Here is a 115343-nt window from a genome sequence, read left to right on the forward strand (position 1 = left end):
CGAGATGGATAGGCCGTCGAGTGAGATCACGTTCCAGGTGACGCCACCATCGGTCGACTTCGCGACGCCGCTGCTCGTCGCCGCCATCAGGACCTTCGGGTCGCCCACGGGCAGCGAGAGTTTGCGGAAGCCGAAGGTCCCTTCCCAGACCATCGACCACGTCGCGCCCGAGTCGGTGCTCTTGAACAATCGCGGTCCCGCTGCGGCCCACGCGACGCCGGGCGCGCGGGGATCGTAGGCGACGTCAGCGATCTGGCCGCCAACGAGCCCGTCGTTGTACGGCGTGAACCCGCAAGGCGGAGGCGGAGGCGTGCCCGCGTCGGGTCCTGGCGGCGGAGGCGGCGGGACGCTGGCGTCACACTCGCTCGGGGGCGGGGGCGGGGGCGAGCCCGCGTCCTTGCACTTCTTCTTCGGACCGTTGCCGGGCTTCTCCCAGTCGTGCGGCCACTGATCGTCCTTGTCGTCGCACTCATCGTCGTCGTGAGCGACAGGCGCCTTCTTCGAGAAGGCTTGCGCGCTGTCGGTGGACGACTCGTTCGAGCCGCAGCCCGCGGCGGCGCCGAGGCCGACGAGAGCAAGAACCGGCAAAACTCCGTTCAAGACCTGGATGCGCATCGACCCCTCCGCGTTCTGGGAACGCACGTCCGCGCGCCCTGCGAGCGAGCGCGTGAACAGCCACCGGTTCTATCCCGCCAGGGACAAAACGCCAGTCACCATCACGTTACCGAGGCGGGCACATTCCCGCACGCGGCAATCCGTTGATCTTCAGTGCCAATTTCGTGTGTCTGACTTTGACGCACGTGGTTGCTCGCTGGGTCCGGGAGCGGCCTGCGAGGTCTCAGCCTGCCGTCCGGCCGCTCGCGCGACCGAAGACGACATGGAGTGCTTGCATCGAACCCGATCGGCTCACCGACGCGCACGATTGTCGATGGCGGTGGACTACTTCGCGACCTTCATAACCGAACCGCCATGGGTGTTGGTCCAGTACACAGCGTCCTCGTCGAGCGCGAGGGTGGACGGGAACGCCAACTCCGAGACGAGGACCTCCGCCGTTGTCGAGGTGCCATCCTTCCGGACTCGCGCGACGATGCCCTTTCCGGCGGCGCCGCCGAAACAGGTAAAGTACACATGGGTCGCGTCGAGCGCGATGCCCCAGGGAGACGGTTGGTTCGACACCAGCGGCGCGGGTGTCGCAGCGCCGGCAGCCAGCTTGATGACTTCTCCGCCGACGCCCGTCACCCAGTAGATGCCCGAGGCGTCCGCGGCGACCCCGAGCGGCTCTCTTTGGTCGGCCACGATCGTGCGGCGACTGCCGGAGCCGTCCTTGGGCGCGCCGTAAAGAACGCCATCGGCAGCCGTGAAGCCGGGCGGGCCCGCGTCACCCGTGACCAAGGTCCCCCGGGCGCTCCACACAACCTCCCCGCCGGCCGTGGAGATACCCCACGGGTAGTTGCCAGCACTGGCGAGCGCGGGTGCGAGCCCTGCATCGGAAAGGCCCAGGACGGGCACCTTGCGGATCGTCGCCGAGTAGAGGTCGACAAAGAGAACGTCGGTGCCGTCGCGGAGGAGGCTTCCGGGGCTCGCGTTCGTCCTTGTCAGAACCAGCGCGTTGGCGCCGTCTTTGTCGACCCTGCCGACAATGCCGGGCACGCCAACGGTCGTATAGAAGACGTACGAGTCGTCGACGGCTAGGCGCTGCGGCGAGGCAAGACCAGCCACGAGCTGACGCTTGTCGCCACCATCCTTGCGAACCGAATAGACAGCGCCGCTAGTCGTGGCCTCTGCAAAGTAGACGCGCTGCGAATCGACGGCGACGCCGGCAGGCGAAGTTGCCGTGGCGACCAAGACCGCGCTGCACGCTCCGTTGGTGCAAGCTCCTCCGAGGCAGCTCCGAAAACACGCGCCGCAATGAGCCGGGTCGCTGGCTAGATCCTTGTTCGCGCACGCATCCACCGGCGCATCAGACGCTCCATCCGCAACGGATGCGTCGACGGCAGCCTCGTGCGAGACGCTGGCCTCCGGCGACGCCGCTTCGGCGGTCTCCGCCTGGCTCGCGGCGTCGCGACTGTCGTCACGCAGGGAGAGGATGTCCACCTCCGGACCCGCGCAGGCGTACGCAAGCAACCACGAGGCGGCGAGAGCCGACGAGACGACCGGTTTGGCGTTCAAAATGCGGCTCCTGCGCCCAGCGTAGGCGCCACGTAGACGCCCGCGAAGGCGACCGTGTCGACACGCCCAGGCGCGACGACGCGTCCGACCGGTCCCGAGAGGATGATCCCACCCTCGACGCCGCCTTCCACGAAGAGCGCCGACTCCGTCTGAAACAGGAGGCCGAGCGCGCCGTGGGGCGCCGAGAAGACCGACGCCACCGAGTCGGCCGCCGCGCCTCCCACGGTCGACGGAATCCCCTCGAGGCGCGCACTCCCGACGCGCAGGCCAACTCCCCCGCGCACCTTCCACCTGTCGCCAACGAGCGCGAATCCGTGAAGACCACCCGCCACGTCCACCACGCTGGCAGCGACGCCGCCGAGTTCGACTCTCGTGCGCCCTTGAACCGCGCTTAGGTCGAGCGACACACCGAGCCCTAGCCGACGCTCGGTTAGGTCACCGGCATAGCGCAACGTTCCTCCGAACTGGTTGATCTCGCCCACCACGCTCTTGCCCGCAGCGGCAACGCTGAGCGCGTGACGCTTGCGTGGGGTGCCGAGCGTGTTGGCAGGCGCCACCACGGTCGCGACCACGGGGACACGAGCGGCGACAGTCTCGCGCTCGACCTTCGGCGGCGGGGGCCCCGCCGGCTCGACCTTGGGCTCCGGATTGATAGCCGCCTCGGCCCAACTGGCGGCCACGAGCTCGGCGGCCGCGAGCGCCAACGCCCGCGCGCGAGCCGTGGCCGGAAATGCGGACAGGTCCACTTTCCGGAGCAGCGTCTTGCGCGTAAGAGGGTCGTCGACCTGGAGCAACGTTAGCGGCGGCGTGCATGCTACACGGACAAGCGTGACGTCATCCTGGGCGGCCACCACAACGGCACGCAGCTCCAATGCGAGCAGCTTCGCGGTCTCCGCCGCTGCGGCGAAGGGAGCACCGTCGGTGCCGACGCAGGCCTCCGTCGCGAGCGCGACGCGCGGCGACGCAGCGTCTTGCGCAGGTGCTTCGTTCGCGACGAGAACATGACTCGCCGCAAGCACCCCGGCCGCAGACCAACGGGCCCCCCGCCCGTTCACCGAAGGCCCCCGAAGCGCCTCACGCTGTCGAGACGGAGTCCCGCGGGGTAGGTCGCGACGTATTCCTCAGCCCGCGCACGCGCGCGCATGGCATCGCCGGCCAACGACGCGGCCTCCACTTCGCGAGCAAGGGCGTCTTCCGACATGGATCCGTTCTTGTCGAGGGCACGCGCTTCCGCGAAAGCTTCGGCGGCCTCCGCGGGCCGCTTCAAGTCTTGAAGCAGGACGCGACCGAGGGTGAACGCGGCGAGCTGAGCTCGTGAGTCGGAGCGGTGCTCGCGCACGATGCGGCGAAGCGGAGCGAGCGCCTCCTCGGGATGGTTGCTCAGCCTCGCAACGTCGGACGCGAGGAGGAGATCTTGCGCCTCGTCCTTCACGTCCCGGTGATCGACACGGAGGGCCTCATACGCGCGGACAAAGTCCCGTGCGTGCGCGAACGTGCGCCAATCGGTCGTCGAAGCCGCCGACTTCTTCTCAGGGACCTTCTGCGCGACGCGCTCCGCGCTCGGTGCGAGCGTCTCGCCGCCCTTTCCTTGCTCCGCAAGGCCTGCATCCGACGTCGCCTGTCCGAACGGCTCGACGGTTACGGGCGCGCGCGCGACGCGTTCATTGGATCGCAGCGCGGGCAAGGCGGGTGCAGACGAGACCGTCTCGACTGCGGTCGGAGCGGCGACGACGTTCGCGACCCAGCGACGCACGGCCGCCGCTGCGTTCGCGAGACCACCCGTGCCCGCGAGCGTCCCAACGAGCAACACGACGGCAAGTGACGCAACGATGGCGACGCGTCGAGCCTGGTCGCGCCGGCGCTTCCGCCGCCGAAGCCCAAGCGCCACGCGCTGGTCGCGCGCATCGTCCCAAGGCGGGGAGACCCGTACCCCGCGCACCTGATCTTCGAGCTCATTCATTGGGAAAACATCTCCCGGAGTTTAGCCTCGGCAGCGGCGATGCGACGCTTGGCCGTTGCGAGTGAGCAGCCGCACAGACGCGCGACATCCTCGAGCTTCTCCTCCTCGATATGACGAACAATCCACGCGACGCGTTCCTCCGCGGGAATTCGGTCAAGCGCCGCGTACACGCGCGTGAGCAACGCTCGCTGCTCGGGACTCGCGTCGGGCGACGCGACCTCCGCGTAGCTGGGGGCGTCATCGAAGCCCAATACGCCCTTGAGGCGTCGAACTGACAGACGGCGTTTGCATTTTCGGATGGCTACCACGCGGAGCCACCCGCGAATGGCCTGCGCGTCGCGAAGCTGCTGCAGGCCGCGCATCGCGTCGAGAAAGACGTCTTGCACGACGTCGTCCACATCGGAGTCTCGCCCAAGAACGCGATACGCCACCCCGGCGACGAAACGCCCGTGCTCACGGAACGCCTCGTCGAGGGTCAGGGGCGCCTGCGCCCCGGACGCGGCGGCGCTCTCAAGGGCCATGACTGCCACGCTATCCGGGTGACTCCGAATGACAACAACGGCTCACGGCAACGGGCGATTTTCGCAAAGGCCCGGAAATCGTTGCGATCCGCAACGGGCTGGCCTGAGGGCGCCCAACTCCAAACATGGATGCGTCACGACACAATGATCGCGACTCACCATCTTCGCGACGAGCGCCCGCGTGCCCCTTCGCGGCGCACTATCCGGCACGTTCGCGCGGCGGCCCGCCCGCGCCTTCGCGCCTTCGCGCCCGAGTCGCCCGCCCTCCGCTTCTAAAACGCGGCCACGGCGCCCACGTTGGGCCCGAAGGCCACGACCGTGAAGCTGCTCGCGTCGCGATCGACGATGCTCCCGAAGCCCATGCCGACGTCGGCCGTCGCTTCGAGCGCGAAGGACGGACCGAAGACGTGCCGGTAGCCGAAGCGACCGCGCGGCATGAAGAGCGAGAACACGAGGCCCGCCGAGTCGACCTTGTAGCGCTCGTAGGCGAGCCCGACCCCGGCGACGAGCGCGTCCGTCACATACGGGTCGAGGGCGATGCGCCACTCGAGACCGCCGAGGAGTGACAAGCCGCCGAAGGTCGACGCGGTCCCCTGCCCTTGAATCGACGTGTAGCCCACGTCACCGTGAACGGTCATCGACGGGCCCGTCGAGTAGCGAATCGTTCCCGCCACCATGTAGCCGGGGTCGACGCCGCGATTGCTGTTCTCGAAGGCCCAGAAGCGAGGTCCGACGGCGACGCCCAAGACCGGCCCGGTCCCCTTGCGGAGCGCGGAGCCGTTCGACTCGAGCTGGCGCGCCTCGAGCTTCTCGCGCCGATCGAGGACGCGCGCGGCATCGTGCCCGTTCATCTCCTTCGACGGCGCCACGTCGACGCCCGGCCCGCCGCCGCTCGTGTCGCCACCGGCGCTCACGCCGTCGCTGTTGGCCTTGACGCTGAAGCTCGCCCTCGCGCCGCCCTTCTTGAGCGTCGGATCTTCGACGATCTCGGGCTTCTCGTCGGCGGCGGGATCGCCCCGCAACCGCTCCAGGCGATCGCGGATGTCGGGCGCGTCTTGCGCATCGGGCAAGGCCGTGAGGTAGACGCGGTAGTCCTCGATGGCCGGTATGGGATGCCCAAGCTTCTCGTGGCACAGGCCTCGATCGCGCCTCACCGTGGGATCGTTCGACCCCTTGAGCGAAGCGTCGAAGGCATCGAGGGCACCCTTGCAATCGCCTTGCTTCAGCCGGGCGCGCCCGACCTGAATCTGCCTCGAGGCCTCGAGATCGTGGAGCATGACGAGGCGGCCCAAGGCGTTGCCTCGGTTGTCCGTCAGCTCCGGTTTCCCGGACTTCTTCGTTTGCGCGCTCGCATCGCCTGACCAGGCGACGGAGGCCGCCGCAAAGGCCAGGAGCGCCAAGGACGAACGCGTGAGGCGCGACGGGGGACGCAGACCGAGAGACGACCAACCGAGAGACGAAAGGATTCGCATGCAGGGTCGATCGTACGTCGCCGCCCTCCAAGACGACGAATTTTGGGCCGCGACGGGCGGTGGCGGGCGGGTAGCACGGCGGGGGCATGCGGCCGGACGGGGGCGGCCGGGCGGCGGCCGGGCCGGGGCGGGCGGGCCCGCGGGTCGACAAATTAGCATGCTAATTGTCGGCCAATTTCCCTGGAGCCGCGGGCCCTTGGCCGCGGTCCGGACCGGCGGCGCGCGGGCGCGGCCCTGGCCCGCATCCCCGGCCCCGCGGGGCGCGGTCCGTCCCACGCGGCCGGCCAAGGGGTGCTATGCATCATGAACCTTTTCGCCGTGGTCGGTCCCGGCCAAACCGGTCGGAGCCACCATGCGTGCCCTCTCCTCTCATCACCCGCCAAGCGCCTCCGCGGCGCGTGGCTCTCCCCTTCCCCGCCCGGCTCTGCGCCCCGCCCCGTCCTGCGCCTTCGGGCCCACGCGCCCGGAGTCCGCTTGACCGCGGCCGAAGCGCGCCGCGCACTCTTGCGAGACGGCGCGCTCCTCACGGGCGCCACCTGGGCCCGCGGCGTCTGCGACGCGGTGCGCCGCGAAGGTCGTCCAATCGCGGGCGGCTGGCCCGGCACGATGCCCGAGGCCCGCGCTCGCATCCGCGCGTATTTCGAAGCGGAGCTTTCGCGGAAGGGATTCGAGGGGATCTCGGTCGAGGAGGTACAATTCGCGTCGAGCCTCGCGTACCAGCGGGCCAAGCACGACTGGCGTCAGTACGAACCCGATGGAGACGAAGATGAAGAAACAGGGGATTCTGACGAAGATTGAGTCCGCCAAGGACGCCATCGCTGCCGCCGAAACGGATCTCGAGAAGGCCCTTGGTGATCTGCGCCGCTCGCCGCGCGCGGAGAAGACCACTGTGAGCGAGGTCATCGAGAGCGCGTTCCAAAAGCTCCGCGCCTCGCGGCTCGATCTGGCGGATCTCGAGGAGATCCTCACGAAAGAGAAAGACGACTGACGGCCCACCGCCCTGCCCTGAGGCGCTAGCGCTCGAACTCAGGCGCGACGCCCTACCGAGCCGCGCGACGAAGGCGAACCAGCGCGTCGTCGCATTTCCCGAGCGCGTCTTGCCCCTCGCGCAAGAGCCTCAAGCTCTCGTCGAGCTTTCCGAACAGCGCTCCCGCCGCGGCGCTCTCTTTGTCGACGCGGCCGGCCTTCACGTCGGCGAGGCCGCGCTCCGCCTCGGCCTTGCGCTCCATCGCGGCAGCCGTCTTCTCCGCAAACTCGAGGCACTGGGCCTTCGCGTCGCACGTCGCCTTCGCGCCACACGGCACCGAGACCAAGAGCGGCAAGAGCTCGCCCTTCTTCTCGTTCGGCGCCGCGCGCAATTGCTCCACGGCGCGCGACAAGAGGTCTGCCTCTTCCCGATCGCGCGATGGGCAACCGCCGAGCGCGACAGGGAGCCCGAGCAGCAACGTTAGCGCGAGGGGGCGCGCGCCGAGCAGCCGCGCGGCCTGGCGCGGCTCCGCGAGCTTGTTCCACGTCCGCTTCATCGAAGCTCGATCTTGCTCCACATCTCGCGCCGCATCTTCTCCTTGCGACGGTCGGTGCGGGTGATGATTCGCGCCACGCTCCACGCCGACAAGAGCTCGCCCTCTTGCCCGAGCGCAGGGAGCACGCTCGCGCCCACGACGAACGCGTTGCCAACGGGCACGCGCACGTCGTCGCCCGCGAGATCGAGGAGCCGTGATGGACTCACGTCGTAGAGCGGCGCCATGGGCTCGGCCGACGACACGCCGCCGCTGTTGCGAAGGAGCACGCGCTCCACGTCCTTGCGGGTGCCGCCGCGAAAGTCCCACAGCGGTCGGCCGTCGTGCACCGAATCGACGACGAGCAAGTGCCGCGTCAAAAACGGCAAGTGGTCCTCGAGGACCGCGAGGAGCCGCTCACGCATGACGTCGGCAGGCCACGGCTTGCTCACGAGCGTCTCGACGACGAGCAGTGAGGTGTCGTCGTCGTCGAAGCGCTGCAGGTGAAGCGGCGCGTCGGGCGGCGCCGGCAGCACGAAGGCCTCGCGTCCGAGCGGCGCCGGCAGCGCCTCCTTTCGGACCAGGAGCGACAAGACGAAGCGATGCTCCGTCGCCGTGACGCGCGGCATCGCATCGAGGGCGCGACGCGACGGCTCGCAGTCGGGCGCGAGGCTGAGGAGGTCGGCCGAGGTCGATTCGCCGACGACGAACTGCACACCGAAGGTGCCGCCGCCGATGAGCTCGACGCCCGCGACGCGGCTGCCCTTCGTGACGACCTTGGACACCTGCTCCTGCAAGAGCAGCTCGCCACCGTGAGCGCGGACGCGATCGCGAAACAGCTCCAGCGCCTCGTCTTCGCCGTTCGGAAGCTCCACGAGCTCGCGCGTCCACGCGCCGAAGAGCCGCGCGAACGCGAACGGCGAGAGCGCGCCGCTCGTGGCTCGATGGCTCGCGAAGCGAGGCGGCGCCTCGAGGATGCGCCGGAGCGCGTGATCTTTGGGCAGCTCGGCGACGAGCGCCTCGGCGCCGCCCTCTTGGGACAGGCTCGCCACGAAGCGCGCGGTCTCGCGGCGCTCCCAAAAGCCGCCCGGCGGCCAGACGGCGTCTTCGCGAAACGCCGCGTCGCCGGCCGCTTGCGTTCGCGTGATCTCAGCGGCCACCTCGAGCGCGATGCGCCGCGCCGCGGGAAACTCACGCTCAATCTCGCGCGAGAGCTCCGCCGGATCGGTGGGGAGATCCATCCGCAGCTCGGGCGTCAAGACTTGCACGCTGGGCAAAGCGCGCGCGCGCCGTTGAAACGTCTGACTCTGGGCGATCTCCGACAGGATCCGCGAGAGCACCGGCGAGCCGCCGGCGAGCAAGGAAAACGGTCGCCGCCCCAGCGAGAGCCCGTCGTAGCCGTAGCGCCAGGGCCGGTGACCGTTCCCCACCACGACGACGCGCCACGAGCGGCGCGCCAAGAGCGCCGCCGCCGCAAGGGCCGCGACCCCTCCTCCCAACACGGCGACGTCGTAGTGCTTCGACATAGGTCAGGTCGGCGGTCAGCTCGGCGCTCAGGTCGCCGATGAGGTCGCCGCTGAGGTCGGCGAGGGCGAGCCGGGGCGACGCGGCGCGACCGACCCCTCGGGCGACGCGTGCGCTTGCGGCGGAATCGCCGCGCGGCTGCCGTCGCGCAGGCTCGTGTAGTGCGGCGAGCAGATCTCCACGCCCTCGGCGAAGAACGAGTCTTGGATCGCCTGGCAGAGGCGCGCCTCCACGAGGTGAAGCTCGCGGCTGTTCTTCGAGAACGCGCAGATCTCGTAGGTCACGTAAAAGTCGCCGAGGGCGCGCTGCAGCACGTAGGGCGCCGGCGTGGTCTCGATGCCGTCTGTCGACCGAGCAGCGCGAAGCAAGAGCTCGTGGACCTTTCGCCAAGGCGTCTCGTAGCCGATGGTGATCCGCGTCGAGATCTGCACGCCGGCCTCGCGGGCGTAGCGCGAGAAGTTCGTGACCGCGCTCTGCTGGACGATGGAGTTGGGGATCACGATCTCCTCGTCCTTGATGGTCCGTAGGCGCGTCGTAAAGGCTCCGAGGGCGACCACGTCGCCGACGGTCTCGCCGATTTTGATGCGATCGCCTGGACGAAAGACCCGCGCGTACATGAGCACCAGCCCAGCGAGCAGGTTGCCCGCGGCGCTGCCGGACCCGAGCGACACGAGAACGCCCACGGCGAGGCCGATGCCCTGGAAGGCCCGCGAGTGGCTGCCGGGCAGGTACGGCGCGCCCATCACGAGAGCCAAGAGCCAGATCGCGATGGTCACGAGCCGACGCGTCGGCTCCACGGCGTCGGCGTCGAGCCAGGAGAGCTCGATGTCGCCCTCCGTCACGGCGTCGGCGAAGACGTGGGTCATGCGCGTCGCGAAGCGCGCGACGGCGACGATGACGACGAGCATCATCAGATGCGGAATGAAGTCGACGGCCGCCGTGCCGACGGTCTCAAAGGCCGACACGAGCGGTGCGACGACCAGTCCGAAGAGACGACGCGAGGGGTCGAGGATGATCGTGACGCTGGCGAGCCACAGGTAAACGACGCCCAGCGAGACGGCGACGCGGACGACGCCGAGGAGGGTGCGCACGGCGCGGTACAGAATATCGGCGGAGCGCTCCACGAGGCCGCCGCCGCGGCGGTGGAGGGCGCGCTGAAAGAAGCTCGCGAGCCGATCGCGGGCGCGGCCGAGGCGGCGGAGCGCGTAGCCGAGCAGCGCCGTCAGCACCACGACGCCGACGATGCGCGCGGCCCAGATCGCGAGGACCGTCGGGTTCTGCGCGAGGCTCTCCCAGAGCGCGCGCGGGTTCATCGCTCGGAGGTCCCGCTGCTGTTGGCGCGGGCGCTCGCGCCCGGGTTCGATGGCGGGCGAACGAACACGACGGGGCGCGGGCTTCGCGCTTCAACGTAGACGCGATCGTCGGCGAGCCACTGGAGGACCTCCGGCAAGAGGGCGTGCTCCTCGCGCAAGATGCGCTCCTTGAGCGTCGCCTCGGTGTCGTCGGGCGCCACGAAGACCGCGCGCTGGGCGATGATGGGCCCCGTGTCCATGCCGTCGTCGACGAAGTGCACCGTGCAACCGGCCACGCGAACGCCGTATTCGAGCGCCTGGCGCTGCGCGTGAACGCCAGGAAAGGCCGGCAAGAGCGACGGATGGATGTTCACGACGCGGCGCGGAAACGCGTCGAGCAAGACCCGCGTCACGACCCGCATGAAGCCCGCGAGGACGACGCAATCGACGCCGTGCTCCTTCAAGGTTCGCACGAGCTCGGCGTCGAACTCCTCGCGGTTCGCGAAGGCTCGATGATCGACGACGGCCGTCGGGACGTTCGCTCGCTCGGCGCGCTCGAGGCCGTAGGCCGTCGCCACGTTCGACACGACCACGGCGACCTTCGCCGAGAGGCGACCCGTCGCCGTCGCGTCGAGGATCGCCGCGAGGTTCGTGCCGCTCCCGGAGACGAGGACGCCGAGCTTCAAAAGATCACCCTCGCCTCGAACTCGGTGTCGGCCTCGACCGAGCAGATCTCGCCGAGCACGAAGGGAGCCTCGCCCTGTTCGCGAAGGAGCTGCGTGGCGCGGGCGGCGTCGCCCATGGGCACCACGACCACGTACCCGACGCCCAGGTTGAAGGTGCGGCGGAGCTCCTCTTCGGCGACGGGGCCGCGGCGCGCGATGAGGTCGATGATGGGAGGGCGCTTCCACGACGAGGTGAGCTTGAGCCCCAGGCCGTGCGGCAGGACGCGCGGCACGTTGCCGGGCAGGCCGCCGCCGGTGATGTGCGCCATGGCGCGAACGTCGACGTCGCTCGCCTCGGCCACGAGGGGAAGAATGCACTTCGCATAGAGCTTCGTGGGCGTGAGGAGCGCCTCGGCCACGGTCTTGCCCAAGAGCTCGTCGGGCTTGTCGGTGAGGGCGAGACCCGCGGCGTCGACGGCGCGCCGTGCGAGCGAGTAGCCGTTGGAGTGAAGGCCGCTCGACGGGAGCGCGAGGGCCACGTCGCCCGGCGAGACACGCTTGCCATCGACGATGCGTGCCTTCTCGACGACGCCGACCACGAAGCCGGCGAGATCGTATTCACCGTCGGCGTACATGCCCGGCAGCTCCGCCGTCTCTCCGCCCAAGAGCGCGCAGCCCGACGCGAGGCACGCGTCAGCAATGCCTCGAATCACGCTCTCGGCGACCCCAACGTCGAGCTTTCCGGTGCCGAAGTAGTCCAAGAAGAAGAGCGGCCGCGCGCCGCACGTGAGCACATCGTTGACGCACATGCCGACGAGGTCGAAGCCGATGGTGTCGTGCACGCCTGTCTGGAAGGCGATCTTCAGCTTCGTGCCGACGCCGTCGGTGCCGCTCACGAGGATGGGCTCTTTGAGGCCGGCCGGCAGGCCGCAGAGGCCGGCAAATCCCCCGACGTCGCCCAGCACCTCGGGGATACGGGTCTTCTTGGCGAGAGGCCCGATGCGATCAACGAGCCGATCGCCAGCGTCGATGTCTACGCCCGCGTCTTTGTAGGTGAGGGCCATGGGCGAGCGACGCTAGCGCAAGTTGACGAGGGCTACTACGGCTCCACGACCTTCTGGAGCTTCACGCCGACCGGGACGGCGCGGACCTCGCGTGTGCCGTCGCCGGCCTGGCCCTGGTCGTTCTTTCCCCAACAGCGAATGCGCTTGTCGGAGGCGCGCACGCAGGTGAACCCCTCGCCGAGCTTCACGTCGGCGAGCGCAAAGGGCTGCTCCGGCACCGCCGTGATGCCTTGGCCGGCGAAGCCGGCGACGCGGTGAGGCGTCGTGCGATCGTCGCTGGTGCCGTCGGCCATCTGGCTGTGGTTGTTCTGGCCCCAGCAGCGCACCGAGGCGTCGACGCCGAAGGAGCAGCTATGGCTGTCGCCCGCGGCGACGCCCTTTTGCTCCGATAGGTTGGCGACGGGCGTCGCGATCGGGTGGCGGACCTTCGTGCCATCGCCGAGCTGGCCGTGGTCGTTTTTTCCCCAACAGCGAACGGCACCGTCGCTGACGAGGGCGCAACTGTGCGCGCCCCCCGCGGCCACGCGCTTGGCGCCCTGCACCTGCGCGACGCTGACGGGACTCGCGCTGTCTTTCGTGGTGCCGTCGCCGAGCTGGCCCTCGTGGTTTCGACCCCAGCAGCGCACCGACGTGTCTGTCAGCACGGCGCACGTGTGCTCCTTGCCGGCCGAGAGCCAGACCACGCCCCAAAGGCCGCTGACCTCGACGACGCCCGGCAATCGATTGGTGTGACCGGCGCCGAGCTGACCGCGATCGTTGTTGCCGAAGCAACGCACGGTGCCTTGCTCGAGGCGCACGCAGCCGTGGCTCTCGCCGAGCGCGATCTGCTCCACGTCTTTGAGGCTGCTGACATCGATGGGCACCGGCTCGTCACCGCGCGAGGTGGCGCGCCGCACGCTCCCCCAACACTCGACGCCGCGCTCCTGCGTGCGGGCGCACGTCATCGTGCCGCCGGCCTCGAGATCCGTGTAACGCTCCGTCGTGCCGCGCAACCGAACCGGCGTCGGGTGCGGCTCACGCGTCGTCTCGCCGAGTTGCCCCATGTCGTTGGCGCCCCAGCAGCGAACGCCCTTGTTGATCATGAGCGCGCAGGCGTGGCGAGCGCCGACGGCCAGAGAGAGCGTCTCGTCGTCGATGATCTTCTTCTTGCGGCAGCCCGTCGCCGCGAGCGCGCACAGAGCGATCGAGCCGCCGACGAACCAGCGCGGAACAAGGCGACCCGTGAAGCGCGAGCGTGAGGCCATAACGTGCGGCAGCATACCGCGAGGCGGCGAGATCGATGCACGAGACCGAGTCAGCGTATGCTGCCGCCCATGAGCCCTGGTGCCCCGAGGCGGAAGAAGGCAGGCGCGCCGCCACGGATCGCCGCCACCGCCACCGTCGAAGAGGGCGCTACGCTCGAGCCCGACACCGTCGTCGGTGTCTTCTGCCACGTCGCCAAAGGGGCCCACGTGGGCGCGGGCTCGCGCATCCAGAGCCACACCGCCGTCTGGGCCGGTGTGACGCTCGAGGCCGACGTGTTCGTCGGGCCGAGCGTCACCTTCACCAACGTGCGTCATCCGCGAGCCGACTTCATGCGCGCCGGCACCGCGCGGAGCGCCTCCGGCTGGGACGAGACGGTCGTCGAGGCGGGCGCCTCGCTCGGGGCAGGCTCGATCCTCGTAGCCCCCGTGCGCGTCGGCGCGCGCGCCATGGTCGGCGCCGGCGCTGTCGTCACGCGCGACGTGCCGTCGCACGCCATCGTCGTGGGCAATCCGGCGCGCGTCGTCGGCTGGGCCTGCACCTGCGGCGAGACCGTCTCGCGCGGCGACACGGCCCAAAGCGTCACCTGCTGGAGCTGCGGCCGAGACTTCCCTTCTTAGCTCGCCTTCGCTCAGTGCCCAGCGCCATGCGCTGCGATGACCGACCGAAGAATGATCTTCGCCACGTGGACGAAGACCAAGATGCCGCAGACGTCGACGAGGCTCGCGATGAACGGTGTGGAGCTGGTGGCCGGGTCGAGCCCGATGCGCTTCAGGCCGATGGGCAGCATCGACCCGACGGTGCAGCCGGTCATGCAGATGCCCACGAGCGTGAGCCCGACGGTCGCGGCGAAGGCCGTCGACATGGTGCCGAAAGCCATCACCTTCATGAAGCCGATGGCGCCAAGGATGAGCCCCAGCACGAGCCCCATGCCCGCCTCGCGAGCGAGAATGCGCCACCAGTGCCCGAGTTGAATCTCGCCCACGGCGAGACCTCGAATGACGAGCGTCGACGATTGCGAGCCCGAGTTGCCGCCCGCGGAGATGAGGAGCGGCACGTAGTAGCTGGCGCCGACGACGGCCTGAAACACCGGGTCGAAGTGACGAAGCGCCGTCTCGGTGAAGAAGCCGCCAAGGAACAGCACGATGAGCCAGACGACGCGCTTTTGAACCAGCGAGACGAACGAGGTCTTGAAATACGAGACCTCGAGGGGCGCGATACCGCCGATCTTCTGGACGTCTTCCGTCTGCTCCGCCGCGAGGACGTCGATGACGTCGTCGATGGTGATGATGCCGAGGAGGACGTTCTTCTCGTCCATCACGGGCATGGCGTTGAGGTCGTACTTCGCCATGCGGCGAGCGACCTCTTCCTGGTCCATGTCGGGCGGCACGCTGATGATGTTCGTGCGCATGACATCGGCGAACTTCTCGTGCGCCTCGGAGCTGATGAGCTGCCGGAGCGACGCGATGCCGAGGAGCCGGTGGTCGCTGCTCGTGGCGTACACGTTGTAGACGGGGGCGTCGCTCTCGAGCATCGCCTCCTTGCGAACGGCGGCGATGGCGTCCTCGACGGTCGCGGTGACGGCTACGGTCACGTACTCCGTCGTCATCAAGTGGGCAGCGCTCGTCTCGGGCCACTTCTCGATGTCGCGGACTTCTTGCGCCGCCTCGTGGTCGACCTCGTCGAGGTGCTCGAGCACTTCGTCGCCGAGGGCCTCGGGCAAGACGCTGAAGAAGTCGGCGCGCTCGTCGGCGGCCATCTCGCTGGCGATTTGCGCGACCGAGGCCGGCGGCATGAGCACGGCGAGCTCGCCCTGCTCGTCGTCATCGAGGCGCTCGAAGATGTCGGCGGCCTCGCGCGACGGCATCCGCTCGAGGAGCTGCGCCGCCTCGTCGGCGTCGAGCTCGGCGACGAGATCGGCGATGTCCTCGGGGTGAATCTCTTCGAGGAGCTCCCGCACCTGCTCCGGATCGTCGCGAAGGATCTCGCGCACGTCGTGGATGAGGAGGGTGCCGAGCCGCATGGGCTACCCTTTTACCGCTTCTCGGACTTGGGCGCGGCCTTGTTCGCGTAGCCCCACTCGCGAAGCAGGCGCGTCATCTCGGCGGCCGCGGCGCCGCTCGCCCCGCGTTCGGGGGCCGACGCGCCGCCCCCCGAAGCGCTGGCCCCACCAGACGCCGGGCCGACGGCCAGCACGAAGACGCCGAGGTCGCGCGCCGGGTCGATCTCCGGCTCGCTCCCGCCCTTCTGAGCGGCAGCACGGGCGCGGTCGACCTGGAGGCCGCGCTCCAGCGAAGCCTCGCGAAGGCCGTAGCTTCCGCCGTAGAAGCGCTCCTTCGGCATCGGGGCGTCATCGAGGAAGACCTGCCACTCGAGCGTCGCGACGGCGCTCTTGGGCACCACGCGCAAGCGCACGCCGGGCACCTCGTCGCTGCCCGCCGTCATGGCAAACTCCACCTTGTTGCCCTCCGTGCGCAGCGCCGTTGGCGGCGCCGCGATGGGCTCGGCGCGAACGCTGCCGCTCGGCACGGTGGCCGTCCCGGAGAAACGACGGCCCCGCCCCCCGCTCGCAAAACGAAGCTCGACGACCCCTTCGCCGTCGTCGGCCGCTGACGGTCCGGCTCCCGGCGGCGACGCGGCCGAGACCTTGGTCGCCTCGTCGGCCGTGACCTCGCGCTTCAAGAACGCCGTGAGACGCGCCGACAGCTCGTTCACGCGCGCCATCTCGCGGGAGGAGAGATCACGCCGCTCGCCGGGGTCCACCCCCAAGTCGTAGAGCTCCTGGCCCGTATCGAAGATCTTGTCGCCCACGGTCGTGATGCGCGCGCCCCCCTCGCGAAGGAGCAAGCGGTGCGCACCGAAGAGAATGGCCCGCGTGCCGCGACCTTCGCTCACAATGGGGCGAGGAGCGACGTTCTTTTCGTCCGCCGTCCGCACGAGCGGCATGAGCGAGCGCCCCGTCATCTTGTTTGAGGCCGGTCGCCCCAAGAGCTCGAGGATCGTCGGCGGGAGGTCCATGTTCGAGACCGGCGCGCGCACCACGCGGCCTTCCGGCAGGACCCCCGGGAGGCTCAGCACAATGGGAATCCGCGTCGTCTCTTCGTAGTTGCTGACGGCGTGGTGAAAGCGCACCGCCATGTCGTCGAGCTTCGAGCGACCGGCGTGCGCCGCCGACAACGTCTCGCCGTGGTCGGCCGTAAGCACAACCAGCGTCCGCTCGCGCAGCTTGAGCGCATCAAGGGTCTGCAAGAGGACGCCGATGGCCTCGTCGTCTTTCGCCGCCTCGGCCATGTACTTGCGAGGGATGTCCTCGTTGGGACCGCACGGCGTCGGCGATGCGCTCGGCGCTCCGCCTGCGTCAGCCTTCGCGACGCGGCACGGTGGAGGGAGCCGTTCCAAGAAGCGATCCGGCGGCTCCCAAGGCTCGTGCGGCGAGTTGTAGTTCACGAACGTGAAGAACCGCGAGTCCTTGTGCTCGCGGAGGTAGCGCACCGCGCTCTCGGTCACTTCCTTGGTGTCGCGCGTGCGATACCGATGGTCGTCGACCCGATCGAAGCCCATGTCGACGCCGACAGCGGCGTAGCCGACCATGAAGTAGTTGTTCACGAAGGCGCGCGTCGCGACGCCCGCGCCTCGCAAGAGGAGCGGCAAGAGCGGCGGCTCGGACCGGTAATACGCCGTCACCTGCGGCTCGGGCACGACCCACGGCGTGGGATCGATGCCGAGCTGCGACGAGAGCGCGCCGCCGAGCATCGACAACGTGCCGGGCCGCGTCCACGCGCCGCCAGACCACGCGCGCGTGAAGATGACGCTCTTCTTGGCCAGCTCGTCGATGACCGGCGTGAGTCCGGGCACCTTCGGGAGGCGGGCATCGAGCGCCGCAAGCTCCGGTGGCGGGCCGCCGTCGTCTTGGTGGAAGCTCGCGAGGACGTCAGGCCGGAGCGCGTCGACGACGATGAAGAGGACGTTGTACGGGACGGCCGTCGGCCGACGCACGCTGATGACGGGATTCCCGAAGAGCGCCAGCGCCGGCCCCGCGGCGACCGGCGGTGGCTTGCCGGGCTTGGTCTCGAGCGCCGCCGCGGGCGCCGTCCAGGTCTTCAGCCGGAGCTCGAGGCTGCGCCCCGCAAAAGCGGCGAGGTCGCACGACACGTCTTGCCAGGCTTGGTCGACGGCCTTCTGCTCGGTGGCCTTCTGATCACCTCTTCTGTGCTCGACGCTCTTCTGGTCGACCTCGAGCGTGACCTTGCACAGCTCCTTCTCGACGCCCCGTTCCGGGCCTTCCGTGGCGACGGCGAAGGCCGCGAAGAGCACCGGCTCCTTCGCCCTGGCCGCCACGCCGGCGGCGAAGGTGAGTCGCGCCGCCGGCGGAACGACGACGGGAAACGAGTAGGTTGCAGGCGTTGGCGCAAAGAGCGCCTCGCGCTGATCGAAGCTCCCCTCGTTCATGTTCCAGATGCGCGCGTCGGGCGCCCAGGTGCCGCCGTCCTTTTTGGGCATGGCCCACTGCTTCTCATCGGCGCTCGTGCGAAGGGCGATGCTCGTGGTCACCCTTCGGCCAAGGGCGCCGAGCGAGACCCAGGGAAGCTGCATCCTTCGCCAATGAGCCGCGAGGAGCCCTTCGCCGCGAGCCAGGCCCGGCACATCGACCCGCGCGCCGTCCACGACGTGGGTCAGGCGGACCTCCACCTCCTCGCCAACCTCGCCCTTGGAGGCGCTCGCTGCGCTTTTGCCGGGCGGCACCAAGCCCGTGCTCGTGCTCGCAGCCGACGGCACGCTTGGCGGAGCACGCCGCCCTTCGCGCCCACCGCCGAACGTGAAGGACATCGCCGCCGCGAGCGCGAGCGCCCCCGCGAACGCCGCGCCACCTGCCAGACCGGGCCAGCGCGCCGAAGGCTCTTCGGCCTTCATGAGCGCCCCGTGCGAGCACGAGTGCGGGCCGGCGCTGCCGCCGCCGCAAGATGAACGCGCCGCGCTACGAGCACCGTCTTGCCGTCGCGAATCCCCTGAAGGGCGCTACCCAACGTGCGAGGACCGGGGTCGCGATCGAACGCGCTCGCCGAGAGGTCTGCGACGAGGCGGCCGAGGGCATGGAGCTCGCGGCGCGGCATCTTGTCGCCGTCCTCGTGCGTCGCGCGCTCGCAGAAGAAGGTGCGGCACCCGAAGGGACGGGACGCGTACACGCGGCAGCGTCCTTCCGCCGACAGGAGCGGGCATCGACGCTCGGCGTCGACCACGGGCAGCGCACGGGCGCCGCCGCGACGACCGCCCACGCTCTCGTTCGTGGGCGCGCGAAGCACCGCAGCCGCTCCTCCAATGGCACGAATGGCGTGCTCCAACTCGGCGACCTCCACGGCCGTCGGGTAGGGCTCACGCTCCGTCCGACCAAAGTGACAACAGTCGGTCGAGGAGGGGCACGTGAAGCCCGCGAGCGCACGATCGGTCTCGGCGTACAGCTCTTGGAGCTGCCGTCGCGCAGGGTCGTCGCGCCAGGAGCTCGGTTGGGGCATCGCGGGATGCATTATCGCAGGCGACGGCCCCGCGCTACCCTAGCCACGTGCCCTCGCCTGCCCGTCCCCGGCTGCGGCCCCTTGAGTCGATCGTCGTACCGGACCCGGAGCACGGGCGCGTGCTGGTCTTGCGCGACACGCAGGGCATCGCCGAAGGCCAGGCCGTTCTGCCGCCGCCTCTGATCCCCGTGGTCGCGCTGTTCGATGGGAACCACACGGTGCGGGAGATCGCGGCGCTCGCCTCGCGCGAGCTGGGCCGCGACGTGCCAAAGGACTTCGTCGAGGGCCTGGCGCGCGAGCTCGACGAGGCGTTCTTCCTCGAGACACCTCGCTTCGAACGAGAGCGCGAGCGCGTGGAGCAACGCTTCCGCGACGCGACCGTTCGGCCCGCCGCGCACGCCGGCGGCGCCTACCACGGCGACGCGACCAAGCTTCGTGAGTACCTCGAGAGTGAATGCCTCGCGCGCGCGCCGCGACAACGTGACGCGAGTCGTCGAGGAAGGGTCCGCGGGCTCGTCGCCCCGCACATCGATCCGTGGCGCGGCGCGGCCGGCTATGGGCGCTCGTACGCGGCGCTCGCCGCGGGCCTCACGGACGACGTGGAGACCTTCGTCATCTTCGGCACTTCGCACGCGCCGATGCGCGCGCCGTTCTCCGTTTGTCCAAAGGCCTTCGACACGCCCTTCGGCTCGGTCCCCGTCGACGACGCGGCGTGCGCGCGCTTGGCCAACGCAGCGCGGTTCGACGTCCACGCCGACCTCATGAACCACAAGCGAGAGCACTCCATCGAGTTCCAAGTCGTCTTCCTGAAGCACCTCTTGGGCGCGAGGCCCTTTCGCATCGTGCCGATCCTCGCAGGGCTCGGCCGTCAGCAGGCTCGTCGCACCGATCCGTCCAAAGACGCGGACGTCGAGGCCTTCCTCGACAGCGTGCGCGAGCTCGTGGACCGTACGAAGGCTGTCGTGATCGCGGGCGCCGACATGGCGCACGTCGGGCCTCGCTTCGGCGATCGCTCACCCTACGACGCGGAGGCTCGCGACGTGCTGGAGCGACGCGACCGCGCGTCACTCGCGAGCGCCCGCAGCGACGGTGCGCGCGAGTTCTGGGAGCACGTGGTGGAAGATCTCGACACGCGCCGCGTCTGCGGGCTCGCGCCGATCTATTCGCTGCTGCGCGTCTTGGAGGCGGTGACGGCCACGTCGGAGCTCGTGCACTACGAGCAGACCGTCGACGCCGAAGATGGCTCCATCGTCAGCCACGCTGGCGTCGCGCTGGGTTGAAGGTCAGTCGTCCGCGTCGCCCGGGACCCTCGCTGGCGGCGGGTCGCCGTGCTCGGGAGCGGGCCGCGCGATAGGGCGGCGCTCGGTGTCATCGGTGTCCCACAATCGGTGGGAGCGAGAGGCGCTGCTGGCGGGGCCCGGTTGCTCGTCGGCGTTGTTCATTGGCTCTTCCTGAGCGGAGCGTGCAGGGGCACGGCACGTTCACGTTGACGTTGACGTTGACGTTGACGTTGACGTTGACGGAGGGAAGCAAGATCAGTGCTGCGCGATTTCGCAGTGGATTGCGAGGGTCGTCCGTTTTTCACCCGGCAAGTGGCGGCCGGTCGTGACGTGACGCTCCTCAGAGCGGCATGCACACGAGCGCGTGCGCACCAGGTGCAACGCCACCGGCGCGGGCCGGATTTTCGCCCAAGTCGTGACGGCATGAGTCCTGCTGCTGGAAGCCGTTGTGCATGCCGTCAACGCCTCCCGTCTGTCGCTCCTGCTGCTTGGGTTGGCGCTCGGCTGCTCGAGCGAGGCCTCCAACTTGGCCGTCTCTTCGAACGCACTGACCGACGGGCCGGCGCCCGTTCCGGTGACGGATCTGAGCGGCACGACGCCGAGCGATGCCGGCCTCGGCGGGACCGAGGGCGGCAAGACCCTCAGCAGCGACGCGTCGGCACCCCTCGGCGAGCCGAACTATCAGGCGCCGAACATCCGAGCCATCACCTCGCCGGAGAACGTCACGTCGCTCGCGCACGGCGGCGCGCCGAGCGGCCTCATTCGCACCGACTTCACCGCGACGTCGCCGCCTGTTGTGCTCGATCGTTTCTCGCTGAGCGTGCGGCACCACGGAGGGCCGTGCTTGCCGACGCCGAAGCCCACTTGCACCGAGTCCGAAAACGCCGTCGCCAACCCCATTCAATGGGACGTGGGCACGTACACGGGCTTTCGACCGACCGCTCCCGTCGGCGCGTGGCAACGAGGCCGCCTCGACCTCGGCGCCGAGATCGGCGCCAGCGCGATGCAACTCCAGGGCACGACGGCGGGCGTCCTCACCAACACCTGGTCCTTCGACCACACGTCGCCGGTCGTCGGCGGTGGCCCGAACGTGGTCTACGCGATCACGTATTCGTCTCCGGCGTCGCCGTTCTTGCACCCGACCTCGGCGCTCACGCTTCAGGCCTTCGTGCGGCTGCCCTGGGCCACCTCGTGGAAGGGCGGAATCGGACAGCTCTCGTTCTTCTTCTACCTGCGCGACGTCACCACGGGCCGCGACTTCGCGTACGTCCTCGCCATCTGGGACAGCCGCTCGCCCGGCGACGGCAACGGCACCGAGTTCGTCGGGCACGACACGCAGGTGAGCTTCGTGTCATCGCCCCTCCGGAGCGGCACGAAGTTCGCTACGCTCTCGCCGTTCTCGGCCGCCATGCGAAACACCATCACATGGACCGGGGCTGACTTCTTCCGCGTCCACGTTCCCGCGACGAAGTTGCTCGACGCCGTCGCCGCCATCGAAGAGAAGGCCCCCGGCGCTACATTCTCACGGCGCCCGAGCGACTACGTACTAACGCACGCGGGGATCTTGCAGGAGGTCTTCGTGGGCACCGATCCGGAGACCAACATGTCGATGGGCGCGAGCTTCACGGACGTGAGCGTCTACGAGTTCTATTGAGGCACGGGGCTAGCGAGGCCTCTTCGTCTTCGCAGGCTTCACCGGCTCGAACTTCACGTCGTGCCGCTCACCGACATACGACGGAAAGCGCGGCACGCCGCCATCGCTCAGCTCTTGGTAGCGGAACGTGATGATGGCGCCGAGCGCCGGCGGGCTCTCGCGCTCCGCGTCGCTGAAGCCGGTCCCGACGTTGAACTTGGTGCCGTCGGGGAGCTCAACCAACAAGGCGCCGAGACGTCCCTTGTGGCGACCTGCCCCGGGCACGTGTGCGAGCACCCGCGCTTCGGCGTCGAAAAAGCTCTTCACCTTGAGCAACGTGTTGCTGCGTCCGGCCTCGTAACGCGAGCGAGGCTGCCGGAGCATGAGACCCTCGCCCCCAAGACTCTCGACGAAGGCGAGCTGCTCCTTCAGGTGCTCGTGTCCCTTGCAGGCTTCGTGAGCGTGCACGGCGGCGTGCGCGGCGCCGGCGAGCAGGTCGGCACAAGCCGCGAGCCGTGCCTCGAACTCGCCGTCGTGGCTCGGAGCGTCGAACACCACGTAGCGGAGCTCGCGCCAGGCGTCGGACTTGTCTTGCCGCTTCACGATGCCCACGGTCTTCTGGAATCGCTTGCGGCCGCCCCAGAGCTCTCCATCGAGCGGCGTCTTCGGCAACCCCTCCTTGAACCAGTCGGGCGCGTGGAAGCGGTTGCCCAGCCTTGAGACGAACTCCGTGCCGTCCCAATAGGCGCGCACGCCGTCGAGCTTCTCGCTCATCCACCAACCGGTGAGCTCGACGTCGAGCTCCCACTTGTGCGCGAGCAAGAGCGGCGGCTCACGCCCCTCCGAGGCTTCGTCATCGCCTTCGCTCGCGGCATTGGCCGAGGAGTCCGCGCGAGCCTTCGTCGGGCGCTTGGCGCGCGGCACCGCACCGGTTTCGCCGACGCGAGCAGCCTCGGCCTCTTCGCCGCGGTACTTGCGGAGGTGTTTGCAGCTCCGCCTTTCGATGGCGATCGATTGGTGCATCCACGCGGGGCACGTGCACGAGTAGACGCCGCCGGCGTTTTTGAGCGTGTAGACGGCCGAGCCGGAGCCTTGGACCTTGGCCGTTTCGCCATCGTGCAGTTCGGGCATCGTCGTCTCCTCACTCCGTCGCACGTTCCCGTCGACGCCCCACGAGGCTACGGCACCGGCGCGCCGGCGAAACGGGCGTTTTCGTGGCCCAAGTCCTGATTTGCCCGCGTAGACTGCGCCGCCCATGCCGCACGACGCTGCCTCCGAGCCGGAGCCGAAGCGAGTCCCCGGACTCTCGCTGCTCGCGGACGTGCGCGTGGGCGAGACGCTCCCCGTTCTCGCGCTCACGGCCAACGTCTTCATCCTCCTCTGCGCGTATTACCTCCTGAAGGTCGCGCGTGAGCCTCTCATCTTGGCCAGCGGCAGCGCCAACGTGAAGAGCTACGCGGCGGCGGGTCAGGCGCTCGTCCTCGTGGTCGTTTCGCAGCTCTACGGCGCGCTCGCGGGCCGCCTCGACCGCATTCGCCTCGTCACGTCGGTCACGCTCTTCTTCGTGAGCAACCTCGTGCTCTTCGCCGTGCTGGCGCAAGCTGGCGCGAGCATCGGCGTGCCGTTCTTCTTGTGGGTTGGCATCTTCAACCTGATGGTCATCGCGCAGTTCTGGTCGTTCGCGGCAGACCTCTATTCGAGCGAAGACGGGAAGCGACTCTTCCCCATCGTCGGCCTCGGCAGCTCTGTCGGCGCCATCGCAGGCTCGACCTGGGCCAAGCGCCTCGTGGGCCTCGGGCCGGCTACCTTGATGGCTACGGGCGCCGTGCTCCTCGTCGTGAGCTTGCTGCTCACGCGGTTCGTGCACAAGAGTTCGCTCTTGCGGCGAGCCAAGAGCGCGGCCGACGCGGCCGAGAACGGCCAAACGCCGCCGCCGGAGGCTCAGGAGCTTGGCGGCCCGAGCGGCGCGAAGCTCATCGTGACCGATCGCTTCCTCGTGGGCGTGGCCGTCCTCATGTTGCTCATCAACGTCGTCAACACGACGGGCGAGAAACCTCTTCGACCGCGCACTGCTGGCAGCCGCGCCGCAAGACACGGCGGCGCGCGTCGTGTTCATCGGCGCGAAGAAGGCGGAGTTTTTTACCTACGTAAACGGGGCCGCCGTCCTCCTTCAGATGTTCGTGGTCTCGCGCGTCTTGAAGCATCTGGGGCTCACCATCGCGCTTACGCTGGTGCCGCTCGTTTCGCTCTTCGGGTACGGCTCCTTGGCCATCACGCCGATTTTGAGCGTCATCTTCGTGGCGAAGGTGGCCGAAAACAGCCTCGACTACTCGCTGCAAAACACGGCTCGTCAGACGCTGTGGCTCGTGACCTCGCGCGCCGCGAAGTACAAGGCGAAGGCGATCATCGACACCTTCATCGTGCGCGGTGGAGACGTGGTCGCGGCGGGCGTCGTGGCGTTCGGCGCGCAGCAAGCACTCACGACGCCGGGCCTCGCGCGCGTGAACGTGGTGATGGTGTGCCTGTGGCTCGCCGTGGCGATCTTCGTCGCGCGCGAATACGCCAAGCGCGCAGCGGCCAACGCGGAGAAGGCGTGATGCGGCGACGCGCGGCGGCGGCCTTCGCGCTCGTCTTGATGATGGCGACGCCGGCGATGGCGCAGCAGCCGCCCGCACCCGCGGCCGCACCGACCCCTCCCCCTCGCTCCGCCGACGAGCCGCGCGCGCTTCCCGACTACGACGGGCGCGGGAAGTCTCCCGCGACCTTCGGAGACGTGGCCCTTTGGGTGCCGCGCGTTCTCTTCTCGCCACTCTATTTCGTGAGCGAGTACGTGATCCGTCGCCCCCTCGGGTGGCTCATCGCGACGGCGGAGCAGAAGCAGTGGCCCTCGGCGATCTTTGATTTTTTCACCTTCGACAAGGAGCGCACGACGGGCCTGCTCCCAACGGCGTTCGTCGACTTTGGCTTTCGGCCCAGCGTGGGGCTCTACTTCTTCGCCAACGACACGTTCGCGAAGAGGAACGACCTCAAGCTCTTTGCCACGACGTGGGGTTCTGACTGGCTGTCGCTCAGCGCGGCCGATCGCGTGCACTTCTGGCGCCGCGAGGCGCCCGCGAGCGCCGGCGGCGGCGTCCTGTCCGAGGGCTCGGGGCAACTGCGCGTCTCTTACCTTCGCCGCCCCGACTACCTCTTCCACGGCTTCGGGCCCACGTCGCGCCCCGAGGACGCGGGGCGCTACGCCCAGCGCCGCGTCGACGTCGCACCGAGCTTCGACCTCTTGCCGATGCGTGCACTCCGCATCCGAACGGAGGCGGGGGCGCGCTTCTTCCACTACGAGGAAGACTCTTGCTGCGACGACCCGAGCGTTGTGACGCGCGCCGCACAAGGTGCCTATCCGGTGCCGCCGGGCCTGGCACGCAACTACTCCATTGGCTACGGACGCGCGGAGCTCATCGTCGACACGAGGCCGCGGCGCCCGCGTCCGCAGCACGGCGTGCGCCTCATGACGCACGCCGAACACGACACCAACCTCCGCGGCGAGCCCGGCTCGTGGATCAAATACGGCGGCGCCGTCGGCGGCTTCGTCGATCTCACGGGTACCGAGCGCGTCGTGGGCCTCACGCTCGAGGCCGACTTCGTCGATCCCGTCGCGGGCGCACCGCCTCCCTTCTCGGAACAAGTCGTGCTCGGCGGTACGGGCATGCTCCGAGGCTTTCGGCCGGGCCGGTTGCACGGTCGAAGCGGCGCCGCGGCGACGCTCTCTTACGAGTGGCCCATCTGGGCCTTCTTGAGCGGCACGGCGCATGGTGCCCTCGGCAACGCGTGGGGCCCGGGCCTCCGCGGCTTTGATCCCGAGCTGCTCCGCCTCTCGAGCGGCATCGGCATCCGCACACGGAGCAGTCCCGATCACCAGTTCGAGATCCTCGCTGGCTTCGGCACCGAGCCCATCGGACGAAACTTCGAGGTCTCGCAGTTTCGCCTCGTGTTCGGCGCCACGCGCGGCTTCTGACGACGACGAGTCTCGCTACGACGGAGGTCGCTCGATGCCCACGAGTCGGAAGCCCCGCGCGGGGCCGAGATCGTAGAGGTGCGCGCGAAGCGGGCCCTGGGCGTCTCCGTTCTTGAGGTCGACGACGACATAGCGGTCCACGTGATCGTCGGCGAGGTCCGCGTCGGGCGCTTGATGCGCGAGGGGTAGGCACACGCCGCCATCGGGCAAGACGCGCGCGCCGCCACCCGGGCCCCGCCCCATGCGAGCGGTGGCGACGTATTGGAAGGCCTGCGGGTCCAGGGGACCTTGCGTTCCAGTGAGCGTCTTGCGTGCAAGATCGGTCGCGCAGAGCTCCTCGCCTCGCACCGCAACGTCGGCGAGGGGCGAGAGGCGGCGCAGGTACCGCGACAAGATCGCGTCGCGACGCGCGACGAGCGTCCGCGTGAGGTACGCGGCGTGTTTGGGCTCACTGAAGTCGCCGACCTTGACGGCCGCCTCGATGTCCTCGTTCGAGAAGCGGGCGATGATGCGCGCCGCCCACGCGCCGTCGCGCTCCTGCATGCGACCGAAGGCGGGGTTCGGGTAGCCGCCGCGCCACATCTCCGGGTCGAAGTCGCGCTCGCTGAAGTAGCCAAAGATGGACCCTTCGTCGCTGCGCCGAGCGCGGTCCCAGGGGCGCGTGACGATGCCGAGCGTGGCGAAGTCTTCGAGCGTGTAGCCGAAGTCGAAGTAGTAGGCGTGACCGAGGCGCTTCGAGATGCCCTCCCACGCCCACTCGCTCCCGAAGCAGTCGCCGAGGTCGAGGTAGAAGTGCTTCACGTAGCCCGGCGACTTCGGATCGTCCTCCCGCGTGGGCATCCACACGTTCATGGAGTTTTGCTCGCGCGAGTCAAAGTGGTTGAGCCACGCCGCGAGGAGGCGACCGCCGCGGAGCTCACGCCGATCTTCGTGCGGGATGACGTCGTTGGGGTCGTTGCTGTTCTTGCCTTCGTAGGTGAAGGGGCCGAGCGGCTTGCCGGGCAGCCACTTCGAGACGCCCATGCGCATCCGGTCGCCGCGGCGCGACGCCTTCGCGAGCACGGCGTCGAGGGCGGCGGCGTCGAAGGGCTTGGTGACACCGCTGTTGTCTGTCACCGAGAGGCCGGGCTTCAGCGTCAAGAGCCCGCGGCGGTAGTAGACGACGGAGTCGCAAGGCGAGTGAAAGCCAAACGCGTGGTAGAAACGCGCGGCGATGGCGGCCGCCGCCGTGGCGCGCTCGGGCTGGTCGGCCAAGTCGGCCTTCAGCATGAATTTCCCCTGCGGCGCCTTCACGCGGAAGCCTGGGTTGGCGCCGTTGGGTTTGCCTTGGTCGATGAGCCACGTGCCGTCAGCGGCGCCTTCGGGATCGAGGACCTTGCCTCGAATGCACGAGCCGAGCGCCACGTCGTCGGGCGCCCACGCGCGGGCTCCCTCGGTGGCGGCGGCGGTGGTGTCGGCGGTCTTTCCGATGCGGTTCGCGAACCAACTCGAGTCGGGGACCTCGTCGAAGGCGTTGACGTTCACGGCCTCGCCGGCGGGATCCACAGCGAAGAAGCGCGCCATGGGCCGGAACACCATCTGGTTTGCGCCGTCCCACGCGAAGGGCGACACGTACTCCTCGGGCGCGGGCGCAAACGGCTGGGCGTCCACATCCTGAGACATGGGCGCCCGCAGCGGGAACCTGCGGATCGCGTCGCCGCAGCCTAAAACCTGCCCCGCGGCGGCCGCGAGCGCGAGAAAGCAAGGGAGCCGGGAGACGCGCATCGCGCTCTCACAATACGTTGACGAGTGTGCACCTGGCGAGGGTCCTCGTGGTACGTTGCCCGCATCATGGTGACGGGACGCAAAGCTGCGAAGAAGATCGCAAAGAAGGCCGCGAAGAAGTCGACCCACGCGAAGGCGTCCAAGAAGAAAGCGAAGGCGCCCGCCACGAAGAAGGCGACGCCGAAGGTCGCCCCGAAGAAAGTGGCGCCCAAGGCGGTTTCTGCGAAGAACGCGCCCAAGAAGAAGGGCCCCGCCAAGCCGGCCACGAAGAAGGCCGCGGCGAAGGCCGCACCTGCGAAGGCTCCGCCCCCGGCGAAAGTGAAGGCGCCCGCGAAGGCCGCCGCGCCCGCGAAGACCAAGGCCACCGCAGCGACCACGTACCTCGGTCGCGCCGATTCGATGAACGCGTCCATCTCGCTGCTCCTCGTGGATGCAGCGGCGGCGGCCGAATCCTGGAAGGGCGTCGACCCCGACGATCTCGACGCGCTCGAGAAGGCCGCGGGCAAGCTCGCGAAGCTCGGCGATGGCCTCGACAGCGGCAAGGCGCGGAGCTTCAAGCTCGGCAAGGCGGGCGGCGTCGGCTTCCAGCTCGCCGTCGGCAAGGGCATCGCGCACGTCTTCGGCGTCGGCGACCGCGTCGTCATCGCCGAAGGCTTCGTCGACGACGTCGACAGCCCGTCCTTCCTCTCGTACGTCGCAGGCCCGACGGCCAAGGGCTCGACCGACGGCGGCACCTTCGACGTCGCCAGCGGCGTCCTCGCGATCTTGGTACCCGGCGGCTCCTACGAGGACCTCCCGGGGCGACTCGCCCTCGGCGTGAACGGCAAGGCCATCGCCCGCGTGGGCTCCGAGAACCCGGGCCTGCTCGTGAAGCTCCCGAACGCGCGCTACCGCCTCTTCGTCGAGCCTGAAGCCGCGGGCCCCTTCGGCCAGGCCGCGCGCGCGGTACTCGAGCGCGCCTGAGGCCTAGACCAACATGCGCGTCGCCATCCCCCGGGAGTTGCGCGTCGGTGAGCGACGCGTCGCAGCCACACCGGACACGGCGGCGCGCCTCATCAAGCTCGGCTTCGATGTGAGCATCGAGAAGGGGGCCGGCGAGGCCGCCTCCTTCCGCGACGCCGAATACGAGGCCGCGGGCGTGACCGTCGTGAGCGACGCCTCGGCGCTTTGGAGCGAAGCCGACGTCGTCCTCAAGGTGCAACCGCCGGAGGAGCTGCCGGACAGCGATCCGCGAAGGCCAGGCGTGACCCACGAAGCAGACCTGCTCCGCGAGCGCGCCACCATCGTGAGCTTCCTGTGGCCCGGCAAGAACAAGACGCTCGTCGAGCGGCTCGCGGCGCGCAAGATCACCGCCGTCGCGATGGATCAGATCCCGCGAACGACGCGCGCGCAGAAGATGGACGCGCTCAGCTCGATGGCGAACATCGCCGGCTACCGCGCCGTCATTGAAGCGGCGAGCTTCTTCGGTCGCTTCTTTACGGGCCAAATGACGGCCGCCGGCAAGGTGCCGCCGGCGCGCGTCCTCGTCATCGGCGCCGGCGTGGCCGGCCTCGCCGCCATCGGCGCCGCGCGCGGCCTCGGCGCCATCGTGCGCGCCTTCGACACGCGCCTCGCGGTCAAAGAGCAGATCCTCAGCATGGGCGCCGAATTCCTCGAGCTCTCCTTCGCAGAGGACGGCTCCGGCGAAGGCGGTTACGCCAAGCAGATGAGCCCCGAGTTCATCGAGGCCGAGATGCGCCTCTTCGCTACGCAGGCGAAAGAGGTCGACATCATCATCACGACGGCGCTCATTCCCGGAAAGCCTGCGCCGGTGCTCCTCGATCAAGCGCTCGTCGAGAGCATGCGGCCCGGCTCCGTCATCGTCGATATGGCCGCCGAGTTCGGCGGCAACTGCGCCGTCACGCGCCCCGGCGAGGTCATCACGCACCGCGGTGTCACGATCATCGGCTACGTCGATCTGCCGAGCCGCCTCGCGCCAACGGCGAGCCAGCTCTACGGCTCCAACCTCACGCACCTGCTCGCCGACATGGGTGGAGCGAAGAGCTGGCACGTCGATCTCGAAGACGAAGTGGTGCGCGGCGCCCTCGTGCTGCTCGAAGGCGAGCTCATGTGGCCGCCACCGCCGCCGAAGAAGCTCGACATCCCGGCGCCCCCCATCTCGCGGCGGTCGTTGGGGCCGCCGGAGACAGCCAAGAAGGCCGCCTCGCGCGCCCCAGACGCCGTGGCGACCGCAGCCTCGCACTCGGCCCCGGCGAGCGCGAAACCCGGCGTTGGCGCCGGCACGGTCCTCGTCTTGGCCGTGCTCTTGGCGCTCGCCGGGCTCGTGGTGCCCGAAGGCCTCGTGACGCACCTCACGGTGTTCGTGCTCGCGTGTTTCGTCGGATGGCAGGTCATCTGGAACGTCACGCCGGCGCTCCACACGCCGCTCATGAGCGTCACCAACGCCATCAGCGGCATCATCCTCGTGGGCGGCATGCTGCAGCTGACGGGCCCGGCGATGTCGGCGCCCGTGCTCCTCGGCGCCGCCGCGGTCCTGCTCGCCACCATCAACGTCGCCGGGGGCTTCCTCGTGACCCACCGCATGCTCCGCATGTTCCAGCGATGAACAGAGCCGCCATCGCCACCACGTACCTCGCCGCGGGGTTGCTCTTCATCCTGAGCTTGGGCGGCTTGAGCAAACAAGCCACGGCTCAGCGCGGCAACCTCTACGGCGTCTTCGGCATGGTCATCGCGGTCGCGGCCACGGCCATCGGAACGAAACACCTCGACCTCGGCCCGCTCGCCATCGCCGTCGCGCTTGGCGGCGCCATCGGTGCGCTCCTCGCGGCACGGGTCGCCATGACGGCGATGCCTGAGCTCGTGGCTGTGCTTCACAGCTTCGTCGGCGCGGCGGCGGTCCTCGTGGGCTTCGCTGGCTACCTGGGCGACCACCGCGAGCGACCAGGCATTGAGGGCACGATCCACGGCGTGGAGACGCACCTCGGCGTCTTCATCGGGGCCATCACGTTCACCGGCTCCATCATCGCCTTCGGAAAGCTCCGCGGCACGTTGCGGTCCAAGCCGCTGCTCTTGCCAGGGCGCCACGTGGTCAACCTCGGAGCGCTCCTCGCGTCGCTCTGCGCGGTCGTTCCCTTCCTCGGAGCGGCCGAAGGCAGCGGCGTCGTGTGGCTTGCCGTCATCGCAGCGCTCGGGGCGTTCCTCGGCGTTCACCTCGTGATGGCCATCGGCGGCGCCGACATGCCCGTCGTCGTGTCGATGCTCAACAGCTACTCCGGCTGGGCCGCCGCCGCCGCCGGCTTCATGCTCGAAAACGATCTCTTGATCATCACCGGCGCGCTCGTCGGCTCGAGCGGACTCATCCTCAGCATCATCATGTGCCGGGCCATGAACCGGTCCATCGCCAGCGTCATCCTCGGCGGCTTCGGCGCCGACGAAGGCGCGGCCCCGGCCGCGAAGACCGATCGACCGCAAGGCGAGACCATCAGCGTCGACGCGGCCGCGGCGGCGGCGCTCCTCGAAGCTGCAAAAGAGATCATCGTCGTCCCCGGCTACGGCATGGCCGTGGCGCACGCGCAGGGTCCCCTTTGGGAGGCGGCGCTGCTCCTCCAGAAGCGCGGCAAGCGCGTGCGTTTCGCGATTCATCCCGTCGCCGGCCGCCTGCCAGGGCACATGAACGTGCTCCTGGCCGAGGCCCGCGTCCCCTACGACATCGTCTTCGAGATGGACGAGGTGAACGAGGACTTCCCGAAGACCGACGTGGTCCTGGTCATCGGCGCCAACGACATCGTGAATCCTGGCGCGCTCGACGATCCGTCGAGTCCCATCTTCGGCATGCCGGTCCTCGAGGTCTGGAAGGCCAAGACGACCATCGTCATGAAGCGCGGCATGGCGAGCGGCTACGCCGGCGTCGAGAACCCGCTCTTCTTCATGCCTGGCACGCGCATGCTCTTTGGTGACGCGAAGAAGGCCGTCGATGCGCTCTTGAGCGCGCTCCGCGACAAGAACGAAAAAGACGCCGCCGCGTAGCCGTGCTCGGCCACCCATTGGGCAGAAGCGCGCTCGTGCGATCGAGCGCGCCAGCAGCCCGATTTCGGCGTCGTGTCGAGGCGAATTGTCTTCTAACCTGCGGGACCTCGAGAGGTCAGCGATGCAAGCGGTTTCCGTTCGTCAGATTTTGGGCGGCTCCATCCCCGCCGGTACCAAGACGCTCGTTCGCGGATGGGTGCGCACGCGGCGCGACTCCAAAGCGGGCCTGTCGTTTGTCCACGTGAGCGACGGGAGCTGCTTCGATCCGATCCAGGTGGTCGCACCGAACACGCTCGAGAATTACGCGGCCGACGTGGCCAAGCTCACGGCTGGCTGCGCGGTCGAAGCCGAGGGCGAGATCGTCGCCTCACAGGGCCAGGGGCAGAAGTTTGAAATCCTCGCCTCCTCCGTGAGGGTCATCGGCTGGGTCACCGATCCGGAGCGCTACCCGATCCAACCCAAGGCCCACAGCCTCGAATACCTCCGCGAGGTGGCACACCTTCGGCCGCGCACCAACACGTTTGGCGCCGTCTCGCGCGTGCGCCACACCATCGCCCAGGCGATTCATCGCTACTTCCACGAAGAGGGCTTCGTTTGGATCAACACGCCCATCGTGACCGCCAACGACTGCGAGGGCGCCGGGCAGATGTTCCGCGTCAGCACCCTCGACGCGGTGAACATGCCCAAGACGCCGGAGGGCAAGATCGACTGGTCGAAAGACTTCTTCGGCAAGGAGGCCTACCTCACCGTCTCGGGGCAGCTCGCCGTCGAGGCGTATTGCCTCGCGCTCTCGAAGGTCTACACCTTCGGCCCGACGTTCCGCGCCGAGAACTCCAACACGACGCGCCACCTCGCCGAGTTCTGGATGGTCGAGCCGGAGATCGCCTTCGCCGATCTCGCCGCCGACGCCGACCTCGCCGAGAACTTCTTGAAGTACGTCTTCCGCGCCGTCCTCAAGGAGCGGCCCGACGACATGAAGTTCTTCGCCGATCGCATCGAGAAGACGGCGCTCTCGCGGCTCGAGAAGCTCGTCGACACTCCCTTCGAGCGCATCGAGTACACGGAGGCCATCAAGCTCCTCGAGACGTCGGGCAAGAAGTTCGAGTTCCCCGTCAAATGGGGCGCCGACTTGCAGACCGAACACGAGCGCTACCTCACGGAGGAGAAGATCGGCCGGCCCGTGGTCGTCATGAACTACCCGGAGGAGATCAAGGCCTTCTACATGCGCATGAACGACGACGGCAAGACCGTCGCGGCCATGGACGTCCTCGCGCCTGGCATCGGTGAGATCATCGGCGGCTCGCAGCGCGAAGCGCGGCTCGACATGCTCGAGAACCGCATGGACAAGATGAAGCTGAGCAAAGAGGCCTACAGCTGGTACCTCGACTTCCGTCGTTATGGCACCGTGCCTCACGCCGGCTTCGGCCTCGGTCTCGAGCGCCTCGTGGTCTACGTCTGCGGCCTCGCCAACATCAGGGACGCGATCCCCTACCCCCGCACGCCGGGCAACGCTGACTTCTGATCGGGTTGCATGGCGACCGACGACGACTTCGTAAAGCGCGTTCTCAAGGCCATCGACCAGCGCGACGGCGAGGCCATCGAGGGGCTGCGCGGCCGGAAGGTCGACGAGAACATCGACGCTCTCCTGGCGACGTGGCGTGTCACGTTGCCTTGGGCGGCCAAAGATCTCTACGTCGGCCTCTTCATGGACCAGAAGGACGCTCGCCTCGAGCCGATGATGCTCGACGCGCTCGAGTCGCCCAACGTTGACTCTCGCGCGCCGGCCATTTGCTACCTGACGGGGAGCTTCAAGCTCTTCGATACGTTCCTCACGGCGGGCGGCTGGGTCGACCCGGCGATCGTCGACGCGGCCATCGCCAAATGGCGCAACGAGACGGGCCTCTCAGCGGCGCGGGCGTGTGCGCGGTGCGGCGCGCCGCATCGTCAAAACGAGCTCGACTGCCGCTTCTGCCACGCGCCCTTGAAGCGCGAGGCGGAAGATCCGGGTCGCTTCAAGGTTGGAGACGCGACCTTCGAACTCCGCCTCGGCGTGCCGGGGCCGAGCGACGCGCCGAGCGAGCTTCGGGTGCAGAACGCCGTCAAGCGCGGTCGTGCGGCGGCTCGCGTGACGGCGGTCGTGGGCGTGTTTCCTGGTGAGCGCCTCACGCTCCGCGTGTTTGAGGCGCGAAGCGGCGACGCGGAACGGAGAGACATGGCCTCCGAAGCCAACGTCGCCTACGCGAGCTGGGACTGCCCGAAGGCCGGCGAGTTCGAGGTGGTGATCAGCAGCAGCGGGCGAGGCGATCGCGAGGTTGAGCTCGCGCGCGCCCCCTTGCGGGTGGTGCTCTGACGGGGCGTCAGACCTGCCGTTGGTCTATCGCGGCACGCCTCGACACTCGCGTGAGCCTTAGCCAGCCAGCGTGGATCGCCTTGGACCGGCGCTCAGAAGCGCACCTCGGGACCAAACTGTCCTCTCATCGACACGACGGAGACGCGGTGGACTCCGCCGACCCCTCCGACGACGAAGCTCTGTCGAGCGAAGGGCACGGCGGCTTCCACGCCGGCGCGTAGAGCGAACACGCCCGCCACGGGCATGCGAAGCTCGAGGCCTGCCGCCGCGGCTCCATACACCGATGCGTCATCGATCGTGCCCCCACCGCCGACGCCGCTCACCGCGAGCCGTTGAAGCATGACGCTTAGGCAAGGCGCGAGCGACAGGGCCTCGGCCTTCGGAACGTCGAAACATCCATGAGTTTCGACGCTGAGTAGCGAAAACTCGCCGTCTATGCCAGGCGCACCAGCGACCTCGCCGCGTCGTGACAAAAGCCCGTGCACCTCGAGCTCAAGGCGGAGCCGTCCTTGTGCGACGCCTCCGCCGGCTTTGAGCCCGGCGGCCGCGCCTGGCAGGGTGGCGGTGTCGAGCAGTCCTGCGAGGTGCCCTTGCGCTCGCAGCTCACGACTTGGCGCCTCGCCCGCGCCTCTCGTGTCGGCTGCGCTCGCGGCCTCGGTCCGCTCGGAAGGCTCGCTGTCTTTTGCGCCAGCCATGGGCACCGAACTCATTGACACAACGAGGGCGACCGCCTCCGTGAGGGCTTCGCACGAAGACTCTTCGAGGGTGCGCTCGCCAGCGGCGGGGGCGCGCATGACGAGGCGCGCACGGTAGCCATTCGGAAACGTTTCGATGGCGACGTCGACATCGATCGCCGCCCCGTCACCGACATCGCTGAGACCGCTAAGCTCCGCGACGCGGGCCCGCAGCGGGGCCTTCATCGGGCACGCGGGCAGATCGCGCACGTTAACGTCGGCGCTGGCATCCGCCGACACCACGCCGCTTGCCACCACGAGCGCAATGGCTCCGAGCGTCCCCTTCACGAGGCTCGCTCCAAGGCCGCGCCTGATATGGTTCGGGGGTGTCGCGAAATCGGGTTCACGGGCGTCTCCAGCGTGCGCCGGCGAGGAACAAGAAGCCTGTTCATCAGTGGTCTCCACCAACGGTCGAACGCCATCGGCTACCCGTCTCTCCGAGCAAGACGAGCAAAGGGGCCCCTCTCAGAGGGCCCCCTTTCGTTTCAGTGCGGTCGCTCAGCGCGGCTACGCGCTGCGGCGACGACGGCGCGCGAGGCCGACGGCCACGAAGCCGAGGCCCAGGGCGAAGACGCGAGGATCGAGCGCGTCGCCGCCGTTGGAGACAGCGCACGCGACGCCCGCTTTGCCCTCGGCGGAGCACTCGTTGCCAGCGCACTCGGCGCTGCCGCTCGCGCTGACCTTCACCTTGAGGACCGCGTTGAGCGCGGCGACGCAGTTCTTGAGGTTGTTGCCGGTGTCGACGTAGTGACCGTCGCAGAAGAGCGCGCCCTCGGGATCGTCGCAGCGCACCTTGCAGCCGCCTTCGAGCTCGCCCTTGCACTTCACGTAGCCCTTCGACTGGCAGCTCACCTGGCAATCGACGTTGACCTTCGCCTTGCACGAGCCCTTGCAGCTCGCCTGGCACTTGGCGTCGCAGGTCGCGCTCGGCGGCGTGCCGGTGCACTGCGCGCTGCACGAGCCGCTGCAGCTCGCCTTGCAGGAGGCCTCGCACTCTCCCTTGTTGGCGGCCGCGGAGCACTTGCCGGAGCAATCGCCCTCGCACCGGCCTTGGCAGTTGGCCGAACAGTCGAGGCTGCCGGGGTTGGCGGAGCACTGACCTGTGCAATCGGCTTGGCATGAGCCGGTGCAAGACGCCTCCGCATCGACGTTGCACTCGCCGCGGCATGAGGCCTCAAGCTTGCCTGCGCAGGCGACTTCCATCTTCACGGGCGTGCATTGCCCAGTGCACTCGGCCTTCGCAACGACTGTGCATTTTGCGTCGGCGCTGACGTTGATGTTGCCACAGGACTCGAGCCCGGCCTTCGCATCAGGAGCGAACAGCATCGAGCCCACGAGGGCGAGACCACCGGCAACCGCAGCCATTCCAAAGCGAAGTGACATGAAGACCTCCCGAGGTTGTGACGTTCCGCCGTCGTTGGACGGACGCCGCGCGAAAACGAAGCAACGACCGTACCACTGGGCGGGGTCGGCGCTCCGCGAGACTTGCGACGCGCGGGGTTGGAGCTCAGTCAGGCCGCGGCGGTGCGCAGCGCCTTTTTCATGACCTGCGCCAAGGCGCGGCCTACACCTTCGTAGACGGAGCCGGCGCGCCACACGACGGCGAGGGTGCGCGACGGCTCCGGCGTGAGGCGACGAACTTCGAGCTGCCCGCGGCGGTTCTCGACGCCAACCGCGAGGCTCGGCAGGAGCGTGATCCCCGCACCGACCGAGACCATTTGCGCCAACGTCGCGAGGCTCGTCGCGGCGAGCTCGGCGCGGCCCGCGCCGGCGAGCTCGCACACAGCGAGGGCTTGGGTCCGAAAGCAGTGCCCATCATCCAAGAGCAAGACGGACTCGCCCTCGAGATCGCTCTGCCGCAGGAGCTTGCGCTTCGCGAGCGGGTGGTCCTTGGGGAGCGCGACCACGAAGCGGTCTTCGCAGATCTCCGCATGCTCGAGGCCATCCAACTCGGGCACCAGCGCCAAGAGGCCGAGGTCGAGCGTGCCCGCTTCAAGGCTCGCCACGATGGTCTCGGTCTTCGTCTCCGTGAAGCTCGGACGCAGGCCCGTGAACGACGCGTGAATCGCCGGGACCACCTCCGGCAAGAGGTACGGCGCCACCGTGGGAATGACGCCGATGCGAACCGGGCCGGCCATGGGATCGCTCTGCTTGGCCGCCGCCCGCACGAGCTCTTCGACCTCGCGGAGCGCGCGACGAGCGCGGTCGACGATGTCGCGGCCGGCCGGCGTGACGAGCACGCGGCGACGGTCGCGCTCGAAGAGGCGGAGGCCGAGCACGTCCTCGAGCTGCTTCACCTGCGCGCTGAGGCTCGGCTGCGAGACGGCGCACTGCCGCGCCGCCTTGTGGAAGCCCAACGTGTCGGCCACGGCGACGACGTATTGGAGCTGCCGGAGCGAGACATCGGAGGCGCTGGCCATGGTTGGCTGTTCCTATCACACGGGGCGGCCCGGAGCCTTGGTCTCGACGACGCGAGCGAGGTCGTGTGCATAACAAGCGAGCCGACCCGCGTGCGGTACGAGCCGCGCGTGCGCGGCACCGTGAAGCGAACGGTCGATGCGCGCCTCGAAGGCGAGCTCATCGTGCTGCGGAGTAACCCGGTCTAGCCCGCATGGAATGCGGGCTCGGCTGAGGCTCGGGCGCGCCGTCGCCTACTCGCCGCGCTTCGCGCTGGCCTCGAGGCGGCGCAGAGCTTCGAGGTCGACGAGATCCTTTGCGCGGCCCGCGGCGGCCTTCGAACGGATGAGGTCCGCCAGCGACATGATCCTGACCTTGGTCCCGTAGAGGTCGACCGTCTCCGAACGAAGCGCGAGCTCTCCGTAGCCACCGAGGCCCGTAACCTCGCCCAAGACATCGATGTCGCCCGCGGTCGTCGTAAGCGTGAAGTTCAATCCGTTCCTCAGCGTCCGCACATCCCAGAAGAAGGGAAGTTCGGCGGGAGCGCCACGCAAGCGAGGGCGCAGCTCCGCGAGCGCGCGCACCAGCCGTTCGAGGTTCTCTGGTGTACGCGCGTAGCAGATGTCGAGGTCGAGCGTCGCACGCACGTGGCCATGAGAAATCACCGCGAGTCCGCCGATGACGACAAACTCTACGTGCTCATCGCTGAGCCGGCGGAAGAACTCGGAGAAGTCGGTCATCGCGTTCCGCCGGACTGGCGGGCGCGCTGGACGAGCTCGGCGAACTCGACCAGGCGGCACATGGCCTCAACGCGCTCGGTGGGGGTCATGCGGAGAGCCTGCTCGAGCTGCGCGACATCGACGCCCGGGGGGAGGCGATCAAGGACGCGGTATTGCCAGGGCTGCTCCACGGGAAACCACATGCCCGGAGTCTAGGCGCAATGTTCGCGACGCGCACGTGGGAGCGCTCTTGCTGGGGTCGAGAACTCCGCCATCACGCCGGCGGGAGCGATGCGGCGGCAGCGCCGACGACGACCTGCCGCTAGCCTAGCCCGGTTGTTGACGAGCCCATCCTGGTGGCGGCACCGCGCGGCGCGTTGGTGTAGGCTGCAGCGCGGTCCCGGGCCGCCCCATGCGCTCGAAGCTCCTTCCTCGCCTGATCGTTCTCGGCTCGCTGCTCGCGGGCCCGGCGTGCTCGTTCATTCAGTCGTTCGACGGACTGAGCGACACCTACGGGCAGACACCTTCCCCCGACGCGAGCGACGGTGCGGTCGAGGTCAGCGCTCCCGACGTCGTCCTGCCGACCGCAGACGCCGCTGACGTCGTCGTTCAAGACGCGACGGACGCGTCCTCCGTCGACGCCGGCTCGTACCGTGACGAGGTGCTGAAGGACAGGCCGTTGGCCTATTTTCCGCTCGATGAGTCGCCCGGCACCTTGTTCGCGGCGAGCAGCGTCGGCGGGGCGCCGCTCAACCTCGTCGGGACCATCGGGTTCGGGGCGGCGGGCGCCGTAGGCACCAGCGCGTCATTTCCCGGCACCGAGTTCGACTACCTGACAGCCGGCGATCGCTTCGACTTCGCTCTCGGTGCGGCCTTCAGTCTCGAGGTTTGGTTCAAGGCCAAGACGGCCGTTGCCACGCAGCGCCTCATCGCGTTCAAATTCGAGGGGTCGAACGGCTACGGCTTGGGCCTCTTCGGCGCGCTGGTTGGGTTCACGGTTGGGGGCAAGGACGCGAGCGACATCTCTATCGGCGACCTGACCTTCAGCGGCCTTCTGGACGCGGGATTCCCGACCGGAACCCCTCCACTCGACAGCGGCCTGCTTACCGAATGGCACCACTTGGTCGGCACCTTCGACGGCGCCACGATTCGCCTGATCCTCGACGGCGTGCACACCTCGTCGGTGCCCGTTCCCGCGCTACCGACCAATCACGCGGAGCCGCTTGTCGTGGGTGGTGCCTTCGACGGAGAGCTCGACGAGCTGGCCATCTACAACAAGGCGCTCCCTGTCCAGCGCGCGCGCGCCCACTACCTGGCGCGATAAGGCGAACCGCCGTTGCGCATGCGGCGAAGGGCCGCGACCTTGAAGAGCAACCTCGTCTGAGCGTGGCGCCCTCCGCTCATGGTCGACGGCTCCCTGCCCCCGTCGAGCGTAGGGGCGCGAGGCGCGGCCCGGACGCGCAAATCGCAGGGTTCTCCCGTGGCGCGTCGATTGCAGCCGGCCGAACGCGCGGCCATCGCCGCGGGGAGATCGGAATCAACATGGCTAGCCGCATTGTCATGCAGTCGTTCGGGCGGGTCACGCTCGGCACCCTCACGGTACTCATCGCTGCCGGAGCGCTGCTCGCCACCGCGACACAAGGGTGCGGCGGCGCTCGCGAGAGCGCAGAGCCGGGCGCGTCGTCCGCGCTCGGACACGCAGACCTGCCCCAAGATCCCGACTACGCGACGTGGGTCACGGAGCAGAACCAGCGAAGCCGCGCCCTGCTCTCTACCAACGCCGCGCTGCAGGCCGCCGTGAAAGCGCGGTACGCCGAGCTCGCGCCCGGCAACGCGTCCGTTCGAACCGATCAGTTCGGTCGCGAGTTCTTCACCTCGAAGGGCTCCCTCCTCCTCGCGGGCGCGCCGGACCGCACGCTCGTCGACGCGGCAACCCTCGGCACCGGCGCTGCCGTCACGGAGTTTCGCCTCAGCCCCGACGGCGCGAAGCTCGCGTACGGGTTCGCCAAGTTCGGCTCCGACTGGACGACGTGGAAGGTGCTCGCCATGGACGACCTGCGCGAGCTGGCGGGCCCCTTCGTGATCAAGAGCTCCGGCGGGGACAACATGAACTGGGACGCCGACTCGGAAGGCCTCTACTACGCAAACTGGCTCACCGCTGCCGAGGACGAGAGCGGCAAGAGGCAGCCGCAGATCAAGTACCACCGGCTCGGCGCCGACGCCGGGAGCGATTCCGTCGTCTTCGAGGACGCCGAGCTCCCCAAGACGATTAAGTACAACGCGCAGGCGGTCGACGCGACCACGGCGGTCATCTACCGATCCATCGGCGCGGACGTCCCGCTCGCCATCATCGTGGCGAAGAAGAGCGGAAACGGGGCGACAGGCGAGAGCTGGCAGACCAAGCCCCTGGTGACACCCAAGGATGAGTACGGGCGCTTCTTGGGCGCGCGTGGCTCGAAGATCTACCTTCGCACCTCGGCGCAAGGCGGAAGGTATGGCGTCGATGCCATCGACGTCGTGACCGAGCAGCGCACGACGGTCGTGCCACCTCATGCCAACAACGTGCTCAGCGTGGCTCAGCTCATCGGCGAGCGCCTGGTGCTTCAGTACCTGAGCCCGACGCTCGAGATCACCGCCGAGGTCTTCGACCTAGCGGGCGTGAAGAAGGCGGAGTTTCGACCGGCTGATCACGCGATGCCAGCCCAGGGCACGCTGGGCGCCGTCACCGGCGGCGACGGCTCGCGCTTCGGGTATTTCACCTACCAGACGGCCACGACGCCCGCTGAGACCTTCAAGCTCGACACCCTCGGCGACGTGATCCAGAGGCTGCCCGGAAAGAGCGTGCCGTTCGACGGCTCGAAGGTGAAGGTCGAGTTCCGCTCGTACCCGAGCGCCGACGGCGCCTCCGTTCCCATCTGGGTTTTCTCGCGCGCCGACGCGCCGGCGCCCCCCTCGTGGGCGTACCTCTATGTCTACGGAAACATCGGCGCGCTGAACGGCCCGCAGTTCAATCGCAAGTTCCAGCTGATGCTCGAGATGGGTGGAGCCGTGGCGCTCGCCGCCATTCGCGGTGGTGGCGAGTTCGGGCTCGACTGGCAGCTCCCGGGAACCTTCGACAAGTGGATCAGCTTCAACGACATCGTTGCGGCGAGCCGCTTCTTGAAGGCCGAGTATCCCTCGATCACCGACCGCGTCGTCCTGTCGGGCCGCTCCTACGGCGGCATGATGACCATGGGCGCATACGTGCACTTCCCCGACGAGTTCAAGGTGTTCACCCCCGTCGTGAGCGTATCGAGCGTGCCGGCCCAACTCGAGAAGGAGCGAGGTTGGGTCTACTTCGACGACATGGGCTTCCGTCGCGACGACCGGGGCTTCGTGATCCACGACAAGAAGCACTACGCCGCGCTGGAGGCGTGGAGCCCGCTCGAGAACATCGGCAAGCTCACGCCCGCGCGCACGAAGCCGATGATGGCCTTTGCTGCGCAATACGACGCGCGCGTCTCGTCGCAGCACACGGGGCGCTTCGTGAAGGCCATGCAAGGTCTCGCCGGTGCGACGGCGCCGGTCTATCTCCTCGAACACGAGAACGTCGGGCACAACGGGCGGGCCGAGGCCGTCGATGAGGCGCTGTTCGTGGCAAACCAACTCGGCCTCGCCGCGATCGCTCCCATCAAGCCGCCGCAGCCCTGACACGGGCTCGCGCCCCCGGAGTCGTCGCTCGCGGTCCCAAAAAGAGCGCGGGCGGCGACACGGGCGTGGGGATCAACGGGAGCAGCGTGGCGATGAGTGACGATGCGCGGCGATGACCGCGGCCGCTCAGCGCCCGGTGCGCCGCATGCGCACCTCGTCGATGTGACCGTTGGCGCGGAACTCGATGCGCACCACGAGCTCGTCGCCCTTGGCCGCGTAGGAGATCCGCGCCACGCGATCGTCTCCGGCGTTCTCGAAGACGACGGCGCCAGCCGTCGCGCGGGTCAGCCTGAAGTCCTTGGCGGCCTTACCCATCGGGTGGGGCATGAGCACCAGGTCGGTGCCCCGACGCTCGATCCTCATGAGTTCGAAGAACCTCGCTTTGCCTTCAGCGTCGACCTCCCGGCCGAGGCCGAGCATGACGCCACCGCGCGGCGCGATCCAATGCTCATCGAAGCGCCCATCGGCAGACGTCCCGTCCCAGTCGCCGATGAGGAAGGCCACGGACTCGAAGCCCGGCTCCGTGGCGAGCTGCGCGACCTGAGCCCCACGCGCCGCCGGACACGGCGCCGCGGCGCAGCCGGAGCCAAGCCACGCAAGTGGGACAACAAACAAGAGGCGGGAGCGAGTCATGGTGTAGACGCACGCCGGAGGGGCGCGAAGGGCATGCAGGTTAGGGCAACCGTGGCGCGTATGGCCATCCCTGCTCGGGGCGCTGGGCGTACGGCACGTAGGTCGGGCCGAGTCGTTGGCGGCGCAGCACGTGGGCACCTGCCGCCTGCGTTCGCGCTCCCGCGCATCGCAGGCTCACGGGAGGTGCTCGAGCCCGCGGTCACCGAGCGCGGCCAGGCCACCCCCGGCGTCGAACCACGTGAATGCGATCCAGTCCGCGCCTGGCGGCAGGCGCCGTTCGGCAAGCGGCGTCGCCGGGTTGGAGGCCGTATCGTAGACGCGCAAGCGTTGCTCGTCCCAGGCGGCGACCCGCTCGCCCGACGCCGATCGCGGCGGCGCGGCGAACTCGACCTCGCTCGCGACGCCGAGCCTGCCGCTCGCAAGGCCCGAAATCGATACGGAGGCCCCTCGCTGCGCGTCGTGCAGGTGCACGCGATCGTTGCCGACAACGACTGCGCCCGCGGAACGGAACGCCGGCGTCCAGCCGTCGCGCAGCGTCACGCCGCCGTCGACGACATCGACGAGCTTGAAGATGCGTGAAGCCTTCACACACTCCTTGGTGAAGAAGTCGTTGGCGCCTTCGCTGAAGCAAAACCCCGTCGAGGGTGTCCGTTCGACCGCATAGTCGGCAGTGATGAATCGTGGCGGGGCGTCCCCCACCGCCACAAGCGAGCCCGGGGTGTTGAACGACGAGAGCAGCACCGGTGTCGCCTCGCGCAGATCGATGCGATCGACGAAAAAGCGGACCTTGCCGGGCGTCGCGTCGGAGGTCGACCAGCGACTCGTGAGCACAATCCCTCCGGCCGCGACCAGGGGCGTGACGCCGAGACTGGCGGGCAGCTCGATGGGAGGAGCGACGACCGGCGCCGAAGGATTTGCGAAGTCGACGACTCGCAGGGTCCGCCTGGGTAACACGCGCTCGCGGTCGGCCTCTCGCGCGTACACGATCTCGAGGAACGCGACCTTCGAGCCGACCGCCACGACACCATCGTCGACGGCGGCGATGGCGCCTTCGTAGTACCGAGTGGCGCGATACGCGTCGAACAGGCCGGCCCCGGCTACGTCGGTCCTGCCCAGCGGCGCGGTGCCAACTTCGACGCGACCAAGGAGACGCGGCGCTCGCGGATCAACCACGTCAAAGGCGGCCGCTACGAAGGTCTTGGGAGCCCCAAACGACACCATTCTCGGCGCCGCGAGGACGGCCACCGCGTCACTCACGAAGAACAGACGCGCCTGGCGGTACCCGATGCTGTCGGCAAGCGTCCCGCAGACGCTTCTCCCGTCGGGCTCGGGAATCACGAGGCTGCCGAGCGTTGCCTCGGGCGCCGACGCCGTAGCCGTGCGCAGCACGAGCGACGATCCCTGCGTGCCGAGGATCAGAGCGCGGTCGCCACGAGCGGCGGTCGCGAGCACCGGTCGCGTCAACGGGGCTTCGGCGACGAGGGCCGGCGTCGGCTGCGTGGCTGCGTCGAAGGTGGCCACGACGCGGTCGGAGGTTGTCACGAGACGTGTCCCGACGAAGAGGGCCCGCTGGGGCGCCCCTTCGGGTCGAGCGACGCCGCGCGCGCTGAGCGCGTCGCGACCGAGGTCGAGGACCTGCACGCCGCCGCGCGGCGCGCAGGAGCCATCGCCGAGCCTCCCGCTCGCAAAAGGCACGGCGAGCGTCGTACCGCTCCGCTCGATGGCTGCGACGGAGACGGCCTCGCCAGGAACGGAGAGCTCTGACAACAGCCGCGGCGGGACGCCGGCATCCACGTTGTAGAGTGCAACTGTCGAGCCGCCAGCGACGACGAGCCGGTCGCCCTCAAGCCCGTACACGGCGCCCGGCGCAGGCATGTCGAGGGAAGCCCCAAAGGCTGGCGCCGTGGGGTTGGTGAGGTCGACGGCCACGAGCCGCCCCGGAGGGCCCAAGGTGACGTAGGCGCGCGTCCCAGTAAAACCGGCGGAGAGGGCGCGTTGACCTTCCGCCACGGGCATGGCCGCGACGCCGCGCCGCTCCGGGCTCGCCGGGCCGGACGTCGCGAAGGTTTCGATGACGAGCGGGCCGTCGCGATCCCCGAAGGGGCCCGCCTCTTGGCTGATCACGCGGAGGATCCCCGCTTCCTCGTGGAGTAGCGAGGGGTGGGAGACGGCGCCTTGCGCCGTGAGGGTCGCTCCCAGAGAAAGCGCACCGTCGGCGCCAACCGCCAAGAGCTGAAGCCTCGACGGCGCATCTCCCGACGAGCCAAACAGATAGAGGCGCCCGCCGGTCACGGCGGGCGTGAAGGCGCCCTCGACGGGAAGCTCGCCCAGTGGCGCGAGCCCGCTGGGCGCCACGCGATACGTCGCGACGTACGTCTTGAAGGGCGTCCCGGCGTCGGAGTATGGGCCCCACGCGGCGCTGACGGCGACGAGCGTGTCGCCCATCGGCTCGAGCCACGAGACGAACCCGGGGAGCACGCGCCGGCCCGTCTCGACAAGCTCGGAAGGCACGCTGGCGTCAAAGGTGACGAGTTCGCTCTCTCCCGGCGCCGGCGCGTTCGGCGCCCGCGTCACGACCACCACCACGCTGCCGCGCACGTAGAGCGCAGACGGCACGCCGTTGAGAGGTCGGCGCGCGAGAATCTCCGGCCGATCAGGATCAGTGAGGTCGACCACGTGGAGCGACGCCTCCGTGGCTGCGTAGAGCCGCGTGCCTTCCATCTTCACGAGCCGTGGTCCGCCCGGAGCCGGCACAGAGCCTGGATCGTCGAAGCCGCCCTTGCCCGCCTCGGGTCCGCTCCCGTAATCGTGACTCATTCGAGTCGGCGCCGGATCGTCCGACTCGAAGGCCTCAGGCACAGCCACGGCGCTTGGTGCCGCGTCGGAGCAGGAGAGTCCGAGGACTACGAGGGGCCAAAGCTGCGGGCGCATCGGGCAGGGACGCGACGGTGGCCGCGACGACGGACTGTGTCAGCCGATGCTGTCCTGCGCACGCGCAGGGGCGAGCGGACCATCCGGACGCATGGCTCTCTCTCCTGCGCGCCTCCTCCGGTCGGTACCGCGACGCTAGCTGGTGGTGTAGCGTCTTGGCGGAGGTTGCGTCGGTGGACTACGAGGTGCTTGCGAACCGATTGCAGGTGGTGCGCCGCCCTCTTCGCGTGGCCTTCGGGGCGGCTTGCGTGGGACGAATTCTCATCATCCACGAGCTGTGCAAGAGCGACGGGCCGACGGAGGCTCTTGAAGAGGCGCTGAGCCTGGCGTGGGTGTTCGCGTCGGGAGCCGCCCCGTATCCCGATCCCGAACTCGGAGGGCGGTCCGAGCACTGCGCATGCAGTGCGGTGGCCTGCGCGCTCGATGTCCTTTTCGACGAGAGGGGCAAGTCGGCCGCCCTTGCCGCGACGTGGGCGCTCCAGACCATCAGCAACATGGGCGACGAAGAGGGCGTTGCCGAGGAAGCGGAGTGGCATGAGCGAGCGCTCGCGATCGTAGAAGACTGGCCCGAGGGCAGGACCATCGACCCCCAGATGTTCGACCCAATCTCCGAGACCGAGCCCGCCTGGCGCACGCGGTGGGTGGAGAGCTAGGCGTCAGCGCGCGCCGCGGATTCTCAAGGGCGCTGAGACGGAGAGAGCGGGAGAGAGCACGTCGTCCACGGGCACGGGCACGCTTCACGGGCAGAGGGCGCGACCCGCCGCCGGGATTTGCTCTTTCCTGTACGAGTCCGTTGCGGAGCGGACGCTTCGTCCGCGCAGCCGGACGAGTACACGGAAAGACAGAAGCCCTGACAAAGCGAAGAGGCCAAGACCCGTCAGGTCTTGGCCTCAAGCATAGAGCGGGAGAAGGGATTTGAACCCTCGACGTCCACCTTGGCAAGGTGGCACTCTACCACTGAGTTACTCCCGCGAAGGCCCGGGAAGATGCACCAGACGCTCGGCCTCTGTCAACGGCGATTTCCTCCGCCGGTCCCGCAACCACCTACGGACCACCAGCAGCGCCGCCGGCCCCCTCCACGCAAGCGCCCGCCGAGGCGCAATCTGCCCGAGTTAGCAGCAATTAGGCCGAGCCCCCGAATCGCTTGGTTTACCGCTGCAATCCGCGGCCTGGACCGCCCGACGTCCCGTTGCAACCGGTTGCCTCATGGTGCCGGCGGTGGCCGGCGGATTCGGGACCTTCGCATAGTTTTCCAGCAGTTGGGCGGGGGGTGTTTCGTGGCCCAAGGGTTGCTGAACACCCCTTCGTGAACCTCGACCAACAAAAGTACGAAGGCGAATGGATTGGGCCCGCGGTTTACGGGTGGTCGCTGAACCACTGGAACCACGAGCTCGTTGCCCGCAAAGACGCCATGGCGGCGTACCACGAGGTCGCCGTCTCGCTGAGCGGGAGCTTCTCGTTTACGCCTCACGGCGGGAGCGAGGTCATCGCGAAGGAGCGCGGCATCATCACCTACACGCGCGGCTCGCTCTTCGAGATGCGCTACGGCGGCGAGCTGGGCGCCGGCAAGATGGTGGGCTTCGGCGTGCCCTCAGCCGAACACCTCGGCGTGCCCGAGTTCCGGTTCGCGAAGACCCTCGTCGACGACGCGTCGTTCGTCGACTTCGCCGTCAGCTTCCTCTACGCCAAAGAGCGTGGCGCTCCCCTCCCCCAAGCCGAAGTCGAAGCCGCGCTTCGCAACTTCGTGACGGTGCACGGTGAGGTCCTTCGGCCCGACGCCATCGCGCGGGTCAAGCTCGAGATCGATCGCAACCCCGCCGCCCCGCTCTACCTCGCTCACCTCGCCGAAATGGCGACCATGAAGCCTGACACGTTCTCGCGCGCCTTCGCGCGCCGCTACGGCCTGTCGCCCATCGCGTACCGCGTCCGTCGGCGCCTCGTCGAGGCGGGCCGCTTGCTCATCGAGGCGCCGGAGATGCTCGTCAGCGAGATCGCCGCGCGCGTCGGCTTCGACGACGTCCGCAACTTCCACCGCGCGTTCCGTCAGCGCTGCGGCATGAGCCCCGTCGAGTTCCGCGTCGTTTGCGGCGTGAGCTCAAACCGGCGCTCGGGCGTGCCCCCGAAGCTCGAGAGCACGGGTCACGAGCAACAAGTCGCCTGAGCCGTCTGGCGCGTGCGGGACGCGTGCGCTCTAGCAACCCTTTGGAGGAGGTCGAGCCATCGCGGTCGGCCTCCTCCTCTTTTTTTCGCTACTCGCGCGAGAGGACCCACTCGGAGCGGAGCACGCGCCCTTGGCCGTCGACCTCAAAGATGAGGTGATCCTTCCAGCCACGCCATTGGTAGAGGAGCCGCTCGGCCGCGCGGCCATCTTGCCGGCCCGTCGGCCCCCAGTCCTTCGCACCCGAACGCACCACGCTGTCGGGCTGGCCCATGATCCGCAGGACCGTGTCGCGTGAGGCGTTCACGAGCTTCTGCCCGAGCTCGTTCATGATCTGACGCTTGCGACCCTTCGTGTGGTTCACGTCGTATTCGGTCATGGGCAGTGGCCTGATGCGCTTCCACTCGGAGCCGAGCTGCTCAAGCGCCCCCGACGGCGGGCCGCCCTTCCAAGCGCCGGCAGCGGGACCGCCTTTCGGGTGGGGCTTGGGCACCGCCGCGTCCACCTCCGCATCAGGCTCGCCGGCGTCGACCTTCGCCTTGAAGGTTGGGTCGGGCGGAGGCGGGACCTCCTGGAACGTGCGGCGTTCGAGGGGGATGGCCTCGCCCCCACGCTGCGCAACGCACCCAAAGCCCGCGACAACCGGAACGGCAAGGGCCACGGCTCCTCCCAGCACGACGGCCGCTCGCTTCACCTTGCCCATGAGGAGCGAAAGTCTAGCTGATGTGTCTAGCCGATGTCGCCCGGGGCTCGCGGTTCGCTCGCGCGCTCGGGCAACAACTTTTCGCGATACCTTCGCCTCATGGCCCAAGGTGCACAAGGCCCCCTCGTGACCGTCGACGACTGGGAGCGCGCGGCGCGCGCACGCCTCGTGCCGATGGCCTACGACTACTTTCGCTCCGGCGCCGACGAAGAGCACTCGCTGCATCGAAACCGCGAGGCGTATGCGCGCTACGCGATTCACTACCGCACGCTCGTGGACGTCGGCGCAGCGAACACGACGACGACGCTCCTCGGCCACGAGCTCAAGACCCCCATCCTCGTGGCGCCGACCGCGTACCACCGCATGGCGCACGTGGGTGGCGAAGCCGCGTCGGCCGGCGGCACCGCCGATGCGGGCTCGCTTTTCGTCGTCTCGAGCCTCGCCACGACGTCGCTCGAAGACATCGCCGCCGTCACGCCCAAGGGGCCACGGTGGTTTCAGCTCTACGTCCACCGCGATCGTGCGTTCACCGATCGGCTCGTCGAGCGCGCGCGCGCCGCCGCCTATTCCGCCATCGCGGTCACCGTCGACGCGCCAGTCTTGGGCCGCCGCGTCCGCGACGTGCAGAACGGCTTCGCGCTCCCGCGCGGCCTCGCGATGGAGAACCTCAAGGAGGCCATCCCCGACGCGCTCAAAGACGGCGATGGATCGGAGCTCGCGCGGTACGTGGCGGCGCGACACGATCCGTCCTTCTCAATCACCGACCTCGAAGCGCTCGTGAAGCGCGCGGCGCCGCTCCCCATCGTCGTCAAGGGCATCGTCCGCGGCGACGACGCGCGGCGCGCCATCGACGTTGGCGCGGCGGCCATCTGGGTGTCGAACCACGGGGGGCGGCAGCTCGACTTTGCGCCGGCGACGCTCGACGTCTTGCCTGAGGTCCGCGCGGCTGCCGCCGGACGCGTGCCGGTCGTCGTCGACGGCGGCATTCGCTCCGGCACCCATGCGCTTATCGCGCTGGCGCGTGGCGCCGACGCTGTCTTCGTGGGCCGGCCCGTGATCTGGGGCCTCACCGTCGGAGGACGCGAGGGCGTGCGCACCATCCTCGAGCTCTTGCACGCGGAGCTGTGCCGTTCGATGGCGCTCGCCGGCGCGCCGGACCTCGCGTCGCTTCGTCACGATCTGGTGCGCCCGCACGCCGAACCGCGGGACGAGCCGCCGCGCGAGCCTCGCGGCGCTTGATCGGCTAACCTCCGTCATGCCCTTCCTCTTGCCGCTCGCCGAGCGCGTGGCGCGCATCGCGCTTCGGCGCCGCGGATTCTCGAGCCGCGTCATCGCCGTCGGGGGCGCCCAGGTGCACGCCTACGAAGCCGACGGCCACGGGGCGCTGCCGCCGCTCGCCGTGCTCCACGGAATCGGCTCCGCGGCGGCCGCCTTCGCGCGCGTCCTCGCGGGTGTGCAGCCGCACGTGCGGCGCGTCGTCGCGCCGGAGATGCCGGGGCACGGCTTCAGCCCGGCCCCGCCGTTCCCGATGACACCGGACAAGCTGATGGACGTGATGACGGAAGCGCTCGACGCGCTCTTGCCCGAGCCCGCGATTGTCTGCGGCAACTCGCTCGGCGGCGCCGTGGCGCTCCACTACGCGCTGGCGCGCCCCGAGAAGGTCCTCGGCCTCGTCTTGCTCTCGCCGGCGGGGCTCAAGCTGCCGGCCGCGGAGCTCGATGAGCTGAAGAGAACGTTCCACTTCGACACCAACCGTGACAGTCGTCGGTTCCTAGAGCGGCTCTACCATCGGAGGCCGCCCCTCCTTGCGCTCCTGGCGCGTGAGGTGCGCTCGCAGATGAGCCGCCCCGTCGTGCGACACTTGCTGGAGAGCGTGACGCCCGAACACGGCCTCGAACCTCACGAGCTCAATGGGCTCAACGTGCCGACGCTCTTTCTGTGGGGCGCGTCGGAGCGCATTTTGCCCGCCGTGATGCTCGAGACGTTCCGTGAGCATCTGCCAGCGCACGCGGAGGTCGAGCATCCGGAAGGGATGGGGCACTGCCCTCACCTCGATGCGCCGCGGCACGTCGTCGAACGCATCGTACGGTTCGCGCGCGACGTCGACGCGAAGCGCTGCGCCTAGCGCGCGCGAGCCTTCAGCTTTGCGACGACGCACGGGAGCAGTCTCTCTGGAATTTTCCCAATCATGCCCGGCTCCGAACGCGTGGCATATTGATCGCCATGGTCTCTCGTCCTGCTTCGCGGCGACTCCGCTTTCACCTTCCTCTGAGCGCGGCCTTGCTGTTTATGTTGGCACCGGCGCTGCAGACGGCATGCAGCGCCGACGACGAGGTCGCTGGACCGGGCGAGGGCAACACCAACGGCGCCGGCAACTCGAGCGGCGGCGGCTCAGGGACCGGAACGGCGACGGGGTCGGCTTCGCCAACGGGATCGCCAACCGGCTCGACGTCTCCAACGGGCTCCACGTCGCCGACGGGCACGCCCACGTCACCGACACCAACCACCAACCCGACGACGCCAGCACCCGCCACAACCGTCTCGCCGAAGGTCGCGGGCTGCGACATCTATCCGCCGTCCAACGCGTGGAACAAGAACATCTCAACGGACGCGGTTCATGCGCAGAGCGCGACGTTCATTGCGAACATGGGCCCGGCGACGGGCCTTCACGCCGACTGGGGCACGAGCGCGGAGCAATACGGGATCCCCATCAACTCGGGCGCGCCGGGCACGCCGCAAGTGCTCACCTGGACCACGTCGTGGGGACCCAAGGAGAGCGACAAGCTGCTCTGCCCCGGCGCCGGCGGGAACTTCTGCTACCCGATCCCGACAACGTCGCTCATCGAGGGCGGGCCTTCGGCGGCCTCCGGCGCCGATCGACACCTGCTCTTCCTCGACACGACGGGCGCGCCGACCAACTGCACGCTCTACGAGCTCTACAAGACGCAGAACTACACGGGCAGCGGCTTCACGGCGGCCAACGGCGCCATCTTTCACTTGAACAGCAACGCCCTCCGGCCCGACGGTTGGACGTCGGGTGACGCTGCCGGCCTGCCGATCTTGCCGGGTCTGGTGCGCTACGCGGAGGTCACGGCAGGAGCCGTGAAACACGCCCTTCGCTTCACCGTTGGCAGCACGCAGCAGGGCTACATCCACCCGGCGACGCACGCCGCCGGCTCTGCGAACGCGTCGCTGCCCCCGATGGGTCTCCGCGTTCGACTCAAGGCTGGAAAGACGGTCGCCGGCGCGAGCCCCGCCGCTCAGACGCTCATCACGGCCATGAAGACCTACGGCCTGATCCTCGCGGACAACGGCTCCAATTGGTACATCACAGGCGACATGAACGACGGCTGGTCGACGATTCAGAGCGGCATTCAGTCGGCCTTCAATCAGATCCACGGCTCGGATTTTGAGGCTGTGAACAGCGGCGCGATTTCCACGGCGGGCCTTTGAGCAAGCGCGCGCGCCGTTTGGCGTGACGCGCGCGCGATTCGCGCACGTTCGAGCGCGCGTTTCGAGCGTGCGTTGCGCTACGCTGCCGGGCCCGTGACCGCTCGCCCATCTTCCCGCTCCACCGGTCCCTCCACCGTCGACACGCTGTCCATCCGCGGCGCACGCGAGCACAACCTCGCCGGCATCGAGGTGTCGATCCCGAAGCACAAGCTCGTGGTCTTCACCGGCGTCTCCGGCTCAGGCAAGTCGTCCCTCGCCTTCGACACGATCTACGCCGAAGGGCAGCGTCGCTACGTCGAATCGCTGTCGACCTACGCGAGGCAATTTTTGGGGCAGCTCGAGAAGCCCAAATACGATCACATCCGGGGCCTCTGCCCGACGGTCGCCATCGAACAGAAGACCGCGTCGTCGAACCCTCGATCGACGGTCGGCACCGTCACTGAGATCTACGACTACCTGCGCGTGCTCTTCGCTCGCGTCGGCGAGCAGCGCTGCCACCGCTGCGGCGGCGCGGTGCAAGGCCGGAGCGCCGGCGAAATCGCGACGGAGCTCGCGTCGCTCCCCAAGGGCACCAAGCTCCAGCTCTTCGCGCCCGTCATCGAGCACCGGAAGGGCGAGTTCAAAGACGTTATCGATGACTTGAAGCAGAAAGGCTTCGTCCGCGCGCGCATCAACGGCGCCATCGTTCGCCTCGAAGAAGCGCCGGCCCTCGACAAGCCGAAGAAGCACACCATCGAGCTGGTCATCGACCGCCTGACGGTCGACGACGAAGCGCGCGCGCGCCTCACCGACGCCGTCGAGACCTCGCTGCGCGCCGGCGGCGGCCGCATGATCGCTGAGCTCGAGGGTAAGGGCGCCCGCGTGTTCTCCGAAGAGCGCTCGTGCCCGAAGTGCAAGACGTCGCTCCCCGAGCCGACGCCGCAGATGCTCAGCTACAACTCCCCGCTCGGCATGTGCCCCGACTGCAGCGGCCTCGGCACGCGCCTCGAGGTCGACGCCTCGCGGGTCGTCCCCGATCCGTCGCTCACCATCGACGAAGGCGCCGTTGAGCCGTGGCGCAACGTGGCCGAAGGCTCCGGCTGGACCGGCCGCATCGTCCACGCCCTCACGAACAAGCTCGGCGTCCCGCGCGACGTGCCCTGGAAGAAGCTCCCGCCGAAGAAGCGCGAGCTGCTCTTGTGGGGCACCGGCGAGACGCGCATCGAGGTCGAGTGGACGGGCAAGCACAGCCAAGGCTCGTGGGCCATGCGCTGGGAGGGCTTGTGCCCTCAACTGATGCGCCGCTTCGAGGGCACGAGCTCCGATGCGATGCGTGAGAAGTACAAGAAGTACCTAAGGGAGGCGCCCTGCCGCGGCTGCAAGGGCGTGCGCCTTCGGCCCGAGGCGCGGGCCATCTTCCTCGGGGAGACGAGCCTTCCCACGGTCCTCGGCATGACCATCAAGGCGGCGCGCCGCTTCTTCGGAGAGCTCGAGCTCGAGGGGGCGCGGCGCGAGATCGCGTCGGAGGCGCTCAAGGAGATTCGTCACCGGCTCGACTTCTTGCTCGACGTGGGCCTCGAGTACCTGACGCTCGAGCGGGCTACTGCGTCGCTGTCCGGCGGGGAGGCACAGCGCATTCGCTTGGCGGCGCAGCTCGGCAGCGAGCTGTCGGGCGTGATGTACGTGCTCGATGAGCCGTCCATCGGCCTTCACCCGCGCGACAACATGCGCCTCGTCGCGACGCTCGAGCGGCTCCGCGATCTGGGCAATAGCGTCATCGTCGTCGAACACGACGCCGAGACGATCCTCGCGGCCGATCACGTGCTCGACTTTGGCCCCGGCGCGGGGCGCCTCGGCGGCCACGTGGTGGCGCAAGGTTCACCGGCCGACATCATGAAGGCGAAGGGCTCGCTCACGGCCGAGTACCTCTCTGGCAAGAAGACCGTCTGGACGCCGCACCCGCGCCGCACACCGTCGGGCTTCATCACCGTCAAAGGCGCTCGAGAGAACAACCTTCAGCGCATCTCGGCGCGGTTCCCCCTCGGGGTCCTGTGCGCCGTCACCGGCGTGAGCGGCGCCGGCAAGTCAACGCTCGTGGGCCAGATCCTCGAGCCTGCGCTGCGCAATCACCTGATGGGCGCCGACGAGAGCGTGGGCGCCCATGACGACCTCGAAGGCATCGACGCCCTCGACAAGATCATCGTCATCGATCAGCAGCCCATCGGTCGAACGCCCCGCTCAAACCCGGCGACGTACACGAAGCTCTTCGACCTGATTCGCGACGTCTTCGCGCAGACGAAGGAGGCCCGAGCGTTCGGGTACAGCGCCGGTCGATTCTCCTTCAACGTCAAGGGCGGCCGCTGCGAGGCCTGCGAAGGCGGCGGTGTTCGCGCCATCGAGATGCACTTTTTGCCCGACGTCCATGTCACCTGCGAGACGTGCAAAGGCAAGCGGTACAACGAGGCGACGCTCCGCGTGACCTTCAAGGGCAAGAACATCGCGGACGTCTTGGCGATGTCGGTAGAAGACGCGCTCACGCTCTTCGCCAACGTGCCCCCGGTCGCGCGCATTCTCGCGACGCTCTTCGAGGTGGGCCTCGGCTACATCGCCCTCGGGCAACCGGCCACGACGCTCTCCGGTGGCGAGGCGCAACGCATCAAGCTGTCACGCGAGCTCTCACGACGCGACACGGGGCGCACGCTCTACGTGCTCGACGAGCCCACGACGGGCCTCCACTTCGAGGACGTCAAGCGGCTCCTCTTGGTCTTGGAGCGACTCGTCGACGCGAAGAACAGCGTGCTCGTGGTGGAGCACAACCTCGACGTCATTCGCGCCGCCGATTGGCTCATCGACTTGGGCCCCGAAGGCGGCGCCGGTGGCGGCCTCATCGTCGCCGAGGGCACGCCAGAGGCGGTGGCTCGCGTGAAGGGCTCGCACACGGGTCGCTTCCTCGCCGCGGCGAAAAAGGTCGCGAGGACCGCTGCCGGCACGCCTCGCGCGGGCGCAGCGGCGAGCACCTCAGCGCCGTCTTAGCGGCGCCCGACGCCGACGCGAGCCTCAGCCAATCACCGGCAAGCGGCGCATGCGCGGTGGGATGGCCTTCGCGGAGAAGACGCGCTTGCCTTCGTACCAATCGGCGACGACCTTCTCGCCCGACAGCGCGTGGTGGAGCGCGCCGTGAAAGTCGATGTACCCGCCTTCGTAGCCGAGCGCCGTCGCGCCCTTGTCGAGCCCGTGCATCGTGGCTTGCGCTCCGTGGTACCGACGGCGATCGGCGACCTTTCCGGTGGCCATGCCGTCTTCGAGCCAGGCGCGGCAGGGCTCCGACGTCGTCGAGGTCACGCTGCGGCACGCGAGCGGCCGGATCTCGTAGATTCGGCACGCGTCCTTGTCGTCCAAGAAGTTGCAGCGCACGGGCGTCGAGTCCTCGGGGCCACGCTGCTCGACGACCTTCCGCAAGCCCTCGACGAACTCCGCCTGCACCTCCGGGGAGTAGCGCGCACGAATCTCCGTGGCCAAGTGCACCATCTCGAGGGCTGTCGTGCCGACCTTTTGGTGGCAGCAGTAGTAACAGCCGGCGCTGCAGGCCACCGGCGTGCGCTCGTCGGTGAAGCCCATGGCGAAGTTGATGGCGTTGTCCATCGTCGCGGCGACCGTCTCAGGGGTCACGCCGGGTTCCAAGATCTGCGCCGCCGAGGCGGCTTCGGCGTTGTAGATGCGCATCCAGAGCGTGGGGGCGTCGGCGGTAACCTCCTTGCCCGGGGCTTTGCCTTGGCGCGCTTGGGCCTCGACGGTGCGGCGTTGCTTGCGATTCATGGCTCTCCGTTCATACCACGCCCGGACGCCCCGACGGCGTAGCGGGCGATGGTTGCTTCGAGGTCGCGCAGACGCGCCCGTGGCCAGGGCCCCGAACGCCTGGCACACTGTGTACCGTGGAAGAGCAGGTCCCTACGTGCCAGGGCTGCGGCGCGCCGCAAGACGGTAACCGAGTCCTCTGCGTGTATTGCGGTGGCGGCTACTCGGAGGAGTTGCTCCGGACCGCCATCCCCTGCCCCGCGCCGCTGTGCCGCGTGCCCAACCGCTTCGGCCTCCACCACTGCGCACGATGCCAGGCGTGGCTCGTCGTGGCGTGCGTCTTCTGCGGTGCCACGAGCCCATGGAATACGCCTGCGTGTCTTCAGTGCGGCGAGGGATTTCAGGGCGCGCCGGAGCGGAAGGCGGCGCGCGAAGCGGCGGCGCAACGCCAAGAGAACCGGGAGACGGCGTCGGTCGTGGGCGACGTGGCGGCCACCTTCCTCGGGGCCGTCGTCGGCGTCATGCTGGACGACTAACGGCGCGATTCGCTGCGCGATAGGCCTCGGGCGGGCGCGCGCGGCGGCCCGATGCTACGACGCAGAGATGCGGTCTTGCGTTGCTCTCGCGCTGGCCCTCTTCGCCTCCGCTTGCGCGCCGCTCCCGACCTACGGTGGACACGAGCTCGGTCACCCGACGATGGCGCCCGAGGACGACACGACGGGCCTCCAGGCTCATGTGCGGGCTCGCACCGAGGGCGCCACTGGCCGTCTCGGTCGCCCTTGACCCGCCGGCGCCCGGTTCCCGCCGATTAAGTCTGCGTCCTTTCCAACGGGTCGTCGTCTTCAGAGGCAGGAGGCCATCATGACCGAGAAAATGGGCGCCAACGCGGCGCATGAAACCCGCGCGATTGTGCGCGAACAATACGACGCCGTCGCACGCTCCAAGGGAACCGCCGGCTGCGGCATCGCCTGCTGCGTGCCAGGCGCCGACGCGAGCCTCAAGCTCGGCTACACAGAAGACGAGCTCGCCGCCGTGCCAGAAGGCGCCAACATGGGCCTCGGCTGCGGAAACCCCCAGGCCATCGCGGCGCTCGCGCCAGGAGAAACGGTGCTCGACCTCGGCGCCGGCGGCGGCTTCGACTGCTTCTTGGCGGCCAAGCGCGTGGGTCCCACCGGTCACGTGATCGGCGTCGACATGACGGCCTCGATGGTCGAGAAGGCGCGGGCCAACGCGCGCACGTTGGCGACGACGAACGTCGACTTCCGGCTCGGCGAGATCGAGCACCTTCCCGTCGCGGACGCGACCGTCGACGTCATCCTCTCGAACTGCGTCATCAACCTCAGCCCCGACAAGGGCTCGGTCTTTCGTGACGCGTTCCGCGTGCTCAAGCCCGGCGGCCGCTTGGCGATCTCGGACGTCGTCAGCCTCGCAGCGATGCCCGAGGCGCTCATGAAAGACGTGCTGGCGCTGACCGGGTGCGTATCCGGCGCGGCCACGGTGACCGAGGTCCAGACCTTGCTGGCGGAGGCTGGCTTCCGAGACATTCGCGTCGTCGTCAAGGAAGAGAGCCGCGCTTTCATCCGCGACTGGATGCCTGGGTCCGGGGCAGAGAACTTCGTGGCCTCGGCCACCATCGAAGCGGTAAAACCCGGGGGCAAATCCTGTTGCGGCCCCGCCTGCTGCGCGCCAGAACAAGCATCATGATTGACGCGCGGGCCGAGGAGAGCTGGCAGGAGCTCGACCGCAAGCTTCGCCCCTTCGTCGCGCGGCGCGTGCCCCCGCGCGACGTCGACGACGTCTTGCAAGAGGTCTTCCTACGCGTGCAGCGCGGCGTCGGCACGCTCCGCGACGACGACCGCTTCGGGCCCTGGGTTTACCAGGTGACACGCACGACCATCGTCGATCACCAGCGCGTCGCGGCGAGGCATCCGCTTCCGAAGGACGCCGGCACGGCCGAACCTCTCGCGATCCCCGACGACGACAACGGCATCGAGGAGGAGCTGGCCACGTACGTGGCCGGTTTCGTCGCGATGTTGCCGTCTCCCTACCGCGAGGCGCTGACGCTCACCGAGCTACAAGGCGTCTCGCAGAAAGAAGCGGCGGCCATGCTCGGCATCTCCGTGTCGGGCATGAAGTCGCGCGTGCAACGCGGGCGGCAGCGACTCCGTCAGCTCTTTGAGGCGTGCTGCCTCATCGCACTCGATGGCCGGGGCCGCGTCGTCTCCTGCGAGCCGCGCCCCGATCCAAAACTCCCATGCGGCACGTGCTTGGAGCTGGCGAGCGAGCCCCCGCCGCCGCGCGAAGCACCGACGCCCTAGCCTCCGCCCTAGCCTCCGCCCTAGCCTCCGCCCTAGCCCAGAACGCGCAACGAGCCGCGCACCACGGCCGTCGCCGGATCGCTGCGGAGCGCGCGCCACGCTTCCGTCGTATCGGTCTCACGGTCGAGCAAGCGGCGATACGTGGACACGAGGTTCAGCACGCTCGCCGCGCCTTCGCGCACCAGCTCAATGCGGTAGCGCCTCACGCCGGCCGCCAAGAGCGGTGGGACGATGTCGGCGGCGCTCTGCGCGCGCGCATGAAAGACCGTATTGCGACACCCCACGTCGGCCTCGACAGGATGGTCCATGCCCGCGCGATCGCGCAGCGACACCTTGTGCTTCTCGCAGGGCCTTCCGCACGTCTTGTGATCGCGTCCCTCCGAGAGAAGCGCGGCGATGGCGCAGTGCTCCATGTGAAAGAGCGGCATGGGATGGTGCACGACGACCTCTGCGTAGGCGCCGAGCGGCCCGGCGAGCCACCGCGTGAGCTGCGCCGCGTCGAGGTCGTAGGACGGCACGAAGGCGGCCGCCCCGCGCGAGAGGAGCTGCGTGGCCGTGAGCGTGTTGGTGGCGTTCAGCGAAAAGTCCGCGACGGCAAGGGGTGCCTTGCCGCCTTCGCCCTTCGAGTGGCCACGCGTCCGCGCCGTGAGCTCATGAAGCGCTCCTAGACCGCGCACGAGGACCATGTCGGGCTCGAGGCCCGAGAGGTACTGATCGATCTTCTCTTCCTCTGGCTTGCGAATGCGCGGCGGCGCCACGCCGATGAGCGGCCGAGGGCGCGATGCGTCGCTCGAGGCGGAGCCGTCGCGCGGCTCGCGCAGGCGTTCGCGCAGCGCGCGCAGAGCCTTGCCAGTGCCGAGCAGCTCGAGAAAGTCGAGGTACACGCCGTCGGCGCCGGCCGCGAGCGCTGCAAAGGCTTGCTCTTCCGTTCGGCACAAGACGAAGAGCCCGGCTGGCGGCGGTGCCTGTCGGGCAAGATCCACGGACGCGCTCGACGTCAACTCCGAGGCCGTGATCGCCGTCGCGGCGTGCGCGTGTTCCACAGGACGAAGCAGCTCCTCGACGAGCACGCGTCGCGCCTTCTTCAGCGCCGAGGGCGGCACGAAACACGACTCCGGCAGCTCGAGTGTCACGTGCCGCAGCGAGAGGGGCGTCTCGCCAAAGGACACCTTCTCGCGCACGAGGGCTTCGTCGAGGCCGCGCCCCGTGGCCGGCGCGACGGGCGCGTCGCCGAAGACGCGCGCCACGCGGCCGTCGTCGGTGCGCGCTTCGAGCTCGAAGGGCTCTCCCATGCGGCCGCGCACCATGAGATCGACAGCGCGCCCCGAAGCGCCGCGTTCCGCTGTGAGCACCCGTGCGGCGCGCTCCTTGGCCGGATCGTTCGTCAGGAAGACGCGCCGGCCCGGCGTGGGCATCGCTCTCACGTCAGGCCCGAGCCAAAGACGCGCGGCGCCAACGCTCGCCGAAGCCACATCGCGATCGCCCTGACGGATCGACCACACGCGGCCGCCCACTTCGCCGGCGCCGCCAAAGCCACCTTCCACGAGGATGCCGTCACCGCGCGCTACGGGACGCTCGAGCGTCACGTCGAGCCACACGCGATCGCCGGCCCGCGTGACGTCGCGGAGCGCGCCCAGCGGAAGGCCGCGGTGATCGCACGCGCGCGCCTCGACGAGCCGCTGGTGGTCAACGCCCGCGAGAAAGCCGGGCCCCGAGCCTCGCGTGAACATCTGAAGGGCCAGCTCCCGTTCGGCCTCGGTGTCATGGGCATCGCCGTCGCTCATGCCGATCGCTGCATCGACCGCGTGACGGTAGAGCGTCGTGGTGGCGGCGACGTATTCGGGGCCCTTCAAGCGCCCTTCGATCTTGAGCGAGGCCACGCCCAACGCCACGAGGCGTGGCACCAACGCGCTTGCCTCCAGATCCTCCGGACTCAAAAGAAACGCCCGCTCGCCGAGATCGCGCTTCTCGCCGTCGACGACCAGCTCGTAGGGCAACCGGCACGCTTGGGCGCAGGCGCCGCGGTTGGCGCTGCGGCCGCCGATGGCTTCGCTCGTCAGGCACTGGCCCGAGTAGGAGATGCACAGCGCGCCGTGCACGAAGACCTCGAGCTCGACCGTCGACGCCGCACGAATGGCCTCGATGTCGCGGAGCGAAAGCTCGCGCGCGAGGATGACGCGAGAGGCGCCGAGGGAGCTGGCGAGCTCGACGCTCGCGGCGTCGGTGCACGTCATCTGCGTCGACGCGTGCACGGGCAACGTCGGCGCGACGGCACGGACGAGCGCGAGGAGACCAAGATCCTGAACGATGACCGCGTCGACGCCGGCGGCGGCACACGCGCGCACCTGCGACTCGACGGCCGCGAGCTCGTCGTCAAAGACGAGCGTGTTCAGGGTGACGTAGCCCTTCTTGCCGTGGTCGTGGAGGAGCGGCATGGCGTCGGCCAACTCGGCCGCCTCGAAGTTCTGCACGCGCGCCCTCGCGTTGAAGCCCGGCAACCCGAAGTAGACCGCGTCGGCACCGGCGCGAACGGCTGCCTCGAGGGAGGCGCGATCGCCGGCGGGCGCGAGGATTTCCGGGCGGCGGACTGTCATGGTCGCGGGCTATAGCACGCGCCGCGCGCGGTTGCCCCCGCGGCCCGGGCGAGTTCGCTGTCGGGACCCCGCGGCGTCACCGCCTCCCCGTCAACGCCCACGCTTCAACGCCCACGCTTCAACGCCCACGCTTCAACGCAGGAGCGCGAGGGCCGAGCCAGCGGCGAGGCACGAGACGAAGACGCCAAAGGCGAGCGCGAGGCTTCGGCTCGTGTGCAGGCGCGCACGGGCGTCGCCCGACAGCTCGATGAGCGTCACGCGCTCGGCGTCGGCGTCGACGAGGAGCACGCCGCTCGTTTGGAAGGCGAGCCCGTATTCGAGGATCTGCCGGCGGGTCGCTGGCAAGTCCAGGCGCGGCGCGTGGGCCCCGGTCTTCACCTCCGCGAGGTAGCGGCGGCCTCGCCGCTCGACCAAGTAGTCAGCCCGCACGTCGAACGCACTGGGGGCGCCGTCGACGAGGAGGGCGTAACGCGCGCGGGGCTGAACGTGGGTGATCGCGTAGCCGTGCCCCTCGAGGAGCGTCGCGGCGCGCCGCTCGCCTTCCGCCGCGTGCGCGAAGCGACGGCGAAGCGCTCGGCGACGAAGGACTCGCCGAGACCATGCGACGACGAGAGCGAGAACCAGCGCGACCAGAAGCGCGAGAGCGAGGGCCGGCGCGAGAGCCTCGAGCACGGGCTCACGTTACGCCCCGTCCGGGCGGCGGGCCGAATTTCGGGCCCCTCGCCAGCGCCCAAATTTCCTCCTTCACGCGCGAAAGGCCGGGCTGATAGCGTGCGCCTTTCGCGTTTCAGAGGGGAGGGACCGTGCGAAAGATTCTTCGGGCCTTGGTGGCCGTCGTCTTGCTCGTCGTCGTCGGCATTGTCGGCTTCGTTGTCTACGTGAGCCTCACCTACGAGCGTGACTTCAGCGGCGTGCCGCTACCCGCGCTGACGGCGAGCAAGGATCCGGAAGTCATCGCGCGCGGGGCCTACCTGACGCACGCGGTGGCCCACTGCTCGGCCTGTCACGGGCCCGGCGAAACGGTCACGCAGCACAAGCTCGCCGCCAACAAGGACGACCTGCGCGGTGGCTACGTGATGAAGGCCGGCCCCTTTGGGACCTACTATCCGGCCAACATCACGCCGGACTTGGAGACGGGCATTGGCAAGCTCTCCGATGGGCAGCTCGCGCGCATCATTCGGCACGGCGTCAGCCCGAGCGGGCGCTTCGACGCCTTCATGGCTTTTGCGGTCGGTCCAATGTCGGACGACGATCTCGTGGCCGTCATCTCGTACCTCCGGAGCATTCCGCCCATCGCCAACCCCACCAAGAAGGACGAGTGGGGCTTCGTCGCGAAGGCGCTCGCCTCGCGGTTCTCGCCCCGGATGGAGCAGTCGCCGCCCTACGCGCGGCCGGGCGCCGAGGCTAGCCTCGAGCGTGGCGCGTACCTCGCCGCAGGCCCGGCCCTTTGCCGCGGCTGCCACTCTCCCTACGACGCCATGGCGGGCTTCAAGCTGAGCGGCGTGCCGTTTAGCGGCGCCGGCGAAGCGGAGCCCGACGGCACCGATCCGAACTACGAGATCATCGCCCCAAATCTCACGCCCGGCCCTGAGACTGGCGCCCTCGCGTCGATGTCGGAGGACGGCTTTCTCAACCGAATGCGTGCCGGTCGGAGGCACGCGGGCTCGACGATGCCCTGGGAGAACTTCGCTCAAATGACCGACGCCGATCTGCGGAGCATCTTTCGCTACTTGAAATCACTGCCACCAACGCGGCGATCCGTCGGCGAGACGCGGCGGCCGGCGGGGACGAAGATCCCCGGCTGATCCGCGCTCCCGCGAAATCCAGCGCTGACTCAGCGTCGCTTGTCGCGAATGAACTCGATCATCGTCGCGACGCCATCGGCCCACTTGCCGGCGCCGGCCGCGGCGAAGTGTTCACCGTCGCTGCCGCCGTAGGGCAGCGGCAGATCCATGACGAGGTTGCCTTGCGCGTCGTGCACCACGACACCCGACGCGTCGACGCGCGGCATCATGCGGCTGTCCATGACGAAGCACCTGCCACCAGCGTGCTCGGCGATGAGCTGCCACAGCTCGTCTTGACTCTCCTGCGAGTGCGCGCTCGTGCTCGCGTTCGGCGCACCGAGCCAGAGGCACGCGTCGGTCTTGCCCTCGATTTGACGAAGCATCGTCTTGATCTGGTTGGTCACGTCCGCACGGCTCCGCCCGAAGAGGTTCGTCCCCTGCTCGATGACGAAGAGGCTCGGGTGATCGCTCAGGATCGCCGATAGCTTCGGGACGCAAGGGCCCGACTGGCCTCCGCGCGAGCACGAGCGCCGCGGCGGCGTCGGCGACGTCTGCGTGTAACCCCAGGTGGCGGCTTGCGTCGGCGTGTCATCGAACCACCAGTTCGGAGAGCTGGCGCTCGCCGCGAAGAGCGAGATGGGAATGCCAGAGGCCGTCATCCGTTCGACGACGTGTTCGCCAAGGAAGCCAAACGACGCGTGCGCATTGCCACCGTAGTCGCTGTGCGAATCGCCGATGTACGTGACGCGGAAGTCGGCGGACGCAGGCCCTGCGCTCGGTGTTCCGCCGGCGCTCGTGCCGCTCGAGGGACTCGCCGCGGTCGCGAGCGCCAGGTGCTTCGCCGAGGCAAAGCCGGTCCGTCCGCCGTGGGTGACGGCGTAGAACCCGTTCTGCGCGTCGCCACCGACGGCGAGGAGCTCGGTCCCCTTGGGCACAACGCGGAGCACGTTGGTGCTGATCTCGGGCGACGAGCGAAAATTGAGGTTCGCCGTCGTCTTCAGCTTGGTGCCCGCTGCCAGCGTGCCGGTGAGGGCGCTCGTCAGCGCCGCGTCGTCCTCCTCGGGCACGTCGGACGCGTCCGCGGACGCGCAGCCGGCGACCGCCGAGCAAGAGGCCAGCGCGGCGACCACCGCGAGCGAGCGCATGAGCATGGGACCTGCGTAGCAACGCGGGTGCCGCGGCGAACGTTCCACTCGCGCGAAAGATATCCACAAGGTGCGCGAGCTAAGGTGCCCAAGCGCGCGGGCAGGCGTTGACGACGCCGACGCCGGTGGGGCCCCGATGACCCAAGTTGTCGCGGACTCAAGACGCGCGCAGCGCGCGATTGAACATGTACTCGTCCAGGGACACCTCACCGCGGGAACGGGCGGAGTCGGTCTCGAGGAAGCGCACGACGTCAAACCACAGCGACGACTCGAAGCGCGGGCGAAAGAACGAGAAGTGGCCCAAGCGGCCGCCGTAGTCTTCCGGTTGCAGATGGCATCGCTCCACCGGCGCGCTGGACAAGAGGGCCGCGAGCGCGTCGACGGCCGCCGCCGGCGCGTACCGATCGTCGTCGAAGCTGTAGAGACGCGTGGGCGCTTTGAAGGTCGCGAGGCGCTCGCGGAAAGGACTACCAACGTCGCCAGCGTAGTAGCCCGGCGAAAGGCACCAACGCGCCCATTCGCGCGCGACGCCTCGCGGCAAGTCTTCGCCCCCCACGAGGCTCATGGGCCAGAAGCCCAAGGCGCCGGTGGTGACGGGGATGAGCCCCGCCATGAGCGCCGTGTACGCCTGCCGCGCCGGCGCTGGGTAAAGGCGAAGGTCGCCGAGCTGCGCGCCGACGCCCACGAACTTGTCGATGAGATCAGCGTTCGGGATGAGCCCCACGGCCTGCCCGCCGAAGGAGTGACCCACGAGGGCGAGCTCGGTCGCGCCGAGCGCGCCCTTCGCGTAGTCGAGGACACCCGCCAGGTCTTGCTCCGCCCACTCGCTCATCGTCGCGCGGAAACCGCGCAACGACCCGATGCGAGAGCCGCCAATGCCGCGATAGTCGAAGGTGACCACGTCGAAGCCACGACCCGCCATGAAGCGCGCGAAGCGCCGGTAGAAGGTCCGCGCCACACCGGTGGCGGGCGCCACAACAACGACGCGCCGGCCGTCGGTCTCGTGCCCGCTGCGCTTCGCGCGGTGCAACGTCGCTGCGAGCGGAAAGCCGTCGCGCGCCGCGATCAGGACGGCCTCGTCTCGTTCTCCTTCTCCCGGCACGTCTCGCACGCCCGTTCGCGCCGCGTTTTCGATGCGGCTCCCGCCCGCGCGGTCTTCGTTCGCGGAGCCCTCGTTCGTCGGGCCCGCGCTTGGTTGGATCGCGTTCGTTTGGATCGGCGCCATGGATGACCTCCACCTCGATGTAACCACTGGTTACATACTTTGGGTCGCGTTCCCGTTTCGTCAACGGGGCGGCGCTCCTTTTGGGTTCTCGTACGCCGAAAGCCTTCTTGATTCCGACACTTCCGCGATTCGAAGAAAAAGGTGATGCTCCTTGTCACAAGCGATGGGGGTTCTGCGTTGGTCCTCTGAAATGGAGGAACTTCACATGATCCCGTCGCTCTCCGCCGCCGCCATGATCTCGACCCACGCTCCGCAACCTGCCGTCTCGGGGGTGCTCGTCTCGGTTGAGAGCCTTGGCGCACTTCCCCTCACCGCCGTGTCGGCCACGGCCACTTGCGCCGCGGGCATTGCCCGCGTCGTCCTTCGCCAACGCTTCGAGAACGACAGCGCGTTGCCGCTCGAGGTGACCTACTCGCTGCCGCTCCCGGCCGAGGCGGCCGTGAGCGGCTTCGCCTTCACGCTCGGCGAGCGCCGCGTCGTCGGTGAAGTCGACCGGCGCGCCTCGGCCCGCTCGCGCTACGAGCATGCCCTCGCGACGGGCCACACGGCGTCGCTCGTTGAAGAGGAGCGCGACACGCTCTTCACGCAGTCGCTCGGCAACGTGCCGCCGCACACGGCCATCGACGCGGAGATCACCCTCGACCTGCGCCTCCGCTACCTCGACGAGGGACGTTGGGAGCTCCGCCTCCCGACGACCGTCGCGCCGCGCTACCTGAGCATCGCGGGCCGCGTGCCCGACGCCGACAAGATCGCCCAAGCGGTCGCCGACGGCCCGCTGCCCTTGCGTCTTCGCCTCGAGGCCGACATCGGCGACACGACCGACGGCCACGTCGAGTGCCTGTCGCACGACATCGTGACGGAGGCGCGCGGCGCTCGCGCGGCGGTCCAGTTCAAGGCCGCCGACGGCGTGCCGCTCGATCGCGACGTCGTGCTTCGCTGGAAGGCCGCGACGTCCGACGCCGCCGCCACGCTCGTCTGCGGTCGTCCCGTTGACGACAAGGCCGCCCACGCGAAAGCCGCCGGCTCGAGCTATGCGGCCATCGCCGTCACGCCGCCGCTCGGGCTGAGCGCCCCCACGCCACGCGATCTCGTGCTCCTCCTCGACACGAGCGGCTCGATGCACGGCTTGCCCATCGAGCAGGCAAAACGCGTCGCTTTCGCGCTCGTCTCGACGCTGAGCGACGCCGACACGCTTGAGATGATCTCGTTTTCGAGCACGCCCCAGCGATGGAAGCGCGGCGCGACGCGCATGGACCGGCGCGGGAAGGAGACGGCCATGGCCTGGCTCTCGGGGCTCCACGCTTCCGGCGGCACCGAGATGAAGGACGCGATCCTCGAGGCCCTCGCGCCGGTGCGCAAGGACGCGCAGCGCCAAGTGGTCCTCGTGACCGACGGTCTCATCGGCTTCGAACAAGAGATCGTCCGCGCCATCTTGGAGGGCCTCCCGAAGGGCAGCCGCGTGCACACCGTCGGCGTCGGCACGTCGATCAACCGCACACTCACGGGCGGCGCAGCGCGCGCCGGCTCCGGCGTCGAGGTGATCGCCGATCCGTTCGAGGATCCGGAGCGCGTCGCCGCGCGCATCTTGCCGCGCACCAGCGCGCCGCTCGTCACCAACTTGCGCGCGTCGGGCCACGGCCTTCGGCGCGTTGCACCGGAGAAGCTCCCCGACGTCTTCCGCGGAGCGCCCCTCGTCTTCGCGGCAGAGTTCGCGCCGGAAGGTGGGACGATCGTCATCGAAGGCGACACGGCGAGCGGGAAGTTTCGCCGCGAGGTCGCCGTACCGAAGCTCGCCGCAGGCGAAGGTTCGGCGAACGCGGAGAAGCTCTTCGCACGAGAGCTGGTCCTTGATCTCGAGATGCGCGCAGCGGCGGGTCATTCGGTCGACGGCGAGCTCGAGGCGGTAGGCCTCGAACACCAAATCGCGACGCGGCTCACGTCGTGGATCGCCGTCACCGAGGAGAAGACGGTTGACGACGGCGGCGCAGGCCCGTTCCGCAAGGTTCGCATGCCGCACGAGCTGCCGGCGGGTACGGCGGCGGAGGCCTTCGGCCTACGAGCAGCGGCGCCCACGCAGGGTGCTTTCGGTGGCATGCCCGGCGGCGCGATGAGCTTTGCTACGGGCGCCCCCCCCGCGATGGACGCGGCCGCGTTTGCGCCGCCGCCAGCTCCGAAGGGCGCGGTGCGGCAGTTCTTGTCGCGAGCCCTTGGTGGCGGCGGCGCGGAGTCGAAGAAGATGAAGAGCGCCGGCGGACCGCCTCCGCCGCCCGCGGCTCCCGCACCGGCTCGCGGCGCGCCTCGCTTGCGCGAACAATCGGAGCGCGAGAAGGCCGACGACGATGACGTGCGGAGCCTCGTCCGGGCGCCGGCCGAAGCAAAGGCCGACGCGATGTTCGACGCGAGCGACGCGAAGGAGGAGAGCTTGTCCGAGAGCGCCGCTAGCGCCCCCGGCCAAGGGGTCAGGTTCCTCCGCGGCACCATCGTCGCGCGCGTCGACGGCCGCATCATCGTGACCCTCACCGCTACGACGACGGAGGGCGCGGTGTTCGCGTCGAGGCGCGACCTCGTCTGGGTCGTCCTCGCGAACGGTGAACGGCGCCGCGCGCGGCTCGCCGTCCCGCCGCCCGCGAGACTCGAGGCCGGGGAGTCAATCAGGCTCATCGTGGAGCTCGATGCTGAGTCCTTCGGTGTGGCCCTCACGCAGCTCGAGCTCGAAGACGGCGCGATCGTCGTGACGTTGGACGCGAAACGGTAACAAGCGGCCTTCCCAGACGACGCGGAGCAGAACCATGGACGACACGGACATCGAGCTTTCGAGCATCCAAGGCGGAGACGCCGCGGCGTTCGGTCGCTGGATGGGCCGTGTCGAACCAACGCTCCGCCTCTCGCTTCGTTCCTTTGCCGCAAGCGTGGACGTCGAGGCCGTGCTCCAAGAGGCGCTCTTGCGCACCTGGAACGTGGCACCCGACGTTCAGTCCGACGGCAAACCCAACTCGCTCTTTCGCGTCGCGCTTCGCATTGGCCGCAACTTGGCCATCAGCGAGGCGCGGCGCGCGCGGCGTCATGCGCCGGAGGAGCTGCTCGCGAGTTTGCCCGACGACGCGTCCTTACCACACGATCCCATGCTCCTCGCGCGCGTCATGGATTGCCACAGCAAGCTCCCCCAAAAGCCGCGCGAGGCGCTCGATGCGCGGCTCGCGTCAGCCGGCGGCGAGGCCGATGAGGTCCTGGCGGCGCGCCTCTCGATGCGGCCCAACACGTTTCTTCAGAACTTCACGCGGGCGCGGAAGTTCTTGCTCGATTGCCTCGGCGCCATGGGCGTCGACCTCGCGGAGCTGACATGACCGACGAGCCGCTCATCGAAGCCGTCACGACCGCCCACCGCGAGCGGGGCCCCGACGGCACCGTTCGGTCGCATCGCGCCTGGCACGATCTCGACGACGCCGGCCGACGGGAAGCCTTCGAGCGCGCCCGCCAATCGCGCCTCCTCGAGGCCGCCCTCGATCCCGAGGGCCTCTCGACCACCGCCCGCGCCATCCTGTCCCGCCTCCTCCCCCGCCGCGCCCCCTCCCCGTAAACGTGCCCGTCCACGCTCTCGCTCTCGCTCTCCCTCTCCCTCTCCCTCTCCCTCTCGCCGTTCCGCGCCTTCCCGCTCTGGCCCTGCTCTCTGCCCTCAGCGGATCCTCCGCGAGCCTCTTTGTCTCACTCTCGCGACGTCTTCGCGCCTCGTCGCCCGCCCAGCGCTCGGACATTTCCCCACGATCGAGCCGCGCACCCATGGCACGCCCGATGCTGCCCGTCTCGATGCGTGCAAGCATCCACCCTCGTCACGAGCACCGTCGCCCTCGCCATCGTTGCCTGCAGCAGCGTGGAGGGCGGCCCCGGGAAACCTGCGGCCGATGAGGCCACGAGCCAAGACGCGCTGACGCAGGGCACGAGCTGCGACACGGAGACGCAGCCGACCTATTCGGGCGGCCAGCGCACCGGCGACGTGGAGGTCATTCGCATCGACGGCAAGAAGATCACGATCCCAACAGGCAACGCCTTCTTGAAGCTGCGCGAGCTGGCCCAAGAGAAGGGCATCGACCTGGTGCTCAACAGCGGCTTTCGCACGATGGCGGAGCAGGAGCATCTCTACCAGTGCTACCAAACCGGCGGCTGCAACAACGGCAACCTCGCGGCGAGGCCTGGTTACTCGAACCACCAATCGGGTCGCGCCCTCGACATCGGAACGGGGCAACGCGCCGCGCTCAACCGGCTCATTCGCGAGAACGGACTCGACTGGCGGCTGACGGTGCCTAGCGAGGCGTGGCACTACGAATATTTTGGCGAGCGCGTGAGCGGGCCTTTGCGACGGCCAAAGTGGCGTGACCGTGCCGGCGCCTCGCGCGACGACGCCTCCTCCAGCCCAACCAACACCGGCCTCGCCGCAGCAACCCGCGCAGCCGCCGGCAGCGCCGCCAGCCGCGACCGGCGAGCCCGATCGCTCGCCGGAGCCGCACGCGGGGCCGTGCTTCTCGCCGACGTTGCAGCGCCAAGTGGAAGGCCTCGCCTGCGTGCAGGCGCCGTCGACGCGCCGCTACTACCAGTGCATGAGCGGCTATTGGTATCCGGTCAACGGCGCTGAGGGCCCCTGGGGCGGCTGCGTCGCGGTCTATCCGCTGCGCTAGCGCAAGTGATGTCGGCCTTGCGGGCTCGTCGCGGTTGCGTTGAACGGACGCGCCCTGCGAGGGCGGCGGTCCCTTGCTGAACCACTTCCATAAGTTCCAGGGAAATCACCCAAGGGGTGGCTCGCCGTTCCCTCACGAGCGGCGCGAGCAACGGCGCGCGCACGCGCAAATTCTCGAGCGAAGGCCCACGGCTCGAGCGGTCCATGTGTTGCATCGCGCACTGGTCATCATGCAAACGAAGCCCCTCGCCGCCCACGTCGTTGCCGCGCTCTTCCAGCTCCGTGAGCGCACCATGCCCATCACCCTCGACACCGTCACCGAGGTCCTCGGCGCTGCCCCAAAGACGGACGTGCGCGCGGCGCTCTCGGCCCTTCACAAGGAGGGCGTCGTCGACGTCACGCGCATGCGGCTCACGCTTCGCGGTCTCGCGCTCGGTTGCGCACTGGCGGGCGCGACCCTCCCGCCGCTCGAGAGAGAGCGCGCACGCGCAACGGCCGCGTAGCGGCGCGATGGACCATGCCGCTCGGCCGCTCAGCGCTTCCGCTGAATGAACTCGATCTTGTAGCCGTCGGGATCCTCCACGAAGGCGATGACCGTGGTGCCGTGCTTCATCGGGCCCGCGGGGCGGGTGACTTTGCCGCCTAGCTCGGTGACGCGCTCGCAGGCCACCGCAGCGTCCTCCACCTCCACGGCGACGTGGCCGAAGCCGGTCCCCAGCTCGTAGGACTTCGTCTCCCAGTTGTGCGTGAGCTCGAGCACCGCCGAGGTCGCTTCGTCCTCGTAACCGACGAAGGCGAGGGTGAACTTCCCCTCCGGGTAGTCGTGCTTTCTGAGGAGGCGCATGCCGAGCACCTCGGTGTAAAACCGGAGCGAGCGCTCAAGCTCGCCGACTCGGAGCATCGTATGGAGGATTCGCATGCGCCGACGTTATCACTCGACGCGCGGCTCAACTCACAAGCTCGCGCGCTCCTTCGCCGGAAGAGCGCCAACCATCGGCGTAAGATCGGGCCCCACCCAGGGCCACGGCTTGCCCTGCGGCCACCAACCCGGCTTGCCCGTCCGATAGAGCGAAGGCGGGAGCGCGTGGGTCGCGAGCGTGGGACTCCATTGCGTCGCATTGGTGACGTAGTCGAAGTTGCCGTGACGGAGCAGCGAGGTCGCGGCAACGTCGCTCGCGCCGGCGCCACCGGCTCCCAGTTGGTAGATCGAGCGCGGGCCGCTGTCGTAGGCATCGACCGCAGTGCTGACGCCCGCCGTACCGAGCACGTTGCCGAACACGTTCATACCGATGTCGCCGGCGTCGAACTGGAGAGCCGCCACGTTGCCCGTCTGTGGGCCCGTCGCCCCGACGACGGCCGGCGATGCAAACTGACTGGAGGCGTAGTTGCGAAAGTACGTCAGGTATCCCGCGTTGCCGTGCGTCGCTGTGGCCCCCATGTGCGGCGCGTAGTTTCCCTCCATGAGCTCCATGTGGGGGAACGCGCAGTGGGTGTCGATGTTCACCTCCTGCCAATCGGCGGGCGTCGCCCAGGAGTTATCAGCGTAGTTGTAGCCGACGACGTTGCCGCCTCCTGACGCGTTGAACATGATGGGCTTGTTCATGTAGCGCGCGATGTTGTTCTCGATGAGGTTGTCGGCCGCTCCGCAGCGCAGCACGATGCCGTAGCAGTCTTGTCCGAAGCCGTAGTTCTTTGAGTGGTGGAAGTTCCCGTCGCGCACCACAGTGCGGTACGTCCCCGTGAGGGAGACGTGCATGCCGCCGATGGTGCCGTCGGTTTGCACGTCCTTGACCCAGCAGTAGGCCGCGTTGGAGATGTCGATGCCGCCGGCCATCTCGCCGTTGTAGCCGCTGTTCGTTCCGCCCTGGACGCGGAGGCCCTCGACGCCGGCCCACGTGATGGGCGCGGACGCGGCCTTCGCGATCTGCGCCAAGTAGGGACTCGCCGCCTTGAAGTTCCAGTGGAGGCCCGAGGCGAGCGTGAGGGTGCCCTTGTTCGCGTCGACCGCTGCAATTTGCACGCGTTGGCTGACGGAGCGGCCGCTCGTGCGTTTGAAATACGGACAGTCGCCTTGGTCTACCGTGGCGTCGTCAACAACGTCGATGACGGCGAGATCGCCGGCAGCAAATTGCGCCGCCGCCGCCGCGCCAACGGAGAGCGTCTTTGACTCTTTTGCGCCGTCGGTGAGGAGCGCGTGCGGCGTTCCTCCGTAGCAGGTCGAATCGCGGCCCGTGCCGATGGCGATCACCGTTCCGCCGCCGGTCTTCACGAGGCTCGTGCCAGCAGGCGCGCCGCCGGCGCCGGTGCCACGAAGGACCACGCCGCTCTTCAAGTTGACCGTCGCGGCGACGGTGAAGGTGCCTGGGCTGAGCAGGACCACCTGGCCCGAGGGGCACGCGTCGATGGCCGCTTGGATGTTGCCGCCTGGCGCCACGGTCTTGCACACGGTCGTTCGCTGCGGCAGGCCGTCGGCGCCGAGAGGCATGCCGAGCAGGTGATCCTGTACGATGCCCGGGCTGAAGGCGGTGACTCGATCCGACGGGATCGGGCTCGGCACGACGGGCACCGTCGACGCATCGGGCACGCAACTCGGCGGCGTGCACGGCCCCGGCACGACGCCTGTTGGCCCTTCACCGCCATCGGCCGCTGCGGCGCCGCCGATCGCGCCGCTCGCCGTCGCGCCGGTACCAGCAGCGCCGGCGCCGCAGCAAGCGCCGTTGCTCGAGCCTCCCAACGGTTCGAGCGGCGGGGCAGGCTCGACCTCGCAGGCGAGGGCGAGTGTGAGCGCGAGTGCGAGGCCCGAGGCAGCGTGCGGAGCGACCATGCCCCTAAGACGCGAGCCGCCGGCAAAAGGTAAAACCGCTTATTTGGGCGGCACGAGCAGCGTTCGGAGGCGCTTTACGGCGTGGTGGTAATTCACCTTGGCCGCGTCCTCCGACGAGTCGACGAGCGTGGCGATCTCCTCAAAAGAGAGGTCGTGGTAGACGCGCAGCTCGACGACAAGCCGTTGCTTCGCCGGCAGGTCGGCGAGCCGCTCCTGCACCTTGCGCCAGATCTCGGCGGCCACGAGCCGCTCGGTGCCGAGCGAATTGGTGAAAGCGACGTCGTCTTCGATGGGAACCGACTCACCAAGCGGCGCGCCGCGAACGTGATCGAGCGCGAGGTTGACGGCAACGCGATACAGCCAAGTCCGAAACCGCGCGTCGCCGCGGTACGAGTCGAGCCGCTCGAAGACGCGCACGAAGGTGCGCTGGGTGACGTCCTTCGCATCCTCGGCGTCGTGCACGTACCTCCGCACGAGGCGCGCGATGGGCGCCTCGTAGTTGCGGACAAGCGCCTCGAAGGCGCCCTTGTCCCCCGCGAGGAGCCGGGCGACGAGCTCGCGATCGGGATCGGGCGGAGGCGGCGACGGCGTTTGCTCCACGAATGAGGCCGCGAGACTATCACGGCCACTGCATCGCGCCTCGCACGCCACCGATCATGTCGGGTCAATGCGGAGCTGGGCGTATGAGGCGCCATGAAGCGCGCCCGCGCCGGGATCCGGGCGATGCACGCTCATAGGCGCGATGGTAGAATCCCGGGCTATGTCGCGGGGCGCGAGGTGGTTCGGGTTCGCCCTCGCGCTCGCCATCGGTGCGCCCTCGGCGAAGGCCGATGATGCTCGCGCCCCGGCGGCAACAGAGGCCCGCAAAGAGGCGGCCCGCAAGTTTCAGGAGGCCACCCGCGCCTTCGACGTCGGCGACTACCACCGCGCCGGCGAGGCCTACGAGGCGGCCTACCAGCTGGCGCCGCACGAAGACCCGCTGTGGAACGCCGCGCGAGCGTGGCACCTCACCGGCGAGCTGGCCCGCGCGGCCAACCTCTACGCGCGCTACCTTCGCGTCGCGCCCGCCGATGCACGTGAGCGAGCGAAGGCCGCCGCGGCGCTGTCGCAGCTCGCAACGAAGCTCGCGCGCATCGAGGTTCAGCTCGGCGCGGGCGTCGACAACGCGCGCGTTGACAGCTCCGCGCTCGACGGTCCCGCGGCGTACGTCGTGCCAGGGACGCACATCGTTCGCGGCCGCACGGCGCAGGGCGAGCTGGAGGTGCCGAAGTCGGTTCGTGCCGGCGAGGCCGTGAGCGTGGTCCTCGCGGTGCCGACGGCCGCTCCGGGCGACAGCGCCGCACGCCGGGCGCCCGCTGCACAAGAGACCGCCAACGCCAGCGCGCCCCGTCCAAGCGAGCCGCCTCGCTCACGAGCTGATGGCTGGTCACCGCTCGTCGTCGTTGTCGAGGGCAGCGTGACGCTCGCCCTCGCCGGCTTCGTGACATGGTCCGGCCTCGAGACGATGAGCACGCTTCGCCGCTTCGAGGGGACGCCAAGCCGCGAAGCGCTCGAGTCCGGTCGCAGCGAGCAATTGCGCACCAACATCCTCCTCGGTGCGACGGCCGGCGCGGCCCTCCTCACCGGCGTCACCGCCTTGTGGCTCACCGATTGGGGCCCGGCGCGCGATGTCAACGTGGCGGCGGACCTCGGGCCCGGCAGCGGCAACCTATCCATGCGAGGAGCGTTCTGAGTGACGCGGCCAATCTCCGCCACGCTCGACACGATGCGCCTCGGCAACTACCAGCCGCTGCTCGAGCTGGCCTCCGGCGGGATGGCCACCGTGTACGTGGCCCGGCAAGTGGGCGGCGCTGGCTTCGAGCGACTCGTCGTCATCAAGCGCGTGCACCCGCATCTTCGCAAGGATCGCGCCTTCACCGACATGTTCCTTGACGAAGCGCGCATGTGCTCGACGATTCGTCACCCGAACGTCGTGCCGGTCATCGACGTCGTCGATGGCGGCAACGAACTCTTCCTCGTGCTCGAATACATCGAGTCGTTGTCGCTCTACGCCCTCCTCCAAGGTGCAGCGGGCCGCGGCGAGAGGGTCCCGCCAGCGATCGTATCGCGCATCCTCGTCGACGCCTTGGCGGGCCTCCACGCGGCGCACGAGGCCGTCGACCTTCGCGGCAACAAGATGCACCTCATTCATCGCGACGTGTCGCCGCAGAACATCATCGTGGGCACCGACGGCACGAGCCGCCTCATCGACTTCGGCATCGCGAAGGCCGCGTCGCGCATCACCACGACTCGAGACGGCGTCGTCAAAGGCAAGCTCCGCTACATGTCTCCGGAGCAGGTTCGTCAGAAGCCGCTCGACCGGCGCGCCGACGTCTTCGCCGCCGGTGTGGTCTTGCACGAAGCGCTCACCGGCGAGCGCCTCTTCGCAGGCGAAGATGCCGGCGACGTCGCCATTGGTATCCTCGTCGGCGACGCGCCAGCCCCCTCGTCGCTCGTGCCGTCGTTGACGCCGGAGGTCGACGCCGTCGTTGCGATGGCGCTCGCGACACAGCGCGACGAGAGCGCTACGCGACGGCGGCGGCGTTGCAAGAGGCCCTCGAACGAGCGCTCTCTCCCGCGCCGGCGCGCGAGGTTGCCAGCTTCGTCGAGAAGGCGGCCAGCGCCGAACTCGAACGCCACCGCGCCGAGGTGCAGGCGGCGCTTGAGAGCAACGTCGCGCTTCCGGCGGTGGACGCGGCACCGCCTGAAGGGCGCCCCACGGCGGTGACACCGCGCCGTCGTTCGCGTGCGGTCGTTTACCTCGTGTCCACTTGCGCGGCGGTGGTTGCCATCGGAGCCGCAGCGACCGTGCTCGCGCGCCGCAGCCCGACGCCCGATGCGCCAGGGCCGGCCACGCCAAGCGGGACGACGCGCACCGCGCCCACCTTGGCCTTAAGCGCCGAGCCTCCGGCGCTCGCCGACCAGCGCGCGCCGCCTTCGGAGGGCACGGCGCCAGCGGCTCGCACGGAGGCCGCAGCCCCCACGTTGCAGCCGACCGCCTCGGCCAGCCCCTCGGCTCGTCCGACCCGCAAGGTCGAGCGGGTGCGCCCCGCCGCCGCGACGGAGCTCCGCCGAAAGAACCCGTATGGCGCGCCGTGAGCCACAAGTCATCGGGGCGGCGCTGGCGCTGACCCTTGGCGCCTGTACCGTCTTCAACGGAAAGACGTTCGACGAAAACAAGGGGCTGACTCCGCTCGCCGATGGCGGTGCAAGTCGCGTCGATGGCGGCGACAGATGCGGGTGCCCATCGGATCGAGGCATCCTGTGTGAGGAGTTCGAGGCCGCGGCGCCAGGCGCGGCTTGGGAGACCATCGGCACCGCGCCGGTCCGCGACACGGCCCGCGCCCACTGCGGACTAGGCTCGCTGCGTGTACGAACGCCGGCCTTCGGGGTCGGCGGCTCGGGGATCTCCATGCTGTCCGACGCAAAGAGCCTCGCTGATCGGCGCCTCGCGGGCGGCTTCTTCGCGCGCGCGTGGGTCTACGTGCCGTCAACCACCACCCTCTCCGGCGACAACTACTTCACGCTGATGGAGGTCCGCCAAGACGTCGATCCGTTTCTTGGCGTTGGCGTCGAGCTTCACGGCGACAACACGTCGCTCACCAACTGGACCGCTACGCCGTCGGCCGTCTCGTCCACGGCGGGCGCGTTTCCCCGCGACGCGTGGGTCTGCGTCGAGTGGAGCGTGACCTTCGACGCGAAGAGCGGCGCTTCGTCGGTGTGGCTTGGGGGCGCCGCGCAAACGATCGCGACCATCACGAGCACGGTCACGGCGCCGACGCCGGCGTACGGCTCGTTCCTCATCGGCGCCTACGCGACGGCGACGGCGCCGCAGCCTGAGATCGAGCTGTGGATCGACGATGTCGTGCTCGACACGGCGCGCGTCGGCTGCGGGCCGTAGGCAAGCGCGAACGTCCCTAGAGATCGATGGCGCCGCTGTGGAGCGGCGTGCCCGCGTGGATGTATCCGGGCCAACCGGCGGCCTCGTGGAGGGCGCCCTTGTTGTAGGCGCCGAGCGTGCCCGTATCGCCAAAGGTCGTGTCCGTGCCGCCGAACATGCGGAGCACTTGCGCGAAGAGATCGCCCATGCTGCGCCGGTTGCAGACGACGTGACGCCCCTGCCCTTTGGGAAAGGCTGACCTCAGGCCCGCCATGACGACGGGGATGTTGTAGTCGCCGTGCACCGAGCCGTAGCCCATCTCGCTGACCCAGAGGACTAGCGTGTTGTCGAGGAGACGGCTGCCGTCGACGTCTGTGACGGCGGCCAACCGCTGTACGAGCTGGGTGAACGTTTTCGCGTAGAACGTGTAGCTGCTCGTGAGGGCCGCCGCGTCTGACGGGTTTTCGCCGATGCGCGGAACGCCGTGGATCATCGTGTGCCAGTTCGTCCCGCGAAACGGGCTCGCGTTGGCAGCGAACTCGGTGGGAAAGACCGGGTCGTCGCCGTTCCAGAAGAACAGGTTGGCCACGCGCGTCACGTCGCACGCGAAGCTCTGCACGATGTTGTCGAGGATGGCCGGCATCATGGCGCCGTCCTTCTCGCCGCGGAGGTAGACCCCCCCGCTACCGTCGGCGTTCGAAGGCACGTTCGCCTCAACGGGCCTTTGGCAGCCGGACGTCGCGGCTGCGCCCTTGCCGCCGCGCTGCTCGACGGCGCGAATGAACTCGGCGTGTGCGTCGAGGCGCGCCCGATCGGCCGCGTTTACGCGACCGCGAAGGGCGCCGAAGCTGCCGAGGACGCCATCGAGGACGCTCTTGCGTTGCTGCGCGAGCCGCTCGGCGCGAGTCAGCGTCGTCACGGGCGCCGGCGTCGCAGGCTTGGGCGCGCCAAAGAGCTCTCCGATGGCCTCGCGCGGGTCGAACGAGATGAGGTGCGGCGTTGAGCCGTTGGCGCCGAAGAAGACAGCCGTGTTGCCAGCACGCCAGGTAAAATCCGCCGCGGTGCCCGACAGGACGACCGATGCAGGTATTGATGTGTTGGGTCGAAGTCGCGTGCCGGTGACGTAGTCGAAGGACGGGGCGATGATCTTGCCGCCAGCGCCAAGCGCGCGGCACGTGAGGATCGATTGCTGGGCCGGGATGTGGCCCTCACCGTCGGGGTTGGTGTGCCTGATCAAATTGTCGACGCCGTCGAGCGTGACGATCTCGTCACGGATCGGTTGGAGCGCAGCGAGCTGCCTGCTGGGCGGCGCCCCGACGGGCAGCGGCCCGGTGACGCGGGCGGGCGACCACGCGTCGTTGAAGACGCCGCCCACGAGGTGCCCGTCGCCCATGAGGCGGCCGTCTTGCGTGTGAATGATGAGCAGACGCTTGGGCGCGCCGGCCGTCTGCGCGAAGGCCGTCCGCGGCGCGAACGTCTCGAGCATCGGGACCGCGAGGGCGGCGCCGGCCGCACCGAGGAGGAAGCGTCGTCGATCGAAGCGGGAGGGGTCGATGAGTTTGCTCATGGGTCGATCCGATGGGTGAAGGCGTCGGTGGTGGTGAGCGCGAGGAGCGTTTCGGCGAGCTTGCCGTCGGACGCCGCGAGTGCATCGCCGAGCGCCTGGAGTGCGCACTGATCGTCTGGCGTTTCGCGGCGCGACATCGCGAACCGAAAGAGCTGGGTGGCGAAACACACCGCCGCTTGCGGCTCCTTGGCGATCGCGTCCATCAGCTCGCTGGGCCCCTGGAACTGGATCGGCTGGGGGACGAGGCCGCTCAGCGTGCCTGAGGTGTCGATGGCCTTTCCGCTGCCGTAGCGCTCGCGATAGCGACCGACGCCATCGAAGTGCTCGAAGGCGAGCCCCGGCGGGTTGATCGTCTTATGACACGAGGCGCACCCGGGCTCGGAGAGCAACGTGGCGGAGACGTCCTTCCCCGTCGGCTGGGGCGGCGTTGGCAACGAGCCAAAGACCGAGAGCGCGTTCGCCGGCGCCTCGCCGAGCGAACCGCAAAGGAGCCGCGTGATGACGAACTTGCCGCGGAGCACAAAGGACGCGTCGGCGGGGTGCGCCAGCGACGCGAGCACCGCCGCTTGCGTGCTGAGACCGCTGTATCGCGTGGGGTCGAGCGTCACCTTGGCCCACTGGCCGGCGGGCGGTGCCGTCACGCCATAGAACGTTGCCATGGTCGCGTCGACGTAAGCCTCGCTGCTCCTGAGCAGCGACGTCAGCGTCCCATCGCCGCGAAGCTGCCCCACGGCGAAGCGATCGAACGACTCGTTCATGGACCGGGCCAGCGCCGCGTCGAAGCTCGGGTACGTGACGGCGTCCTTGTTCGCGGGTGCGAGCTGCGAGGCGCCGGTCCATTCGCGAAAGAGGCGCGCGATGGCCGTGTTGGCCTTGTCCGAGGCGAGCATCCGCTTGGCCTGCTCCAAGACCTTGGTCGCGTCCGAGAGGGCGCCGCTCGTCGCCGCCGCGAGGAGCGCATCGTCGGGCACCGAGTCCCAGAGCAAGAACGACAGGCGCGACGCGAGTTCTTCCCCCGTGAGGCGCCGCGCCGCCGGCGCCGCGTCCTCCATGACGTAGAGGAACTGGGGCGTCTGGAGCATGTGAGCGACGACCAAGGCCACGCCATCGGTGAAGGTCGCGCCGGGGCTCGTGAGGCCCGTGCGGAAGGTCGCGAGGAGCTGAGCCTTCTCCTCGGCGGAGAGCGCGCGCCGGTAAGCGCGGCGGGCATACTTGTCGAGGAAGACGCCTACGCAGGCTTCGTCCGCCGCCGCCGCGGCGCAGGGCAAGAGCTTCGGAAGCGCGCCCGCGACGCCGAGCGCGACCTCTTCGGCGGCCACCTGGATCTGCGCGACGTCCTGTTCACCGAGACCGTTGATGGCAGCCTCCGTCGAGTAGCCGGTGGCCGACTTGCCGTAGGTGCCAGGGAACTTCGCGCTGCCGACGACGGTGCCATCAAAGACGTCGACGATGGCGCGCTGGTAGGCCGCGAGCGTGATGCGGCGTCCTTCGCTAGAAGCTGCGTGGACCCGATCGTTGCAGATGACACGTTTCGTACCGAGGCCCGCGCCGGCGTCAGCGGCCGGCGCAGCGCCGAAGATCCGCCTCTCTGCGAGATCTTCGTCCTCGGCGCAGGCGGCGAGCGCTGCCATCGAAGCGCACGCGGCCACAGCAAGGACGTGGATACGCGGACCTGCGAGCCGTCGGAGCGTCTTCACATGGGAGTGACGCCGGTGGCGCGAGGAAGGTAAAAAGGGCCCGCGTCGAATTTCCGGCGGCACGACGAATCGCGCGCGATTGGGCCGCGAATCGTGCGAAACAGCGGATGTACTCTGAGGTGGCATCGCCCTCGTCGCAGGTCACACGGGCGAGCGCGAGCGTGGCAGCCTCACCCGAGAAGTGGGCCCAGGAGCGTCCTGAAGTACTCGAGCGTCTTCTCACGCTTTACGGGCACGCGCCGCGCGACGACGAGCGTCACGTACCCGTGCGCGAACATCCACACGCGAAGGGCCCAATCCTCGGCGCGATCGCTGGCGAAGACGCCCGACGCGCGCGCGCGTTCGATCTCGCGAAAGAGCACGAGGAAGCTCTCCTGCACCGGGGCCTCGAGCGTCGGAAACCGCTTCGCTTCGTCGAGGCGGGGCCCTGTCATGACGCGGTAGTGCGCCGGGTGCGTCAGCGCAAACTCGACGTAGGCGCTGCCGAGTCGCACGAGCCGCTCCCTCGGCGAGGCGTCTTCCGCCGCCGCAAGCGCCGACGACAACGCCCCGATGAGACCGCGCCAACCGTCTTCGGCGACGGCCGCGAGCAGCGCATCCTTGTCTTCATAGTGGCGGTAGACGGCGGCGTGGCTGACGCCGATGGCGCGCGCCAGCTCGCGCAGCGAGAGCGACTCGGGGCCCCCCTCACGAAGGCGCGCAAGCGCTTCGTCGCGGATGGCGCGGGCCACGTCGCCGTGGTGGTAGCTCGCCCGCGGGGGCTTCTTCGTCGTCGGAGGCACGGCTCGCTCTATATGGCACAGGTGGCGCGGGCGGGCACGACAGCGTGGGCTGCAGCACCGGTGAGGCGACGGCCGCTTGACCTTCGTGGCTGCGTCCCGCACGCTCGCTCGATGAGATCACGCGCCTCGTCGTCGCTCGCGGCTCAGCTCCTCGCATCCACCGCCCTCGCGGCCGCCGGGCTCGTGTGGACCGCGCCCAGCGCTGCACAGGTTTCGACCGAGCCCCCTCCCGGCGCCGCGACGCCTGGTCCATCACCAGCCTCCGAGCCGATGCCCGGCGCGCCCGGCGCGACTGGAACGCCCGCGGCGGCGCCGGCACGATACGACCTGCCGCCGGCGGAGGCAGAGCCGGCACCACAAGGCCCCACGGCCCGTGATCGCGTTGTTGCGTATTACACGGGACTTCAGCTGGGCATCTCCCCGGGCATCATCATCCCCACCAACGGCGGCGATCCGGGCTTTCTGCTCTCGCTCTACGGCGGCTATGGCATCGAGGCCGGCTCCACGGTGATCATTCCGGGCATTCGCGCCACCGGCGCCTGGCCTTCCGGTGAGTTCATCGGCACCGTGTTGCCGGGCGCGAAGGTCGTCTTTCCCGTCGGCGCGTTTGCGCCGTACGTCGAAGGCGGGGTCGGCCCCGGCTACGTTTCCGTCGGTCAAAAGACCGGCCTCGCGCTCCGCGCCGGACTCGGCTTCTCGGTCCACCCGAGCTCACGCTTCGCCATCGGCCTCGGTGCCGCCTACGAGACCATCACCGGCACCGGCGTGTCGTGGCTCGGCCCTGTGTTGATCTTGTCGTTCTAGCGTCAAGGGGCAACGGCTCGCCGTTCGCGGCAACGCCGTAGTCGCTCGCCCCGCGTGGGCCGAGCGAGATCGGTACGAGTTGCTCCCTGCGGGTACAGTGCGCCGATGCCAGGTCCGACCGGCGGCGCCCCTCGCGCTGGCGCGCGGGGTGCAGCGTGACCGCCGATGGCAAGGACAAGGCGAGTCTCGAGGGCACGAACGGCAACCACCGTTGGGCGCGACGCGGAGCGATCACTTGCGCAGGCGTCGGAGCTCCAGGAGCTTCGCGCCGAGTCGACGCTGGCCGGCATTGCCGGCGGCGACGACGGCTTCGGTGCGTTCGACTCGGGCTGGGGGTTCGACTCGGGCTGGGGACTGGGCTCCGGTTGGGACCCTTTCGTGACCGATCCCTTCGCGACCGATCCCTTCGCGACTGATCCCTACGCCTTCGTGACCGATCCCTACGCGACTGATCCCTACGCGACTGGTCCCTACGTGGCCGATCCCTACTCCTTCACGGGCGGCGACGACGGCGGCCTCGTAAGCCCGGCCTACGACGCGAACGGCGGTTCAACGTACACCTGGGGCCCCGCAGACCCCGCGACACCAGACGCCATCGACGATAGCCAGCCACCGCCAGGACAACTCTCATTCGACCCGACAGCAACGCTCGCGGCCGCTCAAGACCTGGCGAGCGAGCCCGAGCCTTTCAACCCCGAGCGAGAGCCCCGCAGCGAACAAGGCCCGATCGGCGTCATGGACGGCGTGGCTCCCGGCGGTTTCGGCATCCCAGGCGCCAGCTTCGGCGAGGGCGAGACGCAAGACGGTGCGACAGAGGACGGTGGGTTCTACTCACCGGACGCGGGGACCTGGACCGCCGATGGCGGCGACTTGACGGGCGGCTTCTGGACGACCGACCCGAGCGGGTCGGGCGGGCCTAGCACCGCGGGGCCAGACGGCGGCGCGTACAGTGATGGGTACGGAAGCGCAAACGGCGACGGTGGCGGACTCGCGGGCACGGCGGACTACACGTCACCGCCGGTCTACTCGTTCGATGACGGAAGCACCATCACCTACGGAGACGTTCCCGTGTCGACCGATGCGACGGGCGATGCCTCGTCGGTTCCCGATCCGGCCGATCAAGTCATTCGAGACATGTCTCCCGAACCGCCGGATCGGAGCCAGCCACCGGAGATTGATACGGCGGGTGTCATTCCCTACGCCATGTCCGAGGCCGACGCCGCGAGGCAGCAGTTGGATCTGACGATCAACTACCGGGACGGGGCGAGTCCCCACGAGGTGTTCCAGGGGAGCGGCCCCGGAGGTCCCGGCCTGCAGGCCATCGGCAATTGCACGACGGTGGCCGGGACCAACGCCATTCTCGCCGATCCAAACGGTCCGGCGTACATCGCGAGCCTGATGACGACGAACCCGGACGGCTCCGTCACCTTCGCGTTGCCCGGCGGCAACCAAACGGTTTGGCCGGGGCACGACCAGTTTGCGTGGAGCCCCCTTGGTCCGAACGATCCCGCCGTGTTGTTCACCACCGCGATGGCGTATCAGCTTGGTCAGGTGCCCACGCACGTCGACAGCAACCCTGCCGTCTTGGAGGACGCCCTGGACGGACGCACCGGCGCCGAGTTCATGGAGGCCGCGGGTCTCGTCAACATCACCAGCGCGGATGGACGCGGCGCCCCCGGTCCCATCCAGATTGTTGATGGCCCGATTCCCGGTGTGCCCGGTTCGAGTCACTCCTACTACCCGGTCAATGGCTTCGACTTGAACCCGTTCGGTACCGGCCACGGTCTCGTCACGGTAGAGCACAGCTACGGCGGTGAGCTTCCCCCCGTAGGGCCCACCGGAGGTGGGAGCGCGGACTTCGGCGCACTCAACGAGGAGGTGCCGCCCGATCTCCCATGAGCGCATGGGCTCCGCACTCCGGAGCGCATGGTCCGGCTCTTAGCCGCTGGCCCCCGTGCGCGCGGCGCTGATCTCCCACAGGCGCGTCATCGCCGCCGGATCATGACTCGCCGCGGATGACCGTGCCTCTCGCTCGTTGTCGAAGTACTTGCCGGTCACGCCGGCGAGCGACGCGTCGAGCGCGAGCTTCACGCTCGTCGCGGCTCCACGCTCGAGGCTGTCGCCGCGGCTTCCGAAGCCGTTCCACAACAGCTTCGTCGTGATGACGCCAGGATGAAGGGCGTTCGAGGTCACGCGCGTGCCGACGAGGCGTTTCGCGAGCTCGTAGGCGAAGAGCACGTTGGCGAGCTTCGAGTTCGCGTACGCCGCATAGCCCTCGAAGCGATCCTTCGCGTCGAGGTCGTCCCAGTCGAGTCGCCCTCGGTTGTGGGCAATGGAGCTGACGGTCACCACGCGCCCCTGCTCGCTCTCTCGAAGTGCTGGCAAGAGGAGCGCTGTCAGCACGAAAGGTGCGAGGTGATTGATCGCGAAGGACGCCTCGAAGCCGTCGACGGTCACGACGCGCTCGTTCATGAACACGCCCGCGTTGTTGATGAGCACGTCGAGAAACTCGTGCCTCGCGATGACTTGCGACGCGAGCGCTCGCACCTCCGCCAGCGACGAGAGATCGGCCCCGAAGGGCTCCACGCGGTGGCGCGCGTCGGGCACCAACGCAGCCAACTCATCGGCGACGGCAGCGGCCTTCGCCGCCGTGCGGCCATGCACGAGCACATGCGAGCCGCGCCGCAACAGATCAAGGGCGGTCTGCTTGCCGATGCCGTCGGTGGCACCGGTCACGAGCACCACCGGCGAGGCGATGCGAGTGCGAGTGGCAGCGGGAGCGGACTTCACGAGCGACGTCGAACTCGGGCTCGCCGCCCTAGAATCGCGCGCGAAGCGAGAGCCCTGTGGCGCTTGGCGAGACGAGCGGCGCGACGCCGACCTTGCCGCTACCCTTGGGCGCTGTGAAGTAGAGGTAGCCGCCAACGGCGAGGCCGACGACGCCGAGGCCGAGGCCTGCGTTGGCGATGTTGGCGTCAACGCTGCGCGCCGCCGAGGCGTCGCACGGCTCATCGCCCTTCTTGCCGCCGTCGACCCATGCGTTGTGGTCCGAGTTGCAACCGAGCGCCTTGGCCCCGAACACCGCTCCCACGACGAGGAACGGCACGCCGATGCCCGCGACGATGAGGCCTGTGGTGCGCCGGCCCGAGCCGTCCTCCGCCGGCGGGTCATCGCCCGCGACTGCCGCTCCAGCGGGAGCGCCTGCCGCGACCGGACCACCCAACAGACTGCTCACGGAGAGCGCTGCCGGCGTCGCCGTGGTCTGCGCCACTTGGACCTCCGCCACGAAGGGCTTGCGCTGCGCGGCGCGCACCTCGATGCAATAAGTGCCGCCGTTAACGTCGAAGGGCACGTTCTGCTTCTTGTCCGCCGAGAACGCGAGCTTGCGCTCCGACTCGCCGGCCTTGGCGGGCAAGACGACGATCTCGGGATTGAGGGCGCGGACCGCGTCGCTCAACTCGAGCGAGACCATGACGACCTGCGATCGAAGCCCGCCGAGCCTCTCAAGGGCGAAGCGCTCGCGATCGGGCCGGCCGCCGCCCACGCGCAGGCGCCGCAACGCCTCGTCGTATTCGACGTACGCGAGGCCGATCTTGCCCTGCTGCTCATGGCAGTAGGCGAGGCTCAAGAGGGTGCCGCCGCGCGGCTCGAGTTTGTCGCTCCGGTCAAAGGCGGCGCACGCGGCGTCGAGCTTCTTGGCCGCGAGCATTTCCTGGCCTTGTGTGTAGAGCGCCTCCGCCTCCGCCGAGACGTCGGCGCGGGCCGGAGCGGCAGCCCCTGCGATGATGAGCGCGGCCCCTGCAGCAACAATCCCGGATCGCATGTTTATCGTCCTCCACCAATCGCAGAAGGCAGAGTCGCTTCCGCGGGCTTTGAAGCGGGCTTCTCTGACGGCTTCGCCGGCAACGTGACCTTGGCCGGCGCCTTCGGGCCCTTTCGAGGCGGCTCGATCTTCCCTTGCGACGCGACCAATGTCGAGCCGGTTGTGACGGGCCCCGGCATGGCGGTCGCTGCCGAAGCGAGCGGCGACGGCGTGGGCACCGGCGGAGCGAGCGGCGCGACCGTGGTGGGAACCTCCAGCTCGGGCGCTGCCGGCGCCGTCGTGCTCGCTGCTGACGGAGCGCCGCCGGTCTTCACAGCTTCGATGGGCTCACTCGGCCGGAGCGTCAGGAAGGCGACGACGGCCCCTGCGGCGGCGATGCCGCCCACGAACACGAGGCCCATCGAGCGACGTCGGCGGGCCGCCACGCGCTGCGTCGTGCCGAGCCCCGCCGTCGTTCCCGCACCGGTCGGCTGCGCGGCGAGCGTGATCTGCTCACGCTCATCGGCTGAGAGCGGCGAGCGCTGCTCCGTCGTGGACTGGAAGGCCATCGGCGAGACGTTGGCTTCGATGCTGTCGTACGAAATGGCCCTGCGTCCCGGAGGCGCGAAGGGGGCGAGCGCTCGGGCGAAGGCGCCGATGGTCTGGTAGCGCTGGGCCGGATCCTTCACGAGGCACTTGGCCACGACGTCCTCCAGCTCAGGCGGCACATCGGGGCGCGCGTCGCGCAAGGGCCTCGGCGGATCGCTCGCGATGGCGGCCGCAAGGCTTGGCACCGTCTCACCGTCGAAGGGCAGGCTCTTGGTCAGAAGCTCGTAGAGGACGATGCCGATGCTCCAGATGTCGGTGCGGACGTCCACGCTCTTCGAGTTGCGGATCTGCTCGGGCGACATGTAGAGCGGCGAGCCAAGGGCCACGCTCGACTGGGTGAGGCTCTTGGTGTGCGACTCGAAGCGAACCCCAGTGGCCTTGGAGATGCCGAAATCGAGGACCTTCACGAGGCCCGAGCCGTCGACGCGAGGCGTCAGAAACAGGTTCGAAGGCTTGATGTCGCGGTGCACGATGCCCAGGGCGTGGGCCGCCGCGAGCGCTTCGCAGGCCTGGAGCACGTAGTCGACGGCCTCCGGGATGGGGATGTTGCCGCGAGTCGTCTCAAGGAAGCGGTGGAGATCCTTGCCGGGCAAGTACTCCATCACGATGAAAGGCACGTTGGGCGGGGCGACCCCCACCTCGTAGATGTCCACGACGTGCTCGCTGCGGATGGCGACGGCGGACCGAGCCTCCCGCAAGAACCGGGTCCGCACCTCGGGATTGTCCAAGGCCTTCGGCAACATGAACTTGATGGCGACCTTTCGGTCGAGGGCCTCGTCGGTAGCCGACATCACGGCGCCCATCCCGCCAACGGCTAGAACGCGTTCGAGGACGTATTTGCCCGCGATGGTCGTCCCAACTTTGGGGAGCCCATCGAGGCTGTCCGCATCATGCGCCATGAGAACCCCAACCGTATCATGGTGGCTTGGGCGGGCCTCATCCGTGTCGTATGAGCCCGTGCGGGTCATCGCGCGGGCGATGTAGGACAGCGGGAGGAACTGTCGCTACCGCTCCCGACCGCACCTGGCGTATAGCGGGGCCATGTCTGAACAGAGCGGGGAGAGCCATACGGCCGCCGGTCCGAAGCAGCTTACGGAAGAGCAAATCCGGGATTGGACCCTGGAGCAAAAGGATCGCTGGTGGCTCGAGAACGTGTACCGGCACAACATGCCCCAGCTCACGCTGCGCTCGGGCATCACCGGTATGGCGCTCGGGGGTGTGCTGTCCTTAACCAACCTTTACGTGGGCGCGAAGACCGGTTGGACCCTCGGCGTCGGCATCACGAGCGTCATCCTCTCCTTCGCGCTCTTCAAGGTCCTCTCCTCCTTCAAGTTGTCGACGGAGATGACCCTCCTCGAGAACAACGCGATGCAGTCCATCGCGACGTCGGCCGGCTACATGACCTCGCCCCTCATCACGAGCGTCGGCGCGTACATGATGGTGACCGACAAGGTCCTGCCGATGTGGATCGTCATGGTGTGGATCGCCGCCATCGCGATTCTGGGCGCCCTCTTCGCCTTTCCGCTCAAGAAGCGCTTCATCAACGACGAGCAACTCCCCTTCCCTGAGGGTCGCGCCGCCGGCGTCGTCATGGAGGCGCTGCATACGGGCGACGCGAGCGTCGGCTTGTTCAAGGCGAAGATCCTCCTCGCGACGGCAGGCATCTCGAGCCTCGTCGCCGTGATGAAGAGCGAGCCCATCATGGAGAAGCTCAAGGTGAGCTTCTTGACGATCCCCGAGTACCTCGACGGCTGGCTCTACAAGGTCGCCACCCCGGCCATCATGGGCACGCCGCTCAAGAACATGACGGTGCGGCTCGACAGCGATCTCGTGATGGTCGCCGCCGGCGGCCTGATGGGCGCGCGCACGGGCGTTTCGATCTTGGTTGGCGCCTGCGTGAACTACTTCGTCTTCGTGCCGTGGATGATCAGCCGCGGCGACATCGTCGGCAAGCTGGTGAAGGCCGAGATGGTCTATTCGCTGCGCGCCATCACCTTCTGGTCGCTCTGGGGTGGCGTCGCCATGATGACGGCCGCGTCGCTCCTCGCGTTCTTCTCGAAGCCGCAGGTCTTCATCTCGGCCGTGAAAGGCATGTTCCGCGGCGGCCCGAAGAAGGAAGACATCCTCAAAGACATCGAGCTGCCGATGTCCGTCTTCTTCATCGGGATCCCCGTCGTGGGCGGCATCGTGGTGGCGCTCGCGAACACCTTCTTCGGCGTCGCTGTCTGGCTAGGCGTCATCGCCATCCCGTTGGTCTTCGTCTTCACGCTCATCGCCGTCAACTCGACGGGCCTTACGTCGATCACGCCGACGGGCGCCCTCGGGAAGCTCACGCAGCTCACGTACGGCTTGCTCGCGCCGGGCAACGTCACGACCAACCTCATGGCGGCTGGCATCACCGGTGAGGTCGCCGGCAGCGCGTCGAACCTCTTGATGGACATCAAGCCGGGCTACATGCTCGGAGGGAAGCCGCGGCACCAAGCCGTGGGCCACGTGCTTGGCATCATCGCCGGCTCCTTGTTCGCCGTGCCGATCTTCTACCTCGTGTTCCTCCACAGGGGACCGCAGCAGCTCATCAACGATCAGTACCCGATGCCCGGCATCACCATCTGGAAGGGCGTGGCTGAAGCGCTGACGGCGGGCCTCCACTCGCTCAAGCCCTCGGCGCAGATGGGCGCCCTCGTCGGCGTCATCGCCGGCCTCATCCTCGAGGGGACGAAGATCTTCACCAAGGGAAAGTTCTGGCTCTCGCCGGTCGGTCTCGGCCTCGCGTTCGTGCTCCCCTTCAACAACTGCCTCGCCATGGCCCTGGGCTCGTTCTTCTTCCATTTCGCGGAGAAGAAGATCAAAAACGAAAAGTCGCTCGGCCACCGCGTCTTCGTGCAGAACCTCGAACCCACGTGCGCGGGCATCATCGCCGGCGGGTCCATCATGGGCATCATCGTCGTCATCCTCGAAATCTTCGTCCTCGGTCACTGAGGGGCTCGCCATGGCTCGACGCGTCTGCATTGTCACCGGCGGGGGCGACGCCCCTGGCATCAACGCGGTCTTGCGGGCCTTCGTCCACGCGTCGTCGCCAGACATCGACGTCTTCGGCGCACGCTTTGGCTTCGAAGGTCTGATGGACGACGAGACCATCGTGCCGTTGCCCATCGCGGCGGTGCGCGGGATCTTGCCGAAGGGTGGCAGCATCCTCGGGTGCTCGACGCGCGTCTATCCGTTCTTCGTGCCGGTCCCCGGCGGTTCGGCAACCCACGACCTCGGTCCTGACATCGTCGCGCGGCTCCAGCGACTCGAAATGGAGGGGCTGGTCCTTATCGGCGGCGACGGCACCATGGCGGCGGCGAAACGGTTCATGGACGCGGGCCTTCCGTGCGTGGGAATCCCAAAGACCATCGACAACGACATGGGCGGCACCGATCAGACCTTCGGCTTCGACACCGCCCTGGACACGGCAACGCGCGCCGTCGACGCGCTTCACTCGACGGCGGAATCGCATCGTCGGGTGATGATCCTCGAGGTGATGGGTCGCTACGCAGGCTTCATCGCCCTCGAGTCGGGCGTCGCCGGCGGCGCCGACGTGGTCCTCCTGCCCGAGATTCCCTACGACATCGCCCGCATCGTCGAGAAGATCGAGGAGCGTGAGCGGCTCGGTCTGCGCTTCACCATCGTCGTCGTCGCGGAAGGCGCCGCGCCCAAAGGCGGTGTCGTCGCAGAGATCGAGGGCGGCCGCCCGGGCCACTTGCCGCGCCTCGGCGGCGCCGGCGCGAGACTCGCGCTCGAGAGCGAACGCGCGTGCCCGTCAGCCGAGGTGCGCGTCACGGTGCTCGGTCACTTGCAGCGCGGGGGCAGCCCGTCAGCTTTCGATCGGGCCCTTGGCTCGCGCTTCGGCGCGGCCGCCGCGAGGCTGGTCCGCACTGGCGAGTGGGGCAAGATGGTGAGCCTGCGGGGGACGCGCATCGAGTCGATCCCGATTGAGGCGGCGCTCTTGGAGAAGAAGGTCCTGGACCCGCAGGGGGAGTACGCCACCGCTGCGCGACTCCTCGGCATCACGCTCGGGGACTAACTCATGCTTCGAAAGGTCAAAGAGTCGCTCCTCAAGACCGGCTGGTCTTTGGGTCTCTACACGCCGCCAGACCGCGCCACGCTCGCGGTGCTCTTGCGCCGCTTCGCCGCGAACGCCAGCGTAAAGCGCGTGCTCTTCGTCGGCGTGAAGGCGTACAACCGCGACCTGCCGGCCATCTTCGCGCCGCGCACCTTCGCGACCATCGATCCGACTCCGGAGGTTGCCGCGTTCGGCGGAGACCCGCACTGGATCGACGTCCTCGAGAACCTGGAGGCGCACACGGGGCCGTCCTCCTTCGACCTCGTCGTTATGAACGGCGTCATCGGCTTTGGCCTCAACGAGCCGGCGAACGTCGAGCGCGCGCTGCGGCAAGTGCACCGCGCCCTGGTGCCCGGCGGCACGCTCCTCTTGGGAATCAACGAGGAGATCGCGACGCACGTCGACCTCGCACGCGTCGAGGCAATGAAGCACTTCGTCGCGCGTGACCTGCCGGGATTCGGGGCGCCGCGCCTCGTGCTTCCCACCCCTTTCCGCGAGAAGACGCACACCTTCGCGTGCTTTGAGCGCTCGCCCGGCGACGCAGACGGGGGCCAGCACGCGAGCGCGTCGGAGCCGGTGCGTTGATCGTCACGGCGATCATCAACGGCCGCACCTCGGGCGCTGACGACGGAACCGTCAGCGTGTTCGACCGCGGCTTTCTCTACGGCGACTCGGTCTTCGAGGTCTTTCGTACCTACGGCGGCGAGACGCCCACGGCGGAGGCGCACCTCGCTCGCCTCGCGGCCTCCGCGGAGCTTGTGCGCATGGCGGCGCCGGAACCGGAGCTCCTTCGCCGCGAAGTTGCGCAAGCCATCGCTGAAGCGCGCCGTGACGGCGACGAGGGCGACCTTATGGTTCGCGTCATCGTCACGCGCGGCGGCGGCATGGCGCTAGCGTTCGACGACGAAGGCAGGCTCGGCACGCGCGTGATCATGGCGCTCCCCTTGCGAGCGCATTCGCGCGAGCTTTACCGCAGCGGCGTTGGGGTGATGCTCGCGTCAGCGGCGAGGACGACCGACGGGACCGACGCCATGGGCGCCAAGGTGTCGAACTACCTCCGAGCGTTGCTCCTGCTGGACGACGCCAAGCGCCGCGGGGCGCACGAGGTGCTGCTCGTGGACGAGCGCGGGGCCGTGAGGGAAGGCGCCACATCGAACGTCTTCGCGTGGCACGGCGACCGGCTCCTCACGCCGCCCGCCGGCGACATTCTGGTAGGCATCACGCGCGGGCACGTGCTCGCCGCCGCCCGCGACCTCGGCGTCGCGGTCTCGGAGGAGCGGCTCACGCGCGAGGCGTTGGCTTCGGCGCGTGAGGTGTTCATCACGTCGAGTCTGAGGGAAGTGATGCCCATCGTGTCCGTCGACGGACGCCGCGTTGGCGACGGTGCTCCGGGAGCGATGACGCGGCGCCTTCATGGAGACCTGCGAAGGCGCATCGCACCGAAACACACGGCCGCCATGCCGTGGGAATAGGGCGCGGCGCCTGCCGCCCGCGAGGGCGGCGCTTCCTCCTACTTCCTGAGAACGATCGCCGGCGGCGGGGGAAGAGGAATGGGGCCCGTGCCGATGCGGGTCCCGTTGTTCTCAAAGCGTGTGTCGTCAGATACCACGAGTTCGAGGCCCTCCGGCTCGCGGGTTGTCAGGCTGAGGGTCGTTCCGTCGATGGCGGCGAGCCCCACCGAGTGCTCGCGCAGGATGCTCGCGCGGACCGAGCCCGACGACGACGACGCGATGAGGCCGGCCCCCACCGACTTTTGGATCACGCTTTCCGCGAGGTCAACGCACGCGTTTGCCATTGACACGATGGCGTGACCAAAAGGCTCGTCGCGTTCCTGCTCCCTAACGTTGCGGACCAAGGAGCGTGTCAGCTTCACCGAGGAGGTCTCCTCAAGAGCAAACACGCCCACAAATCGCGCGTCGTCCACCGTCGAGCTCCGGAGCTCGAGGTGCGCGCCCGAGGCGACGACCGCGCCCATGCCATACCGGCCGGCCGCGTCGCTGAGAGTGCTCAAGACCGCGCTGCCGTCGAGCGTCATGCTAGCGCCGACGACCGTCACGCCGGCGCTTCGATTCCCGACGACAACCGAGCTCACGAGGCCGAGCGTGCCGCCTCGCTTGGCGAACGCACCAGTGCCGTAGTCCTTTTGCGGTGTGCTCTTGGTGTCTTCGATAACAACCTGCGAGGCTGTCACCGTCGCGCCGTCGGACTCGAGCCCCGTGTCGACGTTCTCGGCGATACGCACCTTCGTGAGGGACGCCTCGGCCTTGTCCAAGACCGTGACGCCCCGCCCGAAGAGCTTGGCTCCATCGGGGAGCGTTCGTGCCACGAAGGACTCGGCAACGACGAGCTTCGTGCGCGCCCCGCTCGCGAAGATGCCCATCGTGTGGTTGTCGGTGATCGAGCTCCTCTGCACCGTGATGGCGGAGCCGAGCTTGCCGTACACGCCGCGGCCTTCTTTGCCCGACGCGCCGGTGGCCGTCGTGCGCACGATGGAGCCGTCGACGATGATGTTCGCGCCCTCGGCGAAGACGCCGACGTCCGCGTTCTGCTCCACGGCGGCGCTGACGAGCTCCACCGTGGCACCGCCTTCGACATCCACGCCGCGCCCGAGGCCAACAGTCGCTGAGGGAAGCGTTCCGCGCACGACGCCACCCTCGAAGCGAACGCGCGTCTTGCTCCCGACCGCAACGAGGCCAAGCTCGCGGTTTGCTTCGAGGCGAAGCGCCCGCGCGTCGAGCGTGCCCGCGGTCACGACCACGCCGCCTCGATGGCCGCTGAAGGTCAGGCCGGAGATGCTCACTTTTGTGCCAGCGCTTGCGAGGTTGAGACCAGGGGTCGTCGTCGCTCCGCTGACGCTCTCCACGCGCACCCTCTCAGTGCAGCGCCCCACGAGCGTGACGTCGCGCTTGATGGAAAGCGCCTCGAGATAGGTGCCAGCCTCCACGGCAACGACGCCGCCGGCGGCGACCTTGGTCAGAGCATCCCCAATCGTGCGCGCATGCGTCGCGTCGTCGACGCCGTTCGCGTCGACGAGGACGGACGTGCCAGTCGGAGGAAACGGCGCGGTGCAATCGTCGATAGGCTCGCAGCCACGGGCACCGAGCTTCGGCATGGTCGCGCCGGTGCAGGCGGCCGTGGTCACGACGGGCTCGCAGCCCCACCCGCTCTTCGCTGGCGCGAAGCCGAGTGGGCAGCCTCCGCTCCAACCGACGCGACTGCACTCGGCGCCTTCGAGGGGCGCTGTGCCCGCGGCGCAGGGACCATCGGGAAACGACGGCGGACACTCGACGCAAGGCGCCAGCGGGGGATCGCCCGGCGGTCCCGCGACCGCGGGCTCGGAAGAGGTGCAACCCCCGAAGGCGGCGGCGATCAGGCCCACCAGCCAAGCGAGGGCTCGTTCGCGCATGGGGGTAGTATCGCGCAGCTGGCCCGTGGCCCCAAGCTCGTCGTGGCGCGGCGCGCGCGGCTCCAACCTTTCGAACGCGTCGTCCTCGGAGGCCTGTGTAGTCTTGCACGAAGTGGGCGGGCGTGAAGTGAAAGGCAACGCGGGAATGAACGCGGCGACGGCGGCGCTGGTTGTCGGCGCCGTCCTGGTCACCAGTTGCTCGCGGCTCAGCCCTTCGATCCGCGCGGACGCGGCTCCGCCTCCCACGAAGAGGGACGCAACCGCTCGAGACGTCCCGTCCGACGGGACCGATACTGGCAGCGACGGCGGCAAGGAAGCCAACGCGGCGAACCCGGGCGTAGCGGCGAGCCCCGCGGTTGAGATCGCGCTCGAGGATGCCCCGCTCCTCACCGTGCGGGCCCTGGGACCATCTCTCATCGAGCTCACGCTTAGCGACCGCGCGCCAGCCGCGTGGAAGACCGTCGAGGTCGAGCGCCGCGTCGCGTCCGAGGAGCCTCGACAACACGACAAGTTCGAGCAAAGCACGGGCCGCCTCCGCGTCGTCGCTCCCCATCGACACGTTCACTCGGCCAAGCCGGCGACAACCTACGCGTACCGCGCGCGCACGACCGGCCCTTGGTCACCGGAGGTTATCGTTCGCACCGCCGCGCCGGGTGGCCCGCCACCGGGTCCGACGTCGTTCGATGCGAAGGCCACGACGCCGTTCGCCGTGCGGCTCTCGTGGGAAGCCGACGCGCAAATGGTCGCTGGCTTCGAGATCGAGGTGGCTTCCGATGGCAACCCGTACGTTCGTGCCGCGCTCGTCGATGCCACGGTGCGTGAGTTTGTCCACCACCATCGACTGCCGAAGCGCGAGTACAGCTATCGCGTCCGAGCGTTCAACGGGCTCGGTCCCTCGGCGCGATCCCCGGTCGTGCCTGTCACGACTCCGGAGCACGGACGCTTGGAGTCTGCTGCGCGACCTCCGTGCGAGCCGCTGCCAAAGGCCTCGCCAAACATGCCGCACGACGTCGTCAACCACCGCGGAGGCAAGTCGCTCTACAGCGTCCCCGACCGAACGAACCCGCTCAAGCGGCACCTGTTCGGTGAGTACGAAGGATGTTTTCGAGACTTCGGCGCCTTCGAGCTGCAGGACCCAAGCATCGTCGCCATCGAGGACTACGTCGATGAGGGGTTTCCACTCGTGCGTGGGGTCGCGGGGGCGGGCGAGTTTGTGGGCGCACAGCTCCACACGATGCGCTTCTCACGGGGTCGGTACACGTTGGTCGACATCGCCAACTTCTGCGGTTCGCCGGCTCCCGACCGCGATCCGGCCGACCCGAGCGTGGGCACCGAGGCCGGCGACGACCTCAGCGCGCACGCTCCCCCCTTCGAGAAGTGCCAGCGCGACTTTCGGCGTTGAGGTGCCGCTTCCTACACGCGCGCAGCCCAAGTCTGGCAGTGGCGGCACGCGGGCACCTCAGTGCTTCATCTGCGCGACGAACAACACGACCTCGATGGCGATGAGGACCACCACGAGGATCTCCAGAAACAAGCTCCGCTTCTGCTGAGCGAGGTCAACGAGGAGCTCCAGGTTGTCGTCGATCATGTGCAGCTTGTGATCGAGGGCTCGATACCGATCCTCGATCGAGAACGACTGCTTCAAATCGCGATGCAGGCGGTCCAGCTCTTCGACGTCCCACGTGAGCGCCGGCGAGTCGAGCAGCGAGAGCGTGCGGACGACGCGATTGCGGAGCGTCATACCGAGCCCCACAAGCCGCAAGAGATCCCGAACGCGGCCGCGAAAGTGGCCCATCTGCTCGAGTTGGACGGCCACCGTGTGGAGCTTGTCGACGAGGCCGTCGACGTCCTCCTCGTAGTACTCCATGGCCACCGATTGCCCGATGACGAAGGCCACGATCTCGACGATGGGAGCGCTGAGCTCGCGAACGACCGCGCCATCGAAGCTCGCGTTGGGACGCGCGACGTCAGCGCGGACCTCGACGCGAAAGCTCTCCGCGACGGGTGCGCGGGGCGTTCCGCCGGCGGGGCCACCCTCGTCGAAACGCTGCATCGCCGCGATGACGCGCTTTTGCTCCGCTTCGTCGACGCCAAAAAAGACGACCGCGCCGAAGTCGTGGAGCACGGCCCAACCGTTCCCCGAGTAGCTGGCGACGAGCGCCGTCTTCGACGCCTTGGTGAGGGCTGCCTTCCCGTCGAAGAGCGTCACGAGCTCCCGCAGCGGAACAGTCGACGCGATGGCGTAAGCCGCTATGGGGATGGTCGCCATGCGGTCCGGTGGTGGCGCTACTCCTGCCGACGCCCCGTAGGCAACACGGCCGGCATGCCGATGGCGCTCCGCGCGCGGCGCTCGCAAAACCCTCGGAGGCTCTCGACCTGCTCTTGAATCCGCGCCAGCTGGTCCGGACCGTCGGCCTCCTCGGCGTCGAAGCCGAGCTCACGAAAGGTCGATATCTCGTGCGGCTGCGCGATGTTCTTGAGCTCCGCGATGGTGATCTCGATGTACTCGAGGAGCTCGACGCGGCTGATCGGTGACGTTTGATTCACGAGCGACTCCTACGTGCTTCCCTGTGTTGTCTGCGGCGCGGGGGCCCGACGGGGCACAAACTTCAGAAGCGCCATGGCGCGGGACTCAAGATGGTACAGGCGGGGCCCATCCGCAAGGGCCTCCGGCGGGGGCGGCACGAGCGGATGATGCGTATCCACGAGGGCGATCAGCTCACGATTCGGTGGCAATACGAAGTCGAGGGGCCACGCCGCGCCATTAATGAGGAGGGCGAGGCTCGTTTCTTCGCGCGCGACGGCGCCGGGGAGCTGGCCGGGACCGTGGTGGGCGGGACCGTGACCATGGAGCACCATCATGAGCCCCCTCTCCTCGGGTGCATCCCAGTCCCTTGGGGCCATGAGCTCCCCGTCGGGCCTTAGCCAGCTGATGTCCCCGTCGCGAAAGTGGCGCTCGGGCCGCAACGCCGAGAGCTCTCGCCGGAGCGCCACGACGTGGCGCGTGAAGGCGAGCAGCTCGCTGCCGGTGGCGTCGAGGACCCAAGGAAGCCACGAGGTGGGATCGTCGAGGCAATAGGCGTTGTTGTTGCCGCGCTGCGTGCGGCCCATCTCGTCGCCGGCGAGGATCATGGGCACCCCCGGCGCGAGAAGCAGCGTCGCCATGAAGGCACGCATCTGCCGCGCCCGCGCCGTCCGCACGAGCGGGTCGTCGGTGGGCCCTTCGACGCCGAAGTTCGCGGAGAAGTTCTCGCCGGCGCCGTCGCGGTTGCCCTCGCCGTTGCGATCGTTGTGCCGCGACTCGTAGCTCACGAGATCGCGAAGCGTGAAGCCATCATGCACCGTCACGAAGTTGATGCTCGCCGTGGGCCCGCGCCCGCTGAACACGCCGCTTGATCCGGTGAGCCGATCGCCGAGCGGGCCCAAGCGCTTCTCGTAGCCATTCCAGAAGCGACGGACGTCATCGCGAAAGTGCGAGTTCCACTCGCGTAGCGGCGCTGGGAAGTGCCCCAAGACGAAGCCGTCGGGCGTCACGTCCCACGGCTCGGCGATGAGCTTCACGGTACCGAGGACCGGATCCTGATGGAGCGCGTCGAAGAACGCGGCCCCCCGGTCAAAACGGCCTCGCTCCACCCCGAGCACCGTCGCCAGGTCGAGCCGGAAGCCGTCGACGCCCATGACGCTGACCCAATAGCGGAGCGAGTCCATCACGAGCTTGAGGACCGCCGGGTGCTCGACGCGCAGCGTGTTGCCGCAGCCGCTTCGATCGACGTAGCGGCGTGGATCATCGGGCGCGAGCTCGTAGTAGCTCTTGTTGTCGATGCCACGAAAGGACAGAGTCGGCCCCGCCTCGTCGCCCTCGCAGGTGTGGTTGAAGACGACGTCGAGGATCACCTCGATGCCCGCACGGTGGAGCGCGGCCACCATCGCACGAAACTCGCGAATGGCGTTCTCGGGCTTGGTGGCGTAACGCCCCGCCGGCGAAAAGTACGAGAGCGTGTTGTAACCCCAGTAGTTCGTCTGACCGCGCCCTTCGACCTTCCGCTCGCTCACGCACTCGAAGACCGGCAGGAGCTCCACCGCCGTGACGCCGAGCGCGCGCAGGTGCGCGATCGCCGGCTCGGACGCGAGCCCGAGGTACGTGCCGCGCAGCTCGGAGGAAACGTCAGGCATGAGCTTCGTCATGCCTTTCACGTGAAGCTCGTAGAGCACCGTGTCACGCCAGGGCGTCTTCGGTCGCGCGAAGAGCCCCGCCTCGCTGACGTCGCTTTCGCTCGAGGTCGGAAACGCGATGACCCCGCGCGGCACGTGCTCAGAACTGTCGCGGTCGTCGGGGCGATCCGCATCGGGCGCGTAGCCGAAGACGGGCCCGTCGAAGTGAATGCGGCCCGCGACGCGACGCGCGTAGGGGTCGAGCAGCAGCTTGCTGGGTGCAAAGCGGTGGCCCGCCGCCGGCTGATACGGGCCGTGCACACGATACCCGTAGGTGTCCCCTTCCCTGACCGAGCGGAGGCGCGCCTCCCAGATGCCCACCTCGCCACGGGAAAGGGCGACGCGCCGCTCGCCCGCGGCGTCGAACAGGCAAAGGTCGACGGCGTCGGCGTGCTCCGAGAACAATCGAAAGACGAAGTCGTCGCCGTCGCGGGTCACGCCCAACGCGGTCATCGCTTCGCCTCGCGGAGCAGCTGCGAGGTCACCTTCGCGCGCCGCGCGACCGCCACGTCCGTGGCGAGCGCTTCGATGGGCGTGGCCATTCGAGTGGTCCAATTCTCGGGCCCGACGGTGCCCGGCGTGTTGATGCGTTGATCTTCGCCGAGGATCTCTTGCAAGAGGGCAAGCGCGAGCGAAGAGCCGCTGCCGAAGAGGCTCCGCATGTGCGCCTCGAAGAGCGCGTCGCCGGTCGCGTGCGCAGCCACGTCGGCTCCCGAGCCCGCCATCATCGCGGTGATGGCGCCTCGATCGGCGGGCGTCATCTCGCGCCACCAGAGCGCGATGGGCGCCGTGTCGTGGGTGCTCCACGTCGCGACGCTCAGCGGCGGGAACGACCGGGGGTCCCGCACGACGTCGCCGTCACGCTCCCACGGCAGCACGCGATAGCCGGGGATCGACAAGGAGCGCATGACGCCGCGCACCCAGTGCGGGATGACGCCAAGATCCTCCGCCACGATGGCGCCGGGCCCGGCCTCGCGCACCATCGCAGTGAGCACGGCGCGGCCGCGCGCCTCTTGCACGCGCTCGCTGGGCAGGTCGAAGTGCCCCTTCTGCGCCGCGCGGCTTGATCCACTGGCGGAAATAGCCGACCACGTGATCGATGCGGAAGAGGTCGTAGAGCTGCCGCGCGCGACGGGTCCGCGCCGTGAGCCACGAGAACCCCTCTTGCTCGAGGCGCGCGAAGTCGTAGGCAGGGAGACCCCAGTCCTGGCCCTCCTCCGAATACGCATCGGGCGGCGCGCCGAGGGAGACATCGGTCCGAAGGAGGTGCCGGTGGGCCCACGCGTCGGCGCTCTCGCCGCCAACGATAAACGGGAGGTCGCCCATGAGCGCGACGCCGCGCTCCTTGAGCGCGCGCCTCGCGGCGGCCCACTGCTCGCCGGCCACGAACTGCGCGTAGGCGTGCTGCAAGATGGGGCGCGCGAGCCGTTCGCGGGCCTCTTGGAGCGCCTTGGGCTCGCGATCGCGGAGCCCCACGGGCCACGTTGACCAGCCGTGCTCCTCGCGCTCGCCTCGAATCGCGACGTAGAGCGAAAGGTCGTCTTCCCAGACGCCGGCCTCGTTGCGAAACTCACGGAACGCGCGGGCCCGCGGCGTATCGTGCGCGATCTCGCGCTCGACGAAGCGCTGAAAGGCGCGGCTGAGGACCCGCTCCTTGATGGCGCGCACCGCCACGTAGTCGACGGCCTTCCGCGCGCGCAGCGCGGCAAGCTCGGCTTCGCCGGAAGGTCCCAAGGCGTCGTGGAGGACGCTCGCGTCGAGCTCGGGCACGTCGCGGAGCGAGATGTAAATCGGGTCAAGGCCGAAGGCCGTCCGCGCGCCGTAGGGGCTCGTCTCGCCGCGAGCGAGCTCGAAGGTCGGCAAGAGCTGGAGGACCCTAAAGCCCACGCCGCGCGCCCAGTCGCCGAGACGCGGGAGATCGCCGATTTCACCGATGCCAAAATCTCGGTGGCTGCGGAGCGAGAAGAGCGGCACCGTGAGGCCGGCCCTTCGCTCCGGCTCGCGATCACCGGAAGCACCGGAAGAGCGTGTCATGGTGAGAGGATCGCGCATTGTGGATCGGTCGCGCAAGCTCAAGGAACCTTCCACCGGGTACGTTGTCGAGTCTTTTGCATGACCCGTTCTCCGCGGCCCTTCGAGATCAGCGTGTCGCTCATGCTCGGCGTCTCGCTGGCGCTCCACGCGGGGGCCTTCGCGCTCGTCGGCCGGCAATGGGTCTCGCCTCCCGCAGCTACGCCCCAAGCGTCAGTGCTCACCGGCGACACGCTCGAAGTGCCGGGTCTCTCCGAGCAAGAGGTCGTCACCGAGGTCGATGACCTCGACGTGGTCCCCGAGCTGCATGAGCCCGCGCCGACAAACGCCGCGGGAGCCGGTGAGCCTGCTCCGAAGCGGCGCGCCTCGCCGCCGAAGCTCCGTGTGAAGGGCGGCGCGGCGACCAGCGCGGCGGCCAGCGACGACGCCCCGGCGGCACGATTCGGCGCCGTCGGCGAGCGCGGTGCCGTGGATCTCGCGACGGCTTTCACGCGCGGCTTCCCGCAGGCCGCCAGCTCCGATCCGATCTGGGCCGGTGCTCCCTTTGGCGCCGCCGGCACGCTCACCGCCGTGCTCACGCTCGACGACGGAGGGACGCTCGTTGAGGCGCGCATCGAGGGGACTGGTTCGCCGGCCTTGCGCCAGGCCCTCAGCCGAACGGTCGCCCTGGTGCGCGGTAGAACGTTCGTCGCGCGCGCCAAGACCACGCGCCTCGTGGTGGTGGGCACGGTCTCCCGCGACACCGTGAAGAGCGGGGCCTTCGGCGACGTCTTCGCCATCGGCGGCAGCTACGTCGGCAACGCCGGCAGCGCCTTCTTCTCCCTCGCCATCGGGCGGCGCGTCGACGTCACCGTGACGAGTCGATAGCGAGCGCGGCGTCGTCAGCGTCTGCCAGCGCGCGACGCGACGGGCGACTTCGCTCACTCAAGGGCGGCACAACGCGCTCGAGAATGAGCAGCTTGTCCTCGGCGAACTTCACGCGATAGTGCCGCGGGATGAGGGCCACGACCTCGGGCGGCGAATCCCACATCATCACGTGGTCGAACTCGGGCGTGACGACGGCCCAGAAGTCCGCCCAGCGCTGACGCCACGTGTTGCCGCAGTCGGGCTCCACGATGCCTGCCGTGCGGAGCATGCTGCACTCCCACTCGGGCGAGACCATCGTTGGTGCGTAGGCCTCGAGCACCAGGTGGTTGAGCTGGATCGGCGGCGGCTTCCGGTACATGACGGGAAACGAGCGTGAGTGGGCGAAGAGGAGCGGAGCGCTGGTCTGCTTCTCCGTGACGTAGAAGCCCCACGCGTGAAGGACGCTCCGCGTGTTCACGCTGGAGGCCTTCTGATTGAACATGAGGGGGAGGAGCTTGGCCCCTTGCGGCACGTGGGGAATCCCCGCGGTCACCTTGGCCCGATCGGCGTCGAGGCGCACGTAGTCGATGCCCATGCCGCCGCTGTAGAGGAGCGCGGCCACGGCGAGCGCGGCCGTGAGGCGGCGGTCGATGCGAGCGGGGACGCGGAGCAACATCGCGATCCACAGAAACGCGATGAACCGCGAGTTGACGTGGAACCAATTCGTCGCGACGTAGGGCGTGCCGAAGTAGAACGCGAAGAGGACCAGCGCCGCCGCGGGTCCGAAATACGTGGGCGCCTCGAAGCGGCGCCGAAAGGCCAAGATCGGGATGACCAGCGTCGGCAGGAGCGCCGAGAAGGAGAGCCACGTGAAGCCGAGCATCCACTCGGCGAACATGTTGTAGAAGAGCTCCCACGGCGGGAGATCGCGGCGGAGCGCCACGAAGCCATGCATAGCGCCGGCGGGCTCCGTGAGCTGCACGAGGACCGACCAGAGCGTTAGGGCGAGGACCGGCACCTGCGGCCCGAAGAACAGGAGCGCCTCGCGCAGCCGGCCGCGCCAATGAAGGCGCCAGCGCTCGTCTGTGGCCGTCGCGCCGTCGGCGGGACGCCACGCGTAGAGCACGTGCACGAGGCCAAGCAGGCCCGCGATGAGAAGGCAGAAGACGTGCGAATACCAAGTGAGGAACGAGGCGGCGAACAGGGCCACGCCGTGCTTCAGGGTCGGTGCGCGGCGATGCCGGTCGGCGGCCATCAGCACCAGGAGCGCGCACGGCACGCCGAGGGCGAAGTCGAGCATGCCCATCGACACGAACCAGTTGTGGACTGTGGGCCAAGCCAGAAGGCTGGCGACAACCATCCGGCGTCGATCGGTGAACTGCAAGAGGAAGTGGGGCAGCACAAATGCCCCGGCGGCGATGACCGCCAACGAGAAGAGCTTCGCGGCCAGCTTGTTGGAGGCGAGGCCACCCACGAAGTAGAGAAACGAGAAGAGCGCCGCGTTGGTCTTGAAGAGGCCGTTCGAGACGAACTCGGGGTACCGCTCCGGATGCTGTATGACCGTGAGCGCCGCGAGGTGGTTCGGCAGGTCCTGGAACGGCGGCACCTCGGTGAGGGCGACAGGCCAAGCGGCCAAGACGAACAGCACCGCGCCGGCGGCCCAGGCGAGGCGTTGGTCGCTCATGCGCTCGAGCTGCTGGCTCACGCGACCGGCCAAGGTGGCGGCCCCCACGCCGAGGGCCTCGAGGGTCGGCGGCGTCGTCGGCTCCGAAGGGAGCTTGCGGGCTGCGATGGTGGCCTTCTGGGACATGAGGACGCTAAAACGCGAGGGACCGCGAGGACCCGGTACGACGAGGCGAACGGCCGGCGCGATGCAAAGGCCGACCCAGGCAAGGCGACGTTTCCGGAGAAGCCCAAAGAAACCGCCCAAAACAGTAGAAAATCGCGCGAACCCTACTCGGCGGGCCCCCCCGTGTCCAGCCGAGGGCCACACGGCCAGCATGACAGGAGGGTCGCGGTTCGCGAGGGGGGCTTTTCCCCCACCCAGAGACGCGAGCGCTGGCCTGCGCCGTGCACGATGGGGTGCGATGCCTTCCCGTCCGTGCGGCGCTCGAGTGCTCCTTCCCGGAGTATTGACCCGCCTTTGTGGTGGGGCCGCGCGGCGCTCCGGATCGACGAAGGCCCGGTACCGTTGGATCGCGGCGACGGTCGCCCTCGCCGGCTGCGCGCCCGCGGCACCGTCAGACGGGGCAGCGTCTGAGGGGCGGGACGTCCGCGTCGCCACCCACGACACGTCCGACATGACCATCTTCGGCGGTGCGCCCGACGGCGAGGTCGGCGGCGTCGTAGCGCTGCGGGTTGGCCAGGCGGCGCCCTTCGAGATCTGTTCGGCGGCCCTCATCGCGCCCAACGTGGTCCTCACGGCACGTCACTGCGTCAGCCGCATGGTCGCCTCGAGCGTCGTGTGCACCGACCGCGGGACGTCCGCCAACGGTGAACACGTGGCCCGAGACCAGGCCATCGAAGACATCTCCGTCTTCGTGGGCCAGGCCCCCAACTTCGCCACAACGCCAGCCGCGCGCGCCTCGTCGATCGTGCACCGTGGCGGCAGCTCGCTCTGCAACGGCGACATCGCCCTCGTCGTCCTTGATCGCCCCGTCTGGAACGCGGCGCCGCTGCGCGTACGCCTCGGTGGCAGCGTGCGGCCCTACGAGCGCGTCCGCGCCGTCGGATACGGTCGCAGCGACGTCACCGATCCGCTCGGCCGAAGGCTTCGCCGCGACGACATCGACGTGCTCGCCGTGGGCGCGCGACTGACGGCCTCTTCGACGGCGCTCGGCGATCGCGAGTTCGAGGTCGGTCGCTCGATCTGCCAGGGCGACTCGGGCGGGCCCTCCATCGACACGAACACGGGAGCCGTTGTGGGCGTCGTCTCGCGCGGCGCTGACTGCCGCCAAGACTACGGCCACGTTTACACGCAGACCTCCGGCTTCGAAGCGCTCTTCGCGCGAGCGCTCAAGCTCGCCGGCTCCACGCTCACCAACGAAGAAGGCCTCGCGCTCAGCTCGACGGACCTCGGCGGCGCCGATGGCGCCGGCGCAACCTCCGACATTGAGGGCGGCTGCAGCGTCTCTGGCCCGAGCCGCGCGCCTCACGGCGCCTTCGCGATCGCCCTCGCGTGCGTCGCGACGTGGTTCGGGCGCCGCCGCCAACGTGCGCGGTAGCGTCTAGCGCTTGGCCTCGCGGCTACTTCGCCTTCGCCCAGTTCGGTCCGGCGCCGGCATCGACGACGAGCGGCACGTCGAGCTTCATGGCGTTGGCCATGACGTCCCTCACCTTCGCCATCGCGTCCCGGACCTTGCTTTCCGGCACTTCAAACACGAGCTCGTCGTGAACCGTCAGCACCATGCGCGCGCCCGCGACCACGTCGCCAGCACCGAGACGCACCATCGCGATCTTGAGGATGTCGGCGGCCGAGCCCTGGATCGGCGTGTTCTTCGCGATGCGCTCGGCCTCCATGCGGAGTCCTCGATTGGCCGAGTGGAGGTTCGGCAAGAAGCGCCGACGGCCCAGCACCGTGCGCACGGCTTCGCCGCGGCGAGCGCCTTCCACCGTCTCGCGCATGAAGCGCTCGACGCCCTCGTAGCGGCGAAAATACGCTTCGATGAACCTCGCGGCTTCGGCGCGCGGGATGTCGAGCTGACGCGCGAGCGCCGCCTCGCCCATGCCGTAGATGACTCCGAAGTTGATGGTCTTCGCGCGCCGCCGCATCTCCGCGGTCACAGCGTCCTTGGCCACGTCGAAGATGAGCTGCGCTGTGTGCCCGTGCACATCGGCGCCGCTCGTGAAGGCTTCGAGGAGCTGCGCGTCGCGAGACAGGTGCGCCAGGACGCGGAGCTCGATCTGCGAGTAGTCGGCGCTTACGATGAGCGACCCTGGCGGCGCGACGAAGGCGGCGCGGATTTCGCGACCGAGCTCGCTCCGGATGGGAATGTTCTGAAGGTTCGGGTCGGTCGACGAGAGGCGCCCCGTAGCGGCGACGGTCTGCTGAAAGCGCGTGTGGATGCGACCCGTTTGCGGGTTGATGGCCCGCGGCAACGCGTCGATGTACGTGCCCTTGAGTTTGTCGATCTCCCGGTACTCGACGACGACCCGCGGCAAGTCGTGTTGCTCCGCGAGCTCCTCGAGCACCTCCGCATCGGTGGAGCGGCCCCCCCTTCGGCGTCTTCTTGAGCACCGGCAGACCGAGCTCGTCGAACAAGATGGCCTCGAGTTGATCGCGCGAGCGCAGCGAGAAGTCGCGCCCCGCGATAGACCGAGCTTTGGCCTCGAGCGCACGAAGCTCGGCCTCCACGCGCTGGCCGAGGCCCGCTAAGACCGCCACGTCGACGAGGACGCCGGTCCGCTCCATCGTCGCCAGGACGGACGAGAGCGGCAGCTCCACCTCATGGAGGAGCGAGCCGAGGCCCTCGCGCTCGACACGGCCTGCGAGCTTCACCGACGCGCTGAACGTGATCTCGGCGTCGCTCGCGGCAAAGGGCGTGGCTTCGTCGATGGGCAGCTGGTCAAAGGGGACCTGCGCCCCCTTCTTGCCCTTCGCCGCGCCGTCACCGTACGCACGGGCCTCCACGCCCAGCTCGCGGCGTGCGAGCTCCTTCAGGCCGGAAGGCGCCTCCGGGTCGATCAGGTACGCCGCGAGCATGGGGTCGAAGGTCTCGCCGGCGAAGCGGATGCCCTCGCGCGCGAAGAGGACTTCGGTGCTCTTCAGGTCGAACACGACCTTGCGCACCTCCGTCGACGCGAGCACCGGAAGAAGCGCGCCTTGGACCTCCGCCCGCGTGAGCTGCTTCGGCGCGCCGAGGTAGCGGTGCTCGACCGGCACGTAGTGACCCACGCTAGGTCGAGCCGCGAGCGCAACGCCCACGAGGTCGGCGCGCATCGGGTCGGTGCTTGAAACCACGACGGAGAGCGCGAGGGTGCCGCTCTTCTTCGCGTCCGCGAGGACCGCCGAGAGCGCCGCGAGGTCGAGGATCGCCTCGAAGGTGCGAGGCGCCGCCGGCGCCGGCTCGAGCTGATCGAGGTGCCGGGTAAACTCCAATTCCGTGAAGAGCGCGCGGAGCGCCCCCTGGTCGGCGCCGCCGTATCGCAGCGCCGCGAGATCCCAGCGCACGCTGACGTCGGCTTTGAGCGTGACGAGTCGCTGGCTGAGGCGCGCGTCGGCCTCGTGCGCCACGAGGGCCTCTTTCAGCTTCACGCGCTTGATCTCACCCACGTGTGCGTAGACGCCATCGAGCGATTGGTACTCGCGCAAGAGGTCTGTGGCCGTCTTGGGTCCGACGCTCGGCACGCCGGGAACGTTGTCCGACGTGTCCCCCGTGAGCGCGAGGTAGTCGCGCACCTTGCTCGGCGCGACGCCGAGCTTCTCCTCGACCTCGCGCGGGCCATAGACCTTGTCGCGCATCGAGTCCCAGAGCACGACATCGAACTTCTCGTCATCGACGAGCTGCATGAGGTCCTTGTCGGAGCTGACGATGACGGTCTTGAGGCCCGACGCGCGCGCATGCGCCACCGCCGACGCGATGAGGTCGTCGGCCTCGACGCCGTCTTCTTGAAAGATCGGAATGCCGTAGGCACGCACGAGGGCCTCGCAGCGGGCCATCTGTTGCGACAGGTCCTCCGACGGCGGCGGACGCGTGGCCTTGTAGCGCGCGTCGATGGCTTTGCGGAAGGTCGGCCCGCGCGAGTCCATCGCCACGGCGAGGTAGGCCGGCTTCCGATCGCTCACGACCTTCTGGAGCATGTTCACGGTGCCCATCACCGCGTGCGTCGGCTCGCCCTTCGACGACGAGAGCGGCGTGATGGCGTGGTACGCGCGAAAGACGTAGCCCGAGAGGTCGATGAGGTAGAGCGTCTCCGGATCGCCTTTGGCGGGTAGCTCCGCGGAGGGGCCGGTTGCCGTCGAGTCGACCTTCGCGGGGCGAGCTGCCATGGCCCCCACCTTCAGGCGGCCTCACGCCGAGCGTCAAGCGTAACCCTCCGTTGGCGGCGCGCTGTGGCCCGCGGTTCACGCGGCCCAGGTTCTCACGACGAAATCGAGGTGCGAGCCGGCGCGACCGTTGCTGGACGCTCGTCACCTCCACGGATACCCTCCATGGGCCGGTGCGAACGCACGCTCATCGGCCGCGCCCGCTCATGTCTGACCCGAACGCACCGCCGTCCCAGTCGCTGGTCGCTGGCAAGTACCAGCTGGGCCAGCTCATCGGGCGTGGCGGCATGGGAAGCGTTTGGGAAGGGCGGCACGTGTCGCTCGGCACGCGCGTGGCCGTGAAGTTCATCGAGAAGGAGTACTCGGACAGCGACGAGGCCCGAAAGCGCTTCCACAACGAAGCGAAGACCGCGGCGACGATCCAATCGAAATACGCGGTCCAGATTTACGATCACGGCGTCACCGACGATGGCCGCCCCTTCATCGTCATGGAGCTGCTCGAGGGCGAGGGCCTCGACAAGCGCCTTGAGCGCCTCGGTCAGCTCTCGCTGCAAGAGGTGGCCCGGGTGCTGACGCAGGTGTGCCGCGCGCTGCAACGCGCGCACGAGGCCGGGATCATCTATCGGGACTTGAAGCTCGAGAACATCTTCATCCAGCGCTCCCTCGACGACGAAGACGAGATCGCGAAGGTGCTCGACTTCGGCATCGCCAAGATCCGCAGCGTCGACGGAACGACGCTCAGCAGCAGCACGAAGACCGGCGCGGTTCTCGGAACCCCCTTCTACATGTCGCCGGAGCAGGCGCGCGGCCTCCGCGAGATCGATCACCGGACCGATCTCTGGTCGCTCGGCGTCATCGCCTACAAGTGCCTGATCGGCGTCTTGCCTTTCGACGGCCAATCGCTCGGCGATCTCCTCGTGAAGATCTGCACCGCGCCGCTGCCGGTCCCCTCGGAGGCGCGCGCCGACCTCCCGCCGGCCTTCGACGCGTGGTTTCAAAGGGCGCTCGATCGCGATCCGGCCGCGCGTTTCGGCTCCGCCAACGAGCTCGCGGACGCGCTGGCCTTCGCCGCGGGGCTCAGCGTCAAGCGCGGCCCCGCGAGCTTCCCGCAGTCGGCGCCGAAAGCCGCGCTGGCGATTAGCGGCACGAGCGCCACGGAGCCGGGCCTCGGCGCCACGTCCGCGCCGCTGACGCACACGTCGCCAGGCACCACCAAGCGCACGAGCGCGGCGGCCGTGGCCGGTGTCGCCGCGCTGACCCTGATGCTCGGCGCTGGCGGCGCCGTGTTTTGGTCCTCGCGAACGCCCACGAAGGTCGCGTCCGCGCCGCCGGAGCCGAGCCAAGCGGCACCGCAGCTCAGCGCATCGACGGCGCCCGCCGCGGTCCCGACGACGGTTACGGCCGTCGAGCCGACGCCCATCGAACCGGCTGCCGTAGCCCCGGCGCCGCCGAAGGCGCGCCCCGGAACCAAGGGGAAGGCCGGCGGCGCGACGACCGTCAAAGCAGAGGTCAAGGCTTCCGCCAAACCCGACCCCAAGTCCGAGCCGGAGCCCGTCAAGCCGACGAAGCCGAAGCAAGGCGACCCGGGCTTCTAACCCTCAGGTGACCCGATTGCGTTCTTTCACTTCGCTTCGCTCCGCCCTGCCCGTCGTCCTTGCCTGCGAGCTGGCGCTGGCGGTGGCAGTCTTGCCGCGCGTCGGCGCCGCGCAGACCATCGGCGACGCCGATCGAAAGGCGGCGCGCGAGCTCTACTTCCAGGGCGAAGGATTGCAAAATACAGGCAAATTCGCTGACGCCCTCGAGAAGTTCCAGCGCGCGCAGTCGGTCGTCAACGCGCCAACGACCCTGCTGCACATCGCCGAATGCCAAGCCGCGCTGGGCAAGCTCGTCGAGGCCGCGGAGACCTACCGCTCCGTGGGCCGCTTCAACCTGCCGCCCAACCCGCCGCAGGCCTTCGTCGCAGCCCAGAGCCAGGCGGCCGGGGAGCTCGCCCAGCTTGAGCCGCGCATCCCTGAGCTCACCGTCGACGTGACACCGCCGAACGTGCCTACGCTTCAGGTCGCCATCGACGACCAACCGATCCCGCAAGCGCTCGTCGGCGTTCCGCGCCCCTTGAACCCGGGGGTCCACAAGGTCGTCGCCCAGGCGCCCGGCTACTCGCGCGAAGAGAAGTCCATCGAGGTCAAGGAGCGCAGCAAGCAGAAGGTCGCCCTCGACCTCAAAGCGACGGGCGCCGTGACCTACGCCCCCGCGGGCGCCGCCGCGCTCAGTCCCGCGCAGCCGAGCCCGCAAGAAGCCGCGCGACCCGACAAGCCGCCGCCCTACGACGCCGCCAAAGAGGCGCCGAAAGAGCCCGAGCATCGCTCGCGCATGAGCATCATGCTCGGGCCGCGCCTCGGCCTCACGGTGCCGACCGGCGATCTGCCGTTGGCGAACGGCACCACGACACCGATGAAGCAGTTCGCCAGCGCCGGCGCGAGCTTTGGCGTTCAGGCGGCCTTCCGCTTCGTGCGGGTCTTGTTCGTGGGCGGCCAAATCCAGGCCGACGGCTTCGGAGACGGCGACAAGGCCCTGACGCAAAAGCTCAGCGGCGGCCTCGGCACATTCACCTTTGGGTGGAACTCGAACCCCGACGGCTTCGGGGTCATCCTGAACGTCGGCGGCGGTTATCGCTGGTACACGGCGGAGGACACCATCGCCGACACAGGCAACATCACGCGGACGCGCACGGAAAAAGGCGGCGGGGGCGCGGCGCAGTTCGGGTTCGGCTTGCACATTCGCGTGGCCAAGGTGCTTCGCCTCATCCCCAAGGCCGAGGTCGACTTCGGCACCCTCAAAGCCGACACCACGACCAACCCCAACGCCGACGGCCGGTTCACCTTCGTGTTCTTGGGCCTCGCCGGCGACTTCGACATCAACCTCGATCGCGGTCCCGCCAAGAGCACGGCCACCCTGCGCTCGCTTCGCTTCTGACGAGGCGGCGACCCGCCGGGGAGCCGTTTCCGCCCCTGAGATTCGCCGGAATCTCAGCCGGACGGCTTTTCTCGAGGCGCGGAGGGGTCAGAACGGGGCCCGTAGGCCCAGGTCGGACAACATCCTGCAACGAATTACAGGTTCATGACAAAGCCCGGGGGGTCGAGTGCTTTGCTGATCCGCCATGAACTACGTCCTCTGCTCGGCGTACTTCGCTGTGCTCCTGCTCCTCGCGATGTATGGCCTTCACCGGTCGCATCTCGTGATCACGTGCCTGCGACACAAGAAGCGCCTCGAAGCCATGAGCCAAGACGCTCCGGCTGTTTTGCCTTCGCATTTGCCGCAAGTGACGATTCAGCTCCCGCTCTACAACGAAGCGACCGTCGCCACCCGTCTGCTCGATCACGTGGCTCGCATCGACTACCCGCGCGACCGCCTCGAAATTCAAGTCCTCGACGACTCGACCGACGAGACCCGCGCGCTCTTGCGGTCACACGTGGAGCGCCTTCGCAAGCAGGGCCTCGATGTGGTGTACCTGCACCGCGTCGATCGCGTGGGGTACAAGGCCGGCGCGCTCGACGCAGGGCTCGCGGTCGCCAAGGGCGATCTCGTCGCGATCTTCGACGCTGACTTCCTGCCGCAACCGGACTTCCTTCAGCGCATCGTCCCCCACTTCGTGGCCGACGAGAAGGTCGGGATGGTCCAGGCCCGTTGGGGTCACCTGAACCGTGACCACTCGATGCTCACGAAGACCCAGGCGCTCATGCTCGATGGGCATCACCTCGTGGAGAATCGGGCGCGCTCGGCCGCCGGGTGGCTCTTCAACTTCTCGGGCACCGGCGGCATGTGGCGCCGCGAAGCCATCGCGACGGCCGGCGGCTGGCAACACGACACGCTCACCGAAGACCTGGACCTCAGCTACCGCGCGCAGCTCGCCGGCTGGAAGTTCCTCTACCGCGAGGCCGTCGTCAGCCCCGCCGAGCTCCCGGAGGACCTGAGTTCGTTCCGAGCCCAGCAGTTTCGCTGGGCCAAAGGCACCGTCCAAACGGCTCGGAAGCTCCTCTTCTCGAAGGTCCTACGCGCCGACCTCACCTTCGCGCAGCGCGTGGAGGCGTTCTTCCACATGACGCCGCACTTCGCCTACCCGCTCATGGTGGTGCTCAGCGTGCTCTTGTTGCCGGCGCTCTTGTGCATGCCGGCCACCAACCCGCGCACGATGCTCCTCATCGATCTCCCGCTTTGCCTCGGCACCACGGGGTCGCTCGCCGCCTTTTACGCGATGGCGGAGTCGGCCCAGGGTCGCCCGCGGCTCGGCGCCCTCAAGCAGCTGCCGGCGCTCCTCGCGCTCGGCGTCGGCATGGCGCCGCACCTGACGAAGGCCGTCTTCGAAGGCCTTCGGCAGATGGCCGGCGAGTTCGTTCGCACGCCGAAGAAGGGCATCTCGCAGGGCCGCTACCGCGCGCGCACCAATCTCCCCTTTATGGAGATCGGTCTCGCGCTCTTCTCCTTTGTGAGCACGGTGGCGTCCGTGCAAACAGGGCACTTCTTCGCGACGCCGTTCGCTGCGCTTTTCGCGTCAGGCTACGGGTACGTCGCGCTCCTCGTCTTCGCGGAGCAAACGGGCCGTCGTCGTGGCGCTTCGGTTCCGGCGCCGGCGCTCGAGAGTTCGTCGCTCGCGGCGGAAAAACTGGCCGCCTAGCCGTTTTGCCGGCGTCGACCGCATAAGCGTGCACGGCGGAGGCCCGGCTCCCAGCGCGGTCGCTACGTTGTGTCCACGGGCACGGGGCACGGGGGGGGTCGTCGGTGACCCCCTCGCGGCTCCACCAGGACGAGCAACTCCGGAGAAACCGGGCGCTTTTCGCTGGCGCCCCGCCCGAACTGACGCCTATTCTCTCTCCTTCGCAGGCGGGACCGCGGCGAGCGCCAATGCCAGCGCCAATCGGGGGTGGAGTCGACAATGACGAAAGCAGAGATCGTCCAGGCTCTCTATGCACGTGTCGGGGGCTTCTCGAAGAAGGAATCGGCCGATTTGGTCGATCTTGTCTTTGAGATGATCAAAGAGACACTAGGCAAAGGCGAGAAGGTAAAAATCAGCGGCTTTGGCAACTTCGTGCTGCGCGACAAGCGGCAGCGTCCGGGGCGCAACCCGCAGACCGGCGAAGCCATCCAGATCAGCGAGCGCCGCGTCCTCACCTTCAAGGCGAGCCAAATTCTCAAGCAGACTCTCAACAAGAAAGACGGCGCCAACGGCGCCGCCGTAGCCGCAGCGCCCGCCGGTTCACCGGCTATGGGCGAACCGCTCCACAAAGACTGATCGCGCGGCTCGCCCCCCCCACCCACCGTTTCCAACGTCGACGGAACGCCCCGCATGGCCGAAGAGAAGCTTCCCGAGAAGCCGTACTACCGGATCGGCGAAGTCTCTTCGCTGGTCGGCGTCGAGCCGCACGTGCTGCGCTACTGGGAGCGAGAGTTTCGCACCATCCGCCCGCAAAAGAGCGCGCGCGGGCAGCGCGTGTACTCGCGGCGCGACGTGGAAACGCTCATGCGGGTCCGGCAGCTCCTCTACAAGGACGGCTTCACCATCGCGGGGGCACGGCGCAAGCTCCAGCAAGACCGCGTGGCGTCCGAAGAGGACGCCACGATGGCGCCGGCGACGGCTAGCGCTGCGGTACGCGAACCCCAAGCCGCGGAGGCGTCGTTGCCCGACGGCGCGCGACCGGCCGTCGCGCCGTTGAGTTCGCCCTCCTTGTTGGTCGCCGGCGCTTCCCCATCGCCGGACGAGCCCCGTCGCGCGAAGACCAGGACGCGAACGCCGTCGCTGCCGCTGTTTGCTGCGGAGAGCGCCGAGAGCGCGGCACCGGCGGTGGATGCGCCCCGGCCTGAGGGCGCTCGAGACCGCGACCTTCGAGAAGCGCCGGCGGGCCTCGAATTGCGCGCGGTGCTGAGGGAGCTTCGAGGCGAGATTGAAGTCTTCCTCGAAGACCTTCGGTAAGGCCTGGCGTCTCTTTCGCTCGCACGCTCAACGCGGGCCCCGCAGCGCCTCTCCGTGGCGCCCAAGACCCCAACGTTTATGCGCGCCTTGCAGGCCGGGCCCGTGTTAGAAGGCCCCCGATGGTAGGTCCGGTAGGATCGCGGCAAGTCGCTTCGCACGCCCCTCGCGCGCAGCAATCTCTCGTGGCTGCGCCGCTTTCGTGGCGCTCGCCGTGTTGGTCTCCGCGAGCTCCGCGTTCGCGCAGGCGACCGACGCAGCGCCGGCACCGGCGGCTCCCGCGCCGGGCTCAGCCCCGGCGGGCGGCGCGGCTGGCACACCCGCACCCGCCGCCGCGCCGTCGACGCTCGCTCCGGCTGCATCACCGCCGGCGGCGGTGCGCGCCCCTCGCCCTGCGCTCGTTGGCGGCTTGCCGAGCGTCGACCCCGCCGTCGACGCGAAGGATCTGGCGAAGCAGGGCGGCGAGCGCCCGAACGACTCCCTCGAGCGCCCCACGGAGGTCTTCAGCGAAGACTGGTGGGGGCGAACGCGGCCGGTGCTCGAGCTGCACGGCTACTTCCGAACGCGTGGCGAACTCCTGCACAACTTCTCGCTCGGCCGTCACGACAACGTGGGTCAAGCGCTCTGGGGTCAGCCGCTCGACAACACGTACACCGATCGCGCGGGCGTCGAGCACGCCGTGAAGCTCTGCGGAACCGACCCGGCGAACCCGAGCAACTGCAGCGACAAGTCTCAAGCGACGGCCAACCTCCGCTTCCGACTTACGCCCGAACTGCACATCTCGGACAACCTCCGGGTCTTGTCGCAGGTCGATGCGCTCGACAACGTCGTCCTCGGCACGCCCTTCAGCAGCGTCGGCGGCGTACAAAACTCCATCGAGGTGAAGCGCGCCTGGGCCGAATACGCGACGCCAGTCGGGCAAGTCCGCTTCGGCCGCATGCCCGATCACTGGGGTCTTGGCATGCTCGCGAACGCGGGCAACGGCCTCGATCACGATCACCAAAGCACCATCGACCGCATCCAGTTCGTCACGGGCCTACGCGCCCTCGATCTCTACTTGGGCGGCTCGTGGGACTTCGTGAACTCAGGCCCCACGCGGCAGCTCGAGGCTCTCGCCGGCTCTCCCTACAGCGCCGGGAACCTGGTCAACGTCGACCAGTGGTCAGCCTTCGTCGCGCGCCGCATGAACCCCGACTTGCAGCGCCTCGCGCTGGCGCGCGGCAACGTCGTCGTCAACACCGGCGTCTACGCGACCTACAGCAAGCAGCTGCTCGACGTCGCCTTCGGTCGCGCCTTCGATCCGACCACCGCCGACAACGGCCTCGAGCGGCGCGGCCTTGAGGTCCTCACGCCGGACCTCTGGGTCCAGCTCCTGTGGAACAAGCTCCGCATCGAAGCCGAGGGCGTCGCCAAGTACGGCTCCGTCGAGCGCTTCCAATCGGCGCAGAACGCCAAAATTCGTCAGTTCGGCCTCGCGACGCAGACCGAGTTCCGCGCCATCGAAGACAAGCTTCGGTTGTCCTTCGGCTTCGGTTGGGCGAGCGGCGATCCCTGGGTCGAGGGCCTCACGGCTCGCGGCGCCGGTCTCCCGCAGCGTTGGGGCGACGGCGCCATCTCAACCTTCCGAATGAACCCGGCCTACCAGGTCGACCTCATCTTCTTCCGCCGCATCTTGTCGGCCGTGGAGGGCGCTTATTACTTCCGCCCCTCCGTCGAATACGACTTCCTCCGCAACCCGAACGGACAAAAGTTCGGTGGCATCGCGACGATCATCTGGAGCCGCGCCAGCGAGTACACCCAGACGCCCGGCAACCGGCGCGACCTCGGCGTCGAGCTCAACCTGTCGCTCTACTTCCAGGCCAAAGACGGCTCGTTCAACGACAACCCGGACCGCGTCGGGGGCTTCTACTCGATGCTCCAATACGGCGTCTTCTTCCCGCTCGGAGGCCTCGACTACCTCCCCGGCGAAAAGACGCTTCTCCTGCCTAACTGGGACACGTCGAGCGCTCAGACGGTACGCCTCTTCTTGGGCGTCGCGTTCTGAGTCGGCACGCATGACGCCGAGGGCCCACGCGGCCTGTCCCTTGACGTGGCCCGCGCCAAACGAAACGCTGCCGAGTTGACCATGCGGCGAAGGCGAGCGAGCTACGGCTTTTCCATGATGGCGCTCGCCGCGGTGTCGGCCTGCGTCGACGAGAAGACGACGCCGTCGGGCGGCGGTGACCGCTTCGACGCCGCGGCGCCGCCGAGCGCAGCGCCGGTGGTCCGAGCGACCGACGCCGGTGACGGGGCCGCGGCGCGCCCCACGGGCTCATCGTTTGAGGAGCTCTTCCGCGACTACTTCGGCGCCACGGGACAGGCGACCTGCGCGGGCGACGGCGCTTGTCATGGCGCCGCCGATCAGCCGGGCGCCATCGCAAGCGGCGGCTACATCTGTCCGCCGACCTCACGTGACGAGTGTTACGCGGGCATCACGAACAAGCAGACGCAGCTCGTCATCCCCGGCGACACCACCACGCCCGTCGCGTCCCGGTACCTGCACGTGATCCTCCGAAAGAGCGACGGCACTGGCATCATGCCGAAGAGGCCGCCCTTCGTCTTCGACGAGCTCGACATGGCTCGCATCGACGCGTGGCTGTTGCGGGGCGCTCCGAACGACGATGCGAAGAGCGCCGCGGCGACCGATGCGGGGGGGGACTGATGCCGAAAATTCTCATCGTCGACGACCAGCGCAACATGCGCACGACGCTCGCCATGATGCTGCGAGGCTTGGGCTACGAGGTCTACGAAGCGGCCGACGGCGACGAGGGCTCCGAAAAGGGAGCCACCGGGGCCTTCGACGTCGTGCTCACCGATCTGCGCATGGGCGCGAAAGACGGCATGGCCGTCTTGGCGGCCATCAAGGAGACCCAACCGATGACCGAGGTCATCGTGATGACGGCCTATGGCACCATCGAGAGCGCCGTCGAAGCGATGCGCCGCGGCGCCTTCGACTACATCCAGAAGCCGTTCACCGAAGAAGAGCTGCTCGTCAAAATCGAGAAGGCCCTCGAGCGACGCCGCCTCGCCGGCGAGGTCGCGCTCCTCGCGAGCGAGTTCCGCGATCGCTACAAGTTCGAGAACATCGTGGGCCGTTCGCAGGAGATTCGCGAGCTGCTCGGCCGCATCGTACGAATCGCCCCAACCGACGCGACCGTCCTCATCACGGGAGAGAGCGGCACCGGAAAGGAGCTGGTGGCGAAGGCCATTCACGCCAACTCAAAACGTGCACACCGCATGTTCGTCCCCGTGAACTGCGCCGCCATCAGCGAGACGCTCCTCGAGAGCGAGCTCTTCGGCCACGCGCGCGGCGCCTTCACGGGCGCCGTATCGGCGCGCAAGGGTCTCTTCGAGGAGGCCGACGGCGGGACGTTCTTCTTCGACGAGATCGCCGAGACACCGGTCTCGTTCCAGGCCAAGCTGCTCCGCGTCATTCAGGAGAAAGAGATCCGCCGCGTCGGTGAGAACAAGCCGGTGAAGGTCGATGTCAGGATGATCGCGGCGACGAACCAAGACCTCATGACGGCCGTTGCCGAGAAGCGTTTCCGCCAAGATCTCTACTACCGACTCAACGTCGCGCGATTCCACCTGAAGCCGCTCCGTGAGCGCCGTGAGGACCTGGCCGACCTCACGCAGCTCTTCCTCGACAAGTACAACAAGAAGACCGGCTTCAAAGCGCGCCTCGACGAAGGCGTGCTTGAAGCGTTCCAGCGCTACGACTTCCCGGGAAACATCCGTGAACTCGAGCACATGATCGAGCAGGCCGTCGCGCTAATCCAAAACGGCGTCATCAAAGCGGACGACCTCTTGCCGCCGCAGGCCAATCCGCCCCGCGCGAGTTCGGG

95 protein-coding genes, 1 tRNA gene and 1 pseudogene (1 of these 97 running past the window's edge) are annotated in these 115343 nt (G+C 68.7%); 50 read left to right on the forward strand and 47 right to left on the reverse strand.

What is annotated here, in order from left to right:
- The 6 genes from IPG50_24975 to IPG50_25000 all read right to left on the reverse strand — a co-directional run.
- On the reverse strand, positions 1-642 hold a 642-nt coding region (locus IPG50_24975; protein ID MBK6695437.1), incomplete at its 3' end, for a hypothetical protein.
- Between the two features lie 297 nt (positions 643-939).
- Positions 940-2094, reverse strand: coding sequence for a hypothetical protein (locus IPG50_24980; protein ID MBK6695438.1), 1155 nt, complete (start codon positions 2092-2094; stop codon positions 940-942).
- Between the two features lie 71 nt (positions 2095-2165).
- Positions 2166-3188, reverse strand: a complete 1023-nt coding sequence (locus IPG50_24985) for a hypothetical protein (GenBank protein ID MBK6695439.1) — start codon at positions 3186-3188, stop codon at positions 2166-2168.
- Between the two features lie 32 nt (positions 3189-3220).
- A complete protein-coding gene (locus IPG50_24990; GenBank protein ID MBK6695440.1) occupies positions 3221-4129 on the reverse strand; it encodes a hypothetical protein in 909 nt (302 codons plus the stop codon).
- The gene (locus tag IPG50_24995; GenBank protein MBK6695441.1) at positions 4126-4650 is read right to left on the reverse strand and encodes a sigma-70 family RNA polymerase sigma factor; all 525 of its coding nucleotides are present in this window, start codon (positions 4648-4650) and stop codon (positions 4126-4128) included. The genes IPG50_24990 and IPG50_24995 overlap by 4 nt, the downstream gene beginning before the upstream one ends.
- 272 nt (positions 4651-4922) lie before the next feature.
- Positions 4923-6122, reverse strand: a complete 1200-nt coding sequence (locus tag IPG50_25000; GenBank protein MBK6695442.1) for a hypothetical protein — start codon at positions 6120-6122, stop codon at positions 4923-4925.
- A 474-nt stretch (positions 6123-6596) separates the two neighbouring features.
- On the opposite strand from IPG50_25000, the gene IPG50_25005 reads away from it, so the two are divergent.
- Together IPG50_25005 and IPG50_25010 are read left to right on the forward strand one after the other, a co-directional pair.
- The gene (locus tag IPG50_25005; GenBank protein ID MBK6695443.1) at positions 6597-6920 is read left to right on the forward strand and encodes a hypothetical protein; all 324 of its coding nucleotides are present in this window, start codon (positions 6597-6599) and stop codon (positions 6918-6920) included.
- The gene (locus IPG50_25010; protein ID MBK6695444.1) at positions 6889-7110 is read left to right on the forward strand and encodes a hypothetical protein; all 222 of its coding nucleotides are present in this window, start codon (positions 6889-6891) and stop codon (positions 7108-7110) included. Before IPG50_25005 ends, IPG50_25010 begins: the two co-directional genes overlap by 32 nt.
- A 52-nt stretch (positions 7111-7162) precedes the next feature.
- Here IPG50_25010 and IPG50_25015 read toward each other — a convergent pair whose 3' ends face one another.
- Genes IPG50_25015 through IPG50_25040 form a run of 6 tightly spaced genes read right to left on the reverse strand, consistent with a single transcriptional unit; the run spans position 7163 to position 13410 of the window.
- On the reverse strand, positions 7163-7645 hold the full coding sequence (locus IPG50_25015; protein MBK6695445.1) for a hypothetical protein: 483 nt from the start codon (positions 7643-7645) through the stop codon (positions 7163-7165).
- Positions 7642-9147: a phytoene dehydrogenase gene (locus IPG50_25020; protein ID MBK6695446.1), complete on the reverse strand. Its 1506-nt coding sequence runs from the start codon at positions 9145-9147 to the stop codon at positions 7642-7644. The genes IPG50_25015 and IPG50_25020 overlap by 4 nt, the downstream gene beginning before the upstream one ends.
- Before the next feature lie 27 nt (positions 9148-9174).
- Entirely contained in the window at positions 9175-10458 is a 1284-nt protein-coding gene (locus IPG50_25025) for a mechanosensitive ion channel (GenBank protein ID MBK6695447.1), read from the reverse strand.
- Positions 10455-11123 carry a phosphoribosylglycinamide formyltransferase gene (locus IPG50_25030; protein ID MBK6695448.1) on the reverse strand — a complete coding sequence of 223 codons (669 nt, stop codon included), beginning with the start codon at positions 11121-11123 and terminating at the stop codon, positions 10455-10457. The genes IPG50_25025 and IPG50_25030 overlap by 4 nt, the downstream gene beginning before the upstream one ends.
- Positions 11120-12166, reverse strand: a complete 1047-nt coding sequence (locus IPG50_25035; protein ID MBK6695449.1) for a phosphoribosylformylglycinamidine cyclo-ligase — start codon at positions 12164-12166, stop codon at positions 11120-11122. The genes IPG50_25030 and IPG50_25035 overlap by 4 nt, the downstream gene beginning before the upstream one ends.
- Positions 12167-12201: 35 nt before the next feature.
- A complete protein-coding gene (locus IPG50_25040) occupies positions 12202-13410 on the reverse strand; it encodes a hypothetical protein (protein ID MBK6695450.1) in 1209 nt (402 codons plus the stop codon).
- 69 nt (positions 13411-13479) lie between these two features.
- Between IPG50_25040 and IPG50_25045 the strand changes: the two genes are divergently transcribed.
- Positions 13480-14028, forward strand: a complete 549-nt coding sequence (locus IPG50_25045) for an N-acetyltransferase (protein ID MBK6695451.1) — start codon at positions 13480-13482, stop codon at positions 14026-14028.
- An 11-nt stretch (positions 14029-14039) separates the two neighbouring features.
- Here the strand turns inward: IPG50_25045 and mgtE are convergent, their stop codons facing one another.
- From mgtE to IPG50_25060, 3 genes are read right to left on the reverse strand one after another with little or no spacing between them, the layout of a single operon-like run.
- Positions 14040-15431, reverse strand: coding sequence for a magnesium transporter (gene mgtE, locus IPG50_25050; GenBank protein MBK6695452.1), 1392 nt, complete (start codon positions 15429-15431; stop codon positions 14040-14042).
- 11 nt (positions 15432-15442) lie between these two features.
- Positions 15443-18319: a sulfatase gene (locus tag IPG50_25055; protein ID MBK6695453.1), complete on the reverse strand. Its 2877-nt coding sequence runs from the start codon at positions 18317-18319 to the stop codon at positions 15443-15445.
- Positions 18316-18918, reverse strand: coding sequence for a YkgJ family cysteine cluster protein (locus IPG50_25060; GenBank protein MBK6695454.1), 603 nt, complete (start codon positions 18916-18918; stop codon positions 18316-18318). The genes IPG50_25055 and IPG50_25060 overlap by 4 nt, the downstream gene beginning before the upstream one ends.
- A 47-nt stretch (positions 18919-18965) precedes the next feature.
- Between IPG50_25060 and amrB the strand changes: the two genes are divergently transcribed.
- Positions 18966-20198 (forward strand): AmmeMemoRadiSam system protein B, encoded by a 1233-nt coding sequence (amrB, locus tag IPG50_25065; GenBank protein MBK6695455.1) that lies wholly within the window; start codon positions 18966-18968, stop codon positions 20196-20198.
- A 448-nt stretch (positions 20199-20646) separates the two neighbouring features.
- The gene (locus IPG50_25070; GenBank protein ID MBK6695456.1) at positions 20647-21852 is read left to right on the forward strand and encodes a hypothetical protein; all 1206 of its coding nucleotides are present in this window, start codon (positions 20647-20649) and stop codon (positions 21850-21852) included.
- Between the two features lie 9 nt (positions 21853-21861).
- Here IPG50_25070 and IPG50_25075 read toward each other — a convergent pair whose 3' ends face one another.
- Positions 21862-22962, reverse strand: coding sequence for a DNA ligase (locus tag IPG50_25075; GenBank protein ID MBK6695457.1), 1101 nt, complete (start codon positions 22960-22962; stop codon positions 21862-21864).
- A 124-nt stretch (positions 22963-23086) separates the two neighbouring features.
- On the opposite strand from IPG50_25075, the gene IPG50_25080 reads away from it, so the two are divergent.
- On the forward strand, positions 23087-25840 hold the full coding sequence (locus tag IPG50_25080; protein MBK6695458.1) for a BamA/TamA family outer membrane protein: 2754 nt from the start codon (positions 23087-23089) through the stop codon (positions 25838-25840).
- 15 nt (positions 25841-25855) lie between these two features.
- Here IPG50_25080 and IPG50_25085 read toward each other — a convergent pair whose 3' ends face one another.
- Positions 25856-27604, reverse strand: a complete 1749-nt coding sequence (locus IPG50_25085; protein MBK6695459.1) for a hypothetical protein — start codon at positions 27602-27604, stop codon at positions 25856-25858.
- A 66-nt stretch (positions 27605-27670) separates the two neighbouring features.
- On the opposite strand from IPG50_25085, the gene IPG50_25090 reads away from it, so the two are divergent.
- The 5 genes from IPG50_25090 to IPG50_25110 all read left to right on the forward strand — a co-directional run bounded on the left by IPG50_25090 (position 27671) and on the right by IPG50_25110 (position 33980).
- Entirely contained in the window at positions 27671-28567 is an 897-nt protein-coding gene (locus IPG50_25090; GenBank protein MBK6695460.1) for a hypothetical protein, read from the forward strand.
- A 13-nt stretch (positions 28568-28580) separates the two neighbouring features.
- Positions 28581-30209 (forward strand): Re/Si-specific NAD(P)(+) transhydrogenase subunit alpha, encoded by a 1629-nt coding sequence (locus IPG50_25095; protein MBK6695461.1) that lies wholly within the window; start codon positions 28581-28583, stop codon positions 30207-30209.
- The gene (locus IPG50_25100) at positions 30206-31630 is read left to right on the forward strand and encodes an NAD(P)(+) transhydrogenase (Re/Si-specific) subunit beta (GenBank protein ID MBK6695462.1); all 1425 of its coding nucleotides are present in this window, start codon (positions 30206-30208) and stop codon (positions 31628-31630) included. Before IPG50_25095 ends, IPG50_25100 begins: the two co-directional genes overlap by 4 nt.
- 121 nt (positions 31631-31751) lie before the next feature.
- A complete protein-coding gene (gene asnS / locus IPG50_25105; GenBank protein MBK6695463.1) occupies positions 31752-33152 on the forward strand; it encodes an asparagine--tRNA ligase in 1401 nt (466 codons plus the stop codon).
- A gap of 9 nt (positions 33153-33161) precedes the next feature.
- The gene (locus IPG50_25110) at positions 33162-33980 is read left to right on the forward strand and encodes a hypothetical protein (GenBank protein ID MBK6695464.1); all 819 of its coding nucleotides are present in this window, start codon (positions 33162-33164) and stop codon (positions 33978-33980) included.
- Positions 33981-34072: 92 nt separating this feature from the next.
- On the opposite strand, the gene IPG50_25115 is transcribed toward IPG50_25110, so the two are convergent.
- From IPG50_25115 to IPG50_25135, 5 genes are all read right to left on the reverse strand, one after another.
- The gene (locus IPG50_25115) at positions 34073-35002 is read right to left on the reverse strand and encodes a hypothetical protein (GenBank protein MBK6695465.1); all 930 of its coding nucleotides are present in this window, start codon (positions 35000-35002) and stop codon (positions 34073-34075) included.
- 219 nt (positions 35003-35221) lie between these two features.
- A complete protein-coding gene (locus tag IPG50_25120) occupies positions 35222-36097 on the reverse strand; it encodes a hypothetical protein (GenBank protein ID MBK6695466.1) in 876 nt (291 codons plus the stop codon).
- Between the two features lie 128 nt (positions 36098-36225).
- A complete protein-coding gene (locus tag IPG50_25125; protein ID MBK6695467.1) occupies positions 36226-37134 on the reverse strand; it encodes a LysR family transcriptional regulator in 909 nt (302 codons plus the stop codon).
- A 231-nt stretch (positions 37135-37365) separates the two neighbouring features.
- The gene (locus tag IPG50_25130) at positions 37366-37851 is read right to left on the reverse strand and encodes a nucleotidyltransferase (GenBank protein MBK6695468.1); all 486 of its coding nucleotides are present in this window, start codon (positions 37849-37851) and stop codon (positions 37366-37368) included.
- Positions 37848-38033, reverse strand: coding sequence for a hypothetical protein (locus IPG50_25135; protein MBK6695469.1), 186 nt, complete (start codon positions 38031-38033; stop codon positions 37848-37850). The genes IPG50_25130 and IPG50_25135 overlap by 4 nt, the downstream gene beginning before the upstream one ends.
- Positions 38034-38242: 209 nt before the next feature.
- Here IPG50_25135 and IPG50_25140 point away from each other — a divergent pair, with 209 nt between their 5' ends.
- Together IPG50_25140 and IPG50_25145 are read left to right on the forward strand one after the other, a co-directional pair.
- Positions 38243-39154 (forward strand): LamG domain-containing protein, encoded by a 912-nt coding sequence (locus IPG50_25140; protein MBK6695470.1) that lies wholly within the window; start codon positions 38243-38245, stop codon positions 39152-39154.
- A gap of 218 nt (positions 39155-39372) precedes the next feature.
- Complete coding sequence (locus tag IPG50_25145) at positions 39373-41520, forward strand: S9 family peptidase (protein MBK6695471.1); 2148 nt, start codon at positions 39373-39375, stop codon at positions 41518-41520.
- Positions 41521-41646: 126 nt separating this feature from the next.
- Here IPG50_25145 and IPG50_25150 read toward each other — a convergent pair whose 3' ends face one another.
- A complete protein-coding gene (locus IPG50_25150; GenBank protein ID MBK6695472.1) occupies positions 41647-42153 on the reverse strand; it encodes a hypothetical protein in 507 nt (168 codons plus the stop codon).
- A 174-nt stretch (positions 42154-42327) separates the two neighbouring features.
- Positions 42328-45084 carry a hypothetical protein gene (locus IPG50_25155; protein ID MBK6695473.1) on the reverse strand — a complete coding sequence of 919 codons (2757 nt, stop codon included), beginning with the start codon at positions 45082-45084 and terminating at the stop codon, positions 42328-42330.
- 155 nt (positions 45085-45239) lie between these two features.
- Here IPG50_25155 and IPG50_25160 point away from each other — a divergent pair, with 155 nt between their 5' ends.
- Positions 45240-45737 (forward strand): hypothetical protein, encoded by a 498-nt coding sequence (locus IPG50_25160; protein ID MBK6695474.1) that lies wholly within the window; start codon positions 45240-45242, stop codon positions 45735-45737.
- A gap of 247 nt (positions 45738-45984) precedes the next feature.
- Here IPG50_25160 and IPG50_25165 read toward each other — a convergent pair.
- A tRNA-Gly gene (locus IPG50_25165) sits at positions 45985-46056 on the reverse strand.
- A gap of 334 nt (positions 46057-46390) precedes the next feature.
- Between IPG50_25165 and IPG50_25170 the strand changes: the two genes are divergently transcribed.
- The gene (locus IPG50_25170) at positions 46391-47245 is read left to right on the forward strand and encodes a helix-turn-helix transcriptional regulator (GenBank protein MBK6695475.1); all 855 of its coding nucleotides are present in this window, start codon (positions 46391-46393) and stop codon (positions 47243-47245) included.
- An 88-nt stretch (positions 47246-47333) separates the two neighbouring features.
- Here the strand turns inward: IPG50_25170 and IPG50_25175 are convergent, their stop codons facing one another.
- On the reverse strand, positions 47334-47945 hold the full coding sequence (locus IPG50_25175; GenBank protein ID MBK6695476.1) for a hypothetical protein: 612 nt from the start codon (positions 47943-47945) through the stop codon (positions 47334-47336).
- A gap of 99 nt (positions 47946-48044) precedes the next feature.
- Between IPG50_25175 and IPG50_25180 the strand changes: the two genes are divergently transcribed.
- From IPG50_25180 to uvrA, 4 genes are all read left to right on the forward strand, one after another.
- On the forward strand, positions 48045-49184 hold the full coding sequence (locus IPG50_25180) for an alpha-hydroxy-acid oxidizing protein (protein ID MBK6695477.1): 1140 nt from the start codon (positions 48045-48047) through the stop codon (positions 49182-49184).
- A 16-nt stretch (positions 49185-49200) separates the two neighbouring features.
- Entirely contained in the window at positions 49201-50070 is an 870-nt protein-coding gene (locus IPG50_25185; protein ID MBK6695478.1) for an alpha/beta fold hydrolase, read from the forward strand.
- 98 nt (positions 50071-50168) lie between these two features.
- Complete coding sequence (locus IPG50_25190) at positions 50169-51398, forward strand: hypothetical protein (protein ID MBK6695479.1); 1230 nt, start codon at positions 50169-50171, stop codon at positions 51396-51398.
- Between the two features lie 93 nt (positions 51399-51491).
- Entirely contained in the window at positions 51492-54410 is a 2919-nt protein-coding gene (gene uvrA / locus IPG50_25195; GenBank protein MBK6695480.1) for an excinuclease ABC subunit UvrA, read from the forward strand.
- Between the two features lie 24 nt (positions 54411-54434).
- Here uvrA and IPG50_25200 read toward each other — a convergent pair whose 3' ends face one another.
- Positions 54435-55193, reverse strand: a complete 759-nt coding sequence (locus IPG50_25200) for a YkgJ family cysteine cluster protein (protein ID MBK6695481.1) — start codon at positions 55191-55193, stop codon at positions 54435-54437.
- Between the two features lie 116 nt (positions 55194-55309).
- On the opposite strand from IPG50_25200, the gene IPG50_25205 reads away from it, so the two are divergent.
- The 4 genes from IPG50_25205 to IPG50_25220 all read left to right on the forward strand — a co-directional run bounded on the left by IPG50_25205 (position 55310) and on the right by IPG50_25220 (position 57490).
- Positions 55310-55708, forward strand: coding sequence for a hypothetical protein (locus IPG50_25205; GenBank protein ID MBK6695482.1), 399 nt, complete (start codon positions 55310-55312; stop codon positions 55706-55708).
- Between the two features lie 67 nt (positions 55709-55775).
- Positions 55776-55955: a hypothetical protein gene (locus IPG50_25210; GenBank protein ID MBK6695483.1), complete on the forward strand. Its 180-nt coding sequence runs from the start codon at positions 55776-55778 to the stop codon at positions 55953-55955.
- 90 nt (positions 55956-56045) lie between these two features.
- On the forward strand, positions 56046-56876 hold the full coding sequence (locus IPG50_25215; protein MBK6695484.1) for an arsenite methyltransferase: 831 nt from the start codon (positions 56046-56048) through the stop codon (positions 56874-56876).
- Positions 56873-57490: a sigma-70 family RNA polymerase sigma factor gene (locus IPG50_25220; protein ID MBK6695485.1), complete on the forward strand. Its 618-nt coding sequence runs from the start codon at positions 56873-56875 to the stop codon at positions 57488-57490. The genes IPG50_25215 and IPG50_25220 overlap by 4 nt, the downstream gene beginning before the upstream one ends.
- A 32-nt stretch (positions 57491-57522) precedes the next feature.
- Here the strand turns inward: IPG50_25220 and IPG50_25225 are convergent, their stop codons facing one another.
- Entirely contained in the window at positions 57523-60084 is a 2562-nt protein-coding gene (locus tag IPG50_25225; protein ID MBK6695486.1) for a U32 family peptidase, read from the reverse strand.
- Between the two features lie 132 nt (positions 60085-60216).
- Positions 60217-60756 carry a hypothetical protein gene (locus tag IPG50_25230; GenBank protein MBK6695487.1) on the reverse strand — a complete coding sequence of 180 codons (540 nt, stop codon included), beginning with the start codon at positions 60754-60756 and terminating at the stop codon, positions 60217-60219.
- Between the two features lie 131 nt (positions 60757-60887).
- Here IPG50_25230 and IPG50_25235 point away from each other — a divergent pair, with 131 nt between their 5' ends.
- Positions 60888-61889, forward strand: a complete 1002-nt coding sequence (locus IPG50_25235) for a cytochrome c (GenBank protein ID MBK6695488.1) — start codon at positions 60888-60890, stop codon at positions 61887-61889.
- 29 nt (positions 61890-61918) lie between these two features.
- Here IPG50_25235 and IPG50_25240 read toward each other — a convergent pair whose 3' ends face one another.
- Complete coding sequence (locus IPG50_25240) at positions 61919-63019, reverse strand: SH3 domain-containing protein (protein ID MBK6695489.1); 1101 nt, start codon at positions 63017-63019, stop codon at positions 61919-61921.
- A gap of 151 nt (positions 63020-63170) precedes the next feature.
- Positions 63171-64238, reverse strand: coding sequence for an alpha/beta fold hydrolase (locus IPG50_25245; protein ID MBK6695490.1), 1068 nt, complete (start codon positions 64236-64238; stop codon positions 63171-63173).
- A gap of 190 nt (positions 64239-64428) precedes the next feature.
- Here IPG50_25245 and IPG50_25250 point away from each other — a divergent pair, with 190 nt between their 5' ends.
- From IPG50_25250 to IPG50_25270, 5 genes are all read left to right on the forward strand, one after another.
- On the forward strand, positions 64429-66993 hold the full coding sequence (locus IPG50_25250) for a VWA domain-containing protein (GenBank protein MBK6695491.1): 2565 nt from the start codon (positions 64429-64431) through the stop codon (positions 66991-66993).
- A 34-nt stretch (positions 66994-67027) separates the two neighbouring features.
- Complete coding sequence (locus IPG50_25255) at positions 67028-67582, forward strand: hypothetical protein (GenBank protein ID MBK6695492.1); 555 nt, start codon at positions 67028-67030, stop codon at positions 67580-67582.
- Positions 67579-67815: a hypothetical protein gene (locus IPG50_25260; protein ID MBK6695493.1), complete on the forward strand. Its 237-nt coding sequence runs from the start codon at positions 67579-67581 to the stop codon at positions 67813-67815. The genes IPG50_25255 and IPG50_25260 overlap by 4 nt, the downstream gene beginning before the upstream one ends.
- A 231-nt stretch (positions 67816-68046) precedes the next feature.
- On the forward strand, positions 68047-68865 hold the full coding sequence (locus IPG50_25265) for a D-alanyl-D-alanine carboxypeptidase family protein (GenBank protein ID MBK6695494.1): 819 nt from the start codon (positions 68047-68049) through the stop codon (positions 68863-68865).
- A gap of 272 nt (positions 68866-69137) precedes the next feature.
- Positions 69138-69410, forward strand: coding sequence for a hypothetical protein (locus IPG50_25270; GenBank protein ID MBK6695495.1), 273 nt, complete (start codon positions 69138-69140; stop codon positions 69408-69410).
- Between the two features lie 29 nt (positions 69411-69439).
- On the opposite strand, the gene gloA is transcribed toward IPG50_25270, so the two are convergent.
- Genes gloA through IPG50_25285 form a run of 3 tightly spaced genes read right to left on the reverse strand, consistent with a single transcriptional unit; the run spans position 69440 to position 72331 of the window.
- On the reverse strand, positions 69440-69826 hold the full coding sequence (gloA, locus tag IPG50_25275) for a lactoylglutathione lyase (GenBank protein ID MBK6695496.1): 387 nt from the start codon (positions 69824-69826) through the stop codon (positions 69440-69442).
- Between the two features lie 33 nt (positions 69827-69859).
- Positions 69860-71731, reverse strand: a complete 1872-nt coding sequence (locus IPG50_25280) for a hypothetical protein (protein ID MBK6695497.1) — start codon at positions 71729-71731, stop codon at positions 69860-69862.
- Positions 71732-71770: 39 nt separating this feature from the next.
- The gene (locus tag IPG50_25285) at positions 71771-72331 is read right to left on the reverse strand and encodes an RNA polymerase sigma factor (protein MBK6695498.1); all 561 of its coding nucleotides are present in this window, start codon (positions 72329-72331) and stop codon (positions 71771-71773) included.
- A 160-nt stretch (positions 72332-72491) separates the two neighbouring features.
- Here IPG50_25285 and IPG50_25290 point away from each other — a divergent pair, with 160 nt between their 5' ends.
- The 4 genes from IPG50_25290 to IPG50_25305 are packed head-to-tail and all read left to right on the forward strand — an operon-like array spanning position 72492 to position 75671.
- Positions 72492-73463 carry a hypothetical protein gene (locus tag IPG50_25290; protein ID MBK6695499.1) on the forward strand — a complete coding sequence of 324 codons (972 nt, stop codon included), beginning with the start codon at positions 72492-72494 and terminating at the stop codon, positions 73461-73463.
- Entirely contained in the window at positions 73464-74498 is a 1035-nt protein-coding gene (locus tag IPG50_25295) for a serine/threonine protein kinase (GenBank protein MBK6695500.1), read from the forward strand.
- 35 nt (positions 74499-74533) lie between these two features.
- Positions 74534-74869: a hypothetical protein gene (locus IPG50_25300; GenBank protein ID MBK6695501.1), complete on the forward strand. Its 336-nt coding sequence runs from the start codon at positions 74534-74536 to the stop codon at positions 74867-74869.
- Positions 74856-75671, forward strand: coding sequence for a hypothetical protein (locus tag IPG50_25305; GenBank protein ID MBK6695502.1), 816 nt, complete (start codon positions 74856-74858; stop codon positions 75669-75671). The genes IPG50_25300 and IPG50_25305 overlap by 14 nt, the downstream gene beginning before the upstream one ends.
- Positions 75672-75687: 16 nt before the next feature.
- On the opposite strand, the gene IPG50_25310 is transcribed toward IPG50_25305, so the two are convergent.
- The 3 genes from IPG50_25310 to IPG50_25320 form a co-directional block, all read right to left on the reverse strand.
- On the reverse strand, positions 75688-77217 hold the full coding sequence (locus IPG50_25310; protein MBK6695503.1) for a DUF1552 domain-containing protein: 1530 nt from the start codon (positions 77215-77217) through the stop codon (positions 75688-75690).
- Positions 77214-78848 (reverse strand): DUF1592 domain-containing protein, encoded by a 1635-nt coding sequence (locus IPG50_25315; GenBank protein ID MBK6695504.1) that lies wholly within the window; start codon positions 78846-78848, stop codon positions 77214-77216. The genes IPG50_25310 and IPG50_25315 overlap by 4 nt, the downstream gene beginning before the upstream one ends.
- A gap of 236 nt (positions 78849-79084) precedes the next feature.
- Complete coding sequence (locus IPG50_25320) at positions 79085-79696, reverse strand: TetR/AcrR family transcriptional regulator (GenBank protein ID MBK6695505.1); 612 nt, start codon at positions 79694-79696, stop codon at positions 79085-79087.
- Between the two features lie 111 nt (positions 79697-79807).
- On the opposite strand from IPG50_25320, the gene IPG50_25325 reads away from it, so the two are divergent.
- Both IPG50_25325 and IPG50_25330 read left to right on the forward strand, forming a co-directional pair.
- Positions 79808-80500, forward strand: a complete 693-nt coding sequence (locus tag IPG50_25325; protein MBK6695506.1) for a hypothetical protein — start codon at positions 79808-79810, stop codon at positions 80498-80500.
- Between the two features lie 165 nt (positions 80501-80665).
- Positions 80666-82399, forward strand: coding sequence for a hypothetical protein (locus IPG50_25330; GenBank protein MBK6695507.1), 1734 nt, complete (start codon positions 80666-80668; stop codon positions 82397-82399).
- A 39-nt stretch (positions 82400-82438) separates the two neighbouring features.
- Here IPG50_25330 and IPG50_25335 read toward each other — a convergent pair whose 3' ends face one another.
- Both IPG50_25335 and IPG50_25340 read right to left on the reverse strand, forming a co-directional pair.
- Complete coding sequence (locus IPG50_25335; GenBank protein MBK6695508.1) at positions 82439-83512, reverse strand: SDR family NAD(P)-dependent oxidoreductase; 1074 nt, start codon at positions 83510-83512, stop codon at positions 82439-82441.
- An 813-nt stretch (positions 83513-84325) separates the two neighbouring features.
- Complete coding sequence (locus IPG50_25340) at positions 84326-85810, reverse strand: serine/threonine protein kinase (protein MBK6695509.1); 1485 nt, start codon at positions 85808-85810, stop codon at positions 84326-84328.
- Between the two features lie 142 nt (positions 85811-85952).
- Here IPG50_25340 and IPG50_25345 point away from each other — a divergent pair, with 142 nt between their 5' ends.
- From IPG50_25345 to IPG50_25360, 4 genes are read left to right on the forward strand one after another with little or no spacing between them, the layout of a single operon-like run.
- A complete protein-coding gene (locus IPG50_25345) occupies positions 85953-87890 on the forward strand; it encodes an OPT/YSL family transporter (protein ID MBK6695510.1) in 1938 nt (645 codons plus the stop codon).
- A gap of 10 nt (positions 87891-87900) precedes the next feature.
- On the forward strand, positions 87901-88977 hold the full coding sequence (locus IPG50_25350) for an ATP-dependent 6-phosphofructokinase (protein ID MBK6695511.1): 1077 nt from the start codon (positions 87901-87903) through the stop codon (positions 88975-88977).
- A 3-nt stretch (positions 88978-88980) separates the two neighbouring features.
- The gene (locus IPG50_25355) at positions 88981-89601 is read left to right on the forward strand and encodes a class I SAM-dependent methyltransferase (protein MBK6695512.1); all 621 of its coding nucleotides are present in this window, start codon (positions 88981-88983) and stop codon (positions 89599-89601) included.
- Entirely contained in the window at positions 89598-90488 is an 891-nt protein-coding gene (locus IPG50_25360; GenBank protein MBK6695513.1) for an aminotransferase class IV, read from the forward strand. The genes IPG50_25355 and IPG50_25360 overlap by 4 nt, the downstream gene beginning before the upstream one ends.
- Positions 90489-90526: 38 nt before the next feature.
- Here the strand turns inward: IPG50_25360 and IPG50_25365 are convergent, their stop codons facing one another.
- Complete coding sequence (locus IPG50_25365; protein MBK6695514.1) at positions 90527-92422, reverse strand: hypothetical protein; 1896 nt, start codon at positions 92420-92422, stop codon at positions 90527-90529.
- A gap of 145 nt (positions 92423-92567) precedes the next feature.
- Here IPG50_25365 and IPG50_25370 point away from each other — a divergent pair, with 145 nt between their 5' ends.
- Positions 92568-93824, forward strand: a complete 1257-nt coding sequence (locus IPG50_25370; protein ID MBK6695515.1) for a fibronectin type III domain-containing protein — start codon at positions 92568-92570, stop codon at positions 93822-93824.
- A 57-nt stretch (positions 93825-93881) separates the two neighbouring features.
- On the opposite strand, the gene IPG50_25375 is transcribed toward IPG50_25370, so the two are convergent.
- The 5 genes from IPG50_25375 to IPG50_25395 are packed head-to-tail and all read right to left on the reverse strand — an operon-like array spanning position 93882 to position 98668.
- Entirely contained in the window at positions 93882-94691 is an 810-nt protein-coding gene (locus tag IPG50_25375) for an RMD1 family protein (protein ID MBK6695516.1), read from the reverse strand.
- Positions 94692-94708: 17 nt separating this feature from the next.
- Entirely contained in the window at positions 94709-94969 is a 261-nt protein-coding gene (locus tag IPG50_25380) for a hypothetical protein (protein MBK6695517.1), read from the reverse strand.
- Between the two features lie 9 nt (positions 94970-94978).
- Positions 94979-97087, reverse strand: a complete 2109-nt coding sequence (gene glgX / locus IPG50_25385; GenBank protein ID MBK6695518.1) for a glycogen debranching protein GlgX — start codon at positions 97085-97087, stop codon at positions 94979-94981.
- A complete protein-coding gene (locus tag IPG50_25390) occupies positions 97084-97542 on the reverse strand; it encodes a 4-alpha-glucanotransferase (GenBank protein MBK6695519.1) in 459 nt (152 codons plus the stop codon). The genes glgX and IPG50_25390 overlap by 4 nt, the downstream gene beginning before the upstream one ends.
- Complete coding sequence (locus IPG50_25395; GenBank protein MBK6695520.1) at positions 97493-98668, reverse strand: 4-alpha-glucanotransferase; 1176 nt, start codon at positions 98666-98668, stop codon at positions 97493-97495. The genes IPG50_25390 and IPG50_25395 overlap by 50 nt, the downstream gene beginning before the upstream one ends.
- A gap of 78 nt (positions 98669-98746) precedes the next feature.
- On the opposite strand from IPG50_25395, the gene IPG50_25400 reads away from it, so the two are divergent.
- Entirely contained in the window at positions 98747-99532 is a 786-nt protein-coding gene (locus IPG50_25400) for a hypothetical protein (protein ID MBK6695521.1), read from the forward strand.
- Here the strand turns inward: IPG50_25400 and IPG50_25405 are convergent.
- Complete coding sequence (locus IPG50_25405; protein MBK6695522.1) at positions 99513-101321, reverse strand: hypothetical protein; 1809 nt, start codon at positions 101319-101321, stop codon at positions 99513-99515. The two genes, IPG50_25400 and IPG50_25405, sit on opposite strands and share 20 nt — an antisense overlap.
- 490 nt (positions 101322-101811) lie before the next feature.
- On the opposite strand from IPG50_25405, the gene IPG50_25410 reads away from it, so the two are divergent.
- Positions 101812-102735: a trypsin-like serine protease gene (locus IPG50_25410; protein MBK6695523.1), complete on the forward strand. Its 924-nt coding sequence runs from the start codon at positions 101812-101814 to the stop codon at positions 102733-102735.
- A 22-nt stretch (positions 102736-102757) separates the two neighbouring features.
- Here the strand turns inward: IPG50_25410 and polA are convergent.
- A pseudogene (gene polA, locus IPG50_25415) lies at positions 102758-105500 on the reverse strand (DNA polymerase I).
- Between the two features lie 203 nt (positions 105501-105703).
- Here polA and IPG50_25420 point away from each other — a divergent pair.
- The 8 genes from IPG50_25420 to IPG50_25455 all read left to right on the forward strand — a co-directional run.
- A complete protein-coding gene (locus tag IPG50_25420; GenBank protein ID MBK6695524.1) occupies positions 105704-107092 on the forward strand; it encodes a protein kinase in 1389 nt (462 codons plus the stop codon).
- A 16-nt stretch (positions 107093-107108) separates the two neighbouring features.
- Positions 107109-108470, forward strand: coding sequence for a hypothetical protein (locus IPG50_25425; protein MBK6695525.1), 1362 nt, complete (start codon positions 107109-107111; stop codon positions 108468-108470).
- A gap of 184 nt (positions 108471-108654) precedes the next feature.
- Entirely contained in the window at positions 108655-110169 is a 1515-nt protein-coding gene (locus IPG50_25430; GenBank protein MBK6695526.1) for a glycosyltransferase, read from the forward strand.
- A 258-nt stretch (positions 110170-110427) separates the two neighbouring features.
- Positions 110428-110784 carry an integration host factor subunit alpha gene (locus tag IPG50_25435; GenBank protein MBK6695527.1) on the forward strand — a complete coding sequence of 119 codons (357 nt, stop codon included), beginning with the start codon at positions 110428-110430 and terminating at the stop codon, positions 110782-110784.
- 54 nt (positions 110785-110838) lie between these two features.
- On the forward strand, positions 110839-111462 hold the full coding sequence (locus IPG50_25440) for a MerR family transcriptional regulator (protein MBK6695528.1): 624 nt from the start codon (positions 110839-110841) through the stop codon (positions 111460-111462).
- Between the two features lie 199 nt (positions 111463-111661).
- Positions 111662-113503: a TIGR04551 family protein gene (locus tag IPG50_25445; protein MBK6695529.1), complete on the forward strand. Its 1842-nt coding sequence runs from the start codon at positions 111662-111664 to the stop codon at positions 113501-113503.
- A gap of 81 nt (positions 113504-113584) precedes the next feature.
- Entirely contained in the window at positions 113585-114160 is a 576-nt protein-coding gene (locus tag IPG50_25450; GenBank protein ID MBK6695530.1) for a hypothetical protein, read from the forward strand.
- Positions 114160-115343: the 5' portion of a sigma-54-dependent Fis family transcriptional regulator gene (locus tag IPG50_25455; GenBank protein MBK6695531.1), read on the forward strand. It continues 166 nt past the right edge of the window; 1184 of the gene's 1350 nt are visible here — the first part of the coding sequence; the start codon lies at positions 114160-114162; the stop codon falls past the right edge of the window. The genes IPG50_25450 and IPG50_25455 overlap by 1 nt, the downstream gene beginning before the upstream one ends.

It is taken from the genome of Myxococcales bacterium (assembly GCA_016703425.1).
Classification (GTDB): domain Bacteria; phylum Myxococcota_A; class Polyangia; order Polyangiales; family Polyangiaceae; genus JADJCA01.

Bases quoted from the DNA above. Each gene is read 5' to 3' on its own strand.
- IPG50_25410 (MBK6695523.1), top strand. From the start codon at position 101,812: ATGACCATCTTCGGCGGTGCGCCCGACGGCGAGGTCGGCGGCGTCGTA.
- IPG50_25040 (MBK6695450.1), bottom strand. From the start codon at position 13,410: ATGGCCTCACGCTCGCGCTTCACGGGTCGCCTTGTTCCGCGCTGGTTC.
- IPG50_25395 (MBK6695520.1), bottom strand. From the start codon at position 98,668: ATGACACGCTCTTCCGGTGCTTCCGGTGATCGCGAGCCGGAGCGAAGG.
- IPG50_25100 (MBK6695462.1), top strand. From the start codon at position 30,206: ATGAACAGAGCCGCCATCGCCACCACGTACCTCGCCGCGGGGTTGCTC.
- IPG50_25155 (MBK6695473.1), bottom strand. From the start codon at position 45,084: ATGCGCCCGCAGCTTTGGCCCCTCGTAGTCCTCGGACTCTCCTGCTCC.
- IPG50_25095 (MBK6695461.1), top strand. From the start codon at position 28,581: ATGCGCGTCGCCATCCCCCGGGAGTTGCGCGTCGGTGAGCGACGCGTC.
- IPG50_25210 (MBK6695483.1), top strand. From the start codon at position 55,776: ATGCGGTCTTGCGTTGCTCTCGCGCTGGCCCTCTTCGCCTCCGCTTGC.
- IPG50_25355 (MBK6695512.1), top strand. From the start codon at position 88,981: ATGCTTCGAAAGGTCAAAGAGTCGCTCCTCAAGACCGGCTGGTCTTTG.
- IPG50_25185 (MBK6695478.1), top strand. From the start codon at position 49,201: ATGCCCTTCCTCTTGCCGCTCGCCGAGCGCGTGGCGCGCATCGCGCTT.
- IPG50_25010 (MBK6695444.1), top strand. From the start codon at position 6,889: ATGAAGAAACAGGGGATTCTGACGAAGATTGAGTCCGCCAAGGACGCC.
- IPG50_25250 (MBK6695491.1), top strand. From the start codon at position 64,429: ATGGAGGAACTTCACATGATCCCGTCGCTCTCCGCCGCCGCCATGATC.
- IPG50_25135 (MBK6695469.1), bottom strand. From the start codon at position 38,033: ATGTGGTTTCCCGTGGAGCAGCCCTGGCAATACCGCGTCCTTGATCGC.
- IPG50_25390 (MBK6695519.1), bottom strand. From the start codon at position 97,542: ATGCGCTCCTTGTCGATCCCCGGCTATCGCGTGCTGCCGTGGGAGCGT.
- IPG50_25350 (MBK6695511.1), top strand. From the start codon at position 87,901: ATGGCTCGACGCGTCTGCATTGTCACCGGCGGGGGCGACGCCCCTGGC.
- IPG50_25080 (MBK6695458.1), top strand. From the start codon at position 23,087: ATGCCGCACGACGCTGCCTCCGAGCCGGAGCCGAAGCGAGTCCCCGGA.
- asnS (MBK6695463.1), top strand. From the start codon at position 31,752: ATGCAAGCGGTTTCCGTTCGTCAGATTTTGGGCGGCTCCATCCCCGCC.
- IPG50_25290 (MBK6695499.1), top strand. From the start codon at position 72,492: ATGTCGCGGGGCGCGAGGTGGTTCGGGTTCGCCCTCGCGCTCGCCATC.
- IPG50_25045 (MBK6695451.1), top strand. From the start codon at position 13,480: ATGAGCCCTGGTGCCCCGAGGCGGAAGAAGGCAGGCGCGCCGCCACGG.
- IPG50_25060 (MBK6695454.1), bottom strand. From the start codon at position 18,918: ATGCCCCAACCGAGCTCCTGGCGCGACGACCCTGCGCGACGGCAGCTC.
- IPG50_25180 (MBK6695477.1), top strand. From the start codon at position 48,045: ATGGCCCAAGGTGCACAAGGCCCCCTCGTGACCGTCGACGACTGGGAG.
- IPG50_25335 (MBK6695508.1), bottom strand. From the start codon at position 83,512: ATGAGCCGTGCGACGCCTCGGCGGCGCGCAGCGTTGACGCCAACATCG.
- IPG50_25015 (MBK6695445.1), bottom strand. From the start codon at position 7,645: ATGAAGCGGACGTGGAACAAGCTCGCGGAGCCGCGCCAGGCCGCGCGG.
- IPG50_25420 (MBK6695524.1), top strand. From the start codon at position 105,704: ATGTCTGACCCGAACGCACCGCCGTCCCAGTCGCTGGTCGCTGGCAAG.
- IPG50_24990 (MBK6695440.1), bottom strand. From the start codon at position 4,129: ATGAATGAGCTCGAAGATCAGGTGCGCGGGGTACGGGTCTCCCCGCCT.
- IPG50_25215 (MBK6695484.1), top strand. From the start codon at position 56,046: ATGGGCGCCAACGCGGCGCATGAAACCCGCGCGATTGTGCGCGAACAA.
- IPG50_25240 (MBK6695489.1), bottom strand. From the start codon at position 63,019: ATGCTCATGCGCTCGCTCGCGGTGGTCGCCGCGCTGGCCTCTTGCTCG.
- IPG50_25305 (MBK6695502.1), top strand. From the start codon at position 74,856: ATGGCGCGCCGTGAGCCACAAGTCATCGGGGCGGCGCTGGCGCTGACC.
- IPG50_25145 (MBK6695471.1), top strand. From the start codon at position 39,373: ATGGCTAGCCGCATTGTCATGCAGTCGTTCGGGCGGGTCACGCTCGGC.
- IPG50_25035 (MBK6695449.1), bottom strand. From the start codon at position 12,166: ATGGCCCTCACCTACAAAGACGCGGGCGTAGACATCGACGCTGGCGAT.
- glgX (MBK6695518.1), bottom strand. From the start codon at position 97,087: ATGACCGCGTTGGGCGTGACCCGCGACGGCGACGACTTCGTCTTTCGA.
- IPG50_25280 (MBK6695497.1), bottom strand. From the start codon at position 71,731: ATGGTCGCTCCGCACGCTGCCTCGGGCCTCGCACTCGCGCTCACACTC.
- IPG50_25245 (MBK6695490.1), bottom strand. From the start codon at position 64,238: ATGGCGCCGATCCAAACGAACGCGATCCAACCAAGCGCGGGCCCGACG.
- IPG50_25025 (MBK6695447.1), bottom strand. From the start codon at position 10,458: ATGAACCCGCGCGCGCTCTGGGAGAGCCTCGCGCAGAACCCGACGGTC.
- IPG50_25085 (MBK6695459.1), bottom strand. From the start codon at position 27,604: ATGCGCGTCTCCCGGCTCCCTTGCTTTCTCGCGCTCGCGGCCGCCGCG.
- IPG50_25225 (MBK6695486.1), bottom strand. From the start codon at position 60,084: ATGACAGTCCGCCGCCCGGAAATCCTCGCGCCCGCCGGCGATCGCGCC.
- IPG50_25055 (MBK6695453.1), bottom strand. From the start codon at position 18,319: ATGAAGGCCGAAGAGCCTTCGGCGCGCTGGCCCGGTCTGGCAGGTGGC.
- IPG50_25190 (MBK6695479.1), top strand. From the start codon at position 50,169: ATGGTCTCTCGTCCTGCTTCGCGGCGACTCCGCTTTCACCTTCCTCTG.
- IPG50_25260 (MBK6695493.1), top strand. From the start codon at position 67,579: ATGACCGACGAGCCGCTCATCGAAGCCGTCACGACCGCCCACCGCGAG.
- IPG50_25325 (MBK6695506.1), top strand. From the start codon at position 79,808: ATGAGATCACGCGCCTCGTCGTCGCTCGCGGCTCAGCTCCTCGCATCC.
- IPG50_25400 (MBK6695521.1), top strand. From the start codon at position 98,747: ATGACCCGTTCTCCGCGGCCCTTCGAGATCAGCGTGTCGCTCATGCTC.
- IPG50_25130 (MBK6695468.1), bottom strand. From the start codon at position 37,851: ATGACCGACTTCTCCGAGTTCTTCCGCCGGCTCAGCGATGAGCACGTA.
- IPG50_25200 (MBK6695481.1), bottom strand. From the start codon at position 55,193: ATGAATCGCAAGCAACGCCGCACCGTCGAGGCCCAAGCGCGCCAAGGC.
- IPG50_25090 (MBK6695460.1), top strand. From the start codon at position 27,671: ATGGTGACGGGACGCAAAGCTGCGAAGAAGATCGCAAAGAAGGCCGCG.
- IPG50_25270 (MBK6695495.1), top strand. From the start codon at position 69,138: ATGCAAACGAAGCCCCTCGCCGCCCACGTCGTTGCCGCGCTCTTCCAG.
- IPG50_25075 (MBK6695457.1), bottom strand. From the start codon at position 22,962: ATGCCCGAACTGCACGATGGCGAAACGGCCAAGGTCCAAGGCTCCGGC.
- IPG50_25140 (MBK6695470.1), top strand. From the start codon at position 38,243: ATGCGCTCGAAGCTCCTTCCTCGCCTGATCGTTCTCGGCTCGCTGCTC.
- IPG50_25255 (MBK6695492.1), top strand. From the start codon at position 67,028: ATGGACGACACGGACATCGAGCTTTCGAGCATCCAAGGCGGAGACGCC.
- IPG50_25220 (MBK6695485.1), top strand. From the start codon at position 56,873: ATGATTGACGCGCGGGCCGAGGAGAGCTGGCAGGAGCTCGACCGCAAG.
- IPG50_25315 (MBK6695504.1), bottom strand. From the start codon at position 78,848: ATGGCAGCGCTCGCCGCCTGCGCCGAGGACGAAGATCTCGCAGAGAGG.
- IPG50_25430 (MBK6695526.1), top strand. From the start codon at position 108,655: ATGAACTACGTCCTCTGCTCGGCGTACTTCGCTGTGCTCCTGCTCCTC.
- IPG50_25365 (MBK6695514.1), bottom strand. From the start codon at position 92,422: ATGCGCGAACGAGCCCTCGCTTGGCTGGTGGGCCTGATCGCCGCCGCC.
- IPG50_25020 (MBK6695446.1), bottom strand. From the start codon at position 9,147: ATGTCGAAGCACTACGACGTCGCCGTGTTGGGAGGAGGGGTCGCGGCC.
- gloA (MBK6695496.1), bottom strand. From the start codon at position 69,826: ATGCGAATCCTCCATACGATGCTCCGAGTCGGCGAGCTTGAGCGCTCG.
- IPG50_25150 (MBK6695472.1), bottom strand. From the start codon at position 42,153: ATGACTCGCTCCCGCCTCTTGTTTGTTGTCCCACTTGCGTGGCTTGGC.
- IPG50_24995 (MBK6695441.1), bottom strand. From the start codon at position 4,650: ATGGCCCTTGAGAGCGCCGCCGCGTCCGGGGCGCAGGCGCCCCTGACC.
- IPG50_25375 (MBK6695516.1), bottom strand. From the start codon at position 94,691: ATGGCGACCATCCCCATAGCGGCTTACGCCATCGCGTCGACTGTTCCG.
- IPG50_25000 (MBK6695442.1), bottom strand. From the start codon at position 6,122: ATGCGAATCCTTTCGTCTCTCGGTTGGTCGTCTCTCGGTCTGCGTCCC.
- IPG50_25110 (MBK6695464.1), top strand. From the start codon at position 33,162: ATGGCGACCGACGACGACTTCGTAAAGCGCGTTCTCAAGGCCATCGAC.
- IPG50_25175 (MBK6695476.1), bottom strand. From the start codon at position 47,945: ATGGGCAAGGTGAAGCGAGCGGCCGTCGTGCTGGGAGGAGCCGTGGCC.
- IPG50_25120 (MBK6695466.1), bottom strand. From the start codon at position 36,097: ATGTCACTTCGCTTTGGAATGGCTGCGGTTGCCGGTGGTCTCGCCCTC.
- IPG50_25405 (MBK6695522.1), bottom strand. From the start codon at position 101,321: ATGTCCCAGAAGGCCACCATCGCAGCCCGCAAGCTCCCTTCGGAGCCG.
- IPG50_25330 (MBK6695507.1), top strand. From the start codon at position 80,666: ATGGCAAGGACAAGGCGAGTCTCGAGGGCACGAACGGCAACCACCGTT.
- IPG50_25370 (MBK6695515.1), top strand. From the start codon at position 92,568: ATGAACGCGGCGACGGCGGCGCTGGTTGTCGGCGCCGTCCTGGTCACC.
- IPG50_25310 (MBK6695503.1), bottom strand. From the start codon at position 77,217: ATGAGCAAACTCATCGACCCCTCCCGCTTCGATCGACGACGCTTCCTC.
- mgtE (MBK6695452.1), bottom strand. From the start codon at position 15,431: ATGCGGCTCGGCACCCTCCTCATCCACGACGTGCGCGAGATCCTTCGC.
- IPG50_25125 (MBK6695467.1), bottom strand. From the start codon at position 37,134: ATGGCCAGCGCCTCCGATGTCTCGCTCCGGCAGCTCCAATACGTCGTC.
- IPG50_25450 (MBK6695530.1), top strand. From the start codon at position 113,585: ATGCGGCGAAGGCGAGCGAGCTACGGCTTTTCCATGATGGCGCTCGCC.
- IPG50_25435 (MBK6695527.1), top strand. From the start codon at position 110,428: ATGACGAAAGCAGAGATCGTCCAGGCTCTCTATGCACGTGTCGGGGGC.
- IPG50_25345 (MBK6695510.1), top strand. From the start codon at position 85,953: ATGTCTGAACAGAGCGGGGAGAGCCATACGGCCGCCGGTCCGAAGCAG.
- IPG50_25440 (MBK6695528.1), top strand. From the start codon at position 110,839: ATGGCCGAAGAGAAGCTTCCCGAGAAGCCGTACTACCGGATCGGCGAA.
- IPG50_25340 (MBK6695509.1), bottom strand. From the start codon at position 85,810: ATGGCGCATGATGCGGACAGCCTCGATGGGCTCCCCAAAGTTGGGACG.